Raw genomic sequence first — 97,864 nt, 5'->3', positions numbered from 1 at the left:
CGGCTTGATAACCCGCTGAACCTTCTTGATACCGTTTAACAACGGCCAGTTTGAATTGCTTTGTGTATTTACTCATGAAAACACCCCAAAAGTTAGGACGGGTGTCCAACTTTTGGGGTGCAGTTCACAATATGGTCTTTTTGTTCATCCACATGCTGTTCGCTTCTGATGCATACATTCAATACAAAAAACGGTACTGAACAGATCAGTACCGTTTTTTTCTTCACAAACTCAGAGCGTCAGCGACAATCAATGTGCGGTAATCGTCACTGGAACGGATACCGTTGCAGTGCGGCCAAGATTATCGGTCACAGTGACTTTCAAGGTATATGTTCCTGTAACAGGGTTAGACCAACTTGCTACTAACGATATACCAGTCGCGCTGCCTGGCATCAGAGTCATGCCCAAAGGAACACCTGAGATGGAAATAGAGATCCCAGTAGCGCCAGTATCAGTCACACTAATCGTTCCCGACATTGCCTTACCTGCCACACCTGTCATTGCAGGCGCTGTAATCACTGGTCCCACTGGCGCCACTGCACTAATGACGATGGTATAGATACCCTGACCACTTAAGCCTGTTTTTGTATCTTTCACAATCACTGTGACGTTATAGGTTCCTACAACCGGTTTTGCCCAGGTCACAATGCCACCCGTGCTGATAGTCAAGCCGGATGGTGCTCCGCTTAAGGTATAGGTCAGGGGATTGCTATTGGCCACACTGACTGCAAACGACAGCGACGTGCCGACAGTGCCGCTGATACTGCCACCGCTGACGACAGGTGCTGGCTGCATTGCAATAGTTACGACGTACACGCCTTTGCCGCTAAGACCAGTCTTACTGTCAGTCGCAGTAACAGTGACGGAATAGGTTCCTAACACCGGCGTAGCCCAACTTACAACACCAGCGCTATTGATCGTCATACCCGATGGCGCACCGCTTAAGCTGACGGTATAGGGGTTGCTGTCATTGATGCTCGCCGTGAATGACAACGCAGTACCGACTTTTCCACTCACGTTAGCGCCAGTGACGACCGGCGGTACTGGCGCTGCGATTGTTACAACATAAACACCTTTACCGGACAAATTCGCCTTGGCATCTGTCGCAGTGACGGTTACGGTATAAGTGCCAGCGACAGGCATAGCCCAAGTAACAATACCCGTACTATTAATGGACAAGCCAGACGGTGCACCGCTTAAACTGAAGCTTAAAGGATTAGGAGATGAGGCCGAGACCGTGAAGGACAAAGGAGTTCCAACTTGACCGCTGACACTCGCGCCATTGACAACCGGCGCACTGACCGCGCCAGAGCCCGCTAAGGCAGTCAAGAGATTAGTCACGTTCGGCGTACCTAATCCGGCTGGGAAGTCATATCCAGTTTTTGCAGAACAAGCAGCGCAGCTACCATCGTTACCTTGCTTAATATCAGCAAAGCTGCTGGCGTAAGCTCCTGGTACTGTCGAAATCTGTTGATAAAGAACAGTGTGTGGCGCACCCAATAATGCTTTGGATGATTGCACGCGTAGTGCATTCGCCACTGCGATAATACCTGCCCATTGCGGTGTCGCGAGACTAGTTCCACCCGCACTTAACCAGCCAACGGAGCTACTACCCTGATTGATGACGGCAACATATTGGCCAGTTGAAGGATCTGCATTAAAAGACACATCAGCAACCGTGCGATTGGTCGGCGTTCCCATACCTGGCACAGCATTATTTTGATAGGCTGGCGTAGGGGTATAAGCACTGACGCCGCCACCGGTACCGGACCAGATTGCTTCAGAACGTGTTCCACCGTTGTAAGTAAGCGATGTACCGCCAATAGCGAGCACACGAGAAGATACGGATGGCCAGCTCACGCCAGCGCCATTATCACCGGTTGCCGCCAAGTAGGTCATTTGCGCATTTGAAAAAGCAGAATCAACAGACGCAGTCCAACTCCCTTCTACACCGCCAAAACTCATTGACACCACACCCGGGCCCATTTTATTGGCAAGATTGATCGCACCGATAAGGCCAGTATTGGATGCATCCGCAGACTCAATCAACACAATACGTGCCAAAGGTGCCGTCGCGTGTGCCCATTGAACATCAAGCGTGATCTCGGTCGCCCAGCCAGAGTTATAGGCTGGCGCTGTCGATGTCATGCCTGCAGCAGGCGTACTATAAACAATAGAAAAATCACACGAGGAAACGGATGGCGCCGATAAAGGCAACGACGCGTTTGTAGCAATGGTTTTCACCGTACACGCAGGCAAACCGAACTTTTGATTAAACGCAGTCAACTCCGCAACGACGTTCGGATCGCTTTGTGCATCGACAATATAAATCGTCTGTCCAGCACCCAACTGCGCTGCCTGTGCTGCGCTCAAGCCAGTAAAGCTGGCTGGTAAGCTTGGCAAACCATACGCTGCGCGAATTTGTGCTGGTGTATAGGTTGTAGCGAAAGACGAGCTCACCTTAGGGGTTACCGCACCTGTGTTGACGCTTTGTGCACTCAGAAGACGCGCCGAGTGGACTGACTGTAAAGTTGACAACGTCAGACCACGTGTTGAGAGTCCTTGGAACTCACTAGGGATGGCTTGCTGACTTGGCACCAATCTGGCTGAAGCAACAGGATTAACGACGTCAACATCAGAAGGAGCGACAAGAATAACAGGTGCAACGTGAAACGTCGGCGATACGGTGACAAGTGGTATCTCTGTCGTTGGTGCGCTGACGCCAAAAGTCATGGTTGCACTTGAAACCTGCGCAGTTACGTCTGTGCTTGCTGCCGTCGATGTAGTACCGGTACCGCTGCCACAAGCACTAAGCACACTGAGCACACTGAGCATACCAGCAGACGCCAGCACACACACTAAGGGGGAAGAAATAGTGGAAAAAACGGATGTTAACAAGCGTTTTTGATTGAAACTCATGGTGTCAGCTCTCCAAAATGGAAAAAGGCTGCGCACGCACAGTGTCAGTAAAGCACGCCAACACTGGCAACCCCGCTACCTTAGTACACTAATAAGTGAGCACCGTAGGTCGGAAGCTTTGCGTCCCCGGCTTTCGACGGGTTTGCCTAAATAAATCAATTAAAGTAATACGACAGATTATACAAATAAAAATCCACAAACGAAAGCGAAAAATCAGTTGCCATTGCCTATAAAAATAGCATTTCAACACATTTTTATCGTTAAAAATCAGCTATGTAGCGTTTATTTAGTAATTTCAGCATCTATTGTACTAGCGTTCAATGACTTCTCGATACGCAGAACACACGAGTACGAAGATGCATCAGATTTTTTCATTAATGATTCCTTGCAACAAATAGAAGCCAAAAAATTATCACCATCGGCATTAAGCGATGACGTCAGGATCCTGCCATCAACGGATTTTCTTTGACATGGCGTGAGTGATACTCTTCGAGCGTCACCCGATAAATCAGACTCGGTAACTGCCCTGCCACATCTTGCGTATCGCTGTGCAAGCGCATACCTATCTTTTCAATGGTGCGCCGGGATTCGGTATTCGCTGGCCTTACTAGCGCATACACCGCGGGTTCTACTCTCGTTCTGAAGGCGACATCCAGCGCCGCGCACGCCATTTCCTGTGCGAAACCCTTGCCCCACGCACAGCGAGCCAATCGGAAATACAAATTTAACCCAGTGACATCTCCAATTTGCTTATGCATGATGCCACCAAAACCAAGCACGACAGCGGGCGCGAACTGATCACAGACTGTCCAATAACCAATTCCCTTGTCATCCCATGCCGCACTCCATATCTGCAGCAAGTGCTCGGTCTGCTCTCGCGTACGGGGACCGGTAGGATTATGTAGATTCGTCGCGGGATCGCCATGAATTTCAGCCGCGATATCAAGATCAGACAACGATAATCGGCGTAAAAGTAACCGGGAAGTTTTCAATAATGAACAAGAATCGTAATCCTGCATGAGATGATATCCTGCGATAAAAATGAGCGTTCAAAAAATAGTGCCATCGGTGGCATCGGTGGCATCAATCGGGGACATCAAAGCGACCGGTACTTTATTCAAGATCAGCAAGCGTTTTGACATGCGCAATCACGCTACGACCTAACGCCGAGAGGTTATAACCTCCCTCCAGACAGCTCACAATGCGCCCTAGCGCAAACTCATTAGCAATCTCCATGATTTGGCGGGTCATCCATGCATAGTCCGCTTCAACCAAGCCCAGTTGTCCCATATCGTCTTCTCTGTGAGCATCAAAGCCGGCAGATATGAAAATCATTTCGGGCTTAAATTCTCTCAATGCAGGCAGCCATTTTTCGGTCACAAGTTCACGAATGGCGTTACCGTAACTGTGCGCAGGAACAGGAACATTAACCATATTGGCAGAGGGCTGCTCTGCGCCGCTATAAGGATAGAACGGATGCTGAAAAAAACTCACCATCAGCACGCGTTGGTCATGATTAAAAATCTCTTCGGTGCCGTTACCGTGATGAACGTCAAAATCAACGATCGCGACACGCTTAAGACCACGTACATCCAGTGCATGCTTGGCTGCAACGGCGACGTTATTGAACATGCAAAAACCCATTGCCTCTTTGCTGGTCGCATGATGACCTGGCGGTCGTATTGCGCAAAATGCGTTATCAATCTCAGCATCAATCACCGCATCTGTCGCCGCAATGGCTGCGCCAGCGGCACGTAATGATGCTCGCCAAGTGTAGGCATTTAACGAGGTATCGGCATCGAGTGGAAAATGCGCATAGTCTGAGCGCTCGGTCGGGCAATTTTCGCGAATCCGGTAGATTGCGTCAGGCGTATGCACGCGGGCCAGGTCAGATTCCAGCGCGAGTGGTGCGTCACGATAATCTAATAAGGTATTGATCCGACTGGCGATCAATTGATCCTCAATGGCCTGTAAACGCTCTGGAGATTCGGGATGCCAAGAGCCCATTTCATGCCTTTTACAATCGGCATGGGTGTAATACGCGGTAGTCATGTCTCGTCTATCTATCTGTTTTAAGAGGTGCGCAAGTATCATCTAATGACATGATGAAACTCGAAAAATCATTACACAATAACAATAAAAGTTATTGCACGACCGCCAGCCATAGGAATTAATGGCCATCCTCTGTTGTGTCTTTTTATTTACTATTTTTTTGCTCATTAGCTCTGCTGCGCATGCTTACTAGCCTCTCTACCTCTCGTCTTTACTACTTGAGTATCGACATTGCTAAGTTTCCGCCTATTTGGTCACTTTTGCAAATGTCACTGAGAGATCACGTCTGATTACAACAGAACAAGCAGAATCGGTTTACACTGCATTCTGGATTTTATTTCAAGGAACAGCATGTTTTCTAAAATGCATCAAGTTGCCAAACAGGTTAATCATGTCATCATCGGCAAAGAACTGCAGATCCGACAGGCGCTGGTGTGTTTGCTTGCTGGTGGTCATTTATTAATCGAGGATTTACCTGGGGTTGGTAAAACGACACTGGCGCATGCCTTGGCGATTTCTCTCGGACTACGATTTAATCGTCTGCAATTCACCAGCGATTTACTCCCTGCTGACGTCATCGGCGTCTCTATTTTTGATCGCGAAAAAGGTCAGTTTCTGTTTCATCCAGGCCCAGTTTTTACACAAGTGTTACTGGCAGATGAAATTAATCGTGCTACGCCAAAAACCCAGTCATCCTTACTTGAAGCAATGGAAGAACGTCAAGTCTCTGTCGAAGGACAAACACGTCCTCTACCATCGCCTTTTTTTGTCATTGCGACGCAAAACCCCGCCCATCAGGTCGGCACCTTTGCACTACCAGAATCGCAGCTGGATCGTTTCCTGATGTGCCTGTCACTGGGTTACCCTGATGCAGCGGCAGAGCGCGCTTTGTTGATGGGTGAAGATCGCCGTAGTTTGCTGGCAAACTTACCTGCCGTGATGCAAGCGGAAGAACTGATTCAAGCACAACGCGAACTCAAAAAAATTCATACTTCCGGACCGTTAATCGACTACGTCCAATCACTGGCGAATGCCACCCGTCAAGGTGACTTGTTTGCCGAAGGAATGAGTCCCCGTGCATCTATCGCCTTATTGCAAGCAGCAAGGGCATGGGCGGCACTCGAGGGCCGTGATCATGTATTGCCTGAAGATGTGCAGGCAGTGATTATCCCGGTCATTGCGCACCGACTCAGGCCCATCCGATCTGTCAGCGGGAAAATCAATGTCAGCAGTGAATTGCTGGCGGAGTTAATGAAACGTGTCCCAGTTTAACTCTCACTTACACTGAGCCGGACAATGTTTAAATCCTTGCAGCAGCGTCTACGGAAAACTCTGTTTCTCGAGCACAAGCCTGAAAGCGGTGAAGTGTTACTGGGACAAAGACGCGTCTTCACGCTTCCCAGCAAACCCGGCTGGACTTTCGTACTAGTGCTTTTGTTGATGTTCATCACCGCCACCAATTACAACCTGAGCTTAGGATTTGCGCTCACTTTTGTGCTGGGCAGCATTGCCATGGTGAATGCTTTTTTTGGCTTCCGGAATATGGCGTATCTGCATTTACTTGCGGGGCCTGCGCAAGCAGTCTTTGCTGGTGAGGAGACGCAATATACGATTTTTCTGATCAATCGTCGCAACCACCAACGGTATGCAATCTGGGTAGGCGTTGCAGAAAAAGGGCATCCTGAAAAGGCGGTGGACATCGCACCACAAAGTCAAATGACACTGCAACTGAGCTATCCGACCCAGCAGCGTGGATGGCAGCCAATTCCGCGCATACGCTTGCAGACTTGGTTTCCACTTGGCTTATTGCGGGTCTGGAGCACTTGGCTGCCAGACGCACAGGCCTTGGTATATCCAAGACCAGAACAAAACGCGCCGCCCTTACCTCTCTCCGGTAACAACCAGCAAGCGGACCAAGGGCAGTCTGGCCAAGAGGATTTTGCTGGCGTGCGCGTCTATCAGCCAGGAGACCCAATGAAGCACTTAGCCTGGAAGCAGATTGCTCGCATTGATACGGCACTGGGTGGTCAACTGGTCACGAAGCAGTTTGCTGGTGGTTCAGGAAGTGATGTAATCATCGACTATGCCGGTCTGCCGCGCATCATGGATACCGAACTGAAAATTGCTCGCATGACCAGTTGGGTACTCGAAGCCGATCGCAATGGTCTTTCCTACGGATTTCGGCTTGGCAACAACGATTTTGCACCAACACAAGGCCCCGCCCATCGCGATGCCTGCCTTCGGGCCTTAGCACTCTTTGAACTGTAAATCGATGCAATTAGGATTCTCTTCTACCATTTTAAGCCGTGACAAAGCTGATACGTTGTTGCTCCTGAGTGCATGCCTGTTCGTATTGCTTCCACATACAGGTCATGTCAGTTGGTGGGTGACGCCCGCATGTGGTGCGATGCTCGCTTGGCGCGCATGGCTGACACTCACAGGACGTCGCTTGCCAACATCCTGGTTTTTATTGCCAATTGCGGCTGTATTAATGCTTGGCGTTTATCAAACGTTTCATACCTTTTTAGGCAGAGAAGCAGGCGTAACGATGCTAGTGTTGCTGCTGACCTGCAAACTACTTGAAATGCACGCCAAGCGCGATTTGTTTGTGGTCCTGTTTCTAAGCTTTTTTTTGTTGCTCAGTAGTTTCTTTTATCAGCAAACGATCGCCTCCGCCCTTTTTGCCTTGTTTGCAACCACATTATTATTAACAGCACAGGTAGCGTTTCAATATACCGGACTCGTACCATCACTGAAGCAAAAATTCAAACTGATCGGCACCCTCATCGCCTTTGCGATTCCCTTGACGCTATGTGCGTTTCTGCTGTTCCCACGAATTCAAGGTCCGCTCTGGGGTTTACCAAATGACGCACACAATGGTCGTTCTGGGTTATCCGATACGATGGCACCTGGCGGCATTAGCAATTTGGTGTTATCTGAAGAGATTGCTTTTCGTGCCAAATTCGACCAACCCATTGCAAATAAGTCTCTACTCTACTGGCGTGGCGTAGTGATGACCGATTTTGACGGTAAAACCTGGCGCCCAGTCCCTACAGACTCAAGTAAACCGTCAGCAGAACTTGATTTTTCCGGCAAAACAATCAAGCAAGAAATCATTCTTGAACCACAAGGTCAGCGCTGGATGTTTGCTCTCGATTTGCCGACCGGACTCCCCATAGTGAGCGAAGGCCGTGTTGGTGAGCTGAGCCAATCGATGGAACTACGCAGCCTCGAGCCCATCGTACAACGACGACGCTATGAGATAAGCTCTGCACCACAATATCGTTTGCAACCAAACGTCTCTCCTAGCGATATGGACAAGTCATTGCAACTGCCCAATGGCTACAATCCACAAATGCATCAATTCGCCACTGAATTACGTCAGCGCTATAGCAACGACAATGACCTGATCAATGCTGTATTGAATTTTTTCCGAAAAGAAGCCTTCACTTATACGTTAGAGCCTCCGCTTCTTGGCATAAATAGTGTGGATGATTTTCTGTTTAAAAGCCGTGCTGGGTTTTGTGAACATTATGCGAGTGCCTTCGTCAATCTCATGCGAGCAGCAAAAATACCAGCACGTATCGTTACAGGCTATCAAGGTGGATATCTCAACGACGTGGACGGCTATTTTGAAATTCGTCAATCTGATGCCCATGCATGGGCTGAGGTCTGGCTTAAGAACAGGGGCTGGATCCGAGTTGATCCCACGGCTGCGGTAGCACCAGAAAGGGTGATGCAAAATCTTGCAAGAGCAATTCCTCAACGCGGATTTGCAGGCTTAGTGGGCAACGCTTTTTCGGGTATATCTTGGGTAAATGCACTGCATATGCGCTGGAATGCGCTCAATAACTCATGGAACCAATGGGTGTTGAATTACAATCACAATACGCAGCGTAGCTTACTTGATTCGTTAGGCTTCAAGAATATCGATTGGGCACAACTCAGTTTGCTCTTTTTTATTACAGGCAGCTTATTCATTGCGATGATTGCCTTCCCACTTACGCGCAACAAAGCCACTCTCACTGCATTGGATAGAGTATACTTTTCGTTCTGTACTAAGATGGCAAAACAGACGGCTTCGCGCAGCATCGAGGAAGGACCAGCGGCTTATTTGCAGCGTCTGAAAATCGTGTTGCCAGCTGATCGGTTGCCACCGGTCGAACGTTTTTTGAATTTTTATATCGCTGCGAAGTACGGTAAGCATGACTTATCGGAACGTCGTGTTGTTCAAGGGTTGAAAGCCTTGCTGGCTGCCTGCCATTAACTTGCAAATACGTATTTTGAAATTTCCTCAATTACTCCTCCTCTCCGGTCTCAGCCTCGCGATCGTCAGCACGTCGGCACTCCCTGTTGATGCGATCGCTGGCAATGTTAAAAAAGCGCCCAAAACGGCGACATCAAAAACAGAAGATCAAGCTGAATACGTCCATTTTTCACAATGGAAAGAAGTTGCCGTTTTTATTAACGAAATAGTTAGCAAACATGGCTTCCAGGAAGCTGAGCTTGTACCGCTGTTTGACCAGGCGCGTTATGTAGAGACAGCAAGACAACTCATGCGTCCAGCGCCACCCGGCAAGCCCAAAAACTGGAAAGCTTACCGCGCCCGTTTTGTGGAGCCTCATAGGATTGATGCTGGCGTCGCTTTTTGGAATAAGTATGCGGATGTCCTCGCACGAGCAGAACAACAATATGGTGTACCTGCAGAAATTATTGTTGGCCTGATTGGCGTTGAGACTATTTTTGGAAAAAATACCGGGAGTTTCCGGTTGATAGATACCTTAACGACCCTCGCCTTCGACTACCCAGATACGCCAACACGTAACGCTCGCATGCAATTTTTCAGGGCCGAACTGGAAAACTTTCTGCTTATCGCTAAAGAATCCGGTGCCGATCCTTTAGCATTTAAAGGGTCATATGCTGGCGCGATTGGTCTCCCCCAGTTTATGCCGAGTAGTATCAGGCAATATGCCGTTGACTTTGATGGTGATGGCCAGATCAAATTAAACGACTCTGCGGTAGATGCCATCGGCAGTGTTGCCAATTATCTTATGCAGCATGGCTGGAAACGCAATTTACCGACAGTGTTTCCAGCAACACTGATCGTCGCGACTGAGGAGCAAGAACAATTGAATACCGCACTTGCACAAGGCTTGCGTGCGACTTACTCTTTGGCAGATTTAAAACAATTGGTAACAACGGCCAGCAGCGATGCCCCCGATGGCATACATTATGGTGTGATTAATTTACAAAACGGTGAAGATAAGACTGAATATTGGCTAGGAACTGACAATTTTTACGCCATTACCCAGTATAACCGCAGCTACTTCTATGCGATGTCAGTGATAGATCTGGGACGAGTGATTCGTGCAGCAAGAGAAAATTAAGCACACTTATCGACTTACAAACAATTTTTAACAATATATTTCAGTTATACCAATTGATCTAAAGAACATTTTGCCCAATACTTGATTTGCATGGTATTAATATCCTTGCGACAAGAAGATGTTGATCTCATCCATCATTTTTAAAAAAAATGCTTTTTTTTATTATGAATTAAACTACAGTGATTAAATCTCGTTAATACAATGGCATGCAACTGATACAATGTGTCAATAGATTTAACAATTTTTTGCTATTTTTATGATAAGGTTTTTCTATTTTAAAGATACAATATTACCGTATGATTAATTCTCATTGAAGCAACTAAATCCAGCATCAATAGACTAGACAGCGAGGTAATTATGGCAAATCTGACCCAGCTTGAATCGGATGAAATAGACTACGATCCAAATAATCTTTTGGATACTCTGATTAAGCAATTGCATTTAAAGAATGACGCAGCGCTCTCACGAGCACTGGAAGTTGCACCACCAGTAATTAGTAAAATCAGACATCGTCGCTTGCCGGTTGGCGCATCCTTGTTGATTCGTATGCATGAAATCAGCGATGTTAGCATCAAAGAACTGCGTGAACTGATGGGTGATCGTCGTGCTAAGTTCCGTATCAGCGATAAGCAATTCAAACCGAAAGATGCAGCTTAATTTAAGCGCAACTGACAATATTACCTTTAATACTACCCGTATTTCAAAGGCAAAATACCGAAGTTACTGATTAGTAATTTCGGTATTTTTTTACCTATAAGAAACATGCAACAAAGAGGTGTCTTTGATGAATGAAGACATACATAAGCGCCTGACCCGGAACGCCTTGCACCGCTGAGGTCGCCCCGATCAAACACATTCAATTCTTCACGCAATGTTTAGTCAATTCAAACTGCACGCCTTTTTATCATGCAGGAAAGACGCCCGTCGATAAATAACGATCGCCGCGATCACAGACAATAAACACAATCGTCGCATTTTCTACGGTTTGAGCGATTCTCAGTGCAATCTGGCAAGCCCCTGCAGCAGAAATACCACAAAAAATACCTTCCTCAACCGCCATTCGGCGCGCCATATGTTCAGCATCAGATTGCGTTACTGACTCCACTTGATCAACACGCGCTTTGTCGTAAATTTTTGGCAAATAGGCTTCAGGCCACTTCCGAATACCAGGAATCTGCGAGCCATCTTCAGGCTGTGCGCCAATAATGCGGACGTCAGGATTCTGTTGTTTAAGATAAGCAGAGACGCCCATAATGGTCCCAGTCGTCCCCATCGCGCTAACGAAATGCGTAACACGTCCTTCGGTATCTCGCCAAATCTCAGGGCCGGTTGTTTCAAAATGAGCCAGAGGATTATCGGCATTAGCAAACTGATCAAGGATCACCCCCTTACCTTCTGACTGCATCTGTTCAGCCAGATCACGAGCATATTCCATCCCACCTGTTTTGGGTGTCAATAATATCTGAGCGCCATACGCCGCCATACTTTGACGGCGCTCGATGCTGAGATTTTCAGGCATCAATAAAATCATCTTATAACCACGCATGGCAGCAGCCATCGCCAGTGCAATACCCGTATTGCCACTCGTTGCTTCGATTAACGTATCACCAGGCTTAATCTGACCGCGCTCTTCAGCCCGCTTGATCATCGACAGCGCTGGGCGATCCTTCACCGAGCCCGCAGGATTATTTCCTTCCAGTTTTCCAAGGATAATATTATTACGAAGTACATTCTCCGCGCCGGGGATTCTTTTTAATTGCACCAGCGGGGTATTTCCAATTGTGTCTTCTATCGTCAGATAAGCCATTTCATTGTCTCTCAATGGTCAAACATGCATTCTAAACGCAGCAGCGAATGCGCGCACTATTCGTCATTTTTTTACCACCCGCTACTTTTGAAGATCTGCATCCATCATCGCTCATTTTCAGTAAAAAGTATTTTAATTAACTACTTACTACTTAACCGGCACTCTCGATCTACTTTATACATTCTTCAAATAAGTAAATAAAAAAAACCTCTGATAATCAATCAGAGGTTTTCATTACAAGCATGGAGTACTTATTTCGTTTTTACATCTTTAGGTAATGCTTTGGCACTAGCACTCGCAACAGCTGCGCTTGCATCAACCTTCACTGCTTTTGTCACTACTTTATCGGCAGTAGCTGACTTTGTTGCGACACCAGGTTTAGCCTGCCCATTAACTGTCAGACCAGCGGCAGAAAGTGCTACAGAGTTCTTATCACCAATGCCTTTGACTCGGGTTTGAAAATCAGACCAGTCTTTAAAATTACCGTTTTTCGTTCGCTCTGCAAGAATTAATTTAGATTTTGCAGGACCGATTCCTTTAATACCATCGAGCGCTGCCTGATCAGCCTTATTGACATCAACATCAGCAAAGGCAAAACCCATCGTCACAATCATGCCTGCGATAGTCAGCAATATTTTTTTAAACATACAAACGACTCCCTACATGTGGTTATCAAATCAAAACCCCAGAAAATCGACTAAAAAATCAACTTTCCTCCTGCGTGAATTAACGGTTCTGCAAGAATTAGGTTGACGATTTTTTTGTTATTTATGTTAATGCTGCTTCGACCGGAAACAATTCCTCGTGAGAAACAGTGGCTGTACCGAGCTTTCCAACAACGATGCCTCCAGCACGATTAGCAATGACGACAGCATCTTGCATACGCATGCCATTCGCCATCATCACAGCCATGGTGGCAATGACTGTATCACCAGCACCAGATACATCAAACACCTCACGTGCCATCGCAGGAACATTGACAATATCATTTTCAGTATAAAGCGTCATTCCCTCCTCAGATCGTGTCAACAGCAATGCCTCCAAACGTAAATCCTGACGCAACTTCTGCGCTTTGACAGTCAACTCTTCTTCGCTATACCATTCCCCGATAACTTGTTTGAGTTCGGATTTGTTTGGCGTCAGTAAGGTAGCGCCTGCATAACGCGCAAAGTCGCTACCTTTAGGATCAACTAGCACCAACTTGCCAGCGTTTCTCGCCGCTTCGATCATGGTCGTTACATTAACCAGACTGCCTTTGGCGTAATCAGAAAAAATAACGACATCAGACGCACTCAACAACGCATTGAAACGATTTAACTTATCCTTGAGAATTTGCTCGGTCGGACGTTCTTCAAAATCAATACGAATCAACTGTTGCTGGCGCCCAATCACACGCAACTTAATAATGGTAGAAATCTGCGTATCACGGCTCAGATAGCTCGTAATACCAAATTTATCTAATAAGCCATTGATCGTATTACCCGCCTCATCGTCACCAATAACCCCCATTAACCCAGCGCCAACCCCGAGAGCAACGGCGTTGAGAGCAACGTTAGCGGCACCGCCAAGACGTTCTTCACGCCGCTCTACCCGGACAATAGGTACTGGCGCTTCCGGTGAAATACGATTAACTTCACCAAACCAATAACGATCTAACATGACATCGCCGGCGATTAAAATGCGCTTTTTCTTTTGATCTGAAGACATGATTTGTTCTGACTGTTCGACGTGTTTCATTTGTTCCGCTGTTCCAATAACTATTGATCTCATTTACGGGTGAGAACAGAACGGCCAATACCATGGTATTCAATACCAATTTCGGTCATGATTCCAGGCTCAAACAAATTACGTCCATCGAAAATCACTGGCTGCTTAAGGCGGGCTTTTACCTGATCAAAATCAGGACTACGGAAAGCCTTCCATTCAGTCACAATCGCTAATGCATCAGCGCCATCTAAGGCATCCATCGGATTTTCTGCAAACCGAATGGAGGAAAGTAATTCAGGACTATCAGCAAAATCCAACGCAAACACCCGTTTTGCCTCTTCCATCGAGACCGGATCATACACCGCGACTGTGGCGCCGCTGCGTAATAACTCTTCCAATAAAACACGGGAGGATGCCGCGCGCATATCATCAGTATTGGGTTTAAATGCCAGTCCCCAAATTGCAAAATGACGGCCTTGCAGATTTTGCTCAAACCGTTGTAAGATTTTTTTGCCCAGCACTTGTTTCTGACGCGCATTGACCGCTTCAACCGCCTGCAAGATCAACAAATTTAAGCCGTAATCCTGGGCGGTACGTTCGAGTGCCTGAACGTCTTTCGGGAAGCAAGAACCACCATAACCACAGCCTGCATATAAGAAGCTATGTCCGATGCGAGGATCAGAGCCAATGCCATGACGTACCGCTTCAATGTCCGCACCAACATGATCTGCCAAGTTCGCTAGTTCATTCATAAACGAAATACGGGTCGCCAGCATCGCATTGGCAGCATATTTAGTGAACTCAGCGGAGCGCACGTCCATCCAGTAAGTACGCTCATGATTGCGATTGAAAGGGGCGTACAATTTCTTCATCATGCTACGCGCTTTGTCTCCTTGAGGGGTGCTATCGCAGCCAATTACGATGCGATCAGGTCGCATGAAATCCTCTACCGCGGCACCTTCTTTCAAGAACTCGGGATTAGACACAACCGAAAAACTTGCTTCAGAATTGCGTGTCGTTAATTCACCCTGCAATGCCGCACCGACGCGGTCAGCGGTTCCCACTGGTACCGTTGACTTATCAACGATAACCTTGAAACCAGTCATGTATTTGCCGATGTTGCGTGCAGCGGCGAGCACATACTGCAAGTCAGCAGAGCCATCTTCATCGGGTGGTGTACCGACGGCAATAAACTGAACATCGCCATGCGCGACACTCGCTTCAACCTCTGTCGAAAAACGGATCCGGCCTGCGGCACGATTACGAGCAACGACTTCTTCTAAGCCTGGCTCATGAATCGGAATACCGCCGTTGTTCAAAATCTCGATTTTTCTGGCATCAACATCAAGGCAAAAAACATCGTTTCCTAATTCAGCGAGGCAAGCACCTGTCACTAAACCAACGTAGCCAGTACCAATAATAGTAATTTTCATTTTGTGATCACAATCTAAAAAATGCAGATGTTATTTTAGGTGTTCAAGAAGTCACTCTGTACCGATTTTCAAAAGAGCCCATATCAAACGACTACATAAAGCGACAGCTTGAAAGCAATAAACCTCTTTAAACAACGCAACAACAATGACGTCACACCACGTAATTCATGACTTAGTTCATGACGTTTAATTCTTCTGTACGGCGTGGCGGATATGTCTCCCAACGACTACAGCCTGGGCAATGCCAATAAAACTGACGGGCTTTAAAACCGCAATGTGAACACTGATAACGAGCCAACTTCTGGGCATAGCCATGGACCAAATTTTTCACAATAGCTAACTCAGGCCGAACCTCTGGCGGCGCATCGAGCATGCGTGCGTCAAGCAACTTATCTAACCCAAGTAAAGTTGGGGTACGACGCAACTCATCACGGACCAATTGGTTGGCAGCAGCAACTGAGTCTAATTCCAGCGTCGCTTTAAACACGACCTCCAACAAATCGATCGAAGGCGCTTCGGCGAGATAATTCTTTAATAAATTCAGGCCTTCTTGTGGACGCTCTAACTTACGATAGCCATCCATCAAACGCTGCGCAACCAACGCGACATGCGGAACACTTTGTTGTTCGACGCGACGCCAAGCTAACACAGCTTTCTCGGTATCGCCATGCGCCTGATAAACATCACCATACAAGATCGTCGCTCTTACATTGTTGCGATCCGTTGCTAATGCTTTATCAAGCATGGCCAGCGCTGCCTCAGCATTGGTATGAACCAATTCATCTTCGGCGATTTCGCAGTAAAACTGCGCTATTTCTTTTTGCCTACCGCCAGCACCTGCTTCTTGCAGGGCGTGTGCAGCATCAATTGCTCTCGCCCACTCTTTTTCACGCTGGTAAATTTCTAGCAAAGCGCGTCGTGCCTGTGCCTCATATTGGCCGGACAGCAATACCGTAAAAGTTTCTTCAGCGCGGTCAAGCAACCCTGCTTTTAAATAATCTTGACCAAGTTCGAATCGCGCTTTGGTCTTCTGTTCAATGGGCAAGTCGGGACGAGCCAGCAAGTTTTGATGCACGCGGATAGCACGTTCAGTTTCACCGCGACGACGAAACAAATTACCCAGTGCAAAATGCAGCTCAACAGACTCGGGATCAAGACGAACAATTTCAATAAACGCATCAATTGCTTTATCAGGTTGCTCGTTGAGCAAGAAATTAAGTCCCTTAAAATACCCATTTGGCAAACTACGTGACTCCGATAACAACTGACGGATATCGACGCGGGCAGCCATCCACCCTAACGTAAAAAACAAAGGGATACCGATCAACCACCAAATTTCAAATTCCATTTTTTATTATTTTCTTTCAAATAGCCAACAATGAGATCGAAGATGAGACCGACGATTTCAGACCGCGCACGCGTTCTAATACTGGGCTAGCAACACGCTGCCAAGTCTAATTTCAAGTGTTACGAATGCTATCAGGTTGTGGTGCCTGTGTGCTAGCACGCTCCGCCTCTTCACGCTCTTTTTCAATTTCAGCCAGTGTCTTTTTGTGGCGATGCAGGTCACGACGATGGCGGTAAATCATCGGCACCATGGCTAAAATCCCAAGAACCGCACCACAAACAAAAAATACCAACAGCATGATCACTAACGGTGCTTTTTGTTCATATCCAAAAAAATAATGGAGCGTGACTTCACTATCATTTTTTAATGCAAATCCGAAGAACATCACAAAAATGATAAAGGTAAGTAGCCGGGAAACATATTTCATGGACGCATCCTAAAAGAATAGACAACTTAGACAGAATATAATCCTGCTTGAGGGTATTCAAACAGCAAGTTACAGCCACTTCAACACGCATTGAGAAGCAATCAGCAGCTGTCACGTTTGTGAGATGCTAAGCATCTTTCAAGCTTGAACGACTCAGAACAAAACGACAGAACATCATGCACAAACACCACAAAACGTTTCGTCATTTCAACATAACATGAAGGTCACTATCGCCTATGGCGAATATCTTTATTGTGAACTAAATTACTAAAAAAGTAGACATTGTACTGAAAAAAAACGGCATACCGGAAAAACCGATATACCGTTCTTTATTTTGCGTCAATCGCAAAGTCCGACGACCCGTCTAATCATCTCGAATCAGCTGCCCTACCATGGCATCGACACGTTCGCGCAATTCCTTACCTGGTTTGAAATGCGGCACCCGTTTTTCAGGAACCATCACTTTATCGCCAGACTTAGGATTACGACCTATCCTTGGTGGACGACTGTTCAGAGCGAAACTACCAAAACCGCGGATTTCGATGCGTTGCCCTGTTGCCAAGGCATCGGACATCGCATCAAGTATGGTTTTGACAGCGACATCCACATCTTTAGCTACCAGTTGTGGATACCGCTCTGCCAGACGAGCAATCAGCTCCGACTTCGTCATATGTATGAGACCTAATGACTAGATTGAGCTTAGTTTTTGTTGTCGAGCTTAGCTTTCAACAACGCGCCCAGGCTTGTAGTACCGGAAGCTGCGTTAGCGTCAACGGCTGTTGACATTTTTTGCATTGCTTCTTGTGTTTCAGCGCTATCTTTAGCTTTGATAGACAACTGGATACCACGAGCTTTACGGTCGATGTTCAGAACCAACGCTTCAACGCTATCGCCAACTTTCAGGTGTGTACCAGCATCTTCCACGCGATCGCGGGAGATTTCGGATGCACGCAGGTAGCCTTCAACGTCGTCTGCCAATTGGATGACTGCGCCTTTAGCTTCAACAGATTTCACTGTACCAACAACGATCGCACCTTTGTCGTTCATTGCGCAGTAGTTGTTGAATGGGTCACCTTCCAATTGCTTAACGCCCAGGGAAACGCGCTCACGTTCAACGTCGATTGCCAGAACGATGGCTTCCAGCTCGTCACCTTTCTTGAACTTGCGAACTGCTTCTTCGCCAGCTTCGTTCCAGGACAAGTCAGACAAATGTACCAAACCGTCGATGTTGCCGGACAAGCCAATGAACACGCCGAAGTCAGTGATAGATTTGATTGCGCCACGAACTTTGTCGCCTTTCTTGTGATTGATCGCGAAATCATCCCAAGGATTAGCTTTACATTGTTTCATGCCGAGGCTGATACGACGACGTTCTTCGTCGATTTCCAGAACCATGACTTCAACTTCGTCGCCCAATTGAACTACTTTGTTTGGTGCAACGTTTTTGTTTGTCCAGTCCATTTCGGAAACGTGTACCAGACCTTCGATACCTTGTTCTACTTCAACGAACGCGCCGTAGTCGGTCAGGTTAGTTACTTTACCGAACAGACGTGTGTTCGCTGGGTAACGACGGGACAAGCCTGTCCATGGATCATCGCCCAATTGTTTTACGCCCAGAGAAACACGGTTTTTCTCTTGGTCGAATTTCAATACTTTTGCAGTGATTTCTTGACCAACTGTCAACACCTCGGAAGGGTGACGTACACGACGCCATGCCAAGTCGGTGATGTGCAACAAGCCATCGATGCCACCCAGATCAACGAACGCGCCGTAGTCAGTGATGTTTTTAACAACACCAGTAACCACTGTGCCTTCTTTCAGAGTTTCCATCAATTTTTGACGCTCTTCGCCCATGGATGCTTCAACAACAGCACGGCGGGACAGAACAACGTTGTTACGTTTGCGGTCAAGCTTGATAACTTTGAATTCCATGGTTTTGCCTTCGTAAGGAGTTGTATCCTTAACTGGGCGTGTATCAACCAAAGAACCTGGCAAGAAAGCGCGGATGCCGTTCGTCAGAACAGTCAAACCACCCTTAACTTTACCATTAACTGTACCAGTAACGATCTCGCCAGACTCCAGCGCTTTTTCCAGCGCGAGCCAGGAAGCGAGACGTTTAGCTTTGTCACGGGACAAAATAGTGTCGCCGAAACCGTTTTCCAGCGAGTCAATCGCTACGGAAACGAAATCGCCGATATTAACTTCCAGGTCACCCTGGTCGTTTTTAAATTCTTCAACAGGGATGAAGGCTTCAGACTTCAAGCCTGCGTTCACGATCACGAAGTTGTGGTCGATACGAACGACTTCAGCAGAAATCACTTCACCGGAACGCATATCCTGACGTGACAGGGACTCTTCGAACAAAGCTGCGAAGCTGTCTGCACCGGTTGCGAAATCTTGGGACATGAATACAGTAGACATAATATTTACGAGTTAGCCGGAATAGCACAACGGCACTATTTACCGGGTTAGGTTAAACAACCCTTTAACAAGCTTGCCTCATTAAAGGGGACGTACAACACACGTATCTTTAAAAAATTACGCAGATTTTTGTGTTTTTGCAAACCATTCCAACACGTTTTGCACCGCTTGTTCAGCGGTAATTTCTGACGTATCGAGAATAATTGCATCTGGTGAAGGCTTGAGAGGCGCTGCTGTTCGGGCACTATCCCTTGCGTCACGTTCTATCAAATCTTTTACCAAGTTTTCCATATTAGCAGAAATTCCCTTTTCAATCAATTGCTTATATCGACGACCTGCGCGCGCCTCAGCACTTGCTGTTAAGAAAACTTTTAGTTGCGCATCCGGAAAAATCACGGTACCCATGTCCCTTCCATCGGCCACTAGACCAGGCGTATTGCGAAATGACATCTGTAAATCGACCAGTGCCTTACGGACGTCGGGTAACACAGCAATTTTAGATGCCGCAACACCAATCGCTTCAGCCCGCACCTCTTCGGTAACATCAACGTCATCGAGTAAAACGTGACCATGATTAAAACGACAAGGCAGCGTACGCGCTAATGCAGCAATCGCCGGTTCATCGTCGAGGGCAACCGATGTTTGCTGCGCCATCAACGCAGTTAATCGGTACAACGCGCCAGAATCGAGGTAGTGATAACCCAGATGTTTGGCGACACGGTGCGCGACTGTCCCCTTACCGGAGGCGGTTGGTCCATCGATCGTAATAACTGGGCTAGGTTGTGACATGTTGGTGTATTTCCGTAAAAATCATTTCTTGTTCATGGCGACTGCGAAGACATTGTATAAGTTGCAGCTAATTCAACGCAAAATGATCGTTGAATTAAAAAAGCTCGCGGTGATTAATTTTAGCAAATACCTCAAAATAATCTGGGAAAGTTTTAGCAACGCACTGCGGATCATTGATGCGGACAACAGCACCACGCCTTGCTTTACCGTCAAGGCTTGCCAATGAGAAGCACATTGCCATTCGATGATCATCATAGGTATCAATCGTCGCAGGCAAGATCTGCGCAGGCGGCGTAACGGTCATATAATCCGCGCCCTCCTCGACGACCGCGCCCAGTTTGCGTAACTCGGTTGCCATTGCCGATAAGCGATCTGTTTCTTTGACCCGCCAGCTAGCGATATTACGTAGTGTGGTTGTGCCTTCTGCGTAGAGAGCAGCAATAGCGATCGTCATTGCAGCATCAGGGATATGATTGAAATCCATATCAATTGCGCGCAATATGCCATTGGATTTCACCTCTATCCAGTTATCACCGCGGGTAACAGAGGCGCCCATTTGCTCAAGGGCCTCAGCAAAACGGACATCGCCCTGAATACTATCAAGGCCAACACCCTCAACACGGACCGGACCACCTGTGATGGCACCGGCGGCAAGGAAATAAGACGCAGAAGAGGCGTCACCCTCAACATGCACCACGCCAGGTGCCTTATAGTGTTGCCCACGTCTGATCGTGAACGCCTGCCAACCATCACGCGCCACATCAACACCAAAGCGTTGCATCAGGTTCAGCGTGATTTCGATGTAAGGCTTAGAAATCAGCTCACCCACGACTTCAATCTCCACATCATGCATCTTCGCCATCAATGGCGCGGCCATCAGCAATGCCGTCAGAAACTGACTCGACACATTGCCCTTGACCTGCAAACGTTGCCCATGAATGTGGCCGCGTTGGATATGCAACGGCGGATATCCAGGATTGCCCGTGTAGTCAATCTGCGCTCCGGCATGATTTAACGCATCGACCAGATCGCCGATCGGACGTTCATGCATACGAGCCACGCCGTGCACGGCGTAATCACCGCCGATAACAGCAAGGGCCGCGACTAATGGACGAATTGCTGTCCCTGCATTACCCATAAACAAATCGGCCTGATGATGTGGAAAATTTCCATTCACGCCGTGTACGATGTAATTCTGCGTTTCATCTTCGCGCTCCCAGCGCACACCGAGCTTTTGCAGTGCATTCAACATCACCATGGTGTCATCGGAAGACAACAGGTCTTTGATCTCGGTCACCCCCTCTGATAATGCAGCAAGCAACAACGTACGGTTAGAGATACTTTTCGAGCCAGGCAGACGCACTGTTCCCTGCACCTGCATGACAGGTTGTAGATCAACGTAATGCGGGTAGTGTTTATTGTGTTGTGTCATTCTCGTTCTAACTTTTATCTGATGTGAGCCATAAAATGGTCATTTTTGCGATTCTATCTCCACATTGCAACCAAATGACATGTGCGGCACGCTGAGAAGCACAGAAATCAATCACCACCTTCGCGATGCTGCTTTTCTGCTGCTTCAATCGCGCTAATCCAATTATGGCGCGCTTGTTGAGCGCGACTGTAGACGCTTTCAATTCCAGCACTGTCTGCCTGCACCAAATACGCACGCAGCTCAGCAAGGCGCGCCATATAAGAATCGAGCTCTTCGAGCATTGCAACGCGATTGGCCAGCGTGATATCGCGCCACATTTCCGGAGAGGAGCCAGCAATACGCGTAAAGTCTCTGAAGCCGCTGGCAGCGTATTGGAACAAGGTATCGGCATGGGGTTTACGCGCAATATCGTCCACCAAGGCGTACGCTAACAGATGCGGCAAATGGCTGACCGCCGCAAACACAGCATCATGCTGTTCGGGTTGTAAATAATGAATGATTGCGCCACATTGTTGCCACGCCCATGCAACGCTGGCGACATCATCCTCGGCGTTCTCAGGCAAACGGGTAATGACTGCTTTTTTACCCACATACAAATCAACCAGCGCAGCTTGCGGACCATTCAGTTCGCGCCCCGCAATAGGGTGTGCTGGTACAAACTGGGCGATCCTGTCACCCAAGGCGCGACGTGCGGCAGCAACGACATCCGCCTTTGTACTACCAGCGTCAGTCACAATGGTCTGTGCTTGCAGAAACGGTTGAATTGACCGCAGGATAGATTCTGTCTGCGCAACAGGAGCAGCAATCAGAATCAGATCAGCACCAGTCACTGCTTCTTCAATGGAGGTCGCAATATGATCAATAATACCTAGCTGCTTCGCTACTTCCAACGATGCTTGGCTACGGCCAACACCCACGACTTGCTTGACCGCAACGGATTTTTTCAATGCTAATGCAAACGATCCACCAATTAAACCAACACCAAAAATAGCGACGCGATTAAATACTTTTTGCATCGCTCACTCACAGAGTACAAGGGTAAGAACCCAGAATTTTGAAGAAAGCCGCTTTATCGTTCAAATCAGCCATGGCTGCAGCTACTTTGGCATCCTGTACGTGCCCCTCAACATCAACGTAGAAATAATATTCCCAGTTACCAGTTCGTGCCGGACGAGATTCAAAGCGAGTCATTGATACTCCGTGCTTGGACAATGGTGCGAGCAAATTATAGACCGCACCCGCTTTGTTTGGCGTTGCCAGCACGATCGAGGTCTGGTCCTTACCGCTCGGCGTTGTATGCAATCGTCCGACGACGGCAAAACGTGTACGGTTATGTGGATCGTCCTGAATATGTGCGCTCACAATACCTAAGTTGTATTGCTGCCCAGCGATTTCACTAGCGATGGCAGCAACCGTAAAGTCACCACTCGCCATTCTTGCTGCTTCCGCGTTAGACGCGACAGCATGACGTTCAATATGTGGATAGTGTTGATTGAGCCACGCCTGACATTGCGCAAGCGCTTGAGAGTGCGCGCAGATGCGGCTGATCCCTTCCATGTTGCCTGATTTACTCATCAGACTATGCTGCACAGGAATCGCTAACTCGCCACTAATGGACAGGCTGGTTTGCAACAGCAAATCGAGGGTGCGGTTGATTGCCCCTTCCGAGGAATTTTCAATAGGCACAACGCCAAAGTCAGCAGTGCCAGCTTCAGTCGCACGGAATACTTCATCAATCGACACACATGGCAATGCCTGAATCGCGTGACCAAACTGTTTATACACGGCCTGTTCACTGAATGTGCCGACAGGTCCTAAAAATGCCACGACAACGCGACGCTCAAGCGCACGACAAGCCGACATAATTTCACGGAAAATCAGTTGAATATCGTCACTTAATAAAGGACCGGGATTGCGCTCGGCGACGCTACGCAATACCTGTGCTTCGCGCTCTGGACGAAACACAGGTGCATTGGTTTCTGCCTTGACGTGCCCAACTTCTTCGGCAACGCATGCCCGTTGATTCAACAGATCTAAAATCTGTGCATCGATAGCATCAATTTTTTGACGTAATGGGAGTAATTTATTATCGCTCATGCTGCACCTAAAAACCGTGTTTGATCATTGTATTGACAGCTCACACGAAAGTGAGCTGCGTGATATGTTACGCATTCATGCCAGACTTTTGGTCTGGATCGGCAGCACTACGGTTTCCAGGTGATGGGGGATACCATGCTCAGAAAAGGCTGCCGTTTGGCGTGAGTTTAATGTGACTACGAACGTGATGTTCGCGCAAAGTCTTGCATAAACTGAACCAGCGCCTGCACACCGTCGATTGGCATTGCATTGTAGATTGACGCACGCATCCCGCCAACAGACTTATGCCCTTTCAATTGCAGCAAACCCCGCGCTTTGGCAGCGGCAAGAAAACTGGCATTAAGGGACTCATCGTTGAGATAAAAAGGAACGTTCATCCGAGAGCGGAATTCTTTTTCCACACGGTTTTCATAGAAATCCGTTGAATCCAGATAATCGTAAAGCAAACGTGCCTTCGCAACGTTTCTTTCTTCCATCGCTGCCACACCACCTTGGCGCTTGAGCCACTGGAATACCAGGCCCGCAATGTAAATCACATACGTCGGTGGCGTGTTGTACATGGAGCCGTTATCGGCAATGATTTTCCAGTCGAATGCAGACGGGCAGTAAGGCAAGGCGTGCCCCAATAAGTCTTCGCGCACAATCGCAATCGTTAAACCTGCAGGACCAATATTTTTCTGCGCACCGCCAAAAATCACACCATAACGACTCACATCAATCTGGCGCGACAAAATATGCGAAGACATATCAGCAACAATCGGCGCACCGTTGGTATCGGCAGCGACATCAGGAGCAAAATGGTATTCAACACCATCAATGGTTTCGTTGGTACACAAATGCACGTAAGCGGCATCTGGTGTCAGCTTCCAGCTGTCACGCGCCGGAACACAGGTAAAACCATTATCAGCGGATGAAGCGGCAATATTCACTTTGCCGTACTTTTGCGCTTCTTTGATAGATTTACCACTCCAAGAACCCGTATGCACAAAATCAATCGTCGCATCAGGACGCGCACCCATCAGGTTCATCGGTACGATGGCGTTTTCACCCAGACCGCCACCTTGCAAAAACAGGATTTTGTAATTGGCTGGCACTGCCAGCAAATCACGCAAATCTTGCTGCGCGGCATCCATGATGGACATGAATTCCGCGCCGCGATGACTCATCTCCATGACAGACATACCGCTACCATGCCAATCTAACATTTCGGCAGCGGCTTGCTGCAATACCTCTTGCGGCAATACCGCGGGACCGGCTGAAAAATTGTAGATGACCGTCATACTTTACTCCGCTGTATCTGTATCAGAACCTGAGGCTGCACTGGTTACATCAACTTCGTTTTCACTAGCATCAACTGATCCTGGTACATCAGGGTCAGCATCCGTTTCGACGATACGCTGCAAGCCAGACAGTTTCGTACCATCTTCAACAGCAATCAGTGTCACACCTTGCGTTGCACGACCCATTTCACGGATTTCTGATACCCGTGTACGAATCAATACGCCACCTGTCGTGATCAGCATAATTTCGTCAGTAGTTTCTACCAGCGTTGCAGCAACCACTTTACCGTTACGCTCAGAAGTCTGAATCGCAATCATGCCTTTCGTACCGCGACCATGGCGTGTGTACTCTGTGATTGGCGTACGTTTTCCGAAACCATTTTCAGTTGCGGTCAATACCGATTGCTGTTCATTTTCAGCAACCAGTAATGCAATCACTTGCTGTGACTCGTCCAGATTCATGCCACGAACGCCACGCGCCGTACGACCCATCGGACGCACATCGTTTTCATCAAAGCGAACTGCTTTACCAGAATCAGAGAACAACATCACGTCATGCTTACCATCGGTCAACGCTGCACCAATCAAGAAATCGCCTTCATCCAAGTCTACTGCAATAATGCCGGCTTTACGTGGATTACTGAAATCAGTTAATGGTGTTTTCTTTACAGTACCAAGGCTGGTTGCCATAAAGACGTAATGATCTTCAGGGAAGCTACGGTTATCACCTGACAACGGCAAGATCACGGTAATTTTTTCACCATCTTGCAGCGGAAACATATTCACAATAGGTTTGCCACGCGACGAGCGTGAGCCTTGTGGTACTTCCCAGACTTTTAACCAGTACAGACGACCGCGATTACTGAAGCACAGAATGTAATCATGCGTGTTCGCCACAAATAATTGTTCGATCCAGTCATCGTCTTTAGTTGCTGTCGCTTGCTTGCCGCGACCGCCGCGTTTTTGTGCGCGGTATTCGGACAGCGGCTGCGACTTCATATAACCGGTGTGTGACAAGGTCACAACCATATCTTGCGGCGTAATTAAATCTTCAGTTTCGAGATCAGTAGCATTGTGCGTAATTTCTGAACGACGAACATCTTTATTGCCTTCGCCGTATTCATTTTTCGCCAAGGTTAGCTCATCAGTGATGATGGTTGTGACGCGTTCTGGCTTAGACAGAATATCGAGCAAATCAGCGATTTCTGCCATCACCTCTTTGTACTCATTAACAATCTTGTCTTGTTCCAGACCAGTCAGGCGTTGCAAACGCATTTGCAGGATTTCTTGCGCCTGGTCATCAGACAATTTGTATAAACCGTCATTTTGAATACCGTAATGCGCAGGTAAATTCTCTGGGCGGAAAGAAACGATGCCTGCAGGATTATCTGCTGCTGTGCGTGTCAGCATCTCACGTACCATGGAGCTATCCCATGCACGTGTCATCAACTCTTGCTTCGCAATCGGAGGCGTTGGAGCTGCCTTGATAATCGCGATGAAATCATCGATGTTAGCCAAAGCAACCGCCAAACCTTCCAGAACATGACCACGTTCGCGTGCTTTACGCAATTCAAATACAGTGCGGCGCGTCACGACTTCGCGACGATGTGACAAGAAGCATTCCAACATTTGCTTCAGATTCAGCAGTTTTGGTTGACCATTCACCAACGCCACCATGTTCATACCGAACGTGTCTTGCAACTGCGTTTGTTTGTACAGATTATTCAGCACTACGTCAGGCACTTCGCCACGTTTCAACTCGATCACAACGCGCATACCAGATTTATCCGATTCATCACGGATATCTGAAATACCTTCGAGCTTTTTGTCGCGCACTAATTCTGCAATGCGTTCGAGCAGCGATTTTTTATTAACTTGGTATGGCAACTCGTCAACGATCAGCGCTGTACGATTGTCTTTACCGAATTCTTCAAAGTGCGTTTTCGCGCGCATGACGACGCGACCACGACCGGTACGATAGCCATCACGAACACCTGACACGCCATAAATAATACCGGCGGTCGGGAAATCTGGTGCAGGAATGATTTCAATCAGCTCATCGATCGTGCAATCGGCGTTACGCAGCACATGCAAAGCACCGTTGATGACCTCAGTGATGTTGTGCGGAGGGATATTGGTTGCCATCCCGACCGCGATACCGGAAGCACCGTTGATGAGCAAGTTAGGAATGCGTGTCGGCAAAACAGACGGCTCTTTTTCTTTACCGTCATAGTTAGGGACAAAATCGACCGTTTCTTTTTCGATGTCAGCCAGAATTTCATTAGCGATCTTATCGAGGCGACACTCGGTATAACGCATCGCTGCAGCATTATCACCGTCGACAGAACCGAAGTTGCCCTGACCATCGACTAAGGTATAACGCAAAGAGAAGTCCTGTGCCATACGCACCAGCGTGTCGTAAATAGAAGCATCACCATGCGGGTGATACTTACCCATGACTTCACCGACAACGCGCGCGCATTTCACAAAAGGGCGGTTGTAGACGTTGTTCATTTCATGCATCGCGAACAACACGCGGCGGTGTACAGGCTTTAAGCCATCACGCACGTCCGGCAAGGCTCGACCTACGATCACGCTCATCGCGTAATCGAGGTAGCTCTTGCGCATTTCTTCTTCAAGGGAAATCGGGAGTGTTTCTTTTGCGAATTGATCCATTGGCAGGCCGGCAAATTAGAGCTTGGTTAAATGATGACGCCATCTTCTTAAATGACGTTGTTACTCAAACTGAGATTCAGCTTTTAAGCAACCTTACGGCATTAATTGATGTAGCGTTTAACTCTTGATTCTAACATGCTCAAGCCCCTGAAGCGGCACAAAATAGCGTTTCAGCACATCAATCAAGCATCCCTGACAACTTTCAGCTGATTCAGTTGAAAAGCAGACTCGAATATCGCGCCGCAGCAAAACAAGCCTTGAATGACTTAACACCCCTTAAAAAAGCGTCCATAAAGTGACCAAGGTTACATTCCGACACAAAAAAAACCTCAGCACTTTCTCCAATCTCAATTGCATGACATAAAAAACAGCGACAAATTCACTCCGGATAACAACACAAGGAGAGCCAAAACAATGATTTACAATTCAAGAAACTTATTCAAACTCGATTAAAATTAGCCTAAAATCAACAAACATCCGGCATTTCGTTGCCAATACACGACATAGTTTTACGTTCGTTGCTTTAATGAATTAACAAGAACACCTATACACCTTTTATCTATGGCAAAATATCAATCAATGGTAAAAGCCTGTTTGACGAAATGGTATTGTTATCAAGCACGTGGTATCATCCGGTTTTATGCAGCATTTTGCGCAGTTTATCTGCGGTAATTCAATCTCACCCGAGAGGAGAAATATGAAAATTTTAGTTAAGCTCGTTATCGCAGCGTCCGCAGTGGCTTCTTTTTCTGCATCCGCACAACAAGACATCAAAGCAAGCACACCAAAAAGCGGCTACGTTCAAGACGGCCGTGGTGTAATCGCTAGAGATCCGTTTGGTCTGTGCTGGCGCACTGGCTACTGGACACCAGCTGATGCGGTTCCAGGTTGCGATGCACCATTGGTTAAAGAAGCTGCTCCAGCACCTGCTCCAGATCCAGCACCAGTTGTTGCGCCTGCACCAGCACCAAAACCAGTTGCTCCAGCGCCAACTTCTGAAAAAGTTACTTTCGCTGCTAGCGCATTGTTCGATTTCGACAAAGCCGTATTGAAACCAGAAGGCAAGAAACAACTGGATGACATGGCTGCTAAGTTGAAAGAGATCAACCTGGAAGTTGTTGTTGCTGTTGGTCACACTGACTCTGTTGGTACAGATGCATACAACCAAAAATTGTCCATCCGTCGCGCAGAAGCAGTTAAAGCGTACCTGGTAACTAAAGGTATCGAAGCTAACCGCGTGTACACAGAAGGCAAAGGCAAAAAACAACCTGTTGCTGACAACAAAACAGCAGAAGGCCGTGCTAAAAACCGCCGTGTAGAGATCGAAGTTGTTGGTACTCACACAGTAACTAAATAATTAAACTCAGGTTTATTTATTGAAAAACCCCGCAAATGCGGGGTTTTTTATTTCTCCCTTCCCTTCTCTCTCCCATCCACAACTCCTTTTCCCCGTCTGTCACTTTCCAGATTGATGCCGGCTAATGCGGCAAGTGTCCGAATCGCCTACAATACGCTCTTTGCCATTCACACTTTGTGCCAGAGTGATTACATCATGTCTACCATCAACGCAGATCCAGCAGAAATTCAAAAATTCAGTGAACTCGCCCATCGCTGGTGGGACCCGACCTCTGAGTTCCGTCCGCTTCACGAAATCAATCCTTTGCGTCTTGAATGGATCAACCAACGCATTCCATTAGCAGGCAAAAACGTTATTGACGTCGGCTGCGGCGGCGGTATCCTTGCCGAATCCATGGCAAAAAAAGGCGCTACCGTTACGGGGATCGATCTCTCTGACAAAGCACTTAAAGTCGCCGATCTGCACGGTCTAGAATCTGGCGTGTCGGTCCGCTACAAAAAAATCCCCGCGGAAGAAATGGCAGAACTAGAGCCTGGACAATTTGATGTCGTCACTTGCATGGAAATGCTCGAACACGTCCCTGATCCAGCATCAATCATTCGTGCATGCACAAAGATGGTCAAACCTGGCGGTCACGTCTTCTTTTCCACCTTAAATCGCAATATCAAATCCTACTTGTTTGCAATTATTGGTGCCGAATACGTCTTGCAGTTACTTCCAAAAGGAACGCACGACTATGCTAAATTCATCACCCCAGCGGAGCTGACGCAAGACGTTCGTAACGCCGGTTTAGATTTGCATGTAATGAAAGGCCTTGGCTACAACCCACTGACCAAGATGTACTCACTCAATAATGACACCAGTGTCAATTACATGATTGCCTGTACAAAGCCAGTCTGATAAAGCGCCGCTCTCATATATTCAGGCGCTGTCAGTTTCTTGATGCGCAGCACCTGAATCATTCTTTCTGATTCCATGCAAACACCAAAAGCAATCTTATTTGACCTCGATGGCACTCTCGCGGACACCGCTCCAGATCTGGCCGCGGCAGTCAATGTCATGCGTAGCAACCGTCAACTCGCCCACGCCCCCTATGAACATCTGCGCCCCTTTGCATCTGCTGGTGCGCGAGGGCTGATCGGTGCAGGTTTTAATGTAACGCCAGATGCTCCTGAATACGAGGTAATGCGTATCGAGTTTTTGAATCAATACGCGTCGGCTATTGCGATTCACAGTCAACTTTTTGAACAAATACCGACACTATTGAGCGGATTAGACGCATTGCAGCTACCTTGGGGCATCGTCACAAATAAGGCCATGCGCTTCACCAATGCCTTAGTGCCACTGCTTGATCTTAAACAAGCCCGCTGCGTTATCTCTGGTGACACGACACCACACGCCAAACCTCATCCTGCGCCGCTCTTAGAGGCGGCTAGGCAGCTCGCTATCGACGCGCAGCACTGCTGGTATGTTGGCGATGATTTGCGTGATATCCAAGCCGCAAAAGCCGCAGGCATGCTGAGTATCGCAGCCGCGTGGGGTTATTGTGGAACGACGGAACCACAACACTGGGAAGCAGACGTAGTACTCAACACCCCCCAAGAATTACTGGAACTTGTCCGCACAAGAGCCTGAACAGCAATTGGCACTTGAATCCTCTGCTTTCATCCCCATTATTGAGGTATACTAGCAAGGCTTAGGGGTCGACCAGGTTTCGACAGGGGTTGCAAAGCAGTGCAGGGCATACCGAGGCCAGACTACCTCGTAAATACAATCTGAAATTTATAACTGCAAACGATAACTCGTACGCATTAGCCGCTTAATACCGGCTAACCTTACACTACCTCGTCCATAGGGTGGGCTGGCAACAGCAGTAAGGACATTCATATGGAATCGTCTTGAGTCGGGTTACTTGGCTCAGGATTAAATAATAGGTAACTCGTCTTGCCGCAGCGTGTGCGTCCGCGTCGTCAAGATTAAATCAAATGGCAGCACTAAGTATGTAGAACTGTCTGTAGAGTGCTTCTGGACGCGGGTTCGATTCCCGCCGACTCCACCATTATTTGAAATCCCAACTCTTATCGGTTGGGATTTTTTTTGCCCGAAGCCCCAGTGTTGGCGCGGTTTCGGGCCGTTGCCTCGCGCGCGTTAAGCTGGGCGACCAGTCGTTTTCGACCCAATCCGGTGCTCTCTGTTGTCTTTTTTCTCTGGTGGTCTCGCGAGCGTGCGCGAGGGCATTTCCTTTGCTGGCGCGGGTTTGGAGCCGGGCGGTTGTAGTTGAAAACTGCTGTAGCAGTTGAGATTGAGAATTGGTGAAAGCGGCCGACAATCGGTACGTCTTTTCATTGCTTGGCTAATATCCAGACTGGGCGCACCATGACGCAATACAACGAGGAGTGCCAATGAAGGACGTGAAGGATGTAATGCCGATTCGGTCCCAGACCGAGTATGAATCGGTGCTGCAGGCGATCGAAACCTTGTCCAAGGATGGGGCTAGCGATGCTCGGAATTGTCGACTGAGGGATCTTAGGCAGCGCGCAGAGGCCTACGAGCAGCGCCAGCGAATTGATCCCGAGCGCTTACGTGCGTTGGAAGATCTTGCGAATGAGGCCCAGAAGTTAGGGATGGGCTACGAATGAGAAATGACCGCCCCGAGGCGGTTTCCGGCGCTGGTACTGATGCGTCACACCGTCGGCGCGAACACCCGCGTCTGATCGCGCCAGACATTGGGTAAGGGACGGCGCATTACTTGTTCCAACACGACGTCTGGCGCACTGACTAATCTTTCCACGACCTCAGGGGCCACCAGGGTCAGCCGCATTATGCGGCGCACCTGTGTCACGTCTATGCCCTCGGCCTCCGCGATCTCGGCCACCGTGCCAACCCTCTGCTCGTCCAGCAACCGCTGCCAGTGATAGGCCAGCCCGAGGGCACGCAGCAGCGCGGTGTCCTGCGTCAATTCGCGAGCCAGCCGCTCTCGGTGTGCTTCTGGCAAGAATTCCTGAGGCGCGTCGAGTGGCGTAATGACTTGCATCTTGATGCCCCGTTTCACCAACGTCCAGGGCACAAAGGTTTCCAGTTGCACGCCGCCCGCCGGGGTCGGCAGTTGATAGGTGACCGGTTCACCCTTGATCCGGCCACGGTGCTTCTTGCTCATGCGTCCTCCTCAAAGCGCTTCAATATCTGCCGCTGCGCTTCCCAGCTCACAGGCAGCGGATTGCGTTGGAACCAGATCAAATTCATCCGGCGTGGCTGCCGCCCAGTCATCAACAGATCGATGATGTCTGGCGCGAGCAATGTCAGGCGCATCAGCTCGTTGGGCACGGACGAGTGCAGCCCTTCCGCCCGCGCGACATCCGACCCGCTCTTCATCACATTCGTATCCACGAGGTGCTGCCAGTAAAACCCCCGCGCCACACCTTCCAGCAGGGTTACGTCATGGACATGGCGATGGTCAGAGGCAACCCGCCGCGCGCCGCGACGGTGGAATGCCAGCGGCACGAAGGTTTCCAGTGAGTCGTCCATCATCCCTCGACCTCCAGTAATTCCGCGCCGATTCCGCGAGGGGCGAACTCGCCGACCAGGCTATTCCAGCCCAGCTCTTGCCACTTCACCTTGATGCCCTGCACCTCGCCAACATGGACGAGGTCGATCCGCTCGATCATCAGATTGGCTATGCGGTGGCGCTCGACCGGGAACAACTGATCCCACACGTTGTTCAGCCTGCCCATCGCCATGACAGTTGTAGCCTCATCAATCTGAGCCCCGTTGCGCTGGATAAACCGCACCACCGACGCGATAGATTCGGGGCTGGTCAGCACAGTTCGAATCTGGGCGATCACCGCCGCCTCGATTTCCGGTGCCGGCAGACGCTCATAACCTTTGCCTGGCGCGCCGAATCTGCTCTCGGATTTGGACACGTAGTAGTGGTACTTGCGTCCGTTTTTGCGCGAGTAGGTTGGGTACATCCGCTCGCCAGACGGCGCGTAAAGCAAGCCGCGCAGCAGCGCGTCGGTGCGCGACCGGATTTTGGTTTCCACCGACCGGCCGTGCGAATCCTTGGACAGCACCGCGTGTACGCGATCCCACAGACCGTTGTCGATGATGGCGGCGTGTACGCCGGGGAACCATTTCCCCTTGTGAGAAATCTCGCCAAGGAAGATGCGATTGCGCAGCAGCTTGTGCAGGTACTTCTTGTCGATTTGCGTCCCGGTGCGGATCTGGCCTTCCTGCGTCGTCCATGCCTTGGTGGTAATGCCCTCGGCGGTCAGGTCGGCGGCAATCTGCGTCGGCGAGCCGATGGTCAGCATCTCCTCAAAGATGCGGCGTACCACAGCTGCCTCAGTCTCGTTGATGACCAGCAAACGATTCTCGACGTCGTAGCCCAGAGTCGGCACACCGCCCATCCACATCCCCTTGCGCTTGGCCGCCGCGATCTTGTCGCGAATACGCTCGCCGGTGACCTCGCGTTCGAACTGGGCGAAGGACAGCAGCACGTTCAGCATCAATCGTCCCATGGACGTGGTGGTGTTGAACTGCTGGGTGACCGAGACAAACGACACGTCGTGGCGCTCGAACACCTCGACCATCTTGGAGAAGTCGGCCAGGCTGCGTGTCAGGCGATCGATTTTGTAGACCACGACGATATCGACCAGCCCCCGTCCGATGTCGGCCAGCAACCGCTTGAGCCCTGGTCGCTCGGTGTTGCCGCCGGAGAAACCAGGGTCATCGTAGTCGTCAGCAATCGAAATCCAGCCCTCGCTGCGCTGGCTGGCAACATAGGCGTGACCGGCTTCTTTCTGAGCATCAATGGAGTTGAACTCTTGGTCGAGCCGCTCATCCGAGGACACACGGCAGTAGACTGCGCAGCGTTTGCGCGGCTTGCTGTTGGCAATTTCGCTCATAACGCACCCCGCTTGCCAGCCAGGCCGAAGAACAAGGGGCCGCTCTGGTGGGCGCCGGTGATGTGTCGCGCAACGGCTGTCAGGCTTTTGAAGGCACGCCCTTCATAATCAAAAAGCCCTTCGGCGGTGACGGTGACGCGGTGCTCCCGCTCGGCCCATTCGCGCAAAATGATCGTGCCGGGCGCGAAATTGAACTCGCGCGGTTTGGCGCGCAACTTGATTTTGGAATGCTTCGCGCCGATGGCTTCCAGACGCTGCTTCGTTTCGGGCGCGAGCCCGCCGAAGGCGTCTTCTTGCAGTTTGTAAGCGATGCGGGACTCGACGTGCGTGCGGTTTGGATAGTCCGGGCGGCGCGTGAAGTACCGATCCCACAGCGACCAGAGTTCGGCCATCGGCAGGCAGGCCAGTTCGGCAATCCGCGCTGCGACGGATGCTTGTTTTTCGTTCATCACATTTTCTCCTGTTGATAGGGAGTTGTATGAACGCTCTGGTCGGGCAGGAAGACAAGTCCTTCTGCTCTCTGTTTTGGATTGTCTGCGACGAGGGTGCGGACGATGGCGGCTGCAAGGATGGTGGTGATTTCGCCAGCACGGGCGCTGGCGCTCATCTCCCGAGGAGATGCGAGTTCGAGGTTCTTCATGACGGCTCCAAGGAATAGCAACAGTCATGAATACTGAGCCCGATCCCCCGAAGAGGATGGCAATGCAGGGTAAATCAAAACCATGCAATACTAAGAACGCAATAAATTCTTGCTTTTTGTGTTTTGCAAGAATAAAATACCGATTTAGGAGGTCACAGCCATGTTCGAAAAAATCTCGCAAAAGCTAATCGGCTTCCGCGTCAAAGCGGCGCGTGAGGCCAAAGGCTGGACACAAGATCAACTCACTCAAGGCCTGGGGCTCAACGACCGGCAGTCGGTTTCTGACATTGAGAACGGGAAGCGCTCGCTCAAGCCAGAAGAAATGTTGGCGTTGTCCGACTTGCTTGACCGTGATCTTGAGTTCTTCATCGACCCGTTTGCCGTCGCCGGCGAGGCACAGTTTTCTTGGCGGGCCGCGCCCGAGGTGCCAGAGGATGGTCTGGATGGGTTCGAGATCAAGGCCGGCCAGTGGATTGGTTTGCTTCGGTGGTTACGAGAGCAGCGCGACAGTCGGGCAAGTGTGCTCAAACGCGCACTGCGGCTATCCGCTCAATCGTCCTACGAGGATGCCCAGGAGCGCGCGGAGAGTCTGGTTGCCGAGCTTGATTTAGGTGTCATCCCGGCCGAAAGCCTGATCGACAAGATTGAGCGCGAACTGGACATTCCGGTGCTGTTCGTCGATACGATCGACGCTGCCGATGGCCAATCCATCTCGGGGGCGACCTGTCACCTTGAGGAGATGGGCGTCATTTTGATCAATCGGAATGAGAGCGAAGCCCGCAGATTTTTTGATTTGGCTCATGAGCTATTTCATGCGCTGACTTGGGATGCAATGAAACCCGAGCACCGGGAATCTAATTCCATCGAAGACCGCAATAAAGGCAAGCGCATTGAGCAACTGGCAAATAGCTTCGCCGCCACGCTGCTGATGCCGGCTGCATCCCTTGACAAACTGATTGAACGCGGTCGTCTCGACGATATCGCGCATCTCTGTGAAGTTGCAGCTCTGCTACGGGTTGCACCTGTCACGCTGGCATGGCGACTGTTCAACCTCAAGCTCATCGGTGTCGACACCCGGCGCGCCCTTTCGCAAGAAAAGCAGCGGGCATCGGTGTCAGGTCCGCCAAAGCGGTTCTCACCGACTTTCGTGAAGATGCTTCACGAGGCTCTGGAGAACGGAAGACTGTCGGCCCGTAAAGCGGCAAAGGCAATGGGTCTTGGTTTAGGCGGGTTGACCGAGCTGTTTGCTCAGTACGACCTCACTGCACCGTTTGAGCTGTGAGGTGAGCAACGTATGCCGAAAATCCGAGTTTTCGCGGACACCAATGTCATTCTCGAATCGTTCCGCACGGGGTGCTGGACGGCCATCAGCAACCATTTCGCCATCGAGACGGTAGAGAAGTGCGTTGAAGAAACACTGACCGGCAATCCTGGTGATCCCCGCCACGTTGCGGTTTCGCCAGCCGCCCTGAATGCAGGACTTGCCGGCCGGCATTCGGTCACCCGCAAGGAACTCGCGACCCTGGTCTTGAGCAACCCGTCGTGCGGCACGCTCGACGATGGTGAGAAGCATCTCTTTGCTTGGCTGTTCGCCAACAAACTGCTGCCTTCTCAGGTCATCGTGGTCACGACAGCTGACAAGGCGGCTCTGGTGGCCTCGAATGGGCTGGGCTGGCTCGACTGCATGAGCTCGCTGGAGGATCTGGCTCGAAAAGCTGGCGTCGGGCGGGTCAATCTCGATGCCCTTGCCCTGCAATACCGGGACGACTGGCTGTCCAGCATCAAAACCAAAATCAGGTTGGGAATCATCCCGTGACAGACATCTGACGCTGGGGGCATCCATCAAAGGGAGGACGGCCGCTCAGTATTGTTCAAGGAGCATTGAGTGGCTAAGAAATCGCAAAAAAATAGCAAGCACATCGCGGATCTGATCAATTCAGCAACGGTGAGGTCAATTACGTTGCTGGCGCATGTCGATAAATTTGCATTCCTGGGTGTTATCGACACGTCCAAACCAGAACCCCTGGCCCGTGCCGATCTGCTTGAGGCCATGCCTTCGGTCAAACGAGAAGACATCACGATCGCTGACCAAGAGGCAGTGCGACTCCTTCAATTGCTGCACTTTCGCACTGAGGAAATGCTGGAGCACGCCTTCAGGGAAATCGAATTCGAGAATCATCCGGAGATCGGCACGTTTGAAAAAACGGCGGATGCGATGACCCGCCTGATCTGGCTGCGTGTGAAAGCCCAGCGTATCTTCGATCAGATAGAAACCATCTACCTCACACATCACTTTCACGGGCATAAAAAATTTCTCGGATTCACCGTGAGAGACGGCGACGGACGCGATTTTGTGTGGACACCGGAGGTCGCGGAAAAGCTGCACGAGGGTGTCGGTGAAATTCTCGGTCTTGATGACGAGTCCAAGAAAAGCTGCGAGGTCATCCATTTTGAGATGGATGACGGCGACGAAACCGGGAAGCGCCGGCTCCACTATCTGGTCGTCTATCACCCAGGCAAGATGAAGTTGCTGCGCCAGATGAAGGACCGACGGCGCGACCTGTTCCTATTCACGCCCGCGCTTGAGGCAACGCTGGTGTACGACCCCGCCGAAAACAAAGTGCACGTGTTATCCGACAAGCAAAACACCGCCAAACGTCTAGCGGACCAATTTGCGGCGATCGGTTTCGAGAAGCCTCTGTCCAAACAGCCGGTGGATGCCGTCAATTACGAGCTGTCAATGTTCAAGAAGGCTGTGGATCTCAAATCGGCAAAGGCCACTGGTGCCGTAATTTTGGATGGGTGGATTTCGTCGTTATCGGTGACGCTTGGCCATACGCGTCACAGCATTACGCTGGCGCTTAATGGTAACGACAACGTCTGGGGAGTTTCTGATCAGCACTTTGGCGAGCGCAACCCATTGTCGAGTTGCCGCTCCGTGCTGGAGGCAAAGCTGTCGTTCGTGATCCGATTTGATGGCGAGGAAGAAAATCGCGCCCTCGACATCACGATTGGTCAGCGCGGTTCCTGCAATCTGCTAACGTTTCCCGACCCTCGGATGCGTCGGTGCGGCGAAGATATTTTGACCTCGCTTGGCGTCAGGACACGCGTCGAACCGGCCAAGGTTGGTGCGGACTTGGCGCTGTTCCGCGCCGAGATGAAGCTGCTTGATCTTGCTGTTGATGAGGTTGACGGTCACTTGCTGATGGCGCTTGACCTGCCTGTGACCGATCTTGTGACCAAGGGGCTGCTGAAGAAGAAAACGCCAGGTGAATACATCACCCTACCCGTCGATGGTGATGACGATCAACAGGGCTTCCGACGCCTCAAGGTGAATTTCAACAGCGCCAACACCTGGGCCCAGGACGAGCTCACGGGTGAGCGTTATGAGCTTTCCGAAGGAGACCTGTGCCGGTACACGGTCGACAAATCCTATCTGCGCGAACGGCTAGATCAAGTGCTCAGACAGCAACTTGTCGACGTACCGCTGACAGTGGATGAACAGGAACCCTACGTGCTCGGCAACTATCGCATGGGCGATCAGCGTCTGCCCGTCGCGCTCGTGTCGCGCCTCTGGGAGGCCAAGCACGCCGATAAAATGGACACTGAGCTGCGGCAGTCGAGTCTGGGCTTGACGATCGTACTGACCACCACGCCGGGCTTATCGCGCCGATACCTTGGCCCCGGAATTGTCGTATCGCTTGACACCTTGGTGCAGGAGGTTAACGGGCAGGTTTCGATTGACCTGTCTCGGGTCGATGGTGAGGTGCGCCGCCGCCAGAACGCTGCCATCGTGACCGATGTGCCGCGTCTGATAAAGGACGACGCACGCAGCGGTGTGCTGGTGGGCCCGTGGTCAGACCCCTGGACGCTGACAAAAAGGAATGGATCGACGTGGTCGAGGTCTTCGTGAACAGTTGGGAATCCGGTCGGCGTAAGTGGACACGGCCGCAGATCGAAGCGGCGTCTGGGGTTACGTTCCGAACGATGGCCGAGCTTTTCCGTGGCGCGCCGGAATGGCAGACCTACCTCCGTGGTGCCAACGGCAAGGCGAAGTCACGTTTGTGGGAGTTAAACATCGGCACTCCAGATCAGCAGGTTGTAGCAGAGGAAACAGACGCGATTTCCGCCGAGCCGGAAATCGTCTGAGGAAATCGGCCATGTAATTTCTGCGTGATTTCAGCGGGATTACTGCGAAATATCGCAGGGTGATACGCGAGGTAATAGGAGCACTTCAACGAAAGGAGTGCTCCAAATGCAAAATCAAACCCCCTCTGTTCAACGCAGTAAAAATTTTACCCGTCCGAATCCGGACACAGTCACCCGCATCGCCCTTGACGAAAACGAGCTCGCCGTCCGCTGGGGGCTCTCTGTCAAAACCCTGCGCCGCTGGCGCCAGGAACAACTCGGCCCCGTCTTCTGCAAGCTCGGGGCTCGTGTCACCTACCTGATTTCCGAAATCGAGGCCTTCGAGCGTCGCGTCTCGCGCCACTCGACCTTCGCTCGTGCGTACCAGTGAGGGAGATGACCATGACCGACATGACCATCTTCCCCGCCGACATTGCCGAGATGTCTGTAAGCCAATTGGCGGCGTTGTCCCCAGCCCAGAAGCAGGAAATCAACCACAACCTCGACACCGCCATCGATTGGCTGAAGAAGGCGCGCGCCAAGTTCGATGCCGCAATGGAGCAATCCTATGGCGAGCAGGCACGCGCCACCCGACTCGACGCTGGCAAGGATTTCGGCGCCGTCCACTTCACCGACGGTCCGCTGCGAATCACCGCCGATGTCTCCAAGCGCGTGGCGTGGGATCAAGCCGCACTGGCCGATTTCGCCCAACGCATCGCTGCCACCGGCGACAAGGTCGCTGACTTCATCGACATCGACTACTCGATTTCCGAGTCCCGCTTCAACGCCTGGCCTTCGACTCTGAAGGAAACGTTCGCCAAGGCCCGCACCGTCAAACCCGGCAAAGCCAGTTATCGCCTTGCCCTTGTACAGGAGAACCAAGAATGAAAACCCCAACCCTGCATCAAACACTTCAGGCCAAGCTCGGCGGCTTCGTCGGCGAGCACCTTGCCACCAGCATCCGCTACGAGGACCGCTACGGCAACACGGTCGAGAAACCCTTGCTGGACGCCACCCTCGACGAGGTTGCGTTTGCGATCCAGTCCCTGAACCGCGAAAGCTCGGCGATTCATCGCCGCCGCAATGCTCTCGAAGCGCTGTACACGCTTGCGCGTGAGCACACCTACCCGGGTGCCGAAACGGTTGGCGATATCGCCGTGGGGGTGACGAAATGAACCAACTCGTCGCCTTCAACTTTGAATCCAGTAATGTACGTGTCGTCATGGGTGACAACGGCGAACCGGCGTTTGTCGCAGCCGATGTGTTGTCTACGCTGAACCTCGACCGTAAAGCGCTGGAGCGTCTCGACGATGACGAAAAGGGGGTGAATTCAATTCACACCCCTGGCGGCCCGCAGGACATGACCGTCGTGAACGAGTCCGGCCTGTTCAATCTGGTGCTGGGCAGTCGCAAGCCCGAAGCCAAACGCTTCAAGCGCTGGGTCACCCACGAAGTGCTGCCTTCCATCCGAAAAACCGGGTCGTATGCGTCAGTCGGGTCGGTTGCTGCATTGCCCGCTCCTACGCAGGACAAGGTCAACGCCCTCCTGTCGATCGGCGAGGCCATCGCCCGCGTGCCCGGGGTGAAACCCGGTATTGCCATGGCGGCGACGCTGACCGTGATTCATGAGAATACGGGTCTGGCCGTCGAATCCCTGCGCAAGGTACTGCCGGCGGCTAACGAGCCAATCTGCAGTCTCAATCCCACGCAGGTCGGTGAACGTGTGGACATGTCGGCGCGTGCCACCAACACACGGCTGCAGTCCTTGGGCTTTCAGTTCAAGAACGACCGCGACGAATGGGAGCTGACCGACGCCGGCCAGCAGTGGGCAGAAGCGCTGCCGTTCTCGCGCAACGGACATTCCGGCTACCAGATTCTCTGGAATCCGGCCGTGACCGATCTGATCCGCGAGGTGGCGTGATGGCACTGCCAATCATCTCCGCCGAAGAACGGCTCAAGGAACGTCACAGCGCCAAGGTCGCATTGGTCGGCCCGGCTGGCGTCGGCAAAACCTCCCAATTGCGCACGCTGCCGGCCGGCACCACCCTGTTCGTGGATCTCGAGGCCGGCGACCTGTCGGTGCGGGATTGGACCGGCGACACGGTGCGTCCGCGCACCTGGCCGGAGTTCCGCGATCTGGTGGTGTTCCTGGCCGGGCCCATGCCGACCGCCAGCGCTGAGCAGGCTTTCTCGCAGGCGCACTTCGAGCACGTCTGCACCAAGTTTGGCGATCCGACGCAGCTGGCCAAGTACGACACCTACTTTGTTGACAGCCTGACCGTGCTCTCGCGCCTGTGCTTTGCCTGGTGCAAGACCCAGCCGCAGGCCTTCAGCGAGAAGACCGGCAAGCCCGACAGCCGAGGCGCGTATGGACAGCTGGGTCAGAAAATGATCACCGCGCTCACGCACCTGCAGCATGTCCGCGACAAGCACGTCATCTATGTCGCCATCCTCGAAGAGAAGATGGATGACTTCAACCGGCGCTTCTACCAGCTGCAACTGGAAGGCAGCAAGACCGCGCTCGAGTTGCCCGGCGTGCTTGATGAGGTCGTGACGCTGGCCATCCTCAAGGCCGACGACGGCACCAACTACCGGGGTTTTGTCACCCGCGCCGACAACCCGTTCGGTTACCCCAGCAAGGACCGCAGCGGTCGGCTGGACGCCATCGAGGAGCCCCACCTCGGAAAACTCATCGCCAAGTGCCTGGGCCAACAACCGGCCCCGGTCGCACCCGTACTGCTGACCCCATCAATCAAGGACCCATCATGAACGCCAATACAGCCAGCAACTGGAACGATTTCAACGACGCCGAAGCCCAGCACGGCGCATTCGACCTGATCCCCAAGGGCAGCGTCGTGCCGCTGCGCATGACCATCAAACCGGGTGGCCATGACGACCACAGCCAGGGTTGGACCGGCGGGTATGCCACCGAGTCCTTTGACACCGGCGCGGTGTACCTCGCCTGCGAATTCGTCGTCACCGGCGGGCCATTCGCCAAACGCAAGATGTGGTCGAACGTCGGCCTGCACTCCGCAAAGGGTCCGACCTGGGGTCAGATGGGACGCAGTTTCATCCGCGCCGCGCTCAACAGCTCACGCAATGTCCATCCACAGGACAACACGCCGCAGGCATCGGCCGCACGCCGGATCAACAGTTTTGCCGATCTGGACGGCATCGAATTCATCGCCCGGGTCGACGTGGAAAAGGACTCCAAGGGTGAAGACCGCAATGTAGTGAAGATCGCGATCGAACCAGATCACAAAGATTACGCGGCATTGATGGGTGGCGTGCCCAAGAGCCCGACGGGTGGTGGCAATTCCGGCGCCCCTGCACAAGCGACCCCGGCATTCGCTGCCCCGGCGCGTGCAGCCCAACCCTCTGCGACCGGCAAACCGGCGTGGGCACAGTGATGCGAGCCCGCCATGAAATGCTGGGTCTGCTCACGTCAGGCACGCGGCTTCGGCCATACGGAAAACCGGCACCGGGTGGGCGACCCCCGGCGTTACCCGATCGACTGGGTGTTTTGCTCATGCCGCTGCCAGGACGCGTTTCACACGCTGTACGGGTCCTGGACCCGTGCGCTGGACCAGGGTCTGCCACCGGAGGCCGCCATGGTTGATGCCACGCCCCTGGAAAAAGCCGCCATGCGCATGTGCCTCAAGTTCTTCGGTGAAGCGGCGGCCACCATCGGTTTCGACAAGCCCCTCGGGGCTTACTCCGAAGCAGAGGCGCTGTCCGTGATCGAAGCCATCGTCACAGCCTATGTGGACGAGATGGCCGCGCAGCATGAACGGAGCAAATACCCGCCGGTGCGCATGCTCGGTGTGACGCCGGTCAATGACCCGATCCGCGAGTCGGTACCGCCGCTGTCCGAGAACCCGTTTGCCGACATGGTGGACGACCTGCCTTGGGAGACGTCGCCATGATCGATTTCAATTCATCGGCCAGTCTCTCGGGCCGACTGCAGGAACTGTTCGACATTGCGCTGGAAGCCGAACGGGATGCCACTCCGCCGCGCGAGTACCTGGGCGCGTCGCGTCTGGGCGCAGCCTGCGAGCGGCAACTCCAGTACGAGTACGCCAAGGCACCCGTGGATCACGGCAAAGGTTTCTCCGGCCGTCTGCTGCGCATCTTCGAACGCGGCCACCGCACCGAGGACATGGTGATCCGCTGGTTGCGCATGGCGGGTTTCCAACTCAAGACCGAGGACGCCAATGGCCACCAGTTCGGATTTTCGGTGGCCGGTGGTCGCCTGCGTGGCCACGTCGATGGCGTGCTGATCTCTGGACCGGATGGCTTTGCCTACCCATCGCTGTGGGAGAACAAATGCCTTGGTGCCAAGTCCTGGCGCGATGTCGAGAAACACAAGCTGGCGGTATCCAAGCCCGTCTATGCAGCGCAGATCGCGCTGTACCAGAGCTATCTCGAGTTGCACGAACACCCGGCACTGTTCACCGCCGTCAACGCCGACACGATGGAGATCTACGCCGAGCTGATCCCGTTTGATGCGGGGTTGGCACAGCGCATGTCTGATCGCGCCGCACGCGTGATCACGGCCAGTGAGGCGGGGGAACTGCTGCCGCGCTCGTTCACCGATTCCACCCATTTCGAATGCAAGTTCTGCGCGTGGGCAGACCGTTGCTGGAGGACGTAAGAATGACTGACCACACCCATCCAATTACCGGCGCCGAGCCGATGATCGATGCCAAGCAGGCAGCGTCAGCACTGCGTCTGCCGTACTACTGGTTCGCTGACCAGGCGATGCGCACCAAATACCGCATTCCTCACTACCTGATGGGTGGCTTGGTGCGCTATCGATTGTCCGATCTGTCGGCGTGGGCCGCGCGCAGCACCGCAGTCCAGGGCCGAGACGATCAGTCTTCGGACACGTCTGCGGGGGACGCTGAATGATTGACTTCAATGACACAAGCCATCCCGCAGATCACAACCGGGACACTGAACGTGACCAGATTCGCGCCGACTTGATCGCACGCCTGGAATCCGTGTTGATTACGCTGTTCCCGGCTGGCAAAAAGCGCGGTACCAAGTTTCTGATCGGCGACACACTGGGCAGTCCTGGCGACAGCCTGGAGGTGGTGCTCAACGGTGAAAAAGCCGGCCTGTGGACAGATCGCGCGACTGGCGACGGTGGTGATGTTTTTGCACTGATTGCAGCCTGCCTTGGCACCAGCGTCCATAACGACTTCCCTCGCGTACTTGACGAGGCAGCCGATTTACTGGGACGCGCGCGCTTGGTCCCGGCACGCAAGGCTAAATCTGCGTCAATGGTCGACGACCTCGGTCCGGCCACTGCCAAGTGGGATTACTGCGATGCTGCCGGCAAACTGATCGCGGTCGTCTATCGCTACGACCCACCCGGAGGGAAGAAGGAGTTCCGGCCATGGGACGCCACGCGCCGCAAGATGGCGCCACCCGATCCCCGCCCGCTGTACAACCAGCCCGGCATGGTGGTTGCCGATCTGGTGGTGCTGGTCGAGGGCGAAAAGTGTGCACAGGTGCTAATCGACATTGGCATTTGCGCGACTACGGCCATGCATGGTGCCAATGCACCCATTGAGAAGACCGACTGGTCGCCGCTGGTCGGTAAGGCCGTGCTCATCTGGCCGGACAAGGACAAGCCGGGTTGGGAGTACGCTGATCGGGCCGCACAAGCCATCCTCACGGCCGGGGCTGCGAGCTGCCACATCCTGTATCCACCCGAAGATGCTCCGGTAGGGTGGGACGTCGCAGACGCACACGGCGAGGGTTTTGAGGTTGCCGGCTTCATTGTCCACGGCCCGCGCATTCAGATGCACCGGATTGGCGATGAACCCGGACCTGAAACTGATACCAGCGCGGGCGAGGAAACGGTCTGGGGTACCGAGGACGCACTGGCCCTGAGCTTTACTCGCCGCTATCACCAGGACTGGCGCTATGTGGCGGCATGGGGCAAGTGGCTGGTCTGGGATGGCCAGCGTTGGCGTTCGGAAGACACCCTGGCGGCGACGGATCTCGTTCGCCACGTTTGCCGCCACGCGTCGGTCAAATCCAGCAATCCCAAAATCGCAGCCAAGCTCGCAGCGGCCAGCACCGTTTCCGGCGTCGAGCGCCTGGCGCGTGCTGACCGGCGTCATGCGGCCACGACCGACGAATGGGATGCCGATCAGTGGCTTTTGAATACGCCAGGCGGCGTGATCGACCTGCGGCATGGCCGGATGCGGCCACACGACCGGCTCGATCGCATGACCAAGATCACCACCGCCACGCCACGCGGTGACTGCCCCATCTGGCGGCAGTTTCTCGATGAAGTGACCGGTGGCGACAAGGCGCTGCAAACCTATCTGCAACGCATGGTCGGCTATGCCCTGACCGGATCGACGCGCGAACACGCCTTGTTTTTTCTTTATGGCACGGGCGCAAACGGCAAGTCGGTATTCGTGAACACGCTGGCCACCATTCTTGGTGACTACGCCACGAATGCACCCATGGACACCTTCATGGAAACGCGCACCGACCGGCATCCAACCGACATGGCTGGGCTGCGCGGTGCCCGCTTTGTGGCCGCTATCGAAACCGAGCAAGGTCGGCGCTGGGCGGAATCCAAGGTCAAGAACCTGACCGGCGGCGACAAGATCTCGGCGCGTTTCATGCGTCAGGATTTTTTCGAGTTCTTTCCGCAGTTCAAGTTGTTCGTGGCGGGCAACCACAAGCCAGCGATTCGCAACATCGATGAGGCGATGAAGCGGCGCCTGCACCTGATTCCGTTCACGGTGACCATTCCGCCCGAGCGACGCGACAAGCATCTGCAACAGAAATTGCTGGCCGAGCGCGATGGCATTTTGGCGTGGGCGCTGGACGGATGTCTCGCTTGGCAGCGTCTGGGTCGCCTCGAGCCGCCGCAACAGGTGATGGACGCGACTGAGGAGTATTTCGAGGCCGAGGACGCGCTCGGCCGCTGGCTGGACGAGAACTGCGTTCGCGTTCCCAACGCCAAGTCGCTGACGGCCGAGTTGTTCAACGACTGGAAACAATGGGCCGAGGCAGCTGGTGAATTTATCGGCTCGCAACGTCGATTCTCCGATCTGCTTATGACGCGCGGGCTGGAGAAATGGCGCAACGGCGTGGGCATTCGTGGGTTCCAGGGCATTGGCCTCAAAGCTCCGCCCACGCCTGCCTACACCCCCTACGCCGACAACTGACCCCTATGCAAATTCACGGGTCTGACGCAGCTGACGCTTTTCTACGTAACTCTCTACACGTGCGCGTGACGCGCGCCTCATGGAGGGTTTCGACAGACTCCGTCAGCTGCGTCAGGCCAAAACAAAAAAGGACGGAAATCATGACGCAGATCATCTTGGCCCTGGACCTGGGCACCACCACCGGCTGGGCCTTGCGCCCGAGTGACGGAGACATGGCTCACGGATTCGTGAGTTTCCGCCCGCAACGATTCGAGGGCGGCGGCATGCGCTTCCTGCGGTTCAAGCGTTGGCTGTCGGAAATCCATTCCACGGCGAACGACATACACGCGGTGTATTTCGAGGAAGTGCGCCGACACGTTGGCGTCGATGCCGCACACGTTTATGGCGGCCTGATGGCCACGCTTACCACCTGGTGCGAGCACCGCAACATTCCGTACCAGGGCGTACCGGTCGGCACGATAAAAAAGCACGCTACCGGTAAAGGCAATGCCGGCAAGGATGATGTGATCGCGGCCATGCGTGCAAAAGGCCATCCGGTGACGGACGACAACGAAGCTGATGCCCTGGCCTTGCTGCATTGGGCGATCGACACCCAGGAGGCGTGACATGAAAATCCCTCCATCGCGCTACCCGTCTCCCCTGGGCCGCATGCAGCCCGAACCCGTCGACCTTGACGCCGTCAAACAGCGTGGTTGGCAGGATCAGCACATTCTCGTGGTCAACGAGTCGGATGCGCGACTCGATTTCGTCGAGCGCGAGATTGTCCGCCGCATCGGCGAACGGCTCTACGGATCGAGAGGGCCACGCCGTGATTAGAGCCCTGAACATCTGGACCATCGATGACGTGGCCGTGCGATTCGAGGAAGCCGCGACCACGGGCCGGCGGTTGCCCCCTGTGCGCGTGCAGGGCTATTTCAATACCTGGCCGCCAATCGTGCGACAGCAGTGGGAAGTGTTCGCAGCGGATGGCGCCGTATATCGATCGTTTCCGCCAGACCCCAAAGATGTGGACCGCATGCTGGAAACGATGCAATGGGTGCTGTGGCTGGAGATTGAGCAGCGCCATCTGGTCTGGATGCGCGCCAAACGGTATGGCTGGCGCGACATCACGATCCGTTTTGCCTGCGACCGCTCGACAGCGTGGCGTCGCTGGCAGAAGGCGCTGGAGATCGTCGCCACGAATCTCAATGCTGGCCAACCTTCCAAAATCCTGAGCCATGTAAGGTAATGCTTGCCGCGTTTGTCCTCGTTTTGCCCAGCTTGTCCGTTTTAGGGTACTTTGGTCGTGCAACAAAACAGCCCGTTTGAGGGTACTATTTCGGCTATCTTCTGGACAGACGTGTGAGCAGTGCCAAGTGGCATCGCAGAACGACTGGCCGACACCATAAACCCGCTCTGAGCATTGTGCTTTCAGCGGGTTTTTTCATTTCCGGATACCCATGAGCGCGCTGCAGATTCACTACCGACCCATCGACTCGCTGATCCCGTATGCCCGCAACGCCAAGCAGCATTCGGATGCGCAAGTGGCGCAGATCGCCGCCAGCATCCGCGAGTTTGGATGGGGCGCACCGATTCTGGTGGATGGTCAGAACAATGTGATTGCGGGCCATGGCCGTTTGCTGGCAGCGCGCAAGCTCGGCATGGCAGATGTTCCGGTCGTGCCGCTGGAACATTTGACCGATACCCAGCGCCGGGCATTGATCCTGGCCGATAACAAGATTGGTGAAAACGCCTCATGGGAAGATGAACTGCTCGGCATTGAATTGGCGGAATTGAAAGAGGCTGGCTTCGACCTTGGTCTGACAGGCTTTTCCCCCGAAGAGTGGGAAGCGTTGATAGCTGGCGACAATGCCACTGACGGTCTCACCGATGATGATGCAGTTCCCGAGGTAACCGAAACGCCCATTTCCAGAACCGGCGATGTATGGCTGCTGGGCGAGCACAAACTGCTGTGTGGCGATGCCACCAAGTCCGAGGACTACCAGACGCTGCTCGGTGACGAACTGGTCGACATGACGTTCACTGATCCGCCGTACAACGTGAACTATGCGAACACGGCCAAGGACAAGATGCGCGGCAAGAATCGCCCGATTTTGAATGACAACCTCGGCGACGGATTCGGGGCGTTTCTCGTTGCTGCATGCCAAAACATCCTGACCGTCACGAAGGGTGCGGTCTACATCGCCATGAGCTCCTCGGAACTCGACACCCTGCAGTCGGCCTTCCGCACTGCTGGTGGCAAATGGTCGACGTTCATCATCTGGGCCAAGAACACATTCACGCTGGGACGTGCCGATTACCAGCGCCAATACGAGCCGATTCTGTATGGCTGGCGCGATGGCACCGATCATTTCTGGTGTGGCGCCCGCGATCAGGGCGACGTCTGGAATATCAAGAAGCCGCAGAAAAATGACCTGCACCCGACGATGAAGCCGGTGGAACTGGTGGAACGTGCTGTGCGCAACAGCAGTAAGACCCAAGACATCGTTCTCGACCCCTTTGGCGGCTCAGGAACAACGCTGATCGCCTGCGAAAAAACCGGACGTCGGGCACGACTGATTGAGCTCGATCCGCAGTATGTCGATGTGATCGTGCGTCGCTGGCAGGACTACACCGGACAAGCAGCAAAGCGCGCCAGTGATGGCGCGACATTCGGACTTTCATCCGAGATAGATCAACCGGCGATCGTGTAAATCCTCTCGCTGCCTTGTTGCTTGCTTGACGTGATTTCCAGCCCGAGTTTCTTCTTGAATGTGCCGGCAAACGTGCCGCGCACTGTATGTGCCTGCCACCCCGTTGCAGCGCAAATTTGCGCGATGGTCGCGCCCTCAGGACGCTTGAGCATCGCGATCACCTGGGCTTGCTTGCTGCCGGTGTTGTTGTTTGTGCGGGTGCATGGCGTGGCCGATTCGATGACCGCGTCGATCGCTTCGACGCTGACTGGCGCCTTGCGTGGGATACCGAGCGCGTCGTAACCCTCGGCTGCGACAAACCAGTCCTTCTGGTCTGTGGTGATGAGGGCGCGATTGACGAGCCCTGCGAGGACCTTGTTGCGCGCACCTCCTTTGATGTTCTCTGGAAACCAGACGATCTTACCTTCGGTGTGCTGATGCGCGTAGGCCAGGATTGCGTGTTGGGCGGGTGTGAGTTGAGTTGTCATGTGGATCTCCTGAAATTCAGACGTTGTGGATTTGCTTGGCGCGATCGAAGCCGACCCAGACGCCTTGGTCATCGAGACCGCGCGAGGCGAGTTCTTCGCGGGGCGGTCGGTTGAGATCAATTTCACCGCGCGCTGCGGCGGCGAGCACTTTGGTCAGAGCGACCTGGATGAAGCCGATCTCATCGACGGTGAATTCGTTGCTGGTGTAGGACATGGTTTTTGTTCCTCTGGGTGGTTGATGGTGATCGTATGAACGCTTCATTTCCGCGAGAAGCCAAGCGGAATCTCCCAGGAAATCGCTTCTTTTTTGAATCCGTTGAAAATCCGCCGCAGATGCCTCGAAGCGCGCCAACTCCTTGTCGGTACCCGGGTTGTTCAGCCGTGCTGGCTGTGCCCGGCTACTGCGAGACACACCGCTCCGTCATTCACCGTGACTACGGCCAAAAACGTCGCGGCTTCGATGCAGAAGTCGGCTTCTATCAGTCGCGCGATTGGCGGGCTGTACGTGCCGCACACCTGACCACACACCCGTTGTGTGTGGCCTGTGAGGCCGCCGGTCGCGTTGTTCCGGCCAAGGTTGTGGATCACGTCCAACCGGTCAAGGAAGGTGGCGCACGCTTTGATGCTGCCAACCTGCAGTCACTGTGCGTGTCCTGTCACAACGCCAAGACCGCACGCGAAAGCGCACGACGCAGGCCCATACCCCGGTAGGGGGGTGAATTCTTTGGCATCGCGTTCGAGCGATGCGTGCGCTCAGTCAAATTTTTGTGCGTGCAAATTGAAACAGGGGGGACTCCCCCCAGGATGGAATCGTTATGGCCGGTCGCAAACCGCTGCCCACCACAGTCAAGCAAATCAAAGGCACGCTGCAGAAGTGTCGGACCAACTTGCGCGAGCCCAAACCGCAAGGGGAATTGGTCGAGCCGCCCGAGTACATGAGCGAGGGCGCGAGGTCGGCCTGGCGCTATGCACTGGAATGTGCGCCGCCGCACCTGTTGAAGAAACTCGACATGTCGGTGCTGGAAGTGTGGGCATGTGCGGCCGATCTGTATCGCAAAGCGCAAGCTGGCATCAACAAGACCGGATTGCTCATCAAGGCGCCTAACACCGGCGTGCCGATGCAGTCCCCGTATCTGGCGATTGCCAACAAGCAGGCGCAGATCATGACCAAGGCCGCCACCGAAATGGGATTTACTCCAGCCTCGCGTTCGCGCGTCACGCTGCCGATGGAGGCGGCGGACGACGATCTTGATCCCTGGGCGGACATCGCGGGATAGACGGACTGATGGCAACCGAAGCGCGCATCGATGTTCATCTGCTCACCCTATACGAGCCTGCCCAATGGCGCGAGGCCTGCATCGCCAGCCTCGCGGGCGCACCGATTCAGTTGCACGTCTTGCCGGGGATTCCGGGCCGCATTGGCGAGGCTCGGGCCGCTGGCTATACACAAGGCATCTTGCCCCTGGTGTCCTACGTCGATCCCGACGACCGGTACGAAGCGAGTGCCTTTACGCAGCTGGCCGATGCGCTGGATGCCAACCCGCAGGCGGTGATGGCCTACACCGACGAAACGCTGACCGACGAAAGCGGACGAGACATCGCCGTGCGGCGTCTGACCTACAGCCGCCGGCAGCACGCCAACAGTGCCAGCCATGTGCACGGCCTGATCGTGATGCGTCGATTCGCCGTCGAGGCCGTGATCAAGGAAACCATCGACATCAAAAGCTTTTCCGACTGGCTGCTGACGCTGCTCGTTGCCAAGGGGGGCGATGTGCTGCACCTGCCCATCATCGGACGGCATTGGCGACAGCACCCGCGCCAAGGCCACCGCATAGGCGACCCGGAAGCGGTCCGGCGCGTTCGCCAAGCCTCAAATCTCTGGACTGATGACAACCTCTAACTACGTCACCGTCGCCCGTCGCTACGCCGAAGCCGTGGTTGCCGGAGAAATCCTGGCTTGCCGCTGGGTGCAGCGGGCCTGCCAGCGGCAACTGGACGACTTGGCCCGGTACGCGGGCAAGGCCAGTCCCTACCGCTTCAACCCGAAGCTCAAGGACAAGGAAGGCCGGACATTTCAGCCGGCCGACAACCTGTGCGCCTTCATCGAGCGGCTGCCGCACGTCAAAGGCCCTCTGGCCGGAGAGCCGATTAGCCTGGAGCCCTGGCAGGTGTTCATCCTCTCCACCGTATTTGGCTGGATGAAGCCCGATGGCAAACGGCGTTTTCGGCGCTCGTACATCGAGGTGCCGCGCGGCAACGCCAAATCGACACTGTCCTCGGCGCTGGCACTGTACATGCTGGCTGCTGATGGCGAAGGTGGTGCCGAGGTGTATTCGCTGGCCACCACGCGTGACCAGGCGCGCATCGTGTTTGGTGACGCGCAGACCATGGCACGGCGCAGTGCGGGTTTTCGGAGTCGCTTTGCGGTGAACGTCGGCGCGCACAACATGCATGTGCTGGCCAGTGGCTCGAAGTTTGAGGCGCTGTCCGCCGAAGGCTCGACCCTCGATGGATTGAATATCCATTTCGGCTGCGTCGATGAACTGCATGCGCATAAAACGCGCACGGTCTATGACGTGGTCGAGACCGGTACCGGCAAACGCGACAACTCGCTGCTGTGGGTGATCACCACCGCCGGCAGCAACCGCGCCGGCATTTGCTACGAGGTACGCACCTTCGTCACCAAGTTGCTCGACGGAGTGGTCCAGGATGACAGCCAATTTGGCATCGTCTACGGACTGGATGATGGCGATGCCTGGGACACCGAGGCGGCGCTGATCAAGGCCAATCCGAACTGGGGAATTTCGGTGCGCCCGGAGGTGCTGGGGCCGCTGCAGGCCAAGGCCATGCAACTGCCTTCCGCCATCAACAATTTCAAGACCAAACACTTGAACGAGTGGGTCAACGCCGACACGGCGTGGATGGACATGCGGGCATGGGATGCCTGCGCCGATTCCGGCCTGGATCTCGATGCTTTCGAGGGACAGCCATGCTGGATCGGACTGGATCTGGCTAGCAAGACCGACATCGCGGCGCTGATGCTGATCTTCCAGCATCCGGAGATCGCGGACGCCTACGTGGCGTTCGGCAAATACTACCTGCCGGAGGACACGGTGAATGGCGCCGGCAACAGCCAGTACCCCGGCTGGATGCGTACCGGGCGACTCACGGTGACACCGGGCAACGTGATCGATTTCAGCTGGATTGAGGCCGACCTGCTAGACATGGCCTCGCGCTTTGGTATCCAGGCCGTGGCCTTTGATCCATTCCAGGCCACACAACTCTCAACCCGGATGTTGTCCGAAGGACTGCCCATGATCGAGGTGCGGCCGACAGTGCTCAATTTCAGTGAACCGATGAAGACCGTGGAAGCCTTGGTGCTTCAGAAAAAACTCATCCATGACGGCGACCCGGTTTTGGCCTGGATGGCCAGCAACGTGGTGGCGCATCTGGATGCCAAGGACAACATCTATCCGAGGAAGGAGCGCCCGGAAAACAAGATCGATGGCATCGTCGCGCTGATCATGGCGATCTCGCGCGCCATCAAACCGGGAGATGGCATCGTGATCGACAGCAGCTACGAACTGATGGTGCTGTGATGGGCAGGATTGCAGATTTCTTTCGGTTCAGGGGTGGACCCCGGGCCGACTCCGATGACCGCAGCCCGTGGGGTTCCTTCTGGTTCGAGCCGGTCACCATGCGCACTGTCAGTGGCGCACGCATCTCCTCAGAGTCAGCGATGCGGCTCTCAAGCGTTTATGCCTGTGTACGCATCCTCGCTGAGAGCATGGCGTCGCTGCCGTTCATTCTCTACCGCCCGGGTCAGGGCGGAGGCAAGGTTGTGCTGCGCAATCACTGGCTCTATCGCCTGTTCTACATCCGCCCGAACCAGTTCCAGAATCCCTTCGAGTGGCGCGAGATGCTGATGGGCCATCTGGCGCTGCGCGGCAACGCGTTCTGCCGCATTGTCAGCAACGCCAAGGGAGAAATCACCGACCTGATACCCATCCACCCGGATCGCATCAGCCTGGTGCTTTCGCAAAACAGCGCCGACGAATACAGTTATCGCATCATCGACCGGCTCGGCAATCAGCTGGTGCTGCCACGCGGCGCAGTCTGGCACCTGCGCGGATTGTCCAGCGACGGCATGCTTGGGCTCTCGCCCATTGAAATGGCACGCGAAAGCGTCGGGCTGGCGCTGTCGGCGCAGGACTATGGCGCGCGGTTTTTTGACAACGATGCCAAGCCCACTGGTGGCTGGATTGAATACGCCGGCACCTTCAAGGACAAACCCGCGCGCGACAATTTTCGGGAGTCATATCAGAACGCTCAGGGCGCGATGAATCGCGGCAAGGTGCTGGTGCTCGAGGCTGGCATGAAGTACCACGAGGTCGGCGTCACCAACAAGGAAGCCCAGTTTCTCGAGCTCAGGAAATTTCAGGTCACCGACATCGCACGTCTGTTTCGCGTGCCGCCGCACATGATCGCGGATCTTGACCGGGCAACCAATAACAACATCGAGCAGCAGTCCATCGAGTTTGTGCGCTACACCATGCGACCGTGGGCGGAACGCTGGGAAGCCAGCATTCGGTCCGACCTGATGCTCGACGACGAAGGCCTCGACTGCGAATTTGATTTCGCGGCGCTGATGAGGGGTGACGCCAACAGTCGTGCCACCTATTACTCGGCGATGGTCAGCATGGGCGCGCTGACGCGAAACGAGGTGCGCGTCGCAGAGAACTACACACCGCTGCCCGGCCTGGATGAGCCGCTGGTGGCGCTCAACATGGGGATGACTGGCACGAACCAGCAACCCGCCAAAGCGCCGCCACCCGACGATGACAACGCCGAACCCAACAAGATCAACACCGAAGAAGATGACGATGAAGCATGAGATGAAGGGTGAACTACTGCTGGCCGAGTTTCTGGCAACGCCCTGGGCATTGATGCCCGAGCGCCTGAATGCACTGACGGCTGTACTGGGGCGATGGTCCAGAAGTCAGCCTGCCGGTGACGATGTCCTGGCTCAGGTCATGGCCGATCGTGAGGCCCGTCAGGCGAAACGCCAGATGGCGCAATCAGCCGGTGGTGCTGGCATTGCCGTGCTACCGCTGTACGGCATCGTTACCCAGCGCGCCAATATAGTCGACGACGTGTCCGGCCCCGGCATGACCAGCACACAGATGTTCGGTGCTGCCTTGCGCCAGGCGCTTGCCGATGACACGGTCGGCCAAATTCTGATCGACATCGACAGTCCTGGCGGCAGTGTCTATGGCGTGGCCGAGCTTGCCGATCAGATTCAGTCGGCGCGCGCCAGCAAACCCGTCGTCGCAATCGCTAACAGTCTGGCGGCGAGTGCCGCGTACTGGATCGGCTGCGCCGCCGGCGAGTTCTATGTGACGCCCGGTGGCGAGGTCGGCTCCATTGGTGTCTGGCAGGCGCATTTCGATTACTCGCAGGCGATCGCTTCTGAGGGTGTGAAGCCCACGCTGATTTCTGCGGGCAAGTACAAGGTCGAGGGCAATCCGTATGAGCCATTGAACGACGAAGCACGCGGCTTTATGCAGTCACGCGTCGACGACTACTACGGCGCATTCACCAAGGCTGTTGCCAAAGGGCGCGGCCTACCGGTTGCCAGCGTGCGCGACGGGCTCGGCCAAGGTCGGGTTCTCGGCGCTGACGCCGCCGTCGAGCAAAAGATGGTGGATGGCATCAGCACCTTCGATGACGTTGTGACCCAAATGCAAAAGCGCGCGCGTTCGCCCAATCGCACTGTTGGCCGAGGGGCATCCCGCCTCACGCAAGCGAGAAATGCGCTTGCACTCATTTGACCTGATTTGATTTTTTGCCTGCCTGCATTGACCGCATAAGCAGGCCAACCGAACAGCCGCCCTGGGAAACCTTGGCGGCTTTTTTCTTACCCGCCTTTGTGCGGGTTTTTTTATTGGAGAACCCGCAATGAGTAAACAACTCCGCGAGCTGCAAGCTCGCAAAGCCAACCTCGTCAAGGACGCACGCGCCGTAACCGACGCTGCTGTCGCTGAAAACCGAGATCTCTCGGCCGATGAGGCTGCACGTTTTGACACCCTGCGCGCACAGATTGAAACGGCGTCCGCCGCGCTCGATCGCGAAATGACATTGATCGCCGAAGAAGCCCGCTCGGCCAGTGTTACTGCCGCGCTGGCGGCCAGTTCGTCGTCCGCGCCGTCCGCTGCCGCGCATATTCTCAGTGTGCCATCCGGCGCCGGCTTGATTTCCGTCACCGAAAACCGCGATCTCGATCCTCAGCGTGGCTTTGCCAGCATGGGCGAGTTCTTCCGGTCAGTGCGACAGGCCGAAGTTGCGCGGCGCACCGGTGGCGCGGTCGATGAACGACTGTTGGGCGGCTCTGGCATGAATGCCGTTGCCCCCGGCTTGGTCGCCAACGAGTCCGCTGGTGTCGACGGCGGATTTGCAGTCCCACCCCAGTTTGCACAGGATATTTTTACGTTGTCTCTGGGCGAGGACGGCCTGTTGCCGATGACAGATAACGTCGAAATCTCCGGTAACAGCATGTCCTTCCCGAAGGATGAAACCACACCTTGGGGCTCCAACGGCGTGCGCGCCTACTGGCAGGGCGAAGCATCTATCACGCAAGCCACCAAGCCGCAACTGGGCCTGACCACTTTGCGTCTCAAGAAACTCATGGCGTTGGTGCCAATCACCTCGGAACTGCTCGAAGACACCAATGCGCTCACCTCGTATCTGCCCAAGCAGATCGCCGAACGCATTCGCTGGAAAACCAATGAAGCCATTTTGAACGGACAGGGTGATGGCGTGCCACTCGGCGCCTTCCAGTCCGGCGCTGTGATCACCGTACCCAAGGATCAGGGACAGGCGACACAGACCCTGACGCTGTCGAACCTGCTCAATATGCAGTCGCGCTTTATGCCGGGTTCAGAGAACAAGGGTGTGTGGATCATCAACAAGTCAGTCCAGGCGGCGCTCTACGGTATCACCTGGAACGGCATGCCCGCCTTCATGCCGATCGGCTACCAGGTCAATCTGGGCGGCTCGCTGGCACAGGTTCAACGCAATACTTTGCTTGGTCTGCCGGTGATCTTTTCGCAGCACCCTGCAGCGTTCTCTGCCCAGGGCGACGTGATGCTGGTGGACCTGAACTATTACCACACGATCACCAAGGCAGGCGGCCTGCAAACCGCCACCAGCATGCATCTTTATTTCGATGCCGATGCAGTGGCCTTTCGCACCACCTTCCGCATGGACGGGCAAAGCAAGATCGCGCAGCCCGTTGCGCCAGCCAAGGGCGCGGCCACCTTGTCACCTTTTATTCAGCTCGGCGCGCGCTGATCTCCATTTCCCCACATCAAAGGACATCTCATGAGCTATCCCAACTCCAAGGGCTCGGAACAGTTCGCCATCATTGGCCGAACCGGGCCTCTGAACGCCAATGCTGGGCAATCCGCCTGGATCGCCGTTGGCAATTTTCACCGGCTGCTGGCGCTGGTTGATACCGGCGCCAACATGAACGGCATTCTCAACGCGCAGTTGTTGCAGGCGTTGGATGCCACTGGCACAGGAGCTAAACCGATTACCGGTGCCAATGGCCAGGCCAAGGCACTGAGCCCGATTGCGGCAGGCGCCACGGCCAACATTCAGGCGCTGATCGACTGCTCCGTGGACGAGCTCGACACCAACAACGGCTACGCCTTCGTTCAGCTGCAAATTGCCGCCTCATCTGCCGGCCTGTTCGCCGGGCTGCTGCTAGGCATCAACGCGCGGTTCGAACCAGCCAATTCACTCAATGCGGCCAGCGTTGCACAGATCGCTGGCTAAACAGCCCCATCCATTTACCCACCCACCCTCAAAAGGAAACGCACCATGAACCTCATTCGTTACGTCATCGATTTTTTCCACATCAACGGCGCTGGTCAGCAATCGGTCAAATATGCCAAGGGACAGACCTATCCGGAATCCGATGAAACCATTTCGCACGTCGAGGCCGGACACGCTGAGATCGTTGTCGTCGAAGTATCTGCCACGACAGAGACCACTGATGCAGACGCCGCGCCGCAACCAGACAACAACGTCGAACAAGGCAGCCCGGTTCCCGTAGCGGACGCACCTGTTCAAAATGAAGCAGCACCGGTTACCGGCGCTGCCACGGATACGCCCGCTGTTGCCGATGCGACCGCTGCGCCTGATACGACCGATGCGACCGAAGCGACAGCAACTGTCTCTCAACCACAGCCCGACTTGACACAAACGCCTGCTGCAACCGATCCGGCACCTGTGGCAGCGGCATCCGCTGATACGACGGTAACCGATCCGACTGCGCAAGCCGCTGAACCGGTGCCGCCCGTGACGGCGACGCCAGTGGATCAGCCGGCGCAAGTCGCGTCACCGGCAGAGGCTGCGCCGACGGTTGACGCCACACCAACGGCAACCGTGGCAGCGCCTGACCAGGCCGGCCAAAACTGATGCCCTTTCACCTCGTTGCGCCACCGGTCGTCGATACGGTCACCGGAATTGCCGAGCCGGTGTCGCTGGCCGAGGTGAAGCAGCATCTGCGCGTGGACATCCCTGATGACGATGGATTGATCACGGCACTGATCAGCAGTGCGCGGCAAATGGCGGAAACACTGACCAACCGGCAACTGCTGACAGCGACCTGGAATCTGGTGCTCGACGCCTTTCCGGGGCCAGGTTTGATGGGCGTGCCGGCAGGGTCTTCCTATTCCATTCCGGGCCACGCCATCCTCGTTCCCAAAGGGCCGGTGCAGGCTGTGTCTTCCATCACGTACCTGGATATGAACTTTGATGTCGTGACCATGCCGCAGCAGGACTACGTCGTCAGCTCCACCGACGACCTGACCCGCATCACGCCCATCTTTGGCCAGATATGGCAGCCGACCTTGCCGCAGATCGGCGCGGTAACGGTTCAGTTCGTGGCCGGTTACGGCGATTCGACTCAGGTGCCTGCCGGTATCAAACACTGGATCAAATTGCGGGTGGACAGCCTTTACAACCAGCGTGGAGAAGTGGCGTTCACACGAGGTCGCATGGACAAGTTGCCCTTTGCCGATGCCTTGCTTGATCCCTACAAGATTGTCTTGTTATGAGCGAAGCGCTGACGCTGCCGGATACTGGAGAGCTCAATCGTCGCATCCTGATCCGTTTATGGACAGACATGCCCAATGCCAGCTTCAACGTCGATCAGACCTTTGATGCCGGCATTTCCCGATGGGCCAAGGTCGAGCCGATACGCGGCATTGCCGCGCGCATGGGCGTGGCCACCGGCGAAGATCCCACCCATTTCTTTTGGGTGCGCTATAGCGCCGAGACACCTGCAGAATATTTTGCGCAGAACCGCGTCATCGAATATCGCGTCCGGCGTTTTCGCATCATCGAGGCGCAGAACTTTCAGGATGCCGACCGCTTTATCCGGATCACGGCGAAAGACCTCGGTGCCATCGATCCAGTCGCGCAAGACCTGGCGCAGCCACCGATGTAAAGGAAAACGACATGACGCATGAAAGTAGTAGTGGCGATATTTCCGGTATCAAGCTGCACGTCGGTCTTGAGTTTCACAGTGTCATTGACTACGACCGCAGGCAGATGCGCCGCGCTCTGGTCAAGGGTGCAGCGGTGGTTCGCAAGGAGGCTCGCACCTTGGTTTCACGACAAATGGTGTCACAGCCTGGCGAATTTCCGGGCGAGCAGACGGGTGCAATGCGTCGCGCCATTGGTGTGATCGGCAAAGGCTCCAAGGGCGGCTGGATCAAGGTCGGTGTGCGCGCCATTCCGGGCAGCTTCTATTACCCGGCCGTGCTCTTCTATGGATCAGCGGCGCGCAATATCGCGGCACGCGGCAATTTCATGACGGCGGCACTGGCGCATCGTGGAGACCAGGTTCGTGATCAGGTTCGCGAGGCCCTGCGCCATGCCTTGGTGCCCAGATAGACATGCAACTGGAACTCATCATCGCGCAGATGCGCGCGTTGTGCCCATCCTTCAACGGCCGGGTGGCCGGCGCAGCGGAATTCAAACCCGTCTCCGAGGCAGTGGCCTTGCCTGTGCCTTGCGCGTTTGTCATTCCGCTTGATGACCGGCCCGAGCCGCCGAAAGTGCAAAACGCGGTTGGTCAGGAGATGACCGACAGCTTTGCGGTGATCGTTGGACTGGACAACCGCCCCGATGAGAAAGGCCAGAGTGGCGCCGCCTCGGTGCACTCCATTCGCGCCGAAGTGTGGCGCGCGCTCCTGGGTTGGATTCCGGGTCCGGTCAATACCGTCAACCTGGCCACCGATTACAACGGCATTTTCTACGAGGGCGGCAGCCTCCTGTCGCTCGACCGTGCGCGCCTTTGGTACCAGTTTGAATTCGGCGCACAGATGTGGATCGGCCCGACAGACGGTTGGGAAGCCGGTGCGCTGGCGGCCTTGCCGGACTTTGGGCTGCGGGGCGCCGATGGTCTGTGGCTGCCTGGATCGGCACTCAACGTGGAAGTCGACGTCGGCACCCCCGTCTTTGACCCCAGCGCCACCTATCCACCCAACCCGGTGCCTGACTTTGCGCAGGCCACGGTAGATGCACCGCGCTCGCACGGACCTGACGGCCGTGTCGAGTTCAATGTGGCGGTGCCCTAAAGAATTTCTAAACCCAAGCTCACGACGAGCCTGATCAATTTCATCACCGCCCGCCATGGCTTTTGCTGTCGCGGGCTTTTTGCATTGGAGCATTCATGTACGCCATTCCCATTGCGGGCCGAACAGTGCCCATCCCCGGCACGAGGAAACTCTTGCCGGCCACTGGCCAGAATATCGGCCAGGTCACCCAGTATTGGCAGCGACGCTTTCGTGATGGCGACATCACTTTGAGCGAGGCCGCTCCTGCGCCAACCGCAGCGGCCGCACCTGTCGCACCTGTTGCAGCAACGGCTGCAACACCAATACCTGCTGCCAACGCCGCATCAACCCCGGCACCAGCACCTGCGACAGCGGCCAGTAATACACCCGAGCCAGCAAGGAGCGCGTCATGAGCGGCATTTCGTTTCAGCACATTCCGTCCAACTTGCGCGTGCCGCTGTTCTACGCGGAGATGGACAACAGTCAGGCCAATATGGGTGGCCAGGCGCTCAACGCGTTGCTGATCGGTCAGATGTTTCCCTGGGGAACAGCCACACCCAACAAGGCGGTGTTAGTCACCGATCCCAAGTCGGCGCTGATCCTGTTCGGTCAGAGCTCAATGCTGGCGCGCATGGTGGCCAGCTATCGGCTGCAGGATGCCGGTTCTTGCAACCTGTGGTGCATCCCCGTGCAAGACGACCCGGCAGCCTCGCAGGCCTCGGCCACGATCGTGATCAACGGCTACGCCAATGCCGCAGGCGCCATCGCGCTGTACATCGCCGGTCAGCGCGTGAACGTCGGCGTCCAGTTAGGTGACAGTCCCTACAACATTGCGGCCAACATGGTCAGCAGCATCAATGCTGCCCTAGACCTGCCGGTGACGGCCGCTACCGGCGAGTATGGCTACGCCGTGCGCACCTTGTCGGCGATTTCGGAAGGCTCGGCCGTGGTCACGCTCACCAGCAAGTGGAGCGGACAGACCGCCAACGACATCACCATCCTGGATTCCTTTCTGGGCTGGAGCGCCGGCGAACGTGTGCCTACTGGGGTGAGCCTGTCTTATTCCGGCCCGACGCTGACTGGCGGCTCGACCGATCCCTCACTGGCTGCCACCGCCATCCCGGGCATGGGCGACGACCCCTACGATTTCATCATCCATCCGTATGCCCAGGCGCAGGCGCTGAACGACTTGCAGCTTGAGCTCAACGACGTGACCGGACGCTGGTCCTATGCCAAGCAGATCTACGGTCATGGCTACACCGCCTTGCGCGGCATCCTCAGCGATATCGTCGCCTTCGGACAGACGCGCAACGACCAGCACCACACGGTGGCAGCCATCGATGCCGATTGCCCAAATCCCTGCTGGGAGTATGCGGCAGCTTACGGTGGCGCCAATGCCGTCGACATTGCGGCCGATCCCGCACGCCCGACGCAGACGACGCCGCTGCTGGGCCTGCTCGCACCGCGTGCAGGCAACCGCTTCCTGTTCGAGGACAGGCAAGCGCTGCTCAGCTTCGGGATCGCGACGAGCTTCATTTCCGGCGGCCAACTGCGCGTGGAGCGCGCCATCACGACCTACCAGCAAAACGCTTTCGGTGCGCCCGACACCAGCTATCTGGATTCGGAAACCTTGCACACCTCGGCCTATGTGCTGCGCGCGCTCAAGAGCGTGATCACATCGAAATACCCGCGCCACAAGCTGGCCGACGACGGCACCCGCTTCGCGGCGGGCCAGGCCATCGTGACTCCGGCAGTGATCAAGGGTGAAATCTGCGCCGCCTATGGCGAGATGGAGTACCTCGGTGTCGTCGAAAACCTCGACACCTTCAAGCAATACCTGATCGTTGAGCGGGACTCGACTGACCCGAACCGGGTCAATGTCTTGTTCCCGCCGGACTACGTCAACCAACTCCGTGTGTTCGCCGTGCTGAATCAGTTCCGCCTGCAATACCCGGCATCCCAAATCGTCGCCTGATCGGAGGAACCCATGGCACAACGCATTGCTGGCATCTGTTTTGTGAAAGTCGATGGCGCCCAGTTCGCAATCTCTGGCGACATCGAGATCCCGCTCACCGAGTTCAAACGCGAGGCCGTCATGGGCCTGGCTGGACCTGCGGGCTACAAGGAAACGGCGCTTGAGCCCTACGTGAAGATCAACGCTTTGTTCACGCCCGACTTTCCGGTGAATTCACTGCGCACCAACACCACCCTGACCGTCACGGCGGAACTCGCCAACGGCATCGTCTACACGCTCTCCAATGCCTTCGTGCGCGGTGAGCCGAAAGTTAAACCTGTCGAGGGCACGATCGAGGTCGAGTTCTCCGGCAGCCAAGGCCAATGGAGCAACAACCAATGAGTAAATTCCAATGAACAACGATGAACTGACGATAGTGCTAGGCAAACCCGTCATCGCCCATGGCGAAGAGATCGACCACATCACCTTGCGCGCGCCTACCACCGCTGACCTGATCGAGTTGGGTCAGCCAATGCGGCTGATCCCCGGAGACGGGATGACCGATCCGGCCATCGACGTTCGCATGAATGTGGTCGCCAATTACGTGGCCCGTCTGGCGACGATTCCGCTCTCGAGCGTCAAGGCAATATCGCTGTCCGATTTTGGCAAGGCGACCCAGGCGGTACTGGGTTTTTTCGGGGAAGGGAGTACGGGAGCGGACGTGGCAACGGAGATGACATCGACGGGCAGTTCACCGAGCGCGTCTTCGACCTCGCCTGGTTCTTCAAAACCTCCCCGCGCGACATCCTGACGCTCACGCTCACCGAATTTGACCAGTGGAACGCGCAAGCCGAACGTATTGCGCGTCAACTCCAACCTGAATAGAGCCGAACTCTTTTATGTCTGATCGTTTTGAGTTGAAAGCGATTCTGTCTGCCAATGCCGAGAGCATGATTGGCGCGCTGAAATCTGTCGAGGCCCCGGCTAAGGCTGCGCGCAAATACCTCACTGACATTGGCAAAAGCGCGGCAGGACTGGCGGGTAAATTTGGCCTGCCGGTGGGTCTGGCTGGTGGTTTGGCTGCAGGGTTTGGTCTGGCGAAAGTCAAGGATGCGATCCATGCTTACTCGGAACTGGGCGAGGCCGTGCATCACGGCGCAACCCGCGCCGGCATGAGCGTCGAGCAGTTCCAGCGCATGAAGTACGTCGCCGAACAAAACGGTGTCGCAGTCGAGCAGATGGAAGGCGCTCTGGGGAAACTTAATCTTGCACTCGGCCGCGCGGCCGGTGGTCGAGGCAAGGAGGCTGCTGCACTGTTTCAGCGTTTGGGCATTTCCATGCGCGATGCGTCCGGTCAGATGCGCAGTGGCATGACGGTGCTACCGGAACTGGCGGACGCTTTCGTGCGCAATGAGAATCCAGCCGTGCGTGCGCGCATGGGCATGGCGTTGTTCGGCAAGAAGTGGCAGGAAATAGTGCCCTTGCTGGAACAGGGCAGCCAGGGCATTGAGGAAGCGCAGGCGCGGATGTCCAAGTTCAAGGGTGTCATGGGCCAGGAGGATATCGAACGATCCCGCGAATTTGCCAAGTCGCTGCGCGATCTGGAGATGGTCAGCAAAGGTTTTCAGATGACGATCGCCAAGAACCTGGTGCCCGCCATCAAGCCCTTGCTCGATAGTTTTAACGACTGGATGGCCGCCAACAAGAAGCTGGTCTCCAATGAGGTCGGACGGATGGCCAAAGACCTCGGGCATTGGCTCTCCAGCGTCGACTGGCGTGGCATGGCTAAAAGCGTGCTCGCGTTCGGACAAGGCATTGGCAAATTGGTGAACTTCGTCGGCGGTCCGCGCAACGCACTGATCGGCCTGGCGGTCGTGATGAATGCCCAGACCATCGTGGCCTTGGGTGGTCTGGCCGGTGCGGTGGCGCGCGCAGGACTTGCGTTTGTCGGCATGGCGGCCCAGGCGTATATCGCCGGCAATGCGGCGCTGTTGTCCATGGTGCGCACGGGCGTTGTTGCCACGCTGGTCAGCGGGCCACTGGGCCTGCTGCGTGCGGCGTGGATGCTGCTTGGTACGACCACGGTGTCGATGAGCGGCGTGATGTCGGGTGCGTTTGCCATGGTGAGTGGCGGCATCCGCGCAGTTGGTGCGGCCCTGATGGCCAATCCGCTGGGCATCATTCTGGCCATCGCCTCGGCTGCCTGGATCATCTATGAAAACTGGGACACCGTGAAAAGCTGGTTCGCCGGTTTCTGGAGCTGGCTCAAGGCGCACGCCGATCTGATCCTCACTTGCCTCGGCCCCATTGGCTGGATTGCCAAAACGATCATCGGCCACTGGGAGCCGTTGAAAGTCTGGTTCGGCAATCTGACCCAATGGCTTTCCGAGAAATTCAGCTGGATCATCAATGCAGCCAAATCAGTCGCGCATGTTGTGGGTTCTGCGCTGGGTCTCAATGGTGGTGATGTCACGATGAATCACACGCTGGACAACCCAGCGGCGGGAACAGGTACGGCCGGCATGATGTCATTGCCGGCCAGCGCTGGGCGAACCTCCCTGATTCCAGCTGCGCAGTCCGCCGGCAAGGTCGAGGGGCAAGTGAACATCAAGATTGATGGCCTGCCATCGGGCTCGCGCGTTGAACAGGTCCGGGGCGGAACGATGCCGATCAACGTCGATGCGGGCTACAGCGCCTACGCGCTGGCGATGCCCTAAACCACGACCATTAAGGAAATTCCTGATGAGTCACTTATCCAGCCTGCTGCGGCCCGCCTCGTTTCGTGGCGTGCCCTTTCAGGTCAATGGCGCCGATCTCGGCGTCGGACGTCGCGTGCAGGTCCATGAATACCCCCAGCGCGATCAACCGTGGGTGGAGGACTTAGGCCGGGCCACCCGTGAAATGTCGTTCGATGGCTTTCTGATCGGTACCGACTATGTCGATCAGGCCAACCAACTACTGGCGGCACTGGAAACTGCAGGTGCGGCCACGCTCGTGCATCCCTGGCTTGGTTCGATGCAAGTGTGCCTGTCGGCACCGGCGCGCGTGCGCTTCGATTCCGGGCTGGGCATGGCAACCGTTTCCATGTCCTTCGTGGAGTCGGGTGAACTGGCGTTCCCTAATCCGACCAGTTCGACGCAGGCGGCAAGCAGGCTGACTGCAGACGGATTGGCCTCTGCTGCAGTGGCTGATTTCTCGCAGTCGTTCACCGTCACGGGTTTTCAGAGTTTTGTGTCAAGCGCGGCGCAGGGGCAGTTGTCGACGATGCTGGGGTTTCTGGGCGCCGGTCAGATTGCGCAAGTGCTCGGCACTGCGACCACCACTGCAAATCTCATCACGCAAGCCGCATCATTCATCAGCAATCCTGCGATGCTGGGGCAGACGCTGCTCAATGCCTTCGGTCTGTCCGGTGCCGCCGGTAGCGTTGCCGCGTGGTCCAGTGTCGTTAAGCTGATCAGTGGGACCGCATCGTCGAACGCGATGCAGCCGCCTAGCGTGAATCAAGTGACTCGCAACGACACACCATCGCGCAGACAAACCAACTTGAATACCGGCGCGGTGTATGGACTCGGCCGGCAACTGCTGCTGGCGCAGGCGGTCGGCATCTCCTCACTGGTTGGCACCGAACAGGACAACGCCCAAGCTGGCGTAACCCAGCCGCAGGCGGTCATTCAGCAGGTGACGCAGGATGCCATGCTGGCGGTGCGCGACACGCTGCTGTCGGCGCTTGACGCAGAAATGCGCCTCTGTGGCGATGCCACCTTTGATGCCTTGCAAGAAGCGCGCTCTGCTGTCTACGCAGATTTAACTGGACGCGCGCAAAGCGCGGCTCGTTTGACCACATGGACACCGCTGGAGACGATGCCGATGCTGGCCATCGCCTACGAGCTCTACTTTGATGCCACGCGTGACGCCGAGATTCTCTTTCGCAACGGCATCCGGCATCCCGGCATGACGCCGCCAATTCCGCTTTCAGTACTGGCCGCCTGACATGACGAGTGACCCAGGGTATCCGGCAGGACTGCCGGAGAATCAGGTGCGCCTGATTATCAAAGGTCAGGAGTACGGCGGCTGGAAAAAAATCAACATCGAGGCCGGCATCGAACGTCAGGCCCGCAGCTTCGAGCTGGAAGTCACCGACCGCTGGCCGGGGCAGCCGACTTCTGCCGCCTTTCTCTCGCGAAGCATCCGTCCGTTTGACGCTGCCCAAGTCTTCATCGGCAACGATCTGGTGCTCACCGGTTTTGTCGATGCCACACCGATCCAGTACGGCGGCAATCGCGTCAGCGTCACCGTGAAAGGCAGAAGCAAGACCTGTGATCTGGTGGACTGCTGCCCGCCAGACTCAGGTGGTTCGCCGCCGACATTGGGCAATGGCCTGTGGGCCGACGTGAAAGGCAAGGACGGCAAGACGGGCAAGGTCATCAAACCCGCCGCAGCCGTTGCTGGCAGTGGTGCCAACGTCTGGCGCAACGCCAGGCTGGAAACCATCGCCGCTGCCCTTGCCGCGCCCTATGGCGTGCGCGTGCTATCCGAAATCGATACAGGTTCGCCCATCGCGGAGCATCACGTCCAGGTTGGAGAAACGGTGTTCGAGAGCATCGACCGGCTGATGCGCTTGCGCCATGTGCTCTCCACCGACAACGAAAAAGGCGACCTCGTATTCATCGACGTGGGCAGCGCCGGCAATGCCAGCACCGCGCTGGTGTTGGGCCAGAACATCCGCGAAGGCGCCTGCGAGCTCGATTTCAAGGCGGTGATGTCGCGCTATGTCGTCAAGGGGCAGCGCGCAGGTAACGACAGTGATTTCGGCGTCGATGCCAATGAAGCCGAGGGGGATGACGAGAGCGAAGCCGAATTCGAGGGCGGCATCACGGACACCGGTGCCCCGGTCACCGCGAGCCTGTTGGATGCAAGGTCCAAGCGCTTTCGGGTGCTGGTGCTCAAGCAGGCCGGTCATGTGGACTCGGGCACCTGCGAAGACCGCGCCCTGTATGAGCGCGCGCACCGGGCGGCCAAGGCGCTTGAAACCACCTATACGGTAGCGGGCTGGCGCCAGCTTGATGGCAGCCTGTGGTTACCCAACCTGCTGGTGCGCGTCACGGACAGCCTGATCGGTCTGGATCAAACGATGGTCATCGCCGAAGTGCATTACCAGCTCGACGCCGGTGGCTTGCGCACCCAGCTGCGTGTCGGCCCGCCGGACGGTTATCGATCCAAGGCCGCCAAACCGGTCAAGGGCAAAGTCAAAAAAGGCGGCGCCGATACCTGGGGTGATGTGAGATGAGCGTGCAATGACAGATTTCGCAAAACTGGTCGCCCCCTATGCACGGCGCCTGTCCAACATGATCGCGCGCGGCACTGTCACGCTGGTCGATGCCGCGACCAAGATGCAATCGCTGCAGCTGCGCCTGTTGGCCGGTGAGTCCAAGGACAAGGTCGAGCACTTCGAGCCTTATGGCTTTACCAGCCAACCCAATCCCGGCGCGGAGTGCCTGGCGCTGTTCCTTGATGGCGACCGCTCGCATGGTGTCGTCGTGTGCGTTGCCGATCGACGCTATCGCGTGAAAGGCTTGACGACCGGTGAAGTAATCTTGCATGACGACCAGGGCCAATCGGTCTATCTCATGCGTGGCGGAATCAGGCTGACCGACAAGGCGGGTTCGACAGTGCAAATGAATGGGGATGGCAGCGGTGAAATGACTTTCGCCGCAGGCCTGACCATCAATGCCAACTCAAAAATAGTCGGCACTCTGGAAGTGACACAGAACCTGACCTGCGACCAGACCATCACGGCCGCCAGCGATGTTGCCGATCAGGGTGGAGCCAAGACCATGGCAGGTATGCGTGCGACCTACAACGGCCATACCCACAGCGGCACCGACAGCCACGGTGATGGGTTCACCACCAGTCCGCCAAACCAGCAGGAATAACCATGCGCGACACCATGCCGCTGACCGTCACCGTTGACGGTCGGATGATCCCGCTCGGCCTTTTGCAGGACATCGACAACGACAAGGCCGATCCCTTGGTGCGGGCTGTCATTGTCAGTCTCTTCACTTGGCGACGCGCCAATGCGGACGATGCCTTGCCCAATGGCTCGGGTTCCCGGATGGGTTGGTGGGGTGACTCGTACCCGCCGGCAGCGAACGACCGCATCGGCTCCCGGCTTTGGCTGCTGTCACGCGCCAAGCTCACCGACACCACGGTTCAAAAGGCCAAGGACTATGCCAGGGAAGCCTTGCAGTGGCTGCTCGACGATGGCGTGGCAGCACGGGTTGATGTCTCTGCTGAGCGCCAAGGCTTGTCGACCCTGGCGCTTGGCTGCACTTTTTACAACGCGGATGGCAGCGCCTTGGCCGTCATCCGGTTCCAGAACCTCTGGAGTTTCTTGAATGTGGTCTGAATATGTTTAATCGACCGTCCCTCGCGGATCTGATCAACCGCACCACGAATGATGTTTTTCAGCGGCTGCAATTGGACAACGTGCTGCGCCGCGCAGACGCTCAGGTTTATGCACGTGTGCTCGCCGGTGTCGCACACGGTCTGTACGGCTTCATCGAATGGATCAGTCGCCAGATCATCATTGACACCGCCGAGGCCGAGTTTCTGGAGCGCTGGGCATCAGTCTGGGGTGTGCAGCGACTGGTCGCCACGCCTGCCACGGGCAGCATTGCTTTCACGGTGACGCTAGGCGCTGCCGACATCCCGGCAGGCACTCTGGTGCAGACGCTCGATGGCACGCAGTTTCAAACCACGGCAGACATCACGGTCGCTGGAAATCTCGCCACAGCGTCCGTTGCCGCCGTCAATCCTGCCGCAGCCGGCAATGGCTACGTCAACCAAACCGTCAATCTGGTCACGCCCATTCTCGGCGTGCAGACAACTGCCACGCTCGGCCCTCTCTCGGGTGGCAGCGATCTCGAATCAGACGACAGCCTGCGTGCGCGCTTGCTCAATCGCATTCAACAACCTCCCCAAGGTGGAGATGCCAACGACTACGTGCAATGGACCTTGGCAGCCCCGGGCGGCGGAGCCACCAGGGCATGGTGTGTGCCGGAACAGTTCGGTCAGGGCACCGTCGGCGTTGCCTTTGTGTGCGACGGCAACGGCACCGGCGCCGCAATCCTGCCGACCGCAGCACAGATTGCGGAAATAGAAAATTTCATCGATGGCCTGCGCCCGGTGACAGCCCATGTGACCGTCTACGCGCCTGTCGCAGTGCCAGTCAATTTCACAGTTGAGGGATTGAGCCCCGATACCCTGGCCGAACAAAGAGCGGTCACGGCTGAACTGGCTGACCTGCTGGCACGCGAGGGGCAGCCCGGGGGCACGATCCTGCTCTCGCATATGCGCTCAGCGATCTCGGCGGCGGCTGGCGAGTGGGACTACGTCCTGATAACGCCTGCTGCCAACATCGTCATGTCCGCCGGCCAGATCCCGGTCATGGGGAGCGTGACGTGGCTGTAAGTTCAGCAGTGACAAACCAGGTCAGCAAGCCGCTGGCGGCGACCGACTATCAGACGTTGTTGCAACAGTTGCTGCCCTACGGGCCTGCATGGACGGATGACCCTGATGCGGGCATTACCCGTTTGTTTACCGGGCTTGCGCAGGAACTGGCGCGGCTGGATACGCGCGCGTGGCAACTCATCGAGGAGGCCGATCCGCGCACGACATCTGAACTGTTCGCCGACTGGGAGCGCGTCGCGGGATTACCAGATCCGTGTGTGATTGCGCTTGGCGGCCAACAGATGCAGCCGCAACTGCAAGCCGCGCTGGTTTCCAAACTCGTGCAGGTTGGCGGTCAGTCACGTGCCTATTTCATCGCCGTGGCGCGGGCGATGGGTTTTGCCATCGCGATCACTGAGGGTTGGAAAGAAGTCGACACCGTCATCTCGCCGGTGAACAACCCACTGGCCAATAGCGGCTGGATTTACGTATGGACGATCACCACGCCCGTAGGGGACACGAAAACCACGCTCACCGTCAACGGTCGCGTATCCGATCCGCTGGCTGCCTGGGGCAACACATTGCTTGAGTGCGTCATGCGACGCATCAAGCCCGCGCACACCACCTTGCTGTTTAGCTATACGTGAACGAACTGTAGGAGATTTCATGGACAACCGAGTATGGGAAGCCAACGCTGCCCAAACGCCACCTGCCGTGCCAAGCAATCCGTCCATTGGTTACCCGACCGATGGCAACCCGGCGACCAATACACCGGCCACCACACCCGGGGATTACTGGTTCTTTCAGATCAGCGAAGAGATTCGCAACGCCATTGTCGCGGGCGGCCTCGTGCCGGATCGCAACAGCCTTAACCAGCTCACGCTGGCCGTAGAGGCATTGATTCGCGCTGCGATTCAGGCAGAAATGCCGACCATTCAAAACATGGTCAACGTGGCGATTGCGTCTGCGCTGGCGGCCTACCAACCACCAGCACCGGCACCGACGCCGGCACCGACGCCGGCTCCGACCCCAACACCGGTGCCACCGCCGCCGCCGCCACCACCCGTGCCGGTTCCTCCGCCGCCGCCACCTGTGCCGGTACCGCCACCTCCGCCACCTCCGCCACCACCACCTCCGCCGGTTCCTCCACCGCCGCCTCCACCTCCACCCCCGCCCCCGCCAACCGGTGGTTGATCAAAGGAGTCATTCATGTATGTACAAATGGCCGGGCTGGCTTTCATGCCGACCGGCGTCATCGTTTATGTCATCAACTACGTCGATCTCGACCGGCAGCATCTTGCTCGCGAGCTCGACGAGCGCTACGAGCCGTTCCATTACTGGGGCGAAGTGCCAGACGATTTCAACTACCGCAAGCCCTATCGGTATCGATTGCGTGACGGGGTGGTGGAAGCAGCGGCGCCGGATGCGGAGGACTACCGCTTCCACTACCGGCGACTTCTATTGATGGACCGCGTGCATGCGGCCTTGCGTGCTCAGCGTGCGACCCATGCTCCGGGCACATTGCCGCTTCAGGATCGCTTGCTCGACCTGGCCTATGTCGAATGTCAGCGCCTGGAAACGAGCAATGTTTCAGAAGCACTTCCGCTGCTGAACGCACTGGCGCAGGCCTCGAACACGACACTTGCCGCAGCAGCAGATCGCGTGCGCATCGAGTTCGCTGACCGGCAGGATGCGCTGGTGCAGTCCGAGGTGCGGCGACTCCAGGCACTCGCGCAGGTGAGCGCCACGCGCGATCACCACGATCTTGATTCACTGTTCGTGAGGTATGGCTGCCATGACTGAACTGCCGACTCAATTGCTCGTGGCACGCAATCTGGTCGCGGGTCATTCACTGGCCAGTGGACTGCGCCAGGTCCTGGGAGGCGTTGTCACCACTTCGCGGCTGGCCATCAAACCTGATTTGCTGCGCTTTGCTGCCTGCTGTCCCATGCCAAATCCGGCGAGCCTGGCTGGCAGACAAGATGTTTCCTTCGCTGACTGCTGTGATGCCCGCGCGCAGGAATTGCTCGCTGCAAATTCTCACTTGCACATCATGTGGTCGGGCGGCATCGATTCGACCGTGACGCTGGTCGCTTTGCTCAAGGCGCTTCCCGTCCATGAGCATGACCGGCTGAGCGTGTTTCTCTCCAGTCACAGCATCATGGAGAACCCAGCCTTCTATCACACGCAGATTGCCGGCAAGCTGACGGTGCAGCGCACTGTCGGCAAGGCTGGCTTGTTTGACGAGGTGGTGCTTACCGGCGAATTGGGTGACCAGCTGTTTGGCTCCGACCTGATGCTCGAATGCACCCGGCGATTGGGATTCGACAGTCTTTCGCGCCCATACGCTGAGGTCTTGCCGAATTTGTTCGCCAGCCTCTCGGGCGATGCGCAGATGGGCGAGACCATCTATCGCCACTACGCGCCGATTGCGACGCAAGCACCGTACCCATTGGCGAGCACCCAGGATTTTCTGTGGTGGTGGAATTTCTCGCAGAAGTGGCAGCACGTGAAGTTTCGTCATCTGCTCTATGAGCAACGCGCCGACTACAGGGCGCTGATCGGCCGGGTCCAGCACTTCTTCGACAGCGAGGCCTTCCAGTACTGGAGCATGACGCATCCCGCCGAAAAAATGGGGGATCGAATCGACACCTACAAGATGCCGGCAAAGCTCTATATCGTCGATTTCACCGGCGACGCAGGGTATCTCACCAAGCTGAAGATCGGCTCGCTATGCCGGGTCTTCAAGTATCCGCCGGTGGCAGCCATCACGACTGATGGTTTGCCGGTCGACCAGGCCGGGCTGCAAGCATTTGTGCGCAGTTCCCCCTGAGCACCCACCGATTCCTGTTTTTGACTTGCGGCCTGTGCCGCATCCCTGTTTTTAACCAACCATTCCATGAGAGGAAGATCCCATGTCGTTCACCGTAACCAAAACCTCGACCCGCACATCGAACAGCCAGGCCGTTTTCAAAGACAGTGCTGACATTGATCCGGACGTCGCCGCGTCGATCGCCAACATCGACCACGCTTTGCGCACCAACCCTGCGGTGCAATCGCGATCGGTCGCAATGTCGCCCGATGGGCTCACCAAAACGACGACCACTGTTTGGGAGAGTCAGTCTGCCTACAACGAATTCCGGACTACCAACAGCAGTGACCTGGCCAAGCTCGCCAGTGCCGCGTCGACCTACAACAAGGCCAACGGCATCGTCGTCGCGACAACCACTTCGGGAGCCTGACCATGAAAACTGGCATGTATATCGATGCCCGTCATGGGATGTATCCATCGCAGGCCTGGCTCTTGTCGAGAGACGAAACGGCACACATCACCATACCGCCGTTTTCGACGCTGTATGGGTTTGTGGTGTCGGCCGATACGGAACAGGCTGCGCACATCATTGCCGGGCCGCATGGGACTGCCACGTCCAAACGCCTGCGCTCGGTCGGCCCAGGCCAGTATTTCTGTCATGCGACCGATGACGAGCCGGCAACGCTGACGCTTGACGATGATGCAGGCGCACAGGTCTTTGCCGTGATCCGCCATGGTTTTCGGGGACAGGGACTGGTCGGCGGACCGATCGAGGCCTCGGGGCGGCTGTGCTACATCGACAACTGTTCCGATTCGCTCCTGGTCTACCCGCCGCGTCGCGGTGATCCCAGCCTGAGCCATCTGTCATTTCCGGCGGATGTGCGCCAGTCGTTTCACATTCACCCGTCGATCCGGCTGGGCGTGGTCGCGCGCGGCGCCGGATTTGCTTGCCTGACTGATCAGGAAATTCCGCTGACTGCCGGCACGCTGTTTTGTATCGAGGAACGGGAACTGCATCGCTTTCGCACCGAGGATCAGCGCCTCGATGTGATTGCTTTCCACCCCGACGGTGACTGGGGGCCGACCGATCAGGATCACCCGATGCTCAACCGCACGTACCTCACGACGGTGCGCCATGAATGATCCGGCCACCATCCGTCTGAACTATCCGCAGGCGCAGATGTTGGCTGGTGATCGGCGCTATCAGGTGCTGGCGTCGATCAAGAAACCGAACGTGGTCGCACTAAGCGGGGTTCTCGATGGCAACGCCTGCCAGGCACTGATCGAACTTGCACGGCCACGCATTCAACGGTCCTCCGTCGTCCACCACCGCGAGGGCGTGCGCGTGGATGATTCCCGCACCAGTTCCGGGTGCCACTTTCAGCGAGCGGAGTTGCCGTTGGTGGCTGACCTGGAGCAATGCATTGCCGAACTGACCGGCATCCCGCAGGAGAACGGCGAAGGCTTGCAGGTATTGCGTTATGAGCCTGGCCAGCGCTATGTCCCGCACTGGGATTACTTCCCGCCGGAAAGCGCGTCTTCTGCCGACATCGTCCGACCGGAGAAGGGCGGTCAGCGCATCGCCACCTTCCTGCTCTATCTGAACACGGTGCCGATGGGCGGTGAAACCGAGTTTCCGCACGCCGGCATCAAGGTGGCCGCTGTCCAGGGGAACGCCTGTTTCTTCTCCTACTGCGATGCAGACGGCCAACTCGATCCACTCACTCTGCACAGCGGCAACGCCGTGATCGAGGGTGACAAGTGGATCGCGGTCAAGTGGTTGCGCGAAGGTCGCGTGCCCGCGTAATTCCTGCCGCCAGATCCGGCGGCATCCCATTTCTTAATTCGAGGAGTCAAGCATGGAAACCAACAGGCCCCATGTCTGTGAATGCGGCCGTCCGATCGAAACCAGGGACGGCTTGTTATCAGAAAGCGATCGTCAAGCATTGACGGAGTCCCTTTGTGCGGCCTTTGAGAAATCCGCTCCTGTGCTCAGCCAGGCCCTGTCGGACGCAATACAGGCGCAATTCGAGCGCGTGATCGGTCGGGGCGTGGTGTCCTGGCTCAAACGCATCTTGATCGCCGGCATTCTGATGCTGGCTGGTTACACCTACACCAAAACCGGAGGTCTGAAATGAACATCACCATCACCCGAAAACAATCTACGCCCAGCGGCACGCCGGGCAATCTGACGGTCGTGAATCCAGCAGGCGACACTTTTACCTGCGAAACGCTGGAATTGCCATGGCAGGACAACACGCCTGGCATCTCCTGCATCATCAACGACAGTTACAGCGCGGCGATCTGGCATTCGGACCATCTCGATTGCGACGTGCTGCGCCTGGAGGACAAGCATGGCCGTCAGGACTGCCTGATCCACTGCGGAAATTTCGCGGGGGATGTGTCACAGGGGATGGAAACCCAGGTGCATGGATGCACGCTGGTCGGCAGTCGCTACGGATCGTTGGCGAATGACGACGGGAGCGCGCAAATGGCCATCCTCAACAGCCGCGTGACGCTGGCGCAACTGATCGAATTCGTCGGTACTGGCGAACACAACGTTGACTATCACTGGGCGCAGGGCTGTGAGCCAACCGCCCGCCAATCCTGAAGGAAACCACCATGGACATGACTGGTATCGGTACGGCGGCGGAAGCTGCCAAAGGCATCATCGGCATGTTCTTCCCCGACAAAACGGAGGAGGACAAAGCCAAACTCGCAGCATCGCTTGCGCTACTGCAAACGCAGACCGATATCGACAAGGCCGAAGCGCAAAGCACTGACCCGCTGCAGCACTGGCGTGGGGGCCTTGGCTGGGTGTGCGTCGCGGGGTACGCGTGGAATTTTGTGGGTGGGCCGCTAACGAACGCGGTGGCCGCAGCAGTCGGGCATCCGATCAATTTGCCTTCGCTCGACATCGGCCCACTGGCGACGCTCACGCTTGGCATGCTGGGTTTGGGTGGGCTGCATGTCGCGGAGCGGGTGAACGGGGCGGCGTAGACATGCGGGTTGAAGATGTGGGCTGGCCACGCTGATGGCGATCGCCACACTGACGTCGCTGATCGGCGACAAGGCAATCGTGGTGAACATGAGGCGGCGGCACGGGAATTTCCAAAATGGGTATAGGCTTCCGGACGGCAATTACCAGGGCTTATAGCGCGACGTAGGGTAGCGTCTGACATCTATCTACACAGAGTCTAGAGATTCAGTGCGTGCTTGATCTTCGGCCATTCGTCCGACAGCGTGGGGTTCAGTTGTTCGAAAACCTTCGCTGACAAAGTAATGCCACCATATCCCTTGCCAGTCTCGTATTCCCCAAACGCTTCCAGTACGCAGACACGAAACTCCTCTTTATCGAAATTTGTCGTCGTTTGAACAAGCCGATACAGCCCATCATAAATTCGCTCAAACCGCATCCGCAGACATTCCAAACGAATCCACTTCGAAATGATTTGCTCGCTAAAAACGACCTGAGCCATCGCGGCAGCGAGAGCAAGATCTGTGGCGCGGTTCAATAGCGCGACAATCCAAATCAGTGTGTACACAGTCATTCTGATACGCTCGCCGTGAGCCATCCGCAAGGACACATTCTTGCTGAAGAAACTGTTTTCGAGTAACGATGCGCAGAGCCGCCTAAAAGGGTTGGTCTGGTCGTTGTTGTAGTAGCCGGATGTCTGCTCATGAGTGAGGGGCACGACAAAAGAGTTCGAGAGCAAATCCTGTCGACGTTTATCCTCGGCGCGCGGTGTCCAGTAAAGCCGGATGCCAAGCCCAATGAAGAACAGCGCCAATACGCCGACTACAAATGCGCCCTGCACGAGGTCATAAAGCCTTGGGTATATTGCTCTCTCGACTACCAATGCCGAAATGGATAGCGCAGCCACGAGATAGAAGAGCCAATTCGAGTATGACTCGGCCACCTCGAGCGGTCGGTAGTAGCGTTTTCGGATCGGATCGATCTTTATAGGTTGGTTAGCCATATGCAGGGAAGTAATCTCCGAAAATCAAACGCCATCTGTCAACCGCCAGTGTTATCTTGCCTTGCTTGTCCAGACTTTCAGCTTCAACTGCACGGCAGTATGCTGTTTCCAGCCGACTGACCACGCCGGCGATTTTTTGCTGGGTGTTCAAATAGTCAGCAAGATTTCCGCCGTAACCTGATGGATCAAGGGTGGCCGTTTTGACAGCCTGCCGCGCCTTGTCAAAAACAAACCGAACACCAGACGGATAGTCTGATATTGTCACGTTGGTCAATATGGCTAAGATCATCGCTTCCAGATGAAATGATCGGAACAAGGCACTGTTCTGTCTGTTCCACCCTTTGATCATCTTGATCAGTGGAACCAAGTTGCCTTGGTGTATGGCGTTCGCGGCTGACCATATTTCGACGTGCTTTTTCGGATTGGTGCTAATCCAACGCCCATTGACCGAATCTGCAATAAGATAGCCGCCACCTTGTCGATTGAAGGCCGGAACCACGTCAACGGTAAAGTCGGTAAAAGTGATGGTAATTGCCTGTCCGTTTCGGCTGATCTTCGGCGTGGTCGGATACGTCTTCTTGAGTGTCGTCTTCACCTTGTCGAGTAGCGATGCTTGGCCATCCTGCTTGAAATAGGACGCATCAAGTACGACGAACACATCGATATCCGTGTCCTTGAGCGGAGCGATCATCGTGCTGCGTCGGTACGACCCCGTCAAGAATGTATCCAGCACGGTGAGATCTGTAGTAACGGCATCTCGGACGTTCTGTTGGCGGGTAGAAACCGTTTGCTGTTGCAGCCCGGTGATTTCAAGATTCGCCTTCAGCTGCTGAAAGCTCTGATTTATTGTTGTCGCCACATCAAGCTCCTACGCCCATTATTTCCACAAGCTGCGCCCGTTGCTCACTGCGCATCCCGCACGGTGATCTCAAAGTCATCACATAACTTATCAACTAAATCCTCGGTTTCTTTGAAGAAATAATCCCCAACAGTCTGCCGATGCAGCGCTTTGTATCGACGATAGATCTTCGCAAAGTCGTCGTAGATTTCATTCTCGGAAACGTGCGAATTGATCTTGACGATCAGTCGTTCACCTTCGCTTGATTCGCGCACGTAGTGGAAGAAATCAACGATCTTGGCTTCAAAATCTTTGATCAATGTCCCCGTCTTTGCTTCCTGTTCGTTACGGGCGGCAATGATGGCCAAAATATCAAACTGCCCACCGGGACCGGGTGGCACTCCCTCAGCAACTTCTGTTGGCTTTTTCTTCTTCTTTTTCGATTCGGCAGCGACCACTTCAACCATACCAATCTGGTTGTCAAAATACACCTCAATCGGGTCTTTGATGTCCTCGCTTCGATGCAGCATGTTGTAGAGCGTATTGAACTTTCGCCAGAAGAATAAAAAGCTTGGTTCGCTGTACTTGGCATCCAACTCAATCACGTATTCAATACGATTGAGAATGGTGAAATACTGCGAAGCCTTGGCTTTGGTATCGGCGGTACGCTGCGGGTTGGCGTCGATGTATTTCTTCAGGCTGCTTTCAAAGTCCAAATAGCTCTCTGGTTCGTCGCGCTTGGCGGCGTCCTTGTAGATACCCATGAACACCGTAAAAAACTTGTCGTATGTATCTGACTTCTTCAGTTCGGTCAGCAATACATCCAGCACCTTTTTGTCGCCAAACGGATCGAAGTCACTCACCACCACGTCAGAAAAGTGCTCGAAGGCATCCTTGATGTTTTGAACGTTCACGTTGTTGTAGGAGAAATCAACAATCTTGCAGTCGTTCTTGTATTTCGCCGTGCGATTCACGCGTGAAATGGTTTGAATGGCGCTGATTCCCTTGATTTCTTTGTCAAGGAATAAGGTGTGCAATTTTTTCTCGTCGAAGCCCGTTTGCAGCTTGGCGACAACAATCATCAAACCATTTTTGCAGAGCGCAAAACTCTCCAACACCTTCTCTTCCGTCAAGCCACCATTGAGTCCGGTAGCGCTTTGCTCATCCTGGTTACTGGAATACACCACATGGATCGGCGTATCTGCGTACTTTTCGTATTTTGGCTCTTTCACCAAGGCGTTGAAGTGTTTCGTCACCGCGCCTTGATAGGCAATCGCCGCCTTGATTGAATGCACGGCCAGCATCGCCTTGCCGGTGCCGCGTATTTGACGGTAAACGTCCTTGACTAACAGGTCGGCTACGTACTTGGCGATAGCATCGATACGATCACGGTTTTCATAGATCTGCTTTTTCTGCGCGTCCTTGTATTCCTTCTCGGTAAAACCTTCGAGCGGATTCGCAGGCAAATCAAACAACATCTTGGACGCGACGGGCACAATGTTTTTCAACGGATTAAGGATGAAGCCATCCTCAATCGCTTCTTTCATGGTGTAGCTGTCAAATGGCCGCCAAAGTTTCTCGCTTTCGGCATAGCCACTGAACTCGCCAAAGCGCGCCAGGGTATGGTCGTCTGGCGTGGCGGTAAAGCCGATGATCAAGTTCTTCTTGGTGGCCTGTCCGGTGTAGGCGTCGCCATCAAACGGGCTTTGCAGCTCGTCAAAAATGCTCACCATTTCTTCATGCTGGTCGCCACTGTTGGATCGATGGATCTCGTCAATCAAGAAAACAATGCGCATGCCCGCCAGCTTTTTCAGCACATCCGCGTCGAGCATTTCGCGTACCGCGCCAAACTTCTGCAAATTGACAATCACCAATCGCGTGTCAGACGCCAGAGCCTCTTGAAAGCTCTTCTTGTTGGTCGCCTCGATCACCATGCGCTTATCGATGTTCATGTTCAACATGAGCGAATCAATCTGGCTGCGCAGTTGCAGGCGGTCCACCACAATCATCATTTTGTCATAGACATACTGCGCTTTTCCGTGGCTATCGGGGCGGCGCAAGTCCTTCAACTGCAGTGCTGACCAGCCGATGATGTTGGACTTGCCAAACCCGGCGGCGTACTGCATCAACAGCGAATACACGTTTTTGTTGTTGGAGTAGCTTTTACGCTTTTCCAGCAGTTCTTTTTTCTTGGCCTCGGAAACGCCCACCAACTGCCTTTCCAGCAATTTCTCAAAATAGTCAGGTTCTTGCTCGTGAGCCAAGAATTCATCAATTTTTGCCATGATCTTGTCGGTGCCAAACTTCTGTTTCGGGCGCGGTGAAATCAAATTTCCTGTTTGGTCTTTCACCTCCTTCACCCCTTTGTTGACATAGACGTCACGCTCGATGAAGTTGTAATACAGGATTTCCTTCTCGACCATTAGCTTGCCGTACAAAGCGGCAAACAGCTCTTTGAGCTTGTTTTTCTTTTCGGCATCGGGCTTGAGTAAGGGGTAGAGCTTGAATACGCCATGGGCCTTTTTTTCTATTTCTTCACGGTCGAATTTGCCTTCGCGGCAGGTGGCCAATATCTCGTCAAAGTAATCGGCAATGGTGCGGATGACATAGGTTTCGCCAATGTCGGTGGTCGTGACGTGAATGGCGCTCTCGAAGATTTTGAGAAAGTCCTTGCGGTAACTCTGCTTTTCTTTGTCACTCAGCATGTCATTGCTGTCGATGTGCTGGTGATACACCTTCACCGCTTCAAAGTAATCTTTCAGCACTTTTCCTCGCCCGTTCTTGCTGGCGTTCTGGCTGGTGTAATTGCTTTTCAATTCGCTGTAGCCGAGATAAATGCCGTTCACAAACGTCACGATATCGGGACGGAACGCGTAAATTTGCGAGCCTTGATAGTTGAACTTGTACGGAAGCTCTTGCACTACAGAGAAGATGTTTTCCTCAAACAGGGCATTACCGTGAATCACGCTGTCACTGGTGTAAAACAGATGGAGCTTGATGCCTTGCAAGGTAATCGATTTGTTGGCGTTGATGAACAAGGCCATATTCCGACTGCTGGCGATGCGCTCTGCAATCAATGTCATTAGCTCTTGAAGTAAAGCCTTTTTGTCGCCCTTATATTTCTTGAGCAAAATCTCGTAGGGCTTTTGGTTGAGCGAGCTCTCCGCAATAAACGCCTGCAAGTCTTCTTCAATAATGAGCGCTTGGGTGACAGTGTTCGCTTTGACTTCCTTGTAGCCCAAGCCCTCCCGAAAGAACGGGATCAGGAACTTGTCTTGCAGATGAAGTTCGTTCATACGGCTTGTCCTTCGCTCACAACTTTTATTTTGCCAGTGACAACATCGTTAATCAGCGCTTTGCGCAGATCTTTGAGCTTGTCGATATGGCTGCCGATGGCAGTGACGGTGCGATCTATCTGCGCAGTTTTATCGTCCAGATAAGCACCGATGGAGACTTGCTCAGCCAATGGCGGAATAAGAAAAAATAAATCGCCAATTACCGTCGCGTTAGTCGCTGGATAGCTGACTCCATTCGACAGGGCACAAATTTCATCAACGATGCAATTGGACGTTAGCAAATAGGAGCAATATCTATCTGCAATTTTCTTTCGCGGCGAGATAACTGCAAAACCAGTGGAAACAATTAGATCAACCACCTCCGTATCGATAGTCGCTATTGCTTTCAAATACGTCCGCACTGTTGAAATTATCGTATCTCCTTTTTGGACAATACGTTTAGCTCTAGATGGCGCAGCATCAAAGGTCATTCGCTCTTTTGTGTACTCTCTCACTCCATATGTGACGCTACCAATATCAACATAATCAAATTCATACGAGGCAGGTGTTTTTTCAGTGAGCGTGTTTTTATTGATATCGCAAACTTCCTTAATACGCTTTAGCTCCCAATGCTCTGGCATTTGGCCGATCCATGTCACCCCACTGTCCTTCATCGGAGCGGACTTGTCCAACCCTCGAGTGACTGCTTCGTTGATCAGCGATTGTTTGAGCTTGCCGTACTGCGTCGCCTTCTGGCCGAGCAAATCTATTTGCCTATCAATCTGTCTCGTTTTGGTGTCAATGTAAGTGGCAATGGCCTGTTGCGTCGAAAACGGCGGGACGGGAACAGAGATTGCACCGAGCTTGTCAAAATATAACCTCAGCCGCATATCCATGATGCCGCGCGAATTTCTCTTGAATATTTGCTTGGCGATCTCTGTCCTAAACAAATAGGAAAAATATCGCACATCAACGAGCTTCGATGTTTTTCGCAAAACATCGTAAGCAGGGCTGGTAACGCCATCGTATTCAGACAAGCCAACAGAACCCATCCAGGCCAAGAGTTTGTTGACGACAATATCGCCCTTTTTTACCAGCCAGTAACCATCGGTTGAACTGGCTTTGTTACCTCTCGCTTCCAAATCTTTACGTGGCCTGACGCCTATGCTTGCGTAAAGCGACAATAGTTCGTGGTCGTTGTCGACAGGAGCCTTGTCTGTGACGAGTCTGAAAAGGTCTTTGACTCTTGTCTCCTCCCATTCGGCAGGGGTTTGATCGACCCATTCACTATTGCTAGGCCTATATGACTCATACGGGTGAGAGCGGAGATTCACAGCAATATCTCCTGCTCAAGAAGTTTCAACTCACCATCAATATTCGCGAGCTCACCTAAAATTGCGCTCACGTCACGCAGCTTTTCCGGTTGATAAAAAATCTTGTTGAAGTTCAGCTCAACACCGACGACGTTCTCCAGATACTCGAACGGCTTACTGATGTAGCGCGCCATAAAGGCTTCGATAGCGGCTTGGTTTGCTGCTGCATCTTTATGGAAGGCGACAATCTCGTAGTCTTTTTGATAGTCCGCAGTCAGTTCGACGCAAATCTCAATGCGCTCGGACAATTTTTTGGTGGCCTTTTTGTAGTTGGCCGAAACGATGATCTTGCCGCAGCCGAGCTCTTCTTTCTTGCCGTTGGATTCTTTGATCAGGGTTTCTTTATCTGCGTCGTAATAATATTCGGCATCGACAGTGGTGATGACCAACGGCTGCTCTTTGTAATCGAGCTGGGCAACTTTGGGCTTGATGGCGTCGAAGCAATAATTGTCCAACGAGGCGTATTGAGTCACGTCGTACTTCGTGATACAGAATTTAGTCAGCTCAAGTTCACCCTGCGTGATCTTGGTGGGCGTCAATTCGATTGAACTGACGCGTTTCATTTCACCGAACTTATCTTCCTTCATCGGCAAGTGCGCTTCAAAGGTTTTGCCTTGCTCATCGACATTGGTGAGCATGATGGCTTGTTTATTGAAGTAGAAACACTCCTTGTCAAACACGCGAGCGTAATCGTTGTCTCGGTAGGCCGAGAGAGTGGTCACGATTTCCTGGCGGCTGAGTTCATCCACTTCATTTTTCTTAGATCCCTTGCTCTTCTGCAATGGTTTAAATTTTTCGCTGGCGTTAATCAGCATCACCTTGTTTTTGTGATGTGCCTGTTTGTTTTTATTGAGTACCCACAAATAGGTGAAAATTCCGGTATTAAAGAATTCGTCGGTCGGTAGCTGGATCACTGCTTCGACGATATCGCTGTCCAACATCCATTTGCGGATATTGCTCTCAGCGGAGCCGGCATCACCACTGAACAGGGTCGATCCGTTATGTACCACGACGCCCATGCCGACGCTGTCGAGCTTAGATATGAGGTGCTGCATGAACAGCAGTTGACCATCTGAAATGGATGGCAAGTATTTAAAACGCTCTGTCTTATCGTTGGTAATGTCTTTCTCATATCCCTTCCAGCTCACGCCATAGGGCGGATTGGCGATAACGACGTCAAATTCTTCATTGTCGAACTTGTCTTCTACCAGCGTATTGCCGTGCTCAATCTTGGAATCAGGACGGAAGCGACTTTCAATCTTGGCTAGCGCATAAAGCGCATCGTTCCAGTCTTGGCCGTAGGTTTGGGTAAGGCGCTTGAATTTCTGGTTGATGCGGTCTTCCACCCCAAACAACATATTGCCGCCGCCGCAGGTGCAGTCATAGATTTTGAGGAGCGTGTCGGACTCTTCGATTTTTGAAGCGATGATTTCGGCAATCAGAGCGATCACGTCGTCCGGGGTGTATTGCTCTCCGGCGGTTTCGGCAGAAATGTCCGCCCACTTGCGCTTGATGTGTTCTTCCAGCGTGGTGATTTCTGAGTTGTTGAAGGGCTTGAGATCAATCTCTGCCCAGAGCTTGGTGTAACTAAACAGCACCTTCTTTGCTTTGAGCTTGCTGATTACACCTTTGATGTCGAGGAATTTTTCCCCTTCGGAGGCATCTACTCCAAGCAGATCTTTCGTTTCGCCATCAAAGCCCTTTAGGTAGGCATCGAAGTCGATCTCAAATGACTTGTCGTTCTTGCATATATCCGTCAACGCTTGTGTTTTTTCAAAAATGAAAATGTTGTAGCCCTGACCTTTGTCTTTGATCAGGTCGTACAGGTCGTCTTTATGAATCTTGGCAAAAGCATCCTCCCCAATCTCTGCCTTGAGGTCGTCGAACATCCGTACCAAGCGGCTTTCAATCATGGCCAGCGCAAAGAACGGCATCATGAAGGATGGCCATTCGGATTCTTTGATGCCACAGCCGCGCAGTAAGTCGGCAGTGGCCCAGATTTTTGATTCGTATTGGAGGATGTTCATCGGATGGATCTCGTCTAATTTCTAAAAATTTGTGCTTCGGTTGTGGGGTGGAGTACCTGAGTTACTCAAACAGGCTCGACTGTTTGACGACATAGCCAGTAGGTTTTTTTTGTTTCTCAATCACACCCTCGTCGACAAGACGCTGCAACCACGCCCTGGCTTGGGCGCTAGACACCTCGAGAGCCGTTGCAACTTCTACATCCTTCATGGGAGTTTTCAGCAGCACCTGAATTACTCCTCGGACAGCGGCAAACAGCGTATCCGCAGGTGTTGCGACACTTGTCATAATCGGGCTCGCTGCTTCGGCCTTGTCCACAGGTGCCTGTGTAACTGATGGCGCCCCATCTGGCGCCGGCTCGACTGGTTCGGCATTTGGTGCAGAAACTAGTGGCTGTAATGGTTCGGTTGGCGCTTCGATCGCTGGTAGTACCTCCGGAGCTGCTGGTGGTGTGGATGCCATGTTGGACGGTCCGTTGCCGGGAAACAGCGCGAGGCCAGTCTGCGGAGACACCACCGGAGTTGGTGCCGCGACATCGAATACACCTTCAAACGCGTCAGCGTCTTGTGGATTCGGCCAGGGGATAGCCCCCTTACCTTGCAGGGCGTCGATACCGGAAGACGACTCGCCGGTCGATCGAACGTAGACGGGCACGAACTTGAGCTTGTCCAGTTGCTCGATGGCACCGGCCCAGGTGCCGCCTTTGTTGAGATCGGAGCTGACGACCAGGGATGCATCCGCCAGCGCATAGATCAACTTGTTGCGCTGCATGGCGTTGCCAACGTTGAACCCGGCGCTCGGGTCGTAGGGCGAAATCAGCACCAGTTGGCCATCGAGCAGCAAGTTGCGGTGCTCGCGGTTCATGGTTGTCTTTTCCAGACTGTCCGCGAGGACGCCGCTGACTTTGCCGCCAGCTTCAAGCGCACCGCGCATGGCTGCTTGGTCGATGCCTTTTGCACCACCCGATACGAGTGTCCGTCCAGCCCGAGCCGCCAGCCGACCCACGGCCATTGTGTAGTCGATTAACGAATCGTCCACGTGGCGAGATCCGACAACGGCGAGGCCGCCCGACTCCAGCAAGCCCATGTCGCCGCAGCCGTAGATCACTGCCGGGGCGTCTTCTCGCAGGCGTGCCTTCAAGCGGCGGGGATACTCGGCATCAGCGCGGCTGACCACCCAGATGGCGCGCGCTTGCCATCGTTCGATGACTTGGCTCAAGAGAAAGCCACGCCCCAGCAAGCGCTGCAGTCGGGCTTCATCAATCACAGGCTGGCAGGCTCGAAGGAGGTCAACCGCATCGGGCGACACGAGGTCCGCAGGCTGGCGCTGTATCTCCCGCAAGTGGCGGGCGAGGCGCTTGTATTCACCGGGCGACAGGAGCTCCGATGATGAAGTGCCTCGTCCAGCGATGAGCGGCGCTGTCAGCAGCAGGATCGCTTGGGTGTTGGGGGACAGTGTGGGCGTCATTCGTCGTGCCCCGTTTGAGAGAGCGCCATCGGCCAGACCTCACCACTTCCGCTCTTGCGCAGCAGCCATGCGGCCACGGTCAGCGTCCAGCGTGAGTCCACCATGTCGTCAACCAAGATCACTGGCCCATGGGGCACTGGCTGGCCATTGAGTGCGAGCGAGCCGTCGATGTTGCGCGCCTGCTGTGTACTGTTTGCCATCGTTTTCTGTTCGGGCCTATCGTCGGTTTTCGCAATGACCATATGAAACGGCAGACCCAGTGCCGCAGCCAAACGCTTCGCAAAGTTGGGAACGAGATCCGGGTGTCGAAGCGATGGAATGCACGTCACCCAAGTTGGTTTGGGCTGGGGGTCCCATTCGCGAACCATCTTTACGCATGCCCCAACCAGGTCGTCGGCAAACTTGCTGTCGTGATACTTGCCTTGCCGGACCAAGCCACCCCAACCAGCGTCACCCCATACGCACAAGGCTTTCCCGGGCTGCGCTTGGCAGGCTGCTGCAATGAATCCCTTGACGCTGTACTGGGGCATCCCCCCATCAGGCCACTTCTTGCGGGGCTCGATGGGGAGGCTGGTGCGCCGCAGAAACGCGATGGCGTCCCGAACCAACGCCTCATTCACGCCGGTTGGCAGCGGGGGAAGTGCAGGCTGCGTGACAACACTTGGATCGCCGTCGAGCGCGCCGATCAGGAAACCCATGTGATCACCAAAGGGCAGGCTGACATATTCCTGCATTTGCTGATGCTCGTCACGCCGTAGAGCCGTGAGTCGTTCGGCTCGCGCCCAGAACCCCTCGCTCAGTGTTGCTGCCGTGAGCTGCCACTTGGTGCCTTGTTTGGCAATTGGCGCTGGCGATTCGAGGGAGAGCAGTGCAATCGTCTTGTCGACGCGTCCCTTACTAAGATTGACGCGACTGAGCAGCTCAGGTACTGACAGTCCGTTCTCTTCATCCTCTAATGCACCGAGGACGTCGGCGACTTCCTGTCGGGTCGGAAAGGCGCTGCGGATAAACCAATCGGTGATGTCCGATTCTTCCTGGCCGCTGAGCAGTACACCGTAGGCGGAGTTCAGCGCGCGCCCAGCACGGCCAACTTGCTGGTAGTACGCGACGACGGAGCCTGGCATTTGGTAATGGATTACGAATGCTAGATCGGGCTTGTCGTATCCCATGCCCAGTGCCGTTGTAGCGACCAGCGCTTTGACTTCGTTATTGAGAAGCGCCTGCTCGAGTGCTTCTCGGCGATCGCCCGTTTCACCCGTGTATGCCTCGACATTAAAGCCCTGAGTCTTGAGCCAGTCGGCGACTTGGTTGGCGTCGCGCACCGTCAGGGTGTAGATGATGCCGTGGCCTTGCAGCGTGGTTAGCTGCTCTGCCAGCCAGGCAAGGCGTTCTGCCTGACTCGGCAGGCGGATGGTCTGCAGGGAAAGCGATGTTCGGTTCAAGTCGCCGCGTGAGACGTCCAGCTTTGGACCGAGCACGGCAGCAAGGTCATCCATCACGCGGTTGTTCGCGGTCGCTGTAGTGGCCAAGAGTCGGAGGTTGGGCGGCAGTGTTTTGACAATTCGTTCCAGCAGGCGATAGTGTGGGCGGAAGTCGTGACCCCAGTCGGAAATGCAATGCGCCTCGTCGATGACCAGCATCGAAATTTGTGCGGCAATACCTGCCAGGACCTGCGTGCGGAATCGCTCGTTCGCCAGTCGCTCGGGTGAGATCAAGAGGATGTCGACTTCCCCACGTGCAAGTTTGGCCTCGACTTGGGTCCAGTCGTCGATGTTGTCGGAGTTGATCGTTGCGGCACGAACGCCCATGCGTTCCGCTGCGGCGATCTGATTTCGCATAAGCGCCAGCAGTGGCGAAATCAACAGCGCAGGGCCATTTCCGCCGTCGCGCAATAGTTTCGTGGCGATGAAGTAGACGAAGCTCTTGCCCCAGCCCGTCTTCTGAACAACCAGCAGTCGACCGCGTCCGTCGACGATGTGGCGAATCGCATCCTCTTGGCCTTCACGGAATGCGGCGTCGGCGCGTCCCGAGCCTATCCGGAGCAACTCTAGCGCGCGCTTTGGGTTGTACGTCATATTATGGCTCTCCCATGTTCTTGTTTGTCAGGCGAGCGATAGCCCGGAGCCAACATTGCGTTTTTGACGCCGTAAATCGCCAGCGGATCTTTCAGCCAGAGCCGGTACTCGGGGCCGCGAAGGCTGTGGTCTGGCGAACAGTCAACGCTCAATCTACGAAGCATGTATCCCGCCGTGGCTGCCCTTAGCTTCAGCTCAATTGCACCGTCAACCATATTGAAATCCTTTGCTGTGATTTCTGGTCTGGGTTGATCAGGATGCGGAATCAGCTGAACCTCGACAATTCTCGTCCACTGGATGTCAGCGTCAGGTCGCTCGTTGGCCTTGGGCTCATCGTCTAAAAGCAAGGGTGAATCGATTCGGGTGATAACAAAGTCCCGAAACTCGCTCGACTTGCGATCAAAGGCTCTGACGTGCCAGCGAAGGCCGGTATCGACCAGCGCAAATGGCACGATCACGCGGGCAGACTCTCCGCTGTTTACTGAGTGATAGCGAATCTCCACCGGACGCTTGGCGCGGATGGCGCGGCAAATCGGCGCCAGGACATCCATACGTGGACTGCTTAAAACAGCCGGCGATTCGCATGGAAGCATTGGCTGTGACTCACCATTCACCCCATCACCAAATCCGAGCGAAAGCGCGGATAACACGCGTTGCGGGGCATGATCAAACAAAGGCGCGAATTCTTTACCTATCCGGTAGATCTTGTTGCTGCCGTCGAACTCGATGTTCTGCGGCGCAACCTCCCGGTACAGTGCCAGATCCCGAGTAGCGGCCGCTGGCGCGACGCCGAAGCGGTTTGCCAAATCAGGTCGCCCGACCTCACCCATGAAGTAGAGACGGAAGTCAATATAGGCCAAACGCTCGCGTTGGGCGTGACTCAAGCTTTCGACACGCTGAGGGTGCATGGTCAAAGACTCCTCATCCACACGAGACGACCGTAAGACCGGGAGAATTGGCTTGATTGTTCATCTTGGTGCCATTTATATAATCAAATTGATGATATTATGCGCCATTGCTTGTATCTTAGCAAGTGAGCAAAATCGGACAGTCTTCTACCACCTGAGCAGTGATCAGCCTTCCCTTTGGTTTAAATTTTCTATAGAATGAAGAGTGTTTTAAACCAACCAAGGAGGCGTCATGATCGGGAACCGCATTCGGCAAGCTCGCTTGGCCGCAGGGCTCACCCTGGACGCCTTGGGAGCGCAGGTCGGCGTCACACACACGGCGATCCAGAAGTACGAGAAGGGGACCATGACACCGCCTTCGTCGCAGCTTCTCAAGCTGGCGCGGGCTTGTGGGATACGCGTTGAGTACTTCTTCCGCACCCATGAGGTGGAGCTGCTGGAGCCGGAGTTTCGTCGGCTGTCGACATTCGGCAAGACCGCGCAAGAGGCGCTCAAGATCAAGGTCGTGGATCTGATTGAGAAGCGCGTCGAGTTGCTGGGGTTCTTCCCTGAATCGCCCATTCTGCAGTTTGAATCGCCGGCAGGGTTACCTCAGCACATCAATGCGCCAGAAGAGCTTGAGGCTTTTGCGGATCAGGTACGTGAGGCATGGAAACTCGGACTCAACCCGATCGGTGACCTGACAGATGCGTTGGAGACACTTGGTCTGCTAGTGATCGTCGTTGATGAAAACAACCCAGGTTTTTCTGGATTAACAGCGACCGCTCGGACATCCGATGGACGCACCTATCCGATCGTGGCAGTGTCGTCTCGATGGCCGGGCGATCGTCAGCGTTTTACCTTGGCGCATGAACTTGGCCACTTACTGCTCGCAGGGCGGCTAGGCGCTGAAATTGATGAGGAGAAAGCCTGCGATCGCTTCGCAGGCGCATTTTTGGCACCAACGGCAACTGTTTTACAAAACCTCGGCCAGAATCGACGTGGTGTTGAGTGGCAGGAGCTGTATGCGCTGAAACACGAGTTTGGGCTGAGCATGGCAGGCTGGCTACAGCGCGCGAAGCAATGTGGCGTCATAACGGAGGCCGCTCACCTGTCCCTCTGGAAGCTGTTTTCGGCGAGAGGCTGGCGAAAAAATGAGCCCGGCGAACCGGTTTCGCGCGAGCATCCACGACTGTTCGAACAGTTGGTTTATCGAGCCTTGGGTGAGCAGTTCGTTTCTGAATCCAAAGCCGCCGAACTGTTGGGCATCCCCATGATGCGCTTCCACAAGGAACGTCAGCTGGAGTTGGTGGATGCTGCTGCTCATCAGTGATGCCAATATTCTGATTGACATGGAAACTGGTGAGTTGATGGAGAAACTCTTCCAGCTTCCCATGCAGTTTGCGATGCCAGACATCCTCTACTGGGAAGAAATCGAGCCCGGGACACCCGGCTTGGACGCGTTAGGGCTCCAGATTTTGGAGGTGTCTGGCGAATACGTCGACTTCGCAGCCGCGTTACCTGCCAAGTATGGCGTGGCACCCAGTCCCAATGATTACTTGGCATTGGCACTCGCCAAGCAAGAGGGATGTCCGCTGTTAACGGGTGACCAGGATTTAAAAATTGCCGCGCAAGCCGAAGACGTGGCGGTGATGGGCACCGTTTGGCTACTCCGCACGATGGTGGAAACCCAAGTCTTGAGTGTTGATGACGCCCTCACGGCGCTCGGCATGATGAAGGTGGGCAAACGCCGACTGCCCTGGGCGGAAGCGGAACGAATTCTGACCGGACTACGTGAAGGGGTGTAACGCAACCGTTTGGGGGCACAACCTGCCGCCGCTTGTTGAAGGCGACGGCAATGATGCTCATACGGCATGTTGGCCTTTGTGGTGCAGCAGGTCAGGTTGCCAACCCGCGCCTATTGACTGGTCAATGCCTTATTCATCAGATTCGGCCGACCTGCGGCTAGCCCATTTCATGACCTCCTCCAGATTGAATCGCAGGGATGAGTTGATTTGCACGCAGGGCATGCCGACCGCCTCACGAATTCGCTTGTTGCTGAACATGTAAGCAGGAAGGCTGGTCGCGATGGCAGCCTCCTTTGCCGTTACCAGATTTGAGCGTGATGCCGGCGAGTGACCATTCGCTCGTTCCGAAGTTGACGCGTGGAGCGCGCTGTGTTCGTAGGCCCGAATTTCAGCCAATGGGTATACAACCCGCTTGGATAATTTCATGTAGTAAGGACCACGGCCTTCGCTACGCCAGCGCTGCAATGTTTTGGGGCTCACGCCCCAGTGCTGAGCCAATTCGTTTTCTGACAGTACAAGTTTTTCCATGACATAACTCCGTTGGTTGATGGAGCTATGAATTGACGCGCGACCGAATCAAATTGGCAACCGTTTCCCGTCCGCACGCCAGATGGCCAGTCATTGATGGGTTCGGTCGCGACGTGACGTCTGCCGAATTGACCGGCAAGTAATTCGACGTGATTGTCAATTTGGTAGGGAAAAAGCGACAACGAAATGCCCATTTTCTCTAAGCCATGGCCTCAAGGCCAATACGGTACTATTTGGCTATAAACGCGGACGCGGGTTCGGTTCCGTGTTCCGCCACCATTATTTGAAATCCCAACTCTTATCGGTTGGGATTTTTTTTGCCCGAAGCCCCAGTGTTGGCGCGGTTTCCGGCCATTGCCTCGCGCGCGTCACCTGCGCTACCGCACCAGTTTTTGCACGTTGCTCCACCACCACATATTCAAATGGAAATTTTTAGATAATTTCTTTAAAAATTAAGTAGTTAAATAAAAAATCAACCAATTTAAACCTGGTTGATTTTTTATATTGGATCAACAATTTTTATTAATGGCCACCGACGTTGAAACTTCTTCGCGTTGATTCACCGCAAGAACGTCTCGACATCAGATCGGGAAGGGTTATGGCGGACAAGCATCGTAAATAGATCGTTTAGTCCATGCGGTGCAATCACTTCAATTGAATCATCCTTTGCCATGGTGATGCCAACGCAAGTCGCGTATTCTGGCCAAGTCGATATTCCATGTACCAGCGACGATAGCTGTTCCACCTTCTGGCCAAACTCAGCAAAAAACCAATGATGAACGTTTGCTTGGTTAGTGACTTCCCAATTTAATTTTGGATGAATAGCACGTAACTGTTGCTCCAGTTGTTGATCGTTTTCTGGTAACACCTCCGCATTAAAATAAACGACATCAATGTCGTCCAGCGGTGTTGCAACCGTGTATCCATGCAATTGATCCCAGACTGCGCTCCTTACTGCGCCTGCAGCGATGCTCCAGTTAGTGAGATTGAGGCTGCGCACGGCGTGCAGCGCCTCCATTAAATCGTCGTTCAATCGCACCATCTTTTCGAGTCGTGTTGCGAGTTCTAACTCAATGTTCGATGCTCGGCTTACCAAGTTGCCCAGATCAACTCCATCAGTTGGTGGTCAATGCTGAACGGTGTAATGGAACTTGTTTAAGTCAAATCCCTGTTTGCGAGCGACTTCAAGCGCAGAATCAAGCTGATCTTGTGGAAGACTTTTGGAGCGTGAAAGTAACCACAGATACTTACGATTGGGATTTCCAACCAATGCCCATTTGTATTCAGGATCAAGTCCAATAATCCAATAGTCAGCCCAAAACGGTCCGAAAAAAGATACGCGCAATTTGGCGTTATGACTGCCATCGACTGCGACTGCAACACCATCCGCCTTATCGAAGCCATCTTTGGTATGACATTGATTATGTACGCCGATTTTTCCTTCAGGTTCAACCGTGTAGTTGGCTTGACTATTGGCGACACACTGACGCTGAAAGAACATCGGGAATGAGCCAATTTCGTACCAATTTCCAACATAACGTTGAAGATCAACAAGATCGACGCTTACCACTTTTTTTTCACCATCGTTAGACATGGCGCACCCAGCTAAAAGTGCGGTGATGATAAAGCTGATGGTTAGATTACGTAGCATTGGTTATTTTGCCTTTAACATGTCAAATTGAATAGCGGTTTAAGTACGCGTTATTCACCATTGGTAAGTTTGCATTGCTTCTTTTACTTCGCTGATCGCCTGATCAAGTTGATCGACAAGATTATCGAGTGGTAGTTGACCAGCTACGGATTCAATTTTCTCAGCAATATGCATTGAACGTTCTGCGGCAAAAATACTGAGTACGCCGCGCAGTGTGTGTGAAACATGGCGTATTTGATCGACCGAATTCTGAGCAATACTGTCTCTTAGTTTTTGCATTTGCTCGGGAGCCTCTCGCAAAAATAGCTCAACGAGCTTTTCAAAAATAGCATGGTCGTCGTCAATATTGTGGCGCATTTTACTGAAATCAACGACAGGTAAATTTTTGCTGTTTGTCTCTACTATAGGGTGATCGTCGCGGACCAATTGTTTGATGTTATTGAGTTCGCGCCACAATGCTTCTATATTAATCGGTTTGCTTAGATAACTGTTCATACCTGCTGCAATACATTTTTCACGGGTCCCCTCAAGTACGTGGGCAGTTAATCCTATAATTGGAATGCGTTGATTGCCTTGTTGCTTTTCAAGCTGGCGTATTTGTTCAGTCGCACCGTAGCCATTTAAGACAGGCATGTCAACGTCCATAAGAATTAAGTCATAATGAACATCGCACCATTTTTCAATCGCTTCCAATCCATTTTGGGCAACATCAACAGTGTGTCCAAACTTGCTCAATAGGCCTTTGACCAGTGTTTGGTTAACATTATTATCTTCGGCTAACAACACATTTAAGTGATGCTTACTCTCACGTAAGAAATGCCTTGTTACTAGCACCGGCTCTGACTTCTCAACGAGCCCCAAAGTATTCATGATGGCATCAAACAGGTCAGATTGTGTGTAGGGTTTCAGCAAATAGGCGGACACACCTAACTCACGACATTTAACAGCATCGCCATGCTGCCCTTCTGAGGTTAGCATCATGACTTGCGCTATATCATCGGCATGCAACGCGCGTAATTCTTCAATGACGGCAAAACCATCCTGTTCAGGCATATGGACATCCAACAGGAGCAACTTATAAGGATGGTTTGCGAGTTTAGCCTGTGTCAACGCCGCAATTGCTTGTTTTCCACCCTCGACAGCCGTTGGCTGCATACCCCAACGCTTTGTCAGCTCGACGGCGATTTGACGATTGGTTGAGTTGTCATCTACAATTAATACACGCATATCTTTCAAGAAAATGGTGTCATCATGTACCAACTGAGCATCTTTGGCTCGCACCATTTCAATATCAATATAGAACGTGGTGCCTTTTCCGACTTCGCTCTCCAACGAAATACTGCCGCCCATGAGCTCAATCAGCCGCGCAGAGATTGATAGACCAAGACCTGTACCGCCATAGAGGCGAGTTGTTGATGTATCGGCCTGCGAAAATGAATCAAAAATAACGTTAAATTTTGCTTGCGGAATACCGACTCCTGTATCGCGGACACTGATGCGCATTGGTACTGAATCTGAATTTTCTGATACGTCACCAGCAGCTACCTTCACCACGATTTCACCATACTCAGTAAACTTAATTGCATTGCCAATGAGATTGATGATGATCTGACGCAATCGACCTGGATCACCCACGAGCATTCTTGGAATCGCCGGATCAATGTCGAGTAATAACTCAAGGTTCTTCTGATCAGCACGGATAGCCAACGTACGTGTTGTCTGTCCGAGCATATGGTGCAAATCGAATTCAATATGGTCAATCTGCATTTTTCCTGCTTCAATTTTCGAGAAGTCCAGAATGTCGTTAATGATCATCAACAGCGCATCAGCGGATGATTTCACCAATTCGATATAACCACGTTGTTCTTGATTAAGTTCAGTATCTAACGCCAGTTCGGTCATCCCGATAATGCCGTTCATTGGCGTACGGATTTCATGACTCATGTTAGCAAGAAAATCGCTTTTCGCGCGGCTGGCATCTTCAGCCATCTCTTTAGCTTGTTTGAGTCGCGCCATGGATTGATTGCGCTCGGTGATGTCTCTCGATGAATTGATTAACACATCTTCGCCGTCTGAGTTGTGGGGCATTCCATTGATCTCAACTTCAATGAAACTGCCATCTTTGCGACGATGGCGTGTCATAAAGCGTGACAATATATGGTTGCTGAATTGCTGCTCAATTCCGCGATCTAACTCTTCCAGAGAAAATTTCGCATCCCATATGCTGACATGACTGCCTAACAACTCATTCCGCTCATATCCAAGCATAGTACAAAATGAGTCACTAGCCGCGATTAAGATGCCATCCCTGTTAAGAATGTGCAAGCCATCACTGGCGTTTTGTAAGAGCGCCAGTTTCTTTTGATTTTCCCGCTCTAATTCCTTTTTTGCTTGCAATAATTCTTGTGTACGTTCGGTGACCTCTTGTTTGGTTCGTGATGCATACCCAGAACCAAGTAAGAGTAAGGATCCTAACAAGCTTGTGCCTAACATACCGATCCCTAATAAGGCCCAGCTTTGCCAGTTGCGATGCGAATTTAGATAATTTGACGTCGGTGCGGTTTCTAACCTGTAATGCCGGGCTCCAAAATTAAATGAGTACACCAACAAGTTCGGTGATTCTCTAAGCCCAAAGTTGTCATACACAACTTTCTGATCATCCAGATCAAGCAGCCGTGTATAAATCATCGGACGCGTTCTCTGCAACAGATTCTCTATAAAATCACCTAACCTTAATACGCTGAGAACAACATCTGAATGAGGATTACTTGGATCAACTGGAAGGATTAACAGCACGCCAAGTTGTTGCTGGCTTTCCTGAACTAAGTTGAGTGGTGCCGAAATAACTGTTTTTCCTGTCGTGATCGCATTTTTAATCGCTTGCTGACGTGCCGGATTGGATGACAGATCAAAACCTAGTGCTAACTCATTGCCTTTAAGTGGTTCGACATAAGTGACCGGATAATAGAAGTCGCGCTGCTGAGAACGCTGTAATTTACCTTGAGCATCACGCTCTTTAATCTCATACATCGAAAAATCATTACTTTGCAGGCGCTCAAATGCTTGGCGTCTGTCGCTACTGATATAGGGAGCCCACTCCAATGCTTGAATCATTGGGTATCGAACTAAAGAACGCGCGACAAAACGGCTAAAACCATCGCGCGTAACTTGCCTGGTTTTATCTTGTGTCATTAATCCTGCCATTTGTTCCAGCAGCGATTCCTGCTCACTCAATTTCGCTTGAACTTCATTTTCGATCATTTGTGAAGTCTGGCTGAAATCGTTCATTGAATCTTCGTATTCCCAACGATTGGCAAGGAAAAAAAAGACAATAAAGATCGTCACCGCCAATAGAATTGGCAACGCTACTGAGCTAACTCGGTTACGCCAAAGCTCGCGTGGCTCTCCAGCAATGATCATCGTCAGTGGAAAGAGCAACATCACCCCAAACGTGTCGCCAATCCACCAAATCGCCCAGTTATTAATAAGTGAACCGAAGCTAAAAATACCCAACAGGTATAAACTGAACACCGAGAGCGTCGAACAAATCAGACAGCATAACGGTGTGAGCAACATGAAACGCCCAATTTCACCGATACGATCCAAACGAACTGGATATCCAATAGCCTTGTTTAACAGCCAGCTACCAATGCCAGCTTGTGAAACAGAGTACATGGCAATGCAAAATGCAGCAACGACGCCACTTTGACTGAGTCCTTGTTCTGATAAATATGAAATCCAGACATTGAGCAGAAAAGACCCGATCAATACGGATGGCAGAAACCGTCTGCCGCCAATAAAAACGACAGCCAAGGCGATCCCAGCAGGAGGAAATATCGGCGATATGTATTCGGGTGAGGGTGCTAGCAAGATCGATAATTTGCCGAAAAGCACATAGGCGAAAACGACAAGTGCAGATCGGAAGAAGACTTTCATTTTTGCGATTTTCTATTAGTGAAGTGAGCTAACTGCAGCGCTTTCTTCTTTGAACATAGCTTTAATCCATCGATCAGAGCAATCAATGTGCGCAATAGGGTTCACCCATCTTTAAATCGATGGCGGATTTGCATCACCTCATCCCAGTTTTCCAAAAATGCATCCACACAGGCCGGATCGAAATGTTGCCCCCGCCCTTCCTGCAAATAAGCGATTGCTTGACTGTCTGTCCACGCTTTTTTGTAAGGCCGTTCCGATGTTAGCGCATCAAACACATCAGCGACAGCACAAATTCTGGCGAATAGCGGAATTGCATCGCCAGCTAACCCATGTGGATAACCACTACCATCAAATTTTTCGTGATGAGATAAAGCAATTTGTGCTGCCGTTTGTAAGATAACAGATTGGCTACCGTTGAGTATTTCATAGCCCAAAAAAGAATGTCGTTTCATTATGTCAAATTCCGCGACATCTAAGCGCCCCGGCTTAAGCAGTATATGATCAGGAATCCCTACCTTTCCTACGTCATGCATTGGTGCGGCATCGAGTAAAATTTGCTGATTTTCTTCTGACAAGCCTAAGTGAGCGGCAATCAATTTACAAAAATGAGACATCCGCAATATGTGAGCACCAGTCTCAGGATCACGAGAGTCGGCAGCTTTCGATAAGCGAATAATTGTTTCACGTTCACGAGCTAATATTTCCGCCGTCGCTAATCGTACTTCATCGGTGAGCCATTCAGCAATATCTAATAATTTTCGCTGACTACGTCTCAGCGATAACATATTCCTAGTACGTGCTGAAAATTCAATTTTATCGATCGGTTTATTAAGGAAGTCGTTAGCACCTGCCTCAAGCGCACGGTAACGAATTTCAGTTTGATCGTTCGCTGTAACCATCAATACAGGGATATCTTCGCGACCAGGAAGAGCACGAAAACGACGAATAAACTCAATACCGTCCATCTCTGGCATCATAAAGTCAACGATGACGAGATCCGGAATATGCTCAACACAATAGGTCAATGCTTTTTGCGGATTGTTAAACTCCCGCAGAATGCAATCTTTAAATTGACGAATAAGGTGAGACGTCAGAAAGAGATTCACCGATGAATCGTCGATTGCTACTATGTCTAATTTCATGCGAACCGAATCCATATTGGAGAAACTCACTGTCTGAAACCTGACCTAACTGCAATGACGTCCTATCACAATCCCAGTATCAGTGCACCATCAACTCAGTCAACTTTTATGTCTGAGTAGTGGGTCGCTGCCAGATGAACTATTTGATGCAGAGTGCTTACATTTAAATCAAATTGAATTAACTTTTCAAAATGATCTTAACAAACAACACCGAATATTTCCACATGGAAACCTTTTAAGATGGGGGAATTCATTAAATGTAACAATTTAAAGGCTAAGCTGTCGTTTTATTTGCAGAAGACAGGAGGGAAGCTAACTATTGATTTGACAAGAAAACCAGGGCAACACACTGAACTCCTACAAACGACCTCTCGTAACATCGTGCCGACTAGGAAAATACGATACAGCATCAATAATCTTTTCGTTGTGACTAGCTATTAGCACTCGAACGGTATCATTTATTGATCACCACAGTAAATTAAAAGTCGAGACAGACGAATATTTTTATGTGTAATGTCTGTCCTAGAGCAGCGGAAAGAAAAGCAGTTGTTTCACCAAAGTTGAATCAGGATAACCGCACGGCTATCATCGAGATAGTTCGTAACTTGTCGCATGCAATTCACATGTTACGACGTTTTTGGCTTCTTTGGATGTTCAACTCCGAGAGTCGCAATTGGCCTGAGTACCAACCAAATGTATCTGGCGTTAGGTCCTGTTGCAGGATCAGGCGTACCAGTTTTGCGCACTATAAAAGCAAAACCCCTCACTACGTAAGTAGAGAGGGGTTGCATGGGGGAGCCTGACGATAACCTACTTTCACACTGGTTGCAGCACTATCATTGGCGCAGAGTCGTTTCACGGTCCTGTTCGGGA

General features: G+C 53.8%; 99 protein-coding genes, 1 other RNA gene and 1 riboswitch. Of the genes, 62 read left to right on the top strand and 38 right to left on the bottom strand.

Features of this window, described 5'->3' with window-relative positions; all coding sequences use genetic code 11:
* Positions 1–249 precede the first annotated feature (249 nt).
* The 3 genes from ACO0KV_RS07880 to ACO0KV_RS07870 all read right to left on the bottom strand — a co-directional run bounded on the left by ACO0KV_RS07880 (position 250) and on the right by ACO0KV_RS07870 (position 4,971).
* Positions 250–2,919: a putative Ig domain-containing protein gene (locus ACO0KV_RS07880; protein ID WP_423041586.1), complete on the bottom strand. Its 2,670-nt coding sequence runs from the start codon at positions 2,917–2,919 to the stop codon at positions 250–252.
* A gap of 62 nt (positions 2,920–2,981) precedes the next feature.
* A riboswitch (cyclic di-GMP riboswitch) is annotated at positions 2,982–3,076 on the bottom strand.
* 280 nt (positions 3,077–3,356) lie between these two features.
* The gene (locus ACO0KV_RS07875; RefSeq protein WP_423041584.1) at positions 3,357–3,938 is read right to left on the bottom strand and encodes a GNAT family N-acetyltransferase; all 582 of its coding nucleotides are present in this window, start codon (positions 3,936–3,938) and stop codon (positions 3,357–3,359) included.
* Between the two features lie 94 nt (positions 3,939–4,032).
* Positions 4,033–4,971 (bottom strand): histone deacetylase family protein, encoded by a 939-nt coding sequence (locus tag ACO0KV_RS07870; RefSeq protein WP_423041582.1) that lies wholly within the window; start codon positions 4,969–4,971, stop codon positions 4,033–4,035.
* Positions 4,972–5,322: 351 nt separating this feature from the next.
* On the opposite strand from ACO0KV_RS07870, the gene ACO0KV_RS07865 reads away from it, so the two are divergent.
* The 5 genes from ACO0KV_RS07865 to ACO0KV_RS07845 all read left to right on the top strand — a co-directional run bounded on the left by ACO0KV_RS07865 (position 5,323) and on the right by ACO0KV_RS07845 (position 11,015).
* Positions 5,323–6,243 (top strand): AAA family ATPase, encoded by a 921-nt coding sequence (locus ACO0KV_RS07865; RefSeq protein ID WP_423041580.1) that lies wholly within the window; start codon positions 5,323–5,325, stop codon positions 6,241–6,243.
* Between the two features lie 24 nt (positions 6,244–6,267).
* On the top strand, positions 6,268–7,239 hold the full coding sequence (locus ACO0KV_RS07860; RefSeq protein WP_423041578.1) for a DUF58 domain-containing protein: 972 nt from the start codon (positions 6,268–6,270) through the stop codon (positions 7,237–7,239).
* A 4-nt stretch (positions 7,240–7,243) separates the two neighbouring features.
* Positions 7,244–9,238 (top strand): transglutaminaseTgpA domain-containing protein, encoded by a 1,995-nt coding sequence (locus ACO0KV_RS07855; RefSeq protein ID WP_423041576.1) that lies wholly within the window; start codon positions 7,244–7,246, stop codon positions 9,236–9,238.
* A 16-nt stretch (positions 9,239–9,254) separates the two neighbouring features.
* Positions 9,255–10,358 (top strand): lytic murein transglycosylase B, encoded by a 1,104-nt coding sequence (gene mltB, locus ACO0KV_RS07850; protein ID WP_423041574.1) that lies wholly within the window; start codon positions 9,255–9,257, stop codon positions 10,356–10,358.
* Positions 10,359–10,715: 357 nt separating this feature from the next.
* Positions 10,716–11,015, top strand: a complete 300-nt coding sequence (locus ACO0KV_RS07845; protein ID WP_110257001.1) for a hypothetical protein — start codon at positions 10,716–10,718, stop codon at positions 11,013–11,015.
* A gap of 247 nt (positions 11,016–11,262) precedes the next feature.
* Here the strand turns inward: ACO0KV_RS07845 and cysM are convergent, their stop codons facing one another.
* The 14 genes from cysM to gyrA form a co-directional block, all read right to left on the bottom strand.
* Entirely contained in the window at positions 11,263–12,165 is a 903-nt protein-coding gene (gene cysM, locus ACO0KV_RS07840; protein WP_423041572.1) for a cysteine synthase CysM, read from the bottom strand.
* A 251-nt stretch (positions 12,166–12,416) separates the two neighbouring features.
* Entirely contained in the window at positions 12,417–12,812 is a 396-nt protein-coding gene (locus tag ACO0KV_RS07835; protein WP_423041570.1) for a ComEA family DNA-binding protein, read from the bottom strand.
* 121 nt (positions 12,813–12,933) lie between these two features.
* Complete coding sequence (gene rfaE1, locus ACO0KV_RS07830; protein ID WP_423041568.1) at positions 12,934–13,902, bottom strand: D-glycero-beta-D-manno-heptose-7-phosphate kinase; 969 nt, start codon at positions 13,900–13,902, stop codon at positions 12,934–12,936.
* Positions 13,903–13,931: 29 nt separating this feature from the next.
* On the bottom strand, positions 13,932–15,305 hold the full coding sequence (locus tag ACO0KV_RS07825) for a UDP-glucose dehydrogenase family protein (protein WP_423041566.1): 1,374 nt from the start codon (positions 15,303–15,305) through the stop codon (positions 13,932–13,934).
* A 172-nt stretch (positions 15,306–15,477) separates the two neighbouring features.
* Positions 15,478–16,653 carry a lipopolysaccharide assembly protein LapB gene (gene lapB, locus ACO0KV_RS07820; protein ID WP_423041564.1) on the bottom strand — a complete coding sequence of 392 codons (1,176 nt, stop codon included), beginning with the start codon at positions 16,651–16,653 and terminating at the stop codon, positions 15,478–15,480.
* Positions 16,654–16,765: 112 nt separating this feature from the next.
* Positions 16,766–17,080, bottom strand: coding sequence for a LapA family protein (locus ACO0KV_RS07815; RefSeq protein ID WP_423041562.1), 315 nt, complete (start codon positions 17,078–17,080; stop codon positions 16,766–16,768).
* Between the two features lie 364 nt (positions 17,081–17,444).
* Entirely contained in the window at positions 17,445–17,750 is a 306-nt protein-coding gene (locus ACO0KV_RS07810) for an integration host factor subunit beta (RefSeq protein ID WP_423041560.1), read from the bottom strand.
* 29 nt (positions 17,751–17,779) lie between these two features.
* Positions 17,780–19,486 (bottom strand): 30S ribosomal protein S1, encoded by a 1,707-nt coding sequence (gene rpsA / locus ACO0KV_RS07805; RefSeq protein WP_422999520.1) that lies wholly within the window; start codon positions 19,484–19,486, stop codon positions 17,780–17,782.
* Positions 19,487–19,618: 132 nt separating this feature from the next.
* Positions 19,619–20,290 carry a (d)CMP kinase gene (cmk, locus tag ACO0KV_RS07800; protein WP_423041558.1) on the bottom strand — a complete coding sequence of 224 codons (672 nt, stop codon included), beginning with the start codon at positions 20,288–20,290 and terminating at the stop codon, positions 19,619–19,621.
* Positions 20,291–20,384: 94 nt separating this feature from the next.
* Positions 20,385–21,722 (bottom strand): 3-phosphoshikimate 1-carboxyvinyltransferase, encoded by a 1,338-nt coding sequence (gene aroA, locus ACO0KV_RS07795; protein ID WP_423041556.1) that lies wholly within the window; start codon positions 21,720–21,722, stop codon positions 20,385–20,387.
* Between the two features lie 107 nt (positions 21,723–21,829).
* Positions 21,830–22,738, bottom strand: coding sequence for a prephenate dehydrogenase (locus ACO0KV_RS07790; protein WP_423041554.1), 909 nt, complete (start codon positions 22,736–22,738; stop codon positions 21,830–21,832).
* A 7-nt stretch (positions 22,739–22,745) separates the two neighbouring features.
* Entirely contained in the window at positions 22,746–23,819 is a 1,074-nt protein-coding gene (pheA, locus tag ACO0KV_RS07785; RefSeq protein ID WP_423041552.1) for a prephenate dehydratase, read from the bottom strand.
* A gap of 176 nt (positions 23,820–23,995) precedes the next feature.
* The gene (serC, locus tag ACO0KV_RS07780; protein ID WP_423041550.1) at positions 23,996–25,099 is read right to left on the bottom strand and encodes a 3-phosphoserine/phosphohydroxythreonine transaminase; all 1,104 of its coding nucleotides are present in this window, start codon (positions 25,097–25,099) and stop codon (positions 23,996–23,998) included.
* A gap of 3 nt (positions 25,100–25,102) precedes the next feature.
* Positions 25,103–27,775: a DNA gyrase subunit A gene (gyrA, locus tag ACO0KV_RS07775; RefSeq protein ID WP_423041548.1), complete on the bottom strand. Its 2,673-nt coding sequence runs from the start codon at positions 27,773–27,775 to the stop codon at positions 25,103–25,105.
* 697 nt (positions 27,776–28,472) lie between these two features.
* Between gyrA and ompA the strand changes: the two genes are divergently transcribed.
* From ompA to ACO0KV_RS07750, 5 genes are all read left to right on the top strand, one after another.
* Positions 28,473–29,132 carry an outer membrane protein OmpA gene (ompA, locus tag ACO0KV_RS07770; RefSeq protein WP_423041546.1) on the top strand — a complete coding sequence of 220 codons (660 nt, stop codon included), beginning with the start codon at positions 28,473–28,475 and terminating at the stop codon, positions 29,130–29,132.
* 195 nt (positions 29,133–29,327) lie between these two features.
* Positions 29,328–30,032: a bifunctional 2-polyprenyl-6-hydroxyphenol methylase/3-demethylubiquinol 3-O-methyltransferase UbiG gene (gene ubiG / locus ACO0KV_RS07765; RefSeq protein WP_423041544.1), complete on the top strand. Its 705-nt coding sequence runs from the start codon at positions 29,328–29,330 to the stop codon at positions 30,030–30,032.
* Between the two features lie 75 nt (positions 30,033–30,107).
* Entirely contained in the window at positions 30,108–30,767 is a 660-nt protein-coding gene (locus tag ACO0KV_RS07760) for an HAD family hydrolase (RefSeq protein ID WP_423041542.1), read from the top strand.
* A 64-nt stretch (positions 30,768–30,831) separates the two neighbouring features.
* Positions 30,832–31,191, top strand: a transfer-messenger RNA (tmRNA) gene (ssrA, locus tag ACO0KV_RS07755).
* 364 nt (positions 31,192–31,555) lie between these two features.
* Entirely contained in the window at positions 31,556–31,771 is a 216-nt protein-coding gene (locus ACO0KV_RS07750; protein ID WP_423041540.1) for a hypothetical protein, read from the top strand.
* A gap of 44 nt (positions 31,772–31,815) precedes the next feature.
* On the opposite strand, the gene ACO0KV_RS07745 is transcribed toward ACO0KV_RS07750, so the two are convergent.
* From ACO0KV_RS07745 to ACO0KV_RS07725, 5 genes are read right to left on the bottom strand one after another with little or no spacing between them, the layout of a single operon-like run.
* Positions 31,816–32,289: a hypothetical protein gene (locus ACO0KV_RS07745; RefSeq protein WP_423041538.1), complete on the bottom strand. Its 474-nt coding sequence runs from the start codon at positions 32,287–32,289 to the stop codon at positions 31,816–31,818.
* The gene (locus tag ACO0KV_RS07740; RefSeq protein ID WP_423041594.1) at positions 32,286–32,657 is read right to left on the bottom strand and encodes a site-specific recombinase resolvase; all 372 of its coding nucleotides are present in this window, start codon (positions 32,655–32,657) and stop codon (positions 32,286–32,288) included. Before ACO0KV_RS07740 ends, ACO0KV_RS07745 begins: the two co-directional genes overlap by 4 nt.
* Positions 32,657–34,036: a recombinase family protein gene (locus tag ACO0KV_RS07735; protein WP_423041536.1), complete on the bottom strand. Its 1,380-nt coding sequence runs from the start codon at positions 34,034–34,036 to the stop codon at positions 32,657–32,659. The genes ACO0KV_RS07740 and ACO0KV_RS07735 overlap by 1 nt, the downstream gene beginning before the upstream one ends.
* The gene (locus ACO0KV_RS07730; RefSeq protein WP_423041534.1) at positions 34,033–34,485 is read right to left on the bottom strand and encodes a DUF2924 domain-containing protein; all 453 of its coding nucleotides are present in this window, start codon (positions 34,483–34,485) and stop codon (positions 34,033–34,035) included. Before ACO0KV_RS07730 ends, ACO0KV_RS07735 begins: the two co-directional genes overlap by 4 nt.
* Entirely contained in the window at positions 34,485–34,676 is a 192-nt protein-coding gene (locus tag ACO0KV_RS07725; RefSeq protein ID WP_423041532.1) for a hypothetical protein, read from the bottom strand. The genes ACO0KV_RS07730 and ACO0KV_RS07725 overlap by 1 nt, the downstream gene beginning before the upstream one ends.
* Positions 34,677–34,836: 160 nt before the next feature.
* Here ACO0KV_RS07725 and ACO0KV_RS07720 point away from each other — a divergent pair, with 160 nt between their 5' ends.
* The 18 genes from ACO0KV_RS07720 (at position 34,837) to ACO0KV_RS07635 (ending at position 48,696) form a co-directional block, all read left to right on the top strand.
* The gene (locus ACO0KV_RS07720) at positions 34,837–35,958 is read left to right on the top strand and encodes an ImmA/IrrE family metallo-endopeptidase (RefSeq protein WP_423041530.1); all 1,122 of its coding nucleotides are present in this window, start codon (positions 34,837–34,839) and stop codon (positions 35,956–35,958) included.
* 12 nt (positions 35,959–35,970) lie between these two features.
* Positions 35,971–36,492, top strand: coding sequence for a hypothetical protein (locus ACO0KV_RS07715; protein WP_423041528.1), 522 nt, complete (start codon positions 35,971–35,973; stop codon positions 36,490–36,492).
* 69 nt (positions 36,493–36,561) lie between these two features.
* Positions 36,562–38,589: a hypothetical protein gene (locus tag ACO0KV_RS07710; protein ID WP_423041526.1), complete on the top strand. Its 2,028-nt coding sequence runs from the start codon at positions 36,562–36,564 to the stop codon at positions 38,587–38,589.
* Positions 38,586–38,825: a hypothetical protein gene (locus ACO0KV_RS07705; protein WP_423041524.1), complete on the top strand. Its 240-nt coding sequence runs from the start codon at positions 38,586–38,588 to the stop codon at positions 38,823–38,825. The genes ACO0KV_RS07710 and ACO0KV_RS07705 overlap by 4 nt, the downstream gene beginning before the upstream one ends.
* A gap of 106 nt (positions 38,826–38,931) precedes the next feature.
* Entirely contained in the window at positions 38,932–39,195 is a 264-nt protein-coding gene (locus tag ACO0KV_RS07700) for a helix-turn-helix transcriptional regulator (RefSeq protein WP_423041522.1), read from the top strand.
* Positions 39,196–39,206: 11 nt separating this feature from the next.
* Positions 39,207–39,692, top strand: a complete 486-nt coding sequence (locus ACO0KV_RS07695) for a hypothetical protein (RefSeq protein ID WP_423041520.1) — start codon at positions 39,207–39,209, stop codon at positions 39,690–39,692.
* Positions 39,689–39,979: a hypothetical protein gene (locus tag ACO0KV_RS07690; protein ID WP_423041518.1), complete on the top strand. Its 291-nt coding sequence runs from the start codon at positions 39,689–39,691 to the stop codon at positions 39,977–39,979. Before ACO0KV_RS07695 ends, ACO0KV_RS07690 begins: the two co-directional genes overlap by 4 nt.
* Positions 39,976–40,725 carry a BRO-N domain-containing protein gene (locus tag ACO0KV_RS07685; RefSeq protein WP_423041516.1) on the top strand — a complete coding sequence of 250 codons (750 nt, stop codon included), beginning with the start codon at positions 39,976–39,978 and terminating at the stop codon, positions 40,723–40,725. Before ACO0KV_RS07690 ends, ACO0KV_RS07685 begins: the two co-directional genes overlap by 4 nt.
* Positions 40,725–41,573, top strand: coding sequence for an ATP-binding protein (locus tag ACO0KV_RS07680; protein WP_423041514.1), 849 nt, complete (start codon positions 40,725–40,727; stop codon positions 41,571–41,573). The genes ACO0KV_RS07685 and ACO0KV_RS07680 overlap by 1 nt, the downstream gene beginning before the upstream one ends.
* On the top strand, positions 41,570–42,214 hold the full coding sequence (locus ACO0KV_RS07675; protein ID WP_423041512.1) for a hypothetical protein: 645 nt from the start codon (positions 41,570–41,572) through the stop codon (positions 42,212–42,214). Before ACO0KV_RS07680 ends, ACO0KV_RS07675 begins: the two co-directional genes overlap by 4 nt.
* 12 nt (positions 42,215–42,226) lie before the next feature.
* Complete coding sequence (locus tag ACO0KV_RS07670) at positions 42,227–42,730, top strand: DUF6511 domain-containing protein (protein ID WP_423041510.1); 504 nt, start codon at positions 42,227–42,229, stop codon at positions 42,728–42,730.
* Complete coding sequence (locus tag ACO0KV_RS07665) at positions 42,727–43,458, top strand: PD-(D/E)XK nuclease family protein (RefSeq protein WP_423041508.1); 732 nt, start codon at positions 42,727–42,729, stop codon at positions 43,456–43,458. Before ACO0KV_RS07670 ends, ACO0KV_RS07665 begins: the two co-directional genes overlap by 4 nt.
* A gap of 2 nt (positions 43,459–43,460) precedes the next feature.
* Positions 43,461–43,715, top strand: coding sequence for a hypothetical protein (locus ACO0KV_RS07660; RefSeq protein ID WP_423041506.1), 255 nt, complete (start codon positions 43,461–43,463; stop codon positions 43,713–43,715).
* Positions 43,712–46,003 carry a phage/plasmid primase, P4 family gene (locus ACO0KV_RS07655; RefSeq protein ID WP_423041504.1) on the top strand — a complete coding sequence of 764 codons (2,292 nt, stop codon included), beginning with the start codon at positions 43,712–43,714 and terminating at the stop codon, positions 46,001–46,003. The genes ACO0KV_RS07660 and ACO0KV_RS07655 overlap by 4 nt, the downstream gene beginning before the upstream one ends.
* Before the next feature lie 140 nt (positions 46,004–46,143).
* Positions 46,144–46,608: a crossover junction endodeoxyribonuclease RuvC gene (locus ACO0KV_RS07650; protein ID WP_423041502.1), complete on the top strand. Its 465-nt coding sequence runs from the start codon at positions 46,144–46,146 to the stop codon at positions 46,606–46,608.
* Between the two features lies 1 nt (position 46,609).
* The gene (locus ACO0KV_RS07645; RefSeq protein ID WP_423041500.1) at positions 46,610–46,819 is read left to right on the top strand and encodes a hypothetical protein; all 210 of its coding nucleotides are present in this window, start codon (positions 46,610–46,612) and stop codon (positions 46,817–46,819) included.
* A gap of 4 nt (positions 46,820–46,823) precedes the next feature.
* Positions 46,824–47,231 carry a DUF6362 family protein gene (locus ACO0KV_RS07640; protein WP_423041592.1) on the top strand — a complete coding sequence of 136 codons (408 nt, stop codon included), beginning with the start codon at positions 46,824–46,826 and terminating at the stop codon, positions 47,229–47,231.
* Positions 47,232–47,442: 211 nt separating this feature from the next.
* Positions 47,443–48,696, top strand: coding sequence for a site-specific DNA-methyltransferase (locus tag ACO0KV_RS07635; protein WP_423041498.1), 1,254 nt, complete (start codon positions 47,443–47,445; stop codon positions 48,694–48,696).
* On the opposite strand, the gene ACO0KV_RS07630 is transcribed toward ACO0KV_RS07635, so the two are convergent.
* Together ACO0KV_RS07630 and ACO0KV_RS07625 are read right to left on the bottom strand one after the other, a co-directional pair.
* The gene (locus ACO0KV_RS07630) at positions 48,678–49,163 is read right to left on the bottom strand and encodes a DUF3489 domain-containing protein (protein ID WP_423041496.1); all 486 of its coding nucleotides are present in this window, start codon (positions 49,161–49,163) and stop codon (positions 48,678–48,680) included. The two genes, ACO0KV_RS07635 and ACO0KV_RS07630, sit on opposite strands and share 19 nt — an antisense overlap.
* Positions 49,164–49,179: 16 nt before the next feature.
* Entirely contained in the window at positions 49,180–49,575 is a 396-nt protein-coding gene (locus tag ACO0KV_RS07625) for a hypothetical protein (RefSeq protein ID WP_423041596.1), read from the bottom strand.
* On the opposite strand from ACO0KV_RS07625, the gene ACO0KV_RS07620 reads away from it, so the two are divergent.
* The 24 genes from ACO0KV_RS07620 (at position 49,497) to ACO0KV_RS07505 (ending at position 69,841) form a co-directional block, all read left to right on the top strand.
* Complete coding sequence (locus ACO0KV_RS07620; RefSeq protein WP_423041590.1) at positions 49,497–49,874, top strand: HNH endonuclease; 378 nt, start codon at positions 49,497–49,499, stop codon at positions 49,872–49,874. The two genes, ACO0KV_RS07625 and ACO0KV_RS07620, sit on opposite strands and share 79 nt — an antisense overlap.
* 104 nt (positions 49,875–49,978) lie before the next feature.
* Entirely contained in the window at positions 49,979–50,440 is a 462-nt protein-coding gene (locus ACO0KV_RS07615; RefSeq protein WP_423041494.1) for a phage terminase small subunit P27 family, read from the top strand.
* An 8-nt stretch (positions 50,441–50,448) separates the two neighbouring features.
* Positions 50,449–51,063, top strand: coding sequence for a hypothetical protein (locus tag ACO0KV_RS07610; protein ID WP_423041492.1), 615 nt, complete (start codon positions 50,449–50,451; stop codon positions 51,061–51,063).
* Entirely contained in the window at positions 51,050–52,762 is a 1,713-nt protein-coding gene (locus tag ACO0KV_RS07605; RefSeq protein ID WP_423041490.1) for a terminase large subunit, read from the top strand. Before ACO0KV_RS07610 ends, ACO0KV_RS07605 begins: the two co-directional genes overlap by 14 nt.
* Positions 52,762–54,057 (top strand): phage portal protein, encoded by a 1,296-nt coding sequence (locus tag ACO0KV_RS07600; RefSeq protein WP_423041488.1) that lies wholly within the window; start codon positions 52,762–52,764, stop codon positions 54,055–54,057. The genes ACO0KV_RS07605 and ACO0KV_RS07600 overlap by 1 nt, the downstream gene beginning before the upstream one ends.
* On the top strand, positions 54,047–54,994 hold the full coding sequence (gene sppA / locus ACO0KV_RS07595) for a signal peptide peptidase SppA (protein WP_423041486.1): 948 nt from the start codon (positions 54,047–54,049) through the stop codon (positions 54,992–54,994). Before ACO0KV_RS07600 ends, sppA begins: the two co-directional genes overlap by 11 nt.
* A gap of 127 nt (positions 54,995–55,121) precedes the next feature.
* Positions 55,122–56,513, top strand: a complete 1,392-nt coding sequence (locus ACO0KV_RS07590) for a phage major capsid protein (protein WP_423041484.1) — start codon at positions 55,122–55,124, stop codon at positions 56,511–56,513.
* A 30-nt stretch (positions 56,514–56,543) separates the two neighbouring features.
* Entirely contained in the window at positions 56,544–56,999 is a 456-nt protein-coding gene (locus ACO0KV_RS07585) for a hypothetical protein (protein WP_423041482.1), read from the top strand.
* 45 nt (positions 57,000–57,044) lie between these two features.
* Positions 57,045–57,644, top strand: coding sequence for a hypothetical protein (locus ACO0KV_RS07580; protein WP_423041480.1), 600 nt, complete (start codon positions 57,045–57,047; stop codon positions 57,642–57,644).
* Complete coding sequence (locus ACO0KV_RS07575) at positions 57,644–58,285, top strand: head-tail connector protein (protein WP_423041478.1); 642 nt, start codon at positions 57,644–57,646, stop codon at positions 58,283–58,285. Before ACO0KV_RS07580 ends, ACO0KV_RS07575 begins: the two co-directional genes overlap by 1 nt.
* On the top strand, positions 58,282–58,677 hold the full coding sequence (locus tag ACO0KV_RS07570; protein WP_423041476.1) for a phage head completion protein: 396 nt from the start codon (positions 58,282–58,284) through the stop codon (positions 58,675–58,677). Before ACO0KV_RS07575 ends, ACO0KV_RS07570 begins: the two co-directional genes overlap by 4 nt.
* 11 nt (positions 58,678–58,688) lie before the next feature.
* Positions 58,689–59,126 (top strand): hypothetical protein, encoded by a 438-nt coding sequence (locus ACO0KV_RS07565; RefSeq protein WP_423041474.1) that lies wholly within the window; start codon positions 58,689–58,691, stop codon positions 59,124–59,126.
* 2 nt (positions 59,127–59,128) lie between these two features.
* Positions 59,129–59,812 (top strand): phage tail terminator protein, encoded by a 684-nt coding sequence (locus tag ACO0KV_RS07560; RefSeq protein ID WP_423041472.1) that lies wholly within the window; start codon positions 59,129–59,131, stop codon positions 59,810–59,812.
* Between the two features lie 95 nt (positions 59,813–59,907).
* Positions 59,908–60,204 (top strand): DUF2635 domain-containing protein, encoded by a 297-nt coding sequence (locus tag ACO0KV_RS07555; protein WP_423041470.1) that lies wholly within the window; start codon positions 59,908–59,910, stop codon positions 60,202–60,204.
* The gene (locus ACO0KV_RS07550) at positions 60,201–61,766 is read left to right on the top strand and encodes a phage tail sheath subtilisin-like domain-containing protein (RefSeq protein WP_423041468.1); all 1,566 of its coding nucleotides are present in this window, start codon (positions 60,201–60,203) and stop codon (positions 61,764–61,766) included. The genes ACO0KV_RS07555 and ACO0KV_RS07550 overlap by 4 nt, the downstream gene beginning before the upstream one ends.
* Before the next feature lie 12 nt (positions 61,767–61,778).
* Complete coding sequence (locus tag ACO0KV_RS07545; RefSeq protein ID WP_423041466.1) at positions 61,779–62,147, top strand: phage tail tube protein; 369 nt, start codon at positions 61,779–61,781, stop codon at positions 62,145–62,147.
* Between the two features lie 10 nt (positions 62,148–62,157).
* A complete protein-coding gene (locus tag ACO0KV_RS07540; protein WP_423041464.1) occupies positions 62,158–62,556 on the top strand; it encodes a phage tail assembly protein in 399 nt (132 codons plus the stop codon).
* A gap of 88 nt (positions 62,557–62,644) precedes the next feature.
* Positions 62,645–64,462, top strand: coding sequence for a hypothetical protein (locus tag ACO0KV_RS07535; protein WP_423041462.1), 1,818 nt, complete (start codon positions 62,645–62,647; stop codon positions 64,460–64,462).
* 25 nt (positions 64,463–64,487) lie between these two features.
* Positions 64,488–65,735: a DNA circularization protein gene (locus tag ACO0KV_RS07530; protein WP_423041460.1), complete on the top strand. Its 1,248-nt coding sequence runs from the start codon at positions 64,488–64,490 to the stop codon at positions 65,733–65,735.
* A gap of 1 nt (position 65,736) precedes the next feature.
* Positions 65,737–67,032 (top strand): phage baseplate assembly protein, encoded by a 1,296-nt coding sequence (locus ACO0KV_RS07525; protein WP_423041458.1) that lies wholly within the window; start codon positions 65,737–65,739, stop codon positions 67,030–67,032.
* A 7-nt stretch (positions 67,033–67,039) separates the two neighbouring features.
* Positions 67,040–67,678 (top strand): phage baseplate assembly protein V, encoded by a 639-nt coding sequence (locus tag ACO0KV_RS07520; RefSeq protein WP_423041456.1) that lies wholly within the window; start codon positions 67,040–67,042, stop codon positions 67,676–67,678.
* 2 nt (positions 67,679–67,680) lie between these two features.
* Complete coding sequence (locus ACO0KV_RS07515) at positions 67,681–68,151, top strand: phage GP46 family protein (protein ID WP_423041454.1); 471 nt, start codon at positions 67,681–67,683, stop codon at positions 68,149–68,151.
* A 2-nt stretch (positions 68,152–68,153) separates the two neighbouring features.
* A complete protein-coding gene (locus ACO0KV_RS07510) occupies positions 68,154–69,215 on the top strand; it encodes a baseplate J/gp47 family protein (RefSeq protein WP_423041452.1) in 1,062 nt (353 codons plus the stop codon).
* A complete protein-coding gene (locus tag ACO0KV_RS07505; RefSeq protein ID WP_423041450.1) occupies positions 69,206–69,841 on the top strand; it encodes a YmfQ family protein in 636 nt (211 codons plus the stop codon). Before ACO0KV_RS07510 ends, ACO0KV_RS07505 begins: the two co-directional genes overlap by 10 nt.
* 330 nt (positions 69,842–70,171) lie before the next feature.
* On the opposite strand, the gene ACO0KV_RS07500 is transcribed toward ACO0KV_RS07505, so the two are convergent.
* Entirely contained in the window at positions 70,172–70,405 is a 234-nt protein-coding gene (locus ACO0KV_RS07500) for a hypothetical protein (RefSeq protein ID WP_423041448.1), read from the bottom strand.
* Between ACO0KV_RS07500 and ACO0KV_RS07495 the strand changes: the two genes are divergently transcribed.
* The 8 genes from ACO0KV_RS07495 (at position 70,404) to ACO0KV_RS07460 (ending at position 75,006) form a co-directional block, all read left to right on the top strand.
* A complete protein-coding gene (locus tag ACO0KV_RS07495; protein WP_423041446.1) occupies positions 70,404–70,997 on the top strand; it encodes a hypothetical protein in 594 nt (197 codons plus the stop codon). The two genes, ACO0KV_RS07500 and ACO0KV_RS07495, sit on opposite strands and share 2 nt — an antisense overlap.
* On the top strand, positions 70,990–72,027 hold the full coding sequence (locus ACO0KV_RS07490; RefSeq protein WP_423041444.1) for a hypothetical protein: 1,038 nt from the start codon (positions 70,990–70,992) through the stop codon (positions 72,025–72,027). Before ACO0KV_RS07495 ends, ACO0KV_RS07490 begins: the two co-directional genes overlap by 8 nt.
* An 82-nt stretch (positions 72,028–72,109) precedes the next feature.
* Positions 72,110–72,436: a hypothetical protein gene (locus ACO0KV_RS07485; protein ID WP_423041442.1), complete on the top strand. Its 327-nt coding sequence runs from the start codon at positions 72,110–72,112 to the stop codon at positions 72,434–72,436.
* A gap of 2 nt (positions 72,437–72,438) precedes the next feature.
* Complete coding sequence (locus tag ACO0KV_RS07480) at positions 72,439–73,149, top strand: AraC family ligand binding domain-containing protein (RefSeq protein WP_423041440.1); 711 nt, start codon at positions 72,439–72,441, stop codon at positions 73,147–73,149.
* On the top strand, positions 73,142–73,813 hold the full coding sequence (locus tag ACO0KV_RS07475; protein ID WP_423041438.1) for a 2OG-Fe(II) oxygenase: 672 nt from the start codon (positions 73,142–73,144) through the stop codon (positions 73,811–73,813). Before ACO0KV_RS07480 ends, ACO0KV_RS07475 begins: the two co-directional genes overlap by 8 nt.
* Positions 73,814–73,865: 52 nt before the next feature.
* Entirely contained in the window at positions 73,866–74,144 is a 279-nt protein-coding gene (locus ACO0KV_RS07470; protein WP_423041436.1) for a hypothetical protein, read from the top strand.
* Positions 74,141–74,617, top strand: a complete 477-nt coding sequence (locus tag ACO0KV_RS07465; RefSeq protein ID WP_423041434.1) for a DUF5675 family protein — start codon at positions 74,141–74,143, stop codon at positions 74,615–74,617. Before ACO0KV_RS07470 ends, ACO0KV_RS07465 begins: the two co-directional genes overlap by 4 nt.
* 11 nt (positions 74,618–74,628) lie before the next feature.
* Positions 74,629–75,006 carry a 3TM-type holin gene (locus tag ACO0KV_RS07460; RefSeq protein ID WP_423041432.1) on the top strand — a complete coding sequence of 126 codons (378 nt, stop codon included), beginning with the start codon at positions 74,629–74,631 and terminating at the stop codon, positions 75,004–75,006.
* Positions 75,007–75,203: 197 nt separating this feature from the next.
* Here ACO0KV_RS07460 and ACO0KV_RS07455 read toward each other — a convergent pair whose 3' ends face one another.
* The 8 genes from ACO0KV_RS07455 to ACO0KV_RS07420 form a co-directional block, all read right to left on the bottom strand.
* Complete coding sequence (locus tag ACO0KV_RS07455) at positions 75,204–75,986, bottom strand: hypothetical protein (RefSeq protein ID WP_423041430.1); 783 nt, start codon at positions 75,984–75,986, stop codon at positions 75,204–75,206.
* Positions 75,979–76,845 carry a CBASS oligonucleotide cyclase gene (locus tag ACO0KV_RS07450; protein ID WP_423041428.1) on the bottom strand — a complete coding sequence of 289 codons (867 nt, stop codon included), beginning with the start codon at positions 76,843–76,845 and terminating at the stop codon, positions 75,979–75,981. Before ACO0KV_RS07450 ends, ACO0KV_RS07455 begins: the two co-directional genes overlap by 8 nt.
* A gap of 44 nt (positions 76,846–76,889) precedes the next feature.
* Entirely contained in the window at positions 76,890–80,120 is a 3,231-nt protein-coding gene (locus tag ACO0KV_RS07445; RefSeq protein ID WP_423041426.1) for a type I restriction enzyme subunit R domain-containing protein, read from the bottom strand.
* Complete coding sequence (locus ACO0KV_RS07440; protein ID WP_423041424.1) at positions 80,117–81,433, bottom strand: restriction endonuclease subunit S; 1,317 nt, start codon at positions 81,431–81,433, stop codon at positions 80,117–80,119. Before ACO0KV_RS07440 ends, ACO0KV_RS07445 begins: the two co-directional genes overlap by 4 nt.
* Entirely contained in the window at positions 81,430–83,499 is a 2,070-nt protein-coding gene (locus tag ACO0KV_RS07435) for an HsdM family class I SAM-dependent methyltransferase (protein ID WP_423041422.1), read from the bottom strand. The genes ACO0KV_RS07440 and ACO0KV_RS07435 overlap by 4 nt, the downstream gene beginning before the upstream one ends.
* Positions 83,500–83,560: 61 nt before the next feature.
* Positions 83,561–84,964 carry a DNA-processing protein DprA gene (locus tag ACO0KV_RS07430; protein WP_423041420.1) on the bottom strand — a complete coding sequence of 468 codons (1,404 nt, stop codon included), beginning with the start codon at positions 84,962–84,964 and terminating at the stop codon, positions 83,561–83,563.
* A complete protein-coding gene (locus tag ACO0KV_RS07425; RefSeq protein WP_423041418.1) occupies positions 84,961–87,039 on the bottom strand; it encodes a RecQ family ATP-dependent DNA helicase in 2,079 nt (692 codons plus the stop codon). The genes ACO0KV_RS07430 and ACO0KV_RS07425 overlap by 4 nt, the downstream gene beginning before the upstream one ends.
* Positions 87,036–87,947, bottom strand: a complete 912-nt coding sequence (locus ACO0KV_RS07420) for a helix-turn-helix transcriptional regulator (protein WP_423041416.1) — start codon at positions 87,945–87,947, stop codon at positions 87,036–87,038. The genes ACO0KV_RS07425 and ACO0KV_RS07420 overlap by 4 nt, the downstream gene beginning before the upstream one ends.
* 232 nt (positions 87,948–88,179) lie before the next feature.
* On the opposite strand from ACO0KV_RS07420, the gene ACO0KV_RS07415 reads away from it, so the two are divergent.
* Both ACO0KV_RS07415 and ACO0KV_RS07410 read left to right on the top strand, forming a co-directional pair.
* Entirely contained in the window at positions 88,180–89,259 is a 1,080-nt protein-coding gene (locus tag ACO0KV_RS07415) for a helix-turn-helix domain-containing protein (RefSeq protein ID WP_423041414.1), read from the top strand.
* Entirely contained in the window at positions 89,240–89,734 is a 495-nt protein-coding gene (locus tag ACO0KV_RS07410) for a PIN domain-containing protein (protein ID WP_423041412.1), read from the top strand. The genes ACO0KV_RS07415 and ACO0KV_RS07410 overlap by 20 nt, the downstream gene beginning before the upstream one ends.
* A gap of 129 nt (positions 89,735–89,863) precedes the next feature.
* On the opposite strand, the gene ACO0KV_RS07405 is transcribed toward ACO0KV_RS07410, so the two are convergent.
* The 5 genes from ACO0KV_RS07405 to ACO0KV_RS07385 all read right to left on the bottom strand — a co-directional run bounded on the left by ACO0KV_RS07405 (position 89,864) and on the right by ACO0KV_RS07385 (position 96,991).
* Entirely contained in the window at positions 89,864–90,262 is a 399-nt protein-coding gene (locus tag ACO0KV_RS07405) for a helix-turn-helix transcriptional regulator (RefSeq protein ID WP_423041410.1), read from the bottom strand.
* A gap of 559 nt (positions 90,263–90,821) precedes the next feature.
* Entirely contained in the window at positions 90,822–91,304 is a 483-nt protein-coding gene (locus tag ACO0KV_RS07400; RefSeq protein ID WP_423041588.1) for a nucleotidyltransferase family protein, read from the bottom strand.
* 84 nt (positions 91,305–91,388) lie between these two features.
* Positions 91,389–91,913, bottom strand: a complete 525-nt coding sequence (locus ACO0KV_RS07395) for a lipocalin family protein (protein ID WP_423041408.1) — start codon at positions 91,911–91,913, stop codon at positions 91,389–91,391.
* A gap of 54 nt (positions 91,914–91,967) precedes the next feature.
* Complete coding sequence (locus ACO0KV_RS07390; RefSeq protein ID WP_423041406.1) at positions 91,968–95,849, bottom strand: response regulator; 3,882 nt, start codon at positions 95,847–95,849, stop codon at positions 91,968–91,970.
* A gap of 101 nt (positions 95,850–95,950) precedes the next feature.
* Positions 95,951–96,991 carry an HD domain-containing phosphohydrolase gene (locus ACO0KV_RS07385; RefSeq protein ID WP_423041404.1) on the bottom strand — a complete coding sequence of 347 codons (1,041 nt, stop codon included), beginning with the start codon at positions 96,989–96,991 and terminating at the stop codon, positions 95,951–95,953.
* Positions 96,992–97,864: the final 873 nt, after the last annotated feature.

Origin of the sequence: Undibacterium sp. RuRC25W, assembly GCF_049339825.1 — a bacterium.
Taxonomy (GTDB): domain Bacteria; phylum Pseudomonadota; class Gammaproteobacteria; order Burkholderiales; family Burkholderiaceae_D; genus Undibacterium.
The sequence above is the reverse complement of the archived record's forward strand: the minus strand, read 5'-3'. Positions and strand labels throughout refer to the sequence as shown.

What these genes read in the sequence shown, in the direction of transcription:
- ACO0KV_RS07880 (WP_423041586.1), bottom strand. Translation starts at nt 2,919, where the DNA reads ATGAGTTTCAATCAAAAACGCTTGTTAACATCCGTTTTTTCCACTATT.
- ACO0KV_RS07875 (WP_423041584.1), bottom strand. Translation starts at nt 3,938, where the DNA reads ATGCAGGATTACGATTCTTGTTCATTATTGAAAACTTCCCGGTTACTT.
- ACO0KV_RS07870 (WP_423041582.1), bottom strand. Translation starts at nt 4,971, where the DNA reads ATGACTACCGCGTATTACACCCATGCCGATTGTAAAAGGCATGAAATG.
- ACO0KV_RS07865 (WP_423041580.1), top strand. Translation starts at nt 5,323, where the DNA reads ATGTTTTCTAAAATGCATCAAGTTGCCAAACAGGTTAATCATGTCATC.
- ACO0KV_RS07860 (WP_423041578.1), top strand. Translation starts at nt 6,268, where the DNA reads ATGTTTAAATCCTTGCAGCAGCGTCTACGGAAAACTCTGTTTCTCGAG.
- ACO0KV_RS07855 (WP_423041576.1), top strand. Translation starts at nt 7,244, where the DNA reads ATGCAATTAGGATTCTCTTCTACCATTTTAAGCCGTGACAAAGCTGAT.
- ACO0KV_RS07845 (WP_110257001.1), top strand. Translation starts at nt 10,716, where the DNA reads ATGGCAAATCTGACCCAGCTTGAATCGGATGAAATAGACTACGATCCA.
- cysM (WP_423041572.1), bottom strand. Translation starts at nt 12,165, where the DNA reads ATGGCTTATCTGACGATAGAAGACACAATTGGAAATACCCCGCTGGTG.
- ACO0KV_RS07835 (WP_423041570.1), bottom strand. Translation starts at nt 12,812, where the DNA reads ATGTTTAAAAAAATATTGCTGACTATCGCAGGCATGATTGTGACGATG.
- rfaE1 (WP_423041568.1), bottom strand. Translation starts at nt 13,902, where the DNA reads ATGAAACACGTCGAACAGTCAGAACAAATCATGTCTTCAGATCAAAAG.
- ACO0KV_RS07825 (WP_423041566.1), bottom strand. Translation starts at nt 15,305, where the DNA reads ATGAAAATTACTATTATTGGTACTGGCTACGTTGGTTTAGTGACAGGT.
- lapB (WP_423041564.1), bottom strand. Translation starts at nt 16,653, where the DNA reads ATGGAATTTGAAATTTGGTGGTTGATCGGTATCCCTTTGTTTTTTACG.
- ACO0KV_RS07815 (WP_423041562.1), bottom strand. Translation starts at nt 17,080, where the DNA reads ATGAAATATGTTTCCCGGCTACTTACCTTTATCATTTTTGTGATGTTC.
- ACO0KV_RS07810 (WP_423041560.1), bottom strand. Translation starts at nt 17,750, where the DNA reads ATGACGAAGTCGGAGCTGATTGCTCGTCTGGCAGAGCGGTATCCACAA.
- rpsA (WP_422999520.1), bottom strand. Translation starts at nt 19,486, where the DNA reads ATGTCCCAAGATTTCGCAACCGGTGCAGACAGCTTCGCAGCTTTGTTC.
- cmk (WP_423041558.1), bottom strand. Translation starts at nt 20,290, where the DNA reads ATGTCACAACCTAGCCCAGTTATTACGATCGATGGACCAACCGCCTCC.
- aroA (WP_423041556.1), bottom strand. Translation starts at nt 21,722, where the DNA reads ATGACACAACACAATAAACACTACCCGCATTACGTTGATCTACAACCT.
- ACO0KV_RS07790 (WP_423041554.1), bottom strand. Translation starts at nt 22,738, where the DNA reads ATGCAAAAAGTATTTAATCGCGTCGCTATTTTTGGTGTTGGTTTAATT.
- pheA (WP_423041552.1), bottom strand. Translation starts at nt 23,819, where the DNA reads ATGAGCGATAATAAATTACTCCCATTACGTCAAAAAATTGATGCTATC.
- serC (WP_423041550.1), bottom strand. Translation starts at nt 25,099, where the DNA reads ATGACGGTCATCTACAATTTTTCAGCCGGTCCCGCGGTATTGCCGCAA.
- gyrA (WP_423041548.1), bottom strand. Translation starts at nt 27,775, where the DNA reads ATGGATCAATTCGCAAAAGAAACACTCCCGATTTCCCTTGAAGAAGAA.
- ompA (WP_423041546.1), top strand. Translation starts at nt 28,473, where the DNA reads ATGAAAATTTTAGTTAAGCTCGTTATCGCAGCGTCCGCAGTGGCTTCT.
- ubiG (WP_423041544.1), top strand. Translation starts at nt 29,328, where the DNA reads ATGTCTACCATCAACGCAGATCCAGCAGAAATTCAAAAATTCAGTGAA.
- ACO0KV_RS07760 (WP_423041542.1), top strand. Translation starts at nt 30,108, where the DNA reads ATGCAAACACCAAAAGCAATCTTATTTGACCTCGATGGCACTCTCGCG.
- ACO0KV_RS07750 (WP_423041540.1), top strand. Translation starts at nt 31,556, where the DNA reads ATGCCGATTCGGTCCCAGACCGAGTATGAATCGGTGCTGCAGGCGATC.
- ACO0KV_RS07745 (WP_423041538.1), bottom strand. Translation starts at nt 32,289, where the DNA reads ATGAGCAAGAAGCACCGTGGCCGGATCAAGGGTGAACCGGTCACCTAT.
- ACO0KV_RS07740 (WP_423041594.1), bottom strand. Translation starts at nt 32,657, where the DNA reads ATGGACGACTCACTGGAAACCTTCGTGCCGCTGGCATTCCACCGTCGC.
- ACO0KV_RS07735 (WP_423041536.1), bottom strand. Translation starts at nt 34,036, where the DNA reads ATGAGCGAAATTGCCAACAGCAAGCCGCGCAAACGCTGCGCAGTCTAC.
- ACO0KV_RS07730 (WP_423041534.1), bottom strand. Translation starts at nt 34,485, where the DNA reads ATGAACGAAAAACAAGCATCCGTCGCAGCGCGGATTGCCGAACTGGCC.
- ACO0KV_RS07725 (WP_423041532.1), bottom strand. Translation starts at nt 34,676, where the DNA reads ATGAAGAACCTCGAACTCGCATCTCCTCGGGAGATGAGCGCCAGCGCC.
- ACO0KV_RS07720 (WP_423041530.1), top strand. Translation starts at nt 34,837, where the DNA reads ATGTTCGAAAAAATCTCGCAAAAGCTAATCGGCTTCCGCGTCAAAGCG.
- ACO0KV_RS07715 (WP_423041528.1), top strand. Translation starts at nt 35,971, where the DNA reads ATGCCGAAAATCCGAGTTTTCGCGGACACCAATGTCATTCTCGAATCG.
- ACO0KV_RS07700 (WP_423041522.1), top strand. Translation starts at nt 38,932, where the DNA reads ATGCAAAATCAAACCCCCTCTGTTCAACGCAGTAAAAATTTTACCCGT.
- ACO0KV_RS07695 (WP_423041520.1), top strand. Translation starts at nt 39,207, where the DNA reads ATGACCGACATGACCATCTTCCCCGCCGACATTGCCGAGATGTCTGTA.
- ACO0KV_RS07690 (WP_423041518.1), top strand. Translation starts at nt 39,689, where the DNA reads ATGAAAACCCCAACCCTGCATCAAACACTTCAGGCCAAGCTCGGCGGC.
- ACO0KV_RS07685 (WP_423041516.1), top strand. Translation starts at nt 39,976, where the DNA reads ATGAACCAACTCGTCGCCTTCAACTTTGAATCCAGTAATGTACGTGTC.
- ACO0KV_RS07680 (WP_423041514.1), top strand. Translation starts at nt 40,725, where the DNA reads ATGGCACTGCCAATCATCTCCGCCGAAGAACGGCTCAAGGAACGTCAC.
- ACO0KV_RS07675 (WP_423041512.1), top strand. Translation starts at nt 41,570, where the DNA reads ATGAACGCCAATACAGCCAGCAACTGGAACGATTTCAACGACGCCGAA.
- ACO0KV_RS07670 (WP_423041510.1), top strand. Translation starts at nt 42,227, where the DNA reads ATGAAATGCTGGGTCTGCTCACGTCAGGCACGCGGCTTCGGCCATACG.
- ACO0KV_RS07665 (WP_423041508.1), top strand. Translation starts at nt 42,727, where the DNA reads ATGATCGATTTCAATTCATCGGCCAGTCTCTCGGGCCGACTGCAGGAA.
- ACO0KV_RS07660 (WP_423041506.1), top strand. Translation starts at nt 43,461, where the DNA reads ATGACTGACCACACCCATCCAATTACCGGCGCCGAGCCGATGATCGAT.
- ACO0KV_RS07655 (WP_423041504.1), top strand. Translation starts at nt 43,712, where the DNA reads ATGATTGACTTCAATGACACAAGCCATCCCGCAGATCACAACCGGGAC.
- ACO0KV_RS07650 (WP_423041502.1), top strand. Translation starts at nt 46,144, where the DNA reads ATGACGCAGATCATCTTGGCCCTGGACCTGGGCACCACCACCGGCTGG.
- ACO0KV_RS07645 (WP_423041500.1), top strand. Translation starts at nt 46,610, where the DNA reads ATGAAAATCCCTCCATCGCGCTACCCGTCTCCCCTGGGCCGCATGCAG.
- ACO0KV_RS07635 (WP_423041498.1), top strand. Translation starts at nt 47,443, where the DNA reads ATGAGCGCGCTGCAGATTCACTACCGACCCATCGACTCGCTGATCCCG.
- ACO0KV_RS07630 (WP_423041496.1), bottom strand. Translation starts at nt 49,163, where the DNA reads ATGACAACTCAACTCACACCCGCCCAACACGCAATCCTGGCCTACGCG.
- ACO0KV_RS07620 (WP_423041590.1), top strand. Translation starts at nt 49,497, where the DNA reads ATGCCTCGAAGCGCGCCAACTCCTTGTCGGTACCCGGGTTGTTCAGCC.
- ACO0KV_RS07615 (WP_423041494.1), top strand. Translation starts at nt 49,979, where the DNA reads ATGGCCGGTCGCAAACCGCTGCCCACCACAGTCAAGCAAATCAAAGGC.
- ACO0KV_RS07610 (WP_423041492.1), top strand. Translation starts at nt 50,449, where the DNA reads ATGGCAACCGAAGCGCGCATCGATGTTCATCTGCTCACCCTATACGAG.
- ACO0KV_RS07605 (WP_423041490.1), top strand. Translation starts at nt 51,050, where the DNA reads ATGACAACCTCTAACTACGTCACCGTCGCCCGTCGCTACGCCGAAGCC.
- ACO0KV_RS07600 (WP_423041488.1), top strand. Translation starts at nt 52,762, where the DNA reads ATGGGCAGGATTGCAGATTTCTTTCGGTTCAGGGGTGGACCCCGGGCC.
- sppA (WP_423041486.1), top strand. Translation starts at nt 54,047, where the DNA reads ATGAAGCATGAGATGAAGGGTGAACTACTGCTGGCCGAGTTTCTGGCA.
- ACO0KV_RS07590 (WP_423041484.1), top strand. Translation starts at nt 55,122, where the DNA reads ATGAGTAAACAACTCCGCGAGCTGCAAGCTCGCAAAGCCAACCTCGTC.
- ACO0KV_RS07585 (WP_423041482.1), top strand. Translation starts at nt 56,544, where the DNA reads ATGAGCTATCCCAACTCCAAGGGCTCGGAACAGTTCGCCATCATTGGC.
- ACO0KV_RS07580 (WP_423041480.1), top strand. Translation starts at nt 57,045, where the DNA reads ATGAACCTCATTCGTTACGTCATCGATTTTTTCCACATCAACGGCGCT.
- ACO0KV_RS07575 (WP_423041478.1), top strand. Translation starts at nt 57,644, where the DNA reads ATGCCCTTTCACCTCGTTGCGCCACCGGTCGTCGATACGGTCACCGGA.
- ACO0KV_RS07570 (WP_423041476.1), top strand. Translation starts at nt 58,282, where the DNA reads ATGAGCGAAGCGCTGACGCTGCCGGATACTGGAGAGCTCAATCGTCGC.
- ACO0KV_RS07565 (WP_423041474.1), top strand. Translation starts at nt 58,689, where the DNA reads ATGACGCATGAAAGTAGTAGTGGCGATATTTCCGGTATCAAGCTGCAC.
- ACO0KV_RS07560 (WP_423041472.1), top strand. Translation starts at nt 59,129, where the DNA reads ATGCAACTGGAACTCATCATCGCGCAGATGCGCGCGTTGTGCCCATCC.
- ACO0KV_RS07555 (WP_423041470.1), top strand. Translation starts at nt 59,908, where the DNA reads ATGTACGCCATTCCCATTGCGGGCCGAACAGTGCCCATCCCCGGCACG.
- ACO0KV_RS07550 (WP_423041468.1), top strand. Translation starts at nt 60,201, where the DNA reads ATGAGCGGCATTTCGTTTCAGCACATTCCGTCCAACTTGCGCGTGCCG.
- ACO0KV_RS07545 (WP_423041466.1), top strand. Translation starts at nt 61,779, where the DNA reads ATGGCACAACGCATTGCTGGCATCTGTTTTGTGAAAGTCGATGGCGCC.
- ACO0KV_RS07540 (WP_423041464.1), top strand. Translation starts at nt 62,158, where the DNA reads ATGAACAACGATGAACTGACGATAGTGCTAGGCAAACCCGTCATCGCC.
- ACO0KV_RS07535 (WP_423041462.1), top strand. Translation starts at nt 62,645, where the DNA reads ATGTCTGATCGTTTTGAGTTGAAAGCGATTCTGTCTGCCAATGCCGAG.
- ACO0KV_RS07530 (WP_423041460.1), top strand. Translation starts at nt 64,488, where the DNA reads ATGAGTCACTTATCCAGCCTGCTGCGGCCCGCCTCGTTTCGTGGCGTG.
- ACO0KV_RS07525 (WP_423041458.1), top strand. Translation starts at nt 65,737, where the DNA reads ATGACGAGTGACCCAGGGTATCCGGCAGGACTGCCGGAGAATCAGGTG.
- ACO0KV_RS07520 (WP_423041456.1), top strand. Translation starts at nt 67,040, where the DNA reads ATGACAGATTTCGCAAAACTGGTCGCCCCCTATGCACGGCGCCTGTCC.
- ACO0KV_RS07515 (WP_423041454.1), top strand. Translation starts at nt 67,681, where the DNA reads ATGCGCGACACCATGCCGCTGACCGTCACCGTTGACGGTCGGATGATC.
- ACO0KV_RS07510 (WP_423041452.1), top strand. Translation starts at nt 68,154, where the DNA reads ATGTTTAATCGACCGTCCCTCGCGGATCTGATCAACCGCACCACGAAT.
- ACO0KV_RS07495 (WP_423041446.1), top strand. Translation starts at nt 70,404, where the DNA reads ATGTATGTACAAATGGCCGGGCTGGCTTTCATGCCGACCGGCGTCATC.
- ACO0KV_RS07500 (WP_423041448.1), bottom strand. Translation starts at nt 70,405, where the DNA reads ATGAATGACTCCTTTGATCAACCACCGGTTGGCGGGGGCGGGGGTGGA.
- ACO0KV_RS07490 (WP_423041444.1), top strand. Translation starts at nt 70,990, where the DNA reads ATGACTGAACTGCCGACTCAATTGCTCGTGGCACGCAATCTGGTCGCG.
- ACO0KV_RS07485 (WP_423041442.1), top strand. Translation starts at nt 72,110, where the DNA reads ATGTCGTTCACCGTAACCAAAACCTCGACCCGCACATCGAACAGCCAG.
- ACO0KV_RS07480 (WP_423041440.1), top strand. Translation starts at nt 72,439, where the DNA reads ATGAAAACTGGCATGTATATCGATGCCCGTCATGGGATGTATCCATCG.
- ACO0KV_RS07475 (WP_423041438.1), top strand. Translation starts at nt 73,142, where the DNA reads ATGAATGATCCGGCCACCATCCGTCTGAACTATCCGCAGGCGCAGATG.
- ACO0KV_RS07470 (WP_423041436.1), top strand. Translation starts at nt 73,866, where the DNA reads ATGGAAACCAACAGGCCCCATGTCTGTGAATGCGGCCGTCCGATCGAA.
- ACO0KV_RS07465 (WP_423041434.1), top strand. Translation starts at nt 74,141, where the DNA reads ATGAACATCACCATCACCCGAAAACAATCTACGCCCAGCGGCACGCCG.
- ACO0KV_RS07460 (WP_423041432.1), top strand. Translation starts at nt 74,629, where the DNA reads ATGGACATGACTGGTATCGGTACGGCGGCGGAAGCTGCCAAAGGCATC.
- ACO0KV_RS07455 (WP_423041430.1), bottom strand. Translation starts at nt 75,986, where the DNA reads ATGGCTAACCAACCTATAAAGATCGATCCGATCCGAAAACGCTACTAC.
- ACO0KV_RS07445 (WP_423041426.1), bottom strand. Translation starts at nt 80,120, where the DNA reads ATGAACGAACTTCATCTGCAAGACAAGTTCCTGATCCCGTTCTTTCGG.
- ACO0KV_RS07435 (WP_423041422.1), bottom strand. Translation starts at nt 83,499, where the DNA reads ATGAACATCCTCCAATACGAATCAAAAATCTGGGCCACTGCCGACTTA.
- ACO0KV_RS07430 (WP_423041420.1), bottom strand. Translation starts at nt 84,964, where the DNA reads ATGACGCCCACACTGTCCCCCAACACCCAAGCGATCCTGCTGCTGACA.
- ACO0KV_RS07425 (WP_423041418.1), bottom strand. Translation starts at nt 87,039, where the DNA reads ATGACGTACAACCCAAAGCGCGCGCTAGAGTTGCTCCGGATAGGCTCG.
- ACO0KV_RS07420 (WP_423041416.1), bottom strand. Translation starts at nt 87,947, where the DNA reads ATGCACCCTCAGCGTGTCGAAAGCTTGAGTCACGCCCAACGCGAGCGT.
- ACO0KV_RS07415 (WP_423041414.1), top strand. Translation starts at nt 88,180, where the DNA reads ATGATCGGGAACCGCATTCGGCAAGCTCGCTTGGCCGCAGGGCTCACC.
- ACO0KV_RS07410 (WP_423041412.1), top strand. Translation starts at nt 89,240, where the DNA reads ATGCTGCTGCTCATCAGTGATGCCAATATTCTGATTGACATGGAAACT.
- ACO0KV_RS07405 (WP_423041410.1), bottom strand. Translation starts at nt 90,262, where the DNA reads ATGGAAAAACTTGTACTGTCAGAAAACGAATTGGCTCAGCACTGGGGC.
- ACO0KV_RS07400 (WP_423041588.1), bottom strand. Translation starts at nt 91,304, where the DNA reads ATGGTGCGATTGAACGACGATTTAATGGAGGCGCTGCACGCCGTGCGC.
- ACO0KV_RS07395 (WP_423041408.1), bottom strand. Translation starts at nt 91,913, where the DNA reads ATGCTACGTAATCTAACCATCAGCTTTATCATCACCGCACTTTTAGCT.
- ACO0KV_RS07390 (WP_423041406.1), bottom strand. Translation starts at nt 95,849, where the DNA reads ATGAAAGTCTTCTTCCGATCTGCACTTGTCGTTTTCGCCTATGTGCTT.
- ACO0KV_RS07385 (WP_423041404.1), bottom strand. Translation starts at nt 96,991, where the DNA reads ATGAAATTAGACATAGTAGCAATCGACGATTCATCGGTGAATCTCTTT.